This is a genomic window from Burkholderia sp. RF7-non_BP4 (assembly GCF_001521935.1).
Lineage (GTDB): Bacteria > Pseudomonadota > Gammaproteobacteria > Burkholderiales > Burkholderiaceae > Burkholderia > Burkholderia diffusa.
Genome location: NZ_LOTA01000087.1, coordinates 114,461 through 210,140 on the forward strand (window position 1 = coordinate 114,461; position 95,680 = coordinate 210,140).

92 protein-coding genes (1 of these 92 only partly in view) are annotated in these 95,680 nt (G+C 68.5%); 50 read left to right on the forward strand and 42 right to left on the reverse strand.

The window, feature by feature from the left end; genetic code table 11:
- The 9 genes from hslU to lpxL all read right to left on the reverse strand — a co-directional run.
- Positions 1 to 879 carry the 5' portion of an ATP-dependent protease ATPase subunit HslU gene (gene hslU, locus WS49_RS26810; protein WP_059534970.1) on the reverse strand. The gene continues 465 nt to the left of window position 1, outside the view, so the window shows 879 of its 1,344 coding nt (coding positions 1-879); it begins with the start codon at positions 877 to 879; its stop codon lies off the left edge, out of view.
- A 10-nt stretch (positions 880 to 889) separates the two neighbouring features.
- On the reverse strand, positions 890 to 1,426 hold the full coding sequence (gene hslV / locus WS49_RS26815) for an ATP-dependent protease subunit HslV (RefSeq protein WP_006760749.1): 537 nt from the start codon (positions 1,424 to 1,426) through the stop codon (positions 890 to 892).
- A gap of 237 nt (positions 1,427 to 1,663) precedes the next feature.
- Positions 1,664 to 2,080 (reverse strand): RNA polymerase-binding protein DksA, encoded by a 417-nt coding sequence (gene dksA, locus WS49_RS26820; RefSeq protein WP_006477498.1) that lies wholly within the window; start codon positions 2,078 to 2,080, stop codon positions 1,664 to 1,666.
- 495 nt (positions 2,081 to 2,575) lie between these two features.
- Positions 2,576 to 3,649: a CobW family GTP-binding protein gene (locus WS49_RS26825; protein ID WP_059534971.1), complete on the reverse strand. Its 1,074-nt coding sequence runs from the start codon at positions 3,647 to 3,649 to the stop codon at positions 2,576 to 2,578.
- A 198-nt stretch (positions 3,650 to 3,847) separates the two neighbouring features.
- The gene (locus WS49_RS26830; RefSeq protein ID WP_059534974.1) at positions 3,848 to 5,062 is read right to left on the reverse strand and encodes a class I SAM-dependent rRNA methyltransferase; all 1,215 of its coding nucleotides are present in this window, start codon (positions 5,060 to 5,062) and stop codon (positions 3,848 to 3,850) included.
- Positions 5,063 to 5,139: 77 nt separating this feature from the next.
- Positions 5,140 to 6,060: a tyrosine recombinase XerC gene (gene xerC / locus WS49_RS26835; RefSeq protein ID WP_059534976.1), complete on the reverse strand. Its 921-nt coding sequence runs from the start codon at positions 6,058 to 6,060 to the stop codon at positions 5,140 to 5,142.
- Between the two features lie 10 nt (positions 6,061 to 6,070).
- Positions 6,071 to 6,796, reverse strand: a complete 726-nt coding sequence (locus tag WS49_RS26840) for a DUF484 family protein (RefSeq protein ID WP_059534978.1) — start codon at positions 6,794 to 6,796, stop codon at positions 6,071 to 6,073.
- 36 nt (positions 6,797 to 6,832) lie between these two features.
- A complete protein-coding gene (dapF, locus tag WS49_RS26845) occupies positions 6,833 to 7,702 on the reverse strand; it encodes a diaminopimelate epimerase (RefSeq protein ID WP_059534980.1) in 870 nt (289 codons plus the stop codon).
- Between the two features lie 283 nt (positions 7,703 to 7,985).
- Positions 7,986 to 8,870 carry a lauroyl acyltransferase LpxL gene (gene lpxL / locus WS49_RS26850; RefSeq protein ID WP_059534982.1) on the reverse strand — a complete coding sequence of 295 codons (885 nt, stop codon included), beginning with the start codon at positions 8,868 to 8,870 and terminating at the stop codon, positions 7,986 to 7,988.
- Between the two features lie 265 nt (positions 8,871 to 9,135).
- On the opposite strand from lpxL, the gene metK reads away from it, so the two are divergent.
- Positions 9,136 to 10,323, forward strand: coding sequence for a methionine adenosyltransferase (gene metK, locus WS49_RS26855; RefSeq protein ID WP_043184698.1), 1,188 nt, complete (start codon positions 9,136 to 9,138; stop codon positions 10,321 to 10,323).
- A gap of 118 nt (positions 10,324 to 10,441) precedes the next feature.
- On the opposite strand, the gene WS49_RS26860 is transcribed toward metK, so the two are convergent.
- Positions 10,442 to 10,783, reverse strand: coding sequence for a hypothetical protein (locus WS49_RS26860; RefSeq protein WP_059534984.1), 342 nt, complete (start codon positions 10,781 to 10,783; stop codon positions 10,442 to 10,444).
- 354 nt (positions 10,784 to 11,137) lie between these two features.
- On the opposite strand from WS49_RS26860, the gene WS49_RS26865 reads away from it, so the two are divergent.
- The gene (locus WS49_RS26865) at positions 11,138 to 11,911 is read left to right on the forward strand and encodes a phytanoyl-CoA dioxygenase family protein (RefSeq protein WP_059534986.1); all 774 of its coding nucleotides are present in this window, start codon (positions 11,138 to 11,140) and stop codon (positions 11,909 to 11,911) included.
- 157 nt (positions 11,912 to 12,068) lie between these two features.
- Here WS49_RS26865 and WS49_RS26870 read toward each other — a convergent pair whose 3' ends face one another.
- The gene (locus WS49_RS26870; protein ID WP_059534988.1) at positions 12,069 to 12,275 is read right to left on the reverse strand and encodes a DUF3185 family protein; all 207 of its coding nucleotides are present in this window, start codon (positions 12,273 to 12,275) and stop codon (positions 12,069 to 12,071) included.
- A gap of 184 nt (positions 12,276 to 12,459) precedes the next feature.
- Between WS49_RS26870 and mgrA the strand changes: the two genes are divergently transcribed.
- Entirely contained in the window at positions 12,460 to 13,503 is a 1,044-nt protein-coding gene (mgrA, locus tag WS49_RS26875; protein WP_059534989.1) for an L-glyceraldehyde 3-phosphate reductase, read from the forward strand.
- A gap of 119 nt (positions 13,504 to 13,622) precedes the next feature.
- Here mgrA and WS49_RS26880 read toward each other — a convergent pair whose 3' ends face one another.
- Positions 13,623 to 13,808: a hypothetical protein gene (locus WS49_RS26880; protein WP_014895742.1), complete on the reverse strand. Its 186-nt coding sequence runs from the start codon at positions 13,806 to 13,808 to the stop codon at positions 13,623 to 13,625.
- A 301-nt stretch (positions 13,809 to 14,109) separates the two neighbouring features.
- Positions 14,110 to 14,991 (reverse strand): DMT family transporter, encoded by an 882-nt coding sequence (locus tag WS49_RS26885; RefSeq protein WP_059534992.1) that lies wholly within the window; start codon positions 14,989 to 14,991, stop codon positions 14,110 to 14,112.
- A gap of 627 nt (positions 14,992 to 15,618) precedes the next feature.
- Between WS49_RS26885 and WS49_RS26895 the strand changes: the two genes are divergently transcribed.
- On the forward strand, positions 15,619 to 15,831 hold the full coding sequence (locus tag WS49_RS26895; protein WP_011886311.1) for a hypothetical protein: 213 nt from the start codon (positions 15,619 to 15,621) through the stop codon (positions 15,829 to 15,831).
- 58 nt (positions 15,832 to 15,889) lie between these two features.
- Positions 15,890 to 16,912 (forward strand): serine/threonine protein kinase, encoded by a 1,023-nt coding sequence (locus WS49_RS26900; protein ID WP_373557208.1) that lies wholly within the window; start codon positions 15,890 to 15,892, stop codon positions 16,910 to 16,912.
- Between the two features lie 72 nt (positions 16,913 to 16,984).
- On the opposite strand, the gene WS49_RS26905 is transcribed toward WS49_RS26900, so the two are convergent.
- Positions 16,985 to 18,427, reverse strand: coding sequence for a coniferyl aldehyde dehydrogenase (locus WS49_RS26905; RefSeq protein ID WP_059534997.1), 1,443 nt, complete (start codon positions 18,425 to 18,427; stop codon positions 16,985 to 16,987).
- A gap of 720 nt (positions 18,428 to 19,147) precedes the next feature.
- On the opposite strand from WS49_RS26905, the gene WS49_RS26910 reads away from it, so the two are divergent.
- Positions 19,148 to 20,791: a GMC family oxidoreductase gene (locus WS49_RS26910; protein WP_059534999.1), complete on the forward strand. Its 1,644-nt coding sequence runs from the start codon at positions 19,148 to 19,150 to the stop codon at positions 20,789 to 20,791.
- Positions 20,792 to 20,824: 33 nt separating this feature from the next.
- On the opposite strand, the gene WS49_RS26915 is transcribed toward WS49_RS26910, so the two are convergent.
- From WS49_RS26915 to fliF, 6 genes are read right to left on the reverse strand one after another with little or no spacing between them, the layout of a single operon-like run.
- Positions 20,825 to 22,189 carry a flagellar hook-length control protein FliK gene (locus tag WS49_RS26915; RefSeq protein WP_059535001.1) on the reverse strand — a complete coding sequence of 455 codons (1,365 nt, stop codon included), beginning with the start codon at positions 22,187 to 22,189 and terminating at the stop codon, positions 20,825 to 20,827.
- A 31-nt stretch (positions 22,190 to 22,220) separates the two neighbouring features.
- Positions 22,221 to 22,679, reverse strand: a complete 459-nt coding sequence (gene fliJ, locus WS49_RS26920; RefSeq protein ID WP_059535003.1) for a flagellar export protein FliJ — start codon at positions 22,677 to 22,679, stop codon at positions 22,221 to 22,223.
- A gap of 5 nt (positions 22,680 to 22,684) precedes the next feature.
- Positions 22,685 to 24,226: a flagellar protein export ATPase FliI gene (gene fliI / locus WS49_RS26925; protein WP_059535005.1), complete on the reverse strand. Its 1,542-nt coding sequence runs from the start codon at positions 24,224 to 24,226 to the stop codon at positions 22,685 to 22,687.
- Positions 24,220 to 24,903, reverse strand: a complete 684-nt coding sequence (gene fliH / locus WS49_RS26930) for a flagellar assembly protein FliH (protein WP_059535007.1) — start codon at positions 24,901 to 24,903, stop codon at positions 24,220 to 24,222. Before fliH ends, fliI begins: the two co-directional genes overlap by 7 nt.
- Positions 24,896 to 25,891 carry a flagellar motor switch protein FliG gene (gene fliG, locus WS49_RS26935; protein ID WP_059535009.1) on the reverse strand — a complete coding sequence of 332 codons (996 nt, stop codon included), beginning with the start codon at positions 25,889 to 25,891 and terminating at the stop codon, positions 24,896 to 24,898. The genes fliH and fliG overlap by 8 nt, the downstream gene beginning before the upstream one ends.
- On the reverse strand, positions 25,881 to 27,644 hold the full coding sequence (gene fliF / locus WS49_RS26940) for a flagellar basal-body MS-ring/collar protein FliF (protein WP_059535011.1): 1,764 nt from the start codon (positions 27,642 to 27,644) through the stop codon (positions 25,881 to 25,883). The genes fliG and fliF overlap by 11 nt, the downstream gene beginning before the upstream one ends.
- A 250-nt stretch (positions 27,645 to 27,894) precedes the next feature.
- On the opposite strand from fliF, the gene fliE reads away from it, so the two are divergent.
- The 6 genes from fliE (at position 27,895) to WS49_RS26970 (ending at position 31,927) form a co-directional block, all read left to right on the forward strand.
- Positions 27,895 to 28,239, forward strand: a complete 345-nt coding sequence (fliE, locus tag WS49_RS26945; RefSeq protein ID WP_059448462.1) for a flagellar hook-basal body complex protein FliE — start codon at positions 27,895 to 27,897, stop codon at positions 28,237 to 28,239.
- 175 nt (positions 28,240 to 28,414) lie between these two features.
- Complete coding sequence (gene fliS, locus WS49_RS26950; protein ID WP_059535013.1) at positions 28,415 to 28,849, forward strand: flagellar export chaperone FliS; 435 nt, start codon at positions 28,415 to 28,417, stop codon at positions 28,847 to 28,849.
- The gene (locus tag WS49_RS26955) at positions 28,846 to 29,178 is read left to right on the forward strand and encodes a flagellar protein FliT (protein WP_059535015.1); all 333 of its coding nucleotides are present in this window, start codon (positions 28,846 to 28,848) and stop codon (positions 29,176 to 29,178) included. Before fliS ends, WS49_RS26955 begins: the two co-directional genes overlap by 4 nt.
- Before the next feature lie 75 nt (positions 29,179 to 29,253).
- On the forward strand, positions 29,254 to 30,609 hold the full coding sequence (gene fliK, locus WS49_RS26960) for a flagellar hook-length control protein FliK (protein ID WP_059535016.1): 1,356 nt from the start codon (positions 29,254 to 29,256) through the stop codon (positions 30,607 to 30,609).
- Positions 30,606 to 30,926, forward strand: coding sequence for an EscU/YscU/HrcU family type III secretion system export apparatus switch protein (locus tag WS49_RS26965; protein ID WP_059535017.1), 321 nt, complete (start codon positions 30,606 to 30,608; stop codon positions 30,924 to 30,926). The genes fliK and WS49_RS26965 overlap by 4 nt, the downstream gene beginning before the upstream one ends.
- A gap of 266 nt (positions 30,927 to 31,192) precedes the next feature.
- Positions 31,193 to 31,927, forward strand: coding sequence for a PepSY-associated TM helix domain-containing protein (locus WS49_RS26970; RefSeq protein WP_059535019.1), 735 nt, complete (start codon positions 31,193 to 31,195; stop codon positions 31,925 to 31,927).
- A 63-nt stretch (positions 31,928 to 31,990) separates the two neighbouring features.
- Here WS49_RS26970 and WS49_RS26975 read toward each other — a convergent pair whose 3' ends face one another.
- The 8 genes from WS49_RS26975 to WS49_RS27015 all read right to left on the reverse strand — a co-directional run bounded on the left by WS49_RS26975 (position 31,991) and on the right by WS49_RS27015 (position 40,044).
- Positions 31,991 to 33,016 (reverse strand): XdhC family protein, encoded by a 1,026-nt coding sequence (locus WS49_RS26975; protein ID WP_059535021.1) that lies wholly within the window; start codon positions 33,014 to 33,016, stop codon positions 31,991 to 31,993.
- A 307-nt stretch (positions 33,017 to 33,323) separates the two neighbouring features.
- The gene (locus WS49_RS26985; protein ID WP_059535024.1) at positions 33,324 to 34,730 is read right to left on the reverse strand and encodes an amino acid permease; all 1,407 of its coding nucleotides are present in this window, start codon (positions 34,728 to 34,730) and stop codon (positions 33,324 to 33,326) included.
- Between the two features lie 198 nt (positions 34,731 to 34,928).
- Positions 34,929 to 35,585, reverse strand: a complete 657-nt coding sequence (rqpR, locus tag WS49_RS26990) for a response regulator transcription factor RqpR (protein WP_059535026.1) — start codon at positions 35,583 to 35,585, stop codon at positions 34,929 to 34,931.
- Between the two features lie 7 nt (positions 35,586 to 35,592).
- Positions 35,593 to 36,408: a quorum system sensor histidine kinase RqpS gene (rqpS, locus tag WS49_RS26995; protein WP_059535028.1), complete on the reverse strand. Its 816-nt coding sequence runs from the start codon at positions 36,406 to 36,408 to the stop codon at positions 35,593 to 35,595.
- 415 nt (positions 36,409 to 36,823) lie between these two features.
- Positions 36,824 to 37,594 carry a ferredoxin--NADP reductase gene (locus WS49_RS27000; protein WP_059535031.1) on the reverse strand — a complete coding sequence of 257 codons (771 nt, stop codon included), beginning with the start codon at positions 37,592 to 37,594 and terminating at the stop codon, positions 36,824 to 36,826.
- A gap of 274 nt (positions 37,595 to 37,868) precedes the next feature.
- The gene (locus tag WS49_RS27005; protein WP_059448471.1) at positions 37,869 to 38,684 is read right to left on the reverse strand and encodes an endonuclease/exonuclease/phosphatase family protein; all 816 of its coding nucleotides are present in this window, start codon (positions 38,682 to 38,684) and stop codon (positions 37,869 to 37,871) included.
- A 5-nt stretch (positions 38,685 to 38,689) separates the two neighbouring features.
- The gene (locus tag WS49_RS27010) at positions 38,690 to 39,178 is read right to left on the reverse strand and encodes a hypothetical protein (RefSeq protein ID WP_059535032.1); all 489 of its coding nucleotides are present in this window, start codon (positions 39,176 to 39,178) and stop codon (positions 38,690 to 38,692) included.
- Between the two features lie 146 nt (positions 39,179 to 39,324).
- Entirely contained in the window at positions 39,325 to 40,044 is a 720-nt protein-coding gene (locus tag WS49_RS27015; protein WP_059535034.1) for a nitroreductase, read from the reverse strand.
- 225 nt (positions 40,045 to 40,269) lie between these two features.
- On the opposite strand from WS49_RS27015, the gene WS49_RS27020 reads away from it, so the two are divergent.
- The 10 genes from WS49_RS27020 (at position 40,270) to WS49_RS27065 (ending at position 51,613) form a co-directional block, all read left to right on the forward strand.
- A complete protein-coding gene (locus WS49_RS27020; RefSeq protein WP_059535036.1) occupies positions 40,270 to 41,250 on the forward strand; it encodes an AAA family ATPase in 981 nt (326 codons plus the stop codon).
- Between the two features lie 153 nt (positions 41,251 to 41,403).
- Positions 41,404 to 42,513: an NAD(P)/FAD-dependent oxidoreductase gene (locus WS49_RS27025; RefSeq protein ID WP_059535038.1), complete on the forward strand. Its 1,110-nt coding sequence runs from the start codon at positions 41,404 to 41,406 to the stop codon at positions 42,511 to 42,513.
- 149 nt (positions 42,514 to 42,662) lie between these two features.
- Positions 42,663 to 42,974 carry a high-potential iron-sulfur protein gene (locus tag WS49_RS27030; RefSeq protein ID WP_059535040.1) on the forward strand — a complete coding sequence of 104 codons (312 nt, stop codon included), beginning with the start codon at positions 42,663 to 42,665 and terminating at the stop codon, positions 42,972 to 42,974.
- Positions 42,975 to 43,162: 188 nt separating this feature from the next.
- Positions 43,163 to 44,470 carry an MFS transporter gene (locus tag WS49_RS27035; protein WP_059535043.1) on the forward strand — a complete coding sequence of 436 codons (1,308 nt, stop codon included), beginning with the start codon at positions 43,163 to 43,165 and terminating at the stop codon, positions 44,468 to 44,470.
- 312 nt (positions 44,471 to 44,782) lie between these two features.
- Positions 44,783 to 46,411 (forward strand): ABC transporter substrate-binding protein, encoded by a 1,629-nt coding sequence (locus tag WS49_RS27040; protein WP_059535044.1) that lies wholly within the window; start codon positions 44,783 to 44,785, stop codon positions 46,409 to 46,411.
- 118 nt (positions 46,412 to 46,529) lie between these two features.
- A complete protein-coding gene (locus tag WS49_RS27045; protein WP_059535046.1) occupies positions 46,530 to 47,540 on the forward strand; it encodes an ABC transporter permease subunit in 1,011 nt (336 codons plus the stop codon).
- Between the two features lie 4 nt (positions 47,541 to 47,544).
- Positions 47,545 to 48,462, forward strand: coding sequence for an ABC transporter permease subunit (locus WS49_RS27050; RefSeq protein ID WP_059535048.1), 918 nt, complete (start codon positions 47,545 to 47,547; stop codon positions 48,460 to 48,462).
- 1 nt (position 48,463) lies between these two features.
- A complete protein-coding gene (locus WS49_RS27055; RefSeq protein ID WP_059535050.1) occupies positions 48,464 to 49,462 on the forward strand; it encodes an ABC transporter ATP-binding protein in 999 nt (332 codons plus the stop codon).
- Positions 49,459 to 50,475, forward strand: coding sequence for a peptide ABC transporter ATP-binding protein (locus WS49_RS27060; RefSeq protein ID WP_059535052.1), 1,017 nt, complete (start codon positions 49,459 to 49,461; stop codon positions 50,473 to 50,475). The genes WS49_RS27055 and WS49_RS27060 overlap by 4 nt, the downstream gene beginning before the upstream one ends.
- Positions 50,468 to 51,613 (forward strand): TraB/GumN family protein, encoded by a 1,146-nt coding sequence (locus WS49_RS27065; protein ID WP_059535054.1) that lies wholly within the window; start codon positions 50,468 to 50,470, stop codon positions 51,611 to 51,613. Before WS49_RS27060 ends, WS49_RS27065 begins: the two co-directional genes overlap by 8 nt.
- A gap of 558 nt (positions 51,614 to 52,171) precedes the next feature.
- Here WS49_RS27065 and pxpA read toward each other — a convergent pair.
- Genes pxpA through pxpB form a run of 3 tightly spaced genes read right to left on the reverse strand, consistent with a single transcriptional unit; the run spans position 52,172 to position 54,712 of the window.
- Entirely contained in the window at positions 52,172 to 52,936 is a 765-nt protein-coding gene (gene pxpA, locus WS49_RS27070) for a 5-oxoprolinase subunit PxpA (RefSeq protein WP_059535055.1), read from the reverse strand.
- 55 nt (positions 52,937 to 52,991) lie between these two features.
- Complete coding sequence (locus WS49_RS27075) at positions 52,992 to 54,059, reverse strand: biotin-dependent carboxyltransferase family protein (RefSeq protein ID WP_059535057.1); 1,068 nt, start codon at positions 54,057 to 54,059, stop codon at positions 52,992 to 52,994.
- Positions 54,056 to 54,712, reverse strand: a complete 657-nt coding sequence (gene pxpB / locus WS49_RS27080; protein WP_059535059.1) for a 5-oxoprolinase subunit PxpB — start codon at positions 54,710 to 54,712, stop codon at positions 54,056 to 54,058. Before pxpB ends, WS49_RS27075 begins: the two co-directional genes overlap by 4 nt.
- Positions 54,713 to 54,860: 148 nt before the next feature.
- Here pxpB and WS49_RS27085 point away from each other — a divergent pair, with 148 nt between their 5' ends.
- Positions 54,861 to 55,373, forward strand: coding sequence for a winged helix DNA-binding protein (locus tag WS49_RS27085; RefSeq protein ID WP_059535061.1), 513 nt, complete (start codon positions 54,861 to 54,863; stop codon positions 55,371 to 55,373).
- A 68-nt stretch (positions 55,374 to 55,441) separates the two neighbouring features.
- Here the strand turns inward: WS49_RS27085 and WS49_RS27090 are convergent, their stop codons facing one another.
- Positions 55,442 to 56,050 carry a 5-formyltetrahydrofolate cyclo-ligase gene (locus tag WS49_RS27090; RefSeq protein ID WP_059535063.1) on the reverse strand — a complete coding sequence of 203 codons (609 nt, stop codon included), beginning with the start codon at positions 56,048 to 56,050 and terminating at the stop codon, positions 55,442 to 55,444.
- Positions 56,051 to 56,058: 8 nt separating this feature from the next.
- On the opposite strand from WS49_RS27090, the gene WS49_RS27095 reads away from it, so the two are divergent.
- The 4 genes from WS49_RS27095 (at position 56,059) to WS49_RS27110 (ending at position 61,068) form a co-directional block, all read left to right on the forward strand.
- Positions 56,059 to 58,011 (forward strand): lytic transglycosylase domain-containing protein, encoded by a 1,953-nt coding sequence (locus WS49_RS27095; protein WP_059535065.1) that lies wholly within the window; start codon positions 56,059 to 56,061, stop codon positions 58,009 to 58,011.
- 157 nt (positions 58,012 to 58,168) lie between these two features.
- The gene (locus tag WS49_RS27100) at positions 58,169 to 59,128 is read left to right on the forward strand and encodes a complex I NDUFA9 subunit family protein (protein ID WP_059535067.1); all 960 of its coding nucleotides are present in this window, start codon (positions 58,169 to 58,171) and stop codon (positions 59,126 to 59,128) included.
- Between the two features lie 54 nt (positions 59,129 to 59,182).
- The gene (locus tag WS49_RS27105; RefSeq protein ID WP_059535069.1) at positions 59,183 to 59,830 is read left to right on the forward strand and encodes a glutathione S-transferase family protein; all 648 of its coding nucleotides are present in this window, start codon (positions 59,183 to 59,185) and stop codon (positions 59,828 to 59,830) included.
- Entirely contained in the window at positions 59,827 to 61,068 is a 1,242-nt protein-coding gene (locus tag WS49_RS27110) for a multifunctional CCA addition/repair protein (RefSeq protein WP_059535071.1), read from the forward strand. Before WS49_RS27105 ends, WS49_RS27110 begins: the two co-directional genes overlap by 4 nt.
- A 48-nt stretch (positions 61,069 to 61,116) precedes the next feature.
- Here the strand turns inward: WS49_RS27110 and WS49_RS27115 are convergent, their stop codons facing one another.
- The gene (locus tag WS49_RS27115; RefSeq protein WP_059535073.1) at positions 61,117 to 61,947 is read right to left on the reverse strand and encodes a helix-turn-helix domain-containing protein; all 831 of its coding nucleotides are present in this window, start codon (positions 61,945 to 61,947) and stop codon (positions 61,117 to 61,119) included.
- Between the two features lie 402 nt (positions 61,948 to 62,349).
- On the opposite strand from WS49_RS27115, the gene WS49_RS27120 reads away from it, so the two are divergent.
- On the forward strand, positions 62,350 to 64,200 hold the full coding sequence (locus WS49_RS27120; RefSeq protein ID WP_059535078.1) for a M24 family metallopeptidase: 1,851 nt from the start codon (positions 62,350 to 62,352) through the stop codon (positions 64,198 to 64,200).
- A 111-nt stretch (positions 64,201 to 64,311) separates the two neighbouring features.
- On the opposite strand, the gene WS49_RS27125 is transcribed toward WS49_RS27120, so the two are convergent.
- The 3 genes from WS49_RS27125 to flgA all read right to left on the reverse strand — a co-directional run bounded on the left by WS49_RS27125 (position 64,312) and on the right by flgA (position 66,548).
- The gene (locus WS49_RS27125) at positions 64,312 to 64,752 is read right to left on the reverse strand and encodes a flagella synthesis protein FlgN (protein WP_059535134.1); all 441 of its coding nucleotides are present in this window, start codon (positions 64,750 to 64,752) and stop codon (positions 64,312 to 64,314) included.
- A gap of 85 nt (positions 64,753 to 64,837) precedes the next feature.
- A complete protein-coding gene (flgM, locus tag WS49_RS27130) occupies positions 64,838 to 65,170 on the reverse strand; it encodes a flagellar biosynthesis anti-sigma factor FlgM (protein WP_059535080.1) in 333 nt (110 codons plus the stop codon).
- A 118-nt stretch (positions 65,171 to 65,288) separates the two neighbouring features.
- Positions 65,289 to 66,548 carry a flagellar basal body P-ring formation chaperone FlgA gene (flgA, locus tag WS49_RS27135; RefSeq protein ID WP_059535082.1) on the reverse strand — a complete coding sequence of 420 codons (1,260 nt, stop codon included), beginning with the start codon at positions 66,546 to 66,548 and terminating at the stop codon, positions 65,289 to 65,291.
- A 206-nt stretch (positions 66,549 to 66,754) separates the two neighbouring features.
- Here flgA and flgB point away from each other — a divergent pair, with 206 nt between their 5' ends.
- The 13 genes from flgB to WS49_RS27200 all read left to right on the forward strand — a co-directional run bounded on the left by flgB (position 66,755) and on the right by WS49_RS27200 (position 80,278).
- Positions 66,755 to 67,243: a flagellar basal body rod protein FlgB gene (gene flgB, locus WS49_RS27140; RefSeq protein WP_059535083.1), complete on the forward strand. Its 489-nt coding sequence runs from the start codon at positions 66,755 to 66,757 to the stop codon at positions 67,241 to 67,243.
- Between the two features lie 34 nt (positions 67,244 to 67,277).
- Entirely contained in the window at positions 67,278 to 67,703 is a 426-nt protein-coding gene (gene flgC / locus WS49_RS27145) for a flagellar basal body rod protein FlgC (protein WP_059535085.1), read from the forward strand.
- A gap of 67 nt (positions 67,704 to 67,770) precedes the next feature.
- Positions 67,771 to 68,517 carry a flagellar hook assembly protein FlgD gene (locus WS49_RS27150; protein WP_059535087.1) on the forward strand — a complete coding sequence of 249 codons (747 nt, stop codon included), beginning with the start codon at positions 67,771 to 67,773 and terminating at the stop codon, positions 68,515 to 68,517.
- Between the two features lie 28 nt (positions 68,518 to 68,545).
- Complete coding sequence (flgE, locus tag WS49_RS27155) at positions 68,546 to 69,787, forward strand: flagellar hook protein FlgE (RefSeq protein ID WP_059535089.1); 1,242 nt, start codon at positions 68,546 to 68,548, stop codon at positions 69,785 to 69,787.
- 20 nt (positions 69,788 to 69,807) lie between these two features.
- Positions 69,808 to 70,566: a flagellar basal-body rod protein FlgF gene (gene flgF / locus WS49_RS27160; RefSeq protein WP_059535091.1), complete on the forward strand. Its 759-nt coding sequence runs from the start codon at positions 69,808 to 69,810 to the stop codon at positions 70,564 to 70,566.
- Between the two features lie 35 nt (positions 70,567 to 70,601).
- Entirely contained in the window at positions 70,602 to 71,390 is a 789-nt protein-coding gene (gene flgG, locus WS49_RS27165) for a flagellar basal-body rod protein FlgG (protein ID WP_014895799.1), read from the forward strand.
- A gap of 21 nt (positions 71,391 to 71,411) precedes the next feature.
- Entirely contained in the window at positions 71,412 to 72,101 is a 690-nt protein-coding gene (gene flgH, locus WS49_RS27170) for a flagellar basal body L-ring protein FlgH (protein ID WP_059535093.1), read from the forward strand.
- 5 nt (positions 72,102 to 72,106) lie between these two features.
- Positions 72,107 to 73,294 carry a flagellar basal body P-ring protein FlgI gene (locus WS49_RS27175; RefSeq protein WP_059535136.1) on the forward strand — a complete coding sequence of 396 codons (1,188 nt, stop codon included), beginning with the start codon at positions 72,107 to 72,109 and terminating at the stop codon, positions 73,292 to 73,294.
- The gene (gene flgJ, locus WS49_RS27180; RefSeq protein ID WP_059535095.1) at positions 73,295 to 74,293 is read left to right on the forward strand and encodes a flagellar assembly peptidoglycan hydrolase FlgJ; all 999 of its coding nucleotides are present in this window, start codon (positions 73,295 to 73,297) and stop codon (positions 74,291 to 74,293) included.
- A gap of 235 nt (positions 74,294 to 74,528) precedes the next feature.
- Positions 74,529 to 75,284 carry a flagellar brake protein gene (locus WS49_RS27185; RefSeq protein WP_059535097.1) on the forward strand — a complete coding sequence of 252 codons (756 nt, stop codon included), beginning with the start codon at positions 74,529 to 74,531 and terminating at the stop codon, positions 75,282 to 75,284.
- Between the two features lie 194 nt (positions 75,285 to 75,478).
- Positions 75,479 to 77,461: a flagellar hook-associated protein FlgK gene (flgK, locus tag WS49_RS27190; protein WP_059535098.1), complete on the forward strand. Its 1,983-nt coding sequence runs from the start codon at positions 75,479 to 75,481 to the stop codon at positions 77,459 to 77,461.
- A 23-nt stretch (positions 77,462 to 77,484) separates the two neighbouring features.
- The gene (gene flgL, locus WS49_RS27195; protein WP_059535100.1) at positions 77,485 to 78,723 is read left to right on the forward strand and encodes a flagellar hook-associated protein FlgL; all 1,239 of its coding nucleotides are present in this window, start codon (positions 77,485 to 77,487) and stop codon (positions 78,721 to 78,723) included.
- Between the two features lie 247 nt (positions 78,724 to 78,970).
- A complete protein-coding gene (locus WS49_RS27200; RefSeq protein ID WP_059535102.1) occupies positions 78,971 to 80,278 on the forward strand; it encodes a solute carrier family 23 protein in 1,308 nt (435 codons plus the stop codon).
- A gap of 40 nt (positions 80,279 to 80,318) precedes the next feature.
- On the opposite strand, the gene WS49_RS27205 is transcribed toward WS49_RS27200, so the two are convergent.
- On the reverse strand, positions 80,319 to 81,203 hold the full coding sequence (locus WS49_RS27205; protein WP_059535104.1) for a transcriptional regulator GcvA: 885 nt from the start codon (positions 81,201 to 81,203) through the stop codon (positions 80,319 to 80,321).
- A gap of 96 nt (positions 81,204 to 81,299) precedes the next feature.
- Here WS49_RS27205 and WS49_RS27210 point away from each other — a divergent pair, with 96 nt between their 5' ends.
- From WS49_RS27210 to WS49_RS27250, 9 genes are all read left to right on the forward strand, one after another.
- Complete coding sequence (locus WS49_RS27210) at positions 81,300 to 81,914, forward strand: chromate transporter (protein ID WP_059535105.1); 615 nt, start codon at positions 81,300 to 81,302, stop codon at positions 81,912 to 81,914.
- A complete protein-coding gene (locus tag WS49_RS27215) occupies positions 81,911 to 82,438 on the forward strand; it encodes a chromate transporter (RefSeq protein ID WP_059535107.1) in 528 nt (175 codons plus the stop codon). The genes WS49_RS27210 and WS49_RS27215 overlap by 4 nt, the downstream gene beginning before the upstream one ends.
- 58 nt (positions 82,439 to 82,496) lie before the next feature.
- On the forward strand, positions 82,497 to 83,249 hold the full coding sequence (locus WS49_RS27220; RefSeq protein ID WP_059535108.1) for a YoaK family protein: 753 nt from the start codon (positions 82,497 to 82,499) through the stop codon (positions 83,247 to 83,249).
- Positions 83,250 to 83,612: 363 nt separating this feature from the next.
- Positions 83,613 to 84,734 carry a porin gene (locus WS49_RS27225; RefSeq protein WP_059535109.1) on the forward strand — a complete coding sequence of 374 codons (1,122 nt, stop codon included), beginning with the start codon at positions 83,613 to 83,615 and terminating at the stop codon, positions 84,732 to 84,734.
- 374 nt (positions 84,735 to 85,108) lie between these two features.
- Positions 85,109 to 85,333, forward strand: coding sequence for a hypothetical protein (locus WS49_RS27230; RefSeq protein WP_014895816.1), 225 nt, complete (start codon positions 85,109 to 85,111; stop codon positions 85,331 to 85,333).
- A gap of 244 nt (positions 85,334 to 85,577) precedes the next feature.
- Positions 85,578 to 86,933 (forward strand): glutathione-disulfide reductase, encoded by a 1,356-nt coding sequence (gor, locus tag WS49_RS27235; RefSeq protein ID WP_059535112.1) that lies wholly within the window; start codon positions 85,578 to 85,580, stop codon positions 86,931 to 86,933.
- 447 nt (positions 86,934 to 87,380) lie between these two features.
- Positions 87,381 to 88,052 carry a CsgG/HfaB family protein gene (locus WS49_RS27240; protein WP_185500359.1) on the forward strand — a complete coding sequence of 224 codons (672 nt, stop codon included), beginning with the start codon at positions 87,381 to 87,383 and terminating at the stop codon, positions 88,050 to 88,052.
- Positions 88,053 to 88,134: 82 nt separating this feature from the next.
- Entirely contained in the window at positions 88,135 to 88,563 is a 429-nt protein-coding gene (locus tag WS49_RS27245; RefSeq protein WP_059535114.1) for a DUF4810 domain-containing protein, read from the forward strand.
- A gap of 10 nt (positions 88,564 to 88,573) precedes the next feature.
- Complete coding sequence (locus WS49_RS27250; protein ID WP_059535116.1) at positions 88,574 to 89,239, forward strand: DUF799 domain-containing protein; 666 nt, start codon at positions 88,574 to 88,576, stop codon at positions 89,237 to 89,239.
- Between the two features lie 123 nt (positions 89,240 to 89,362).
- Here WS49_RS27250 and WS49_RS27255 read toward each other — a convergent pair whose 3' ends face one another.
- The 5 genes from WS49_RS27255 to WS49_RS27275 form a co-directional block, all read right to left on the reverse strand.
- Positions 89,363 to 90,664 (reverse strand): NAD(P)/FAD-dependent oxidoreductase, encoded by a 1,302-nt coding sequence (locus WS49_RS27255; RefSeq protein ID WP_059535118.1) that lies wholly within the window; start codon positions 90,662 to 90,664, stop codon positions 89,363 to 89,365.
- A gap of 25 nt (positions 90,665 to 90,689) precedes the next feature.
- Positions 90,690 to 91,994 carry an NAD(P)/FAD-dependent oxidoreductase gene (locus WS49_RS27260; protein WP_059535138.1) on the reverse strand — a complete coding sequence of 435 codons (1,305 nt, stop codon included), beginning with the start codon at positions 91,992 to 91,994 and terminating at the stop codon, positions 90,690 to 90,692.
- 112 nt (positions 91,995 to 92,106) lie between these two features.
- Entirely contained in the window at positions 92,107 to 93,681 is a 1,575-nt protein-coding gene (locus WS49_RS27265) for a DUF3138 family protein (RefSeq protein WP_059535120.1), read from the reverse strand.
- A 100-nt stretch (positions 93,682 to 93,781) separates the two neighbouring features.
- Positions 93,782 to 94,621, reverse strand: a complete 840-nt coding sequence (locus WS49_RS27270) for an ABC transporter permease subunit (RefSeq protein WP_059535122.1) — start codon at positions 94,619 to 94,621, stop codon at positions 93,782 to 93,784.
- Positions 94,618 to 95,604 (reverse strand): ABC transporter permease subunit, encoded by a 987-nt coding sequence (locus WS49_RS27275; RefSeq protein WP_059535140.1) that lies wholly within the window; start codon positions 95,602 to 95,604, stop codon positions 94,618 to 94,620. The genes WS49_RS27270 and WS49_RS27275 overlap by 4 nt, the downstream gene beginning before the upstream one ends.
- Positions 95,605 to 95,680: the final 76 nt, after the last annotated feature.

Consider the following 95,680-nt stretch of genomic DNA (forward strand, 5'->3'; position numbering starts at 1 on the left):
CGTCGTGCCCTCGACGAGCGGCAGCAGGTCGCGCTGCACGCCCTGGCGCGACACTTCGCCGCCGCTGCCTTCGTTGTTGCGCGACGTGATCTTGTCGATCTCGTCGAGGAACACGATGCCGTTCTGCTCGACGTTCTGCACGGCCTTCGTCTTCACTTCCTCGTCGTTGAGCATCTTCGCCGCTTCCTCGTCGGTCAGCAGCTTCAGCGCTTCCTTGATCTTCACCTTGCGGCGCTGCTTCTTGCCGCTGCCGAGGTTCGAGAACATCGAGCGGATCTGCTCGGTCATCTCTTCCATCCCCGGCGGCGCCATGATGTCCATGCCGGCCGACGGCTGCTCGAGGTCGAGCTCGACTTCCTTGTCGTCGAGCTGGCCTTCGCGCAGGCGCTTGCGGAAGGTCTGGCGCGTGGCGTTGTTGTCGTCGTTCGCGTTATCCGCGTTGCCGCCGAAGCCCACCGCGCGCGGTTGCGGCAGCAGGATGTCGAGGATGCGGTCTTCCGCCTGGTCGGTCGCCTTGCTGCGCACCTTGCGCATCTCGGATTCACGCGTCTGCTTGACCGAGATCTCGATCAGGTCGCGCACGATGCTGTCGACGTCGCGGCCGACGTAGCCGACTTCGGTGAACTTGGTCGCTTCGATCTTGATGAACGGCGCGTCGGCGAGCTTCGCGAGGCGGCGCGCGATTTCGGTCTTGCCGACGCCCGTCGGCCCGATCATCAAAATGTTCTTCGGCGTGATTTCCTGGCGCAGCGGGTCGGCGACCTGCTGGCGGCGCCAGCGATTGCGCAGCGCGACGGCCACCGCCTTCTTCGCGTTGTCCTGGCCGATGATGTGCTTGTCGAGTTCCGAGACGATCTCGGCAGGGGTCATGGTGCTCATGGTGCGGTCCTTACTCGATCGTTTCGATGATGCGGTTGTGGTTCGTGTAGATGCACATGTCGCCGGCGATCTCGAGCGATTTCTCGACGATCTCGCGCGGGGACAGCTCGGTGTTCTCCGCGAGCGCGCGGGCCGCGGCCTGCGCATAGGCGCCGCCCGAGCCGATCGCGCAGATGCCGCCTTCCGGGTCGAGCACGTCGCCGTTGCCGGTGATCACGAGCGTGGTGGTCGCATCGGCCGTGATCAGCATCGCCTCGAGGCGGCGCAGCATCCGGTCGGTGCGCCAGTCCTTCGCGAGCTCGACGGCCGCGCGGGTCAGGTTGCCCTGGTGCTTCTCGAGCTTCGCCTCGAAGCGATCGAGCAGCGAGAACGCATCGGCGGTGCCGCCCGCGAATCCGACCAGTACCTGGTTGTTGTAGATCCGCCGCACTTTCCGCGCGCCACCCTTCATGACGATGTTGCCGAGGGTTACCTGGCCGTCGCCGCCGAGCGCGACCTTGTCGCCGCGCCGGACCGAAACGATGGTCGTGCCGTGAAATTGCTCCATCTGCGTTCCTTGAGAAAAACGGGGAAGAGTCGGGCGGCGCGGGGCGCCGCCGCTTGAATCGCAGTGCGCCGGGGAGCGGCCCGGCGCGCGTCCGTTTCATTTTAGGGCGGGCGCCGGGATATCAAGAGGGGGAGGCAAATCGGCCGGCGGGCCGGGAACCGGTGCCGGAAAAACAAAAAGCGCGCGGCAGGCCGCGCGCTTTCGGGAAGCAGCGTGTCGGAGCGGAACGCCGCTCGATCAGTCGCCGAACAGCTTCTGGCGGAGCTCGCGGCGCTCTTGCGCCTCGAGCGACAGCGTGGCCGTCGGGCGCGCGAGCAGGCGCGGGATGCCGATCGGCTCGCCGGTTTCCTCGCACCAGCCGTAATCGCCCGAATCGATGCGGGCGAGCGACTGCTGAACCTTCTTGAGGAGCTTGCGTTCGCGATCGCGCGTGCGCAGCTCGAGCGCGTGCTCTTCCTCGATCGTCGCGCGATCGGCGGGATCGGGGACGATCACCGTCTCGCGCAGGTTCTCGGTCGTCTGGCCTGCGTTCTTGAGGATGTCCGCCTGCAACTGTTCGAGCCGATTTTTGAAGAAGGCGAGCTGATCCTCATTCATGTAATCCTTGTCGCTCATCTTCAGGATTTCGGCTTCGGTCAAGAGTTTCTTCGTCATCTGCTTGCTTCTTCAATGTGCGGCAAATCAGGAGATAGTGCCTGCACTTTGGGATTACCCGCAACTGCGCTTGCAATCATTTGCGATTTGCCGCCGCGGGGCCGAAAGCCTCTGGAAAACCGGTTCTCAAATACCAGGATAGGCCTGGCGCGGAGTTGCGCGCGCTGCGAACCGGTGTGCTGCGCGGCACATTGCATCGGCCGCGGCCGAGAGGCGGATTGGCGATCCGGCGCGGTTGCGATGCCCGGAAAACTGGTTCAGCAAGAACCGGGCCTGTTTGTTGCCGTACTCCAGCGGGCACGTATTGTAACTGAATCGCAAGCGGGCGCCGTATCGGGTCGATCCCCGTCGGCTGCGCCAATATCTAGAAAATATAACGCGCAAATCGCGAAAAAGCGATGACGGCGAAACCCTGCCCGGAAAAGGCACCGCGCAAGCGCCGCGGCCGCCCCGGAAGGCGGCCGCATGGAAGGCGCGCAACGCCGGCCCGAAGGCTCAGGCGAGGCAGGCGTCGAGGCCGTCGGTGATCAGGTCCTGCGGCAGGTCGACGCCGATGAACACCATCTTGTTGGTCTTCTTCTCGACCGGCAGCCACTTCGCGGCGAGGTCGCTGCCCATCATCTGATGGACGCCCTGGAACACGACCTTGCGGTCGACGCCCTTCATGTACAGCACGCCCTTGTAGCGCAGCATCCGTTCGCCGTAGATCTGCAGGATGCCGCCGAGGAAGTCCTCCAGCTTGTTCGGGTCGAACGGGCGGTCATTGCGGTATACGAACGACTTGATCTTGTCGTCGTGATGCGCGTGGTGGTGATGGCCGTGGTCGTGATCGTGCGCGCATTGACCGTGATCGTGGTCGCAATGCGCGTGATCGTGATCATGGTCGTGATCGTGGTGATGGTGCGCGCGGTCGTCCTCGGCGAGGAAGTCCGGGTCGATCTCGAGCTTCGCGTTCAGGTTGAAGCCGCGCAGGTCGAAGATTTCCTTGATGTCGGCATCGCCGAAGTTCACGATCTTGATCGTCGCCTTCGGGTTCATGTGCATCAGGCGGTGCTTGAGCGCCGCGACGGTCTGGTCGTCGACCAGGTCCGACTTCGTGACGAACAGGCGATCGGCAAAGCCGACCTGACGCTGCACCACTTCGTGTTCGTCGAGTTGCGCGTCCGCATGCTTCGCGTCGACGAGTGTGATGACCGCGTCGAGCAGGAAATCGTCGGCGATCTCGCTGTCGATGAAGAAGGTTTGCGCGACGGGGCCCGGGTTCGCGAGGCCGGTCGTCTCGATCACGATGCGGTCGAAGTCGAGCTTGCCTTCGCGCTTCTTCGCGGCCAGATCGCCGAGCGCGCGCGCGAGGTCGCCGCGGATCGTGCAGCAGATGCAGCCGTTGCTCATCTGGATGATCTGCTCGTTCGTGTCCTGGACGAGGATCTCGTTGTCGATGTTCTCTTCGCCGAACTCGTTCTCGATCACGGCGATCTTCATGCCGTGCTGTTCGTTCAGGATGCGCTTGAGCAGCGTCGTCTTGCCGCTGCCGAGGAAGCCGGTGAGGATGGTGACGGGAGTGGCCATGTCGGTCGCCTGTGGTTCGTGAATCGGGGTCAAAACCAGGATGTGTGCGTCGCGCCGTCGACTCGCGAGCCGGGGCGCACAACCATCCATTGAAACATACCTGTCAAGCCCTCGCCCGTCGTCCGGACGACAGGCTCGAGCGCGGAGCCGCCAGCGGGGCGGCCGGGCGGACGCGGGTGTGCGCGTAGATCGGGGCGGTCACACGATTTGCAACAGCAGGCCCTTCAGATATTCGCCTTCCGGGAACGCGGCGAGCAGCGGGTGATCGACGCCCGCGCCGAGCCGCTTCAGGATCCGCGCGTCGACCTTCGCGTCGGCGGCCGCGCCCGCGACGATCTTCTGGAACAGGTCCATGTCGATCGCGCCCGAGCACGAATACGTGAACAGCAGGCCGCCCGGGCGCAGCAGCCTGAAGCCGCTCAGGTTGATGTCCTTGTAGGCGCGTGAGGCGCGGTCGACGCTGTCGCGGGTCGGCGCGAACTTTGGCGGATCGAGCACGATCAGGTCGAAGCGCTCGCCTTCGTCGACGAGGCGGCGCAGCGTCTTGAACGCATCCGCGTCGAGCCAGGTCGCGCGCCCGGCATCGAAGCCGTTCGCGACGACGTTCTGCTGCGCGAGCGCGAGCGCGTCGCCCGACGAGTCGATCGACACGACACGGTTCGCGCCACCCTTGAGCGCCGCGAGCGAGAAGCCGCCCGTGTAGCAGAAGCAGTTGAGCACGTCGCGGCCGGCCGCGAATTGCGCGACGAGCGCGCGGTTGTCGCGCTGGTCGACATAGAAGCCTGTCTTGTGGCCGTTCGGCACGTCGACGTGATAACGCACGCCGTTTTCGTTCGCGATCAGCGTCGCGGGCGGCGCGTCGCCGGCCAGCACGCCGGTCGTCTGCGCGAGCCCTTCCTTGTCGCGGATCGACACGTCCGAGCGTTCGTACACGTTCGGGCAGCCGGTCGCACCGCTGAGCGCCGCGACGATCGCGTCCTTCCACGCCTCGACGCCCGCGGCCATGAACTGGCACACGAGCTGGCCACGCGGCGCGGCGCCCGGCTCGGCCGTGTCCGCGACGTAGTAGTCGACGATCAGCCCCGGCAGCCCGTCGGCTTCGCCGAACACGAGCCGCACCGCGCCCGTGCCCGACACCATCGCCGTGCGGTGCGCGACCGCGCGCTGCACGCGGCGCTTGAAGAACGCGTGATCGATCGGCTCGTTCTCGTCGAAGCTCCACACGCGCACGCGGATCTGCGACTGCGGGCTGTACGCGCCGCGCGCGAGGAAGCGGCCGTCGTGCGCACGCACGATCACGGTCGCGCCGGGCGCGGGCGTGCCGTCGACGCGGTCGATCGCATTGGCATAGATCCACGGATGCCGGCGCAGCAGCGATTTTTCCTTGGACGGTCTGAGTGTGACGGTTTGCATGATCGGATCGAAAGGAGCCGCGGACGGCGCCGGCCGTTGCCGGCCGCCGTTCGCGGCGGGGAGGGCGGGGGCGCGCGTCAGTCGCGCTTTTTCGCGCGCGGATGTGCGCTGTCGTAAATTTTCGCGAGATGCTGGAAGTCGAGCGACGTATAGACCTGCGTCGCGGCGACGCTCGCGTGGCCCAGCAATTCCTGCACCGCGCGCAGGTCGCCGCTCGACTGCAGCACGTGCGTCGCGAACGAATGGCGCAGCACGTGCGGGTGGACGTTGGCGGGGATGCCCGCGGCCAGCGCCGCGCGCTTCACGCGGTCGCGCACGACGCCCGGCGCCATCCGGTTGCCGCGCACGGACACGAACAGCGGATGCGGATCGTGCTTCACGAATTCGCCGCGCACCGCGAGCCACGCGTTCAGCGCCTCGATCGCCTTGCGGCCGACCGGCACCTTGCGTTCCTTGTTGCCCTTGCCGCGCACGGTGACTTCGGCTTCGGCGAGATCGAGCCAGCCGGCCGAGCGGTAGCCGTCCGCCTGCGTGTACATGACGTCGAGGCCGACCAGTTCGGCGAGGCGCAGCCCGGACGAATAGAACAGCTCGAGGATCGCGTGATCGCGGATGCCTTCGGTCGTGCCGGCGAGCGGCGCGTCCATCAATGCCGATGCGTCGTCGACCGACAGCGCCTTCGGCAGGGTCTTCGGTCGCTTCGGCGCACGCACCGCGGCAACGGGGTTCGCGGGCATCTCGATGCGCTGCGCGAGCCAGCGGTAGAACGCACGCCATGCGGACAGCCGGTGCGCGATCGAGCGCGCGGACAGCCCGCCCGCATGCGCGCGCGCGACCGCGCCGCGCATGTCGGCGGCCGTCAGCGCGTCGAGCGGGCGGCCGGCGGCGAGCTTCTTCAGTTCGTCGAGTTCGTGCGTGTACGCGCGCAGCGTGTGTTCCGACAGCTGCCTGACGTGCTTCAGGTTCGACAGGTAGGCGGCGATCGGATCGTCGGTCATGGGCGCGGGATCAGTGCGGCAGCAGGCGCGTGAGCGCGGCGCTCGCGAGCGTCGCGATCTGTGCGAGGAAGTCGGTCGCCATCCCGTCGTGGAAGCGGCGCGGATCGGGCGAGCCGAGCACCAGCAGGCCGAACGCGGGGGCGTCGGTGCCGCCGAGCGGCGCGCGCAACGCGAGCAGCGCGACCGAGGTGGCCGCGCCGTCGCCGGCCGGCGCGGCTTCGGCGCCTTCCGCCGCATTCACGGCCGGCGCCGCGAGCGCGGGCGCGAGCCACTGGGCCGCTTCGAATCCGGTGTTCGCGCCGCAATACGGCGTCGACAGCCCGTTCGTGAACAGGCGCACTTCCTCGCCGACCTGGCGCGCGAAATCGGCCTGCGCGTAAGTGTCGGCGACGTCCCACACGCGCAGCGCGGTCTGCGGCACGTCGAACACGTCGGCGATGCCTTCGGCGATCGTGCGTGGCAGCGCGTACGGGTCGCGTTCCGCGATCACGCGCGCGGTCCAGCGGCTGAATTTCGCGGACAGGCTGTCGTTCTCGTGGCCGTAGCGCACGAGCTCGGCGAGCCGGCGCTCGAGATGCTTGTTCTTGTCGCGCAGCATTTCCATCTGCCGCTCCTGCAGCGAGATCGCGGCCTTGCCGTGCGGGTTCGCGAGACGGATCGTCGCGAGCAGTTCCGCGTGTTGCGCGAAGAATTCGGGATTGGCGAGCAGGTAGTCGGCGACTTCGCGATCGTTCATGTGGCTGGAGCGTTCAGTTATCAGGACGTTGAAGGGTCAGACGTTCAGGTCGATCTCGCCTTCGAACACGGTTGCGGCGGGCCCGGCCATCATCAGCGCGGCGGTTTCGTCGCGCGCGCCGTCCCAGCTGATCGTCAGCGTGCCGCCGTGCGTGTGCACGGTCACCGGCGAATCGAGCAGGCCGCGCCGGATGCCGGCCGCCACCGCCGCGCACGCGCCGGTGCCGCACGCGAGCGTCTCGCCCGCGCCGCGCTCGTACACGCGCAGCTTCACTTCGTTGCGCGACACGATCTGCATGAAACCGGCATTCACGCGCTGCGGAAAGCGGGCGTGAAGCTCGATCAACGGGCCTTCGTCGAGCACCGGATACGCTTCGGCGTCGTCGACGACCTGCACCGCGTGCGGGTTGCCCATCGACACCGTCGAGATCCAGCGCGTGCGGCCGCCGACGTCGAGCGGCCACAGCGTGTCGTTGCCTTCGGTCCGGCCGTCGAGCCCCGAGGCGTCGAACGGCACCTGCGCCGGCGCGAACACGGGCGCGCCCATGTCGACGACGACTTCGCCGTCATCCTGCATCGTCAACGTGATCAGGCCCTTCATCACCTGCACGCGCACGCTGCGCTTGTCGGTCAGGCCGCGGTCGCTGACGAACTTCACGAAGCAGCGCGCGCCGTTGCCGCAGTGTTCGACTTCGCCGCCGTCGCAATTGAAGATCCGGTACTTGAAGTCCGCGCCGTCGACGGTCGGTTTCTCGACGAGCAGCAACTGGTCGGCGCCGATGCCGAAGTGTCGGTTGGCGAGCGCACGCACCTGCGCCTCGGTGAGCGGCGGCAGCGCGCGCGAATAGCTGTCGAGCACGACGAAGTCGTTGCCCGCGCCGTGCATCTTGGTGAACGAGAGTTTCACTGGGTCCGGAATTCCATGGCGAACAGGGCGGTCGGCACGGCGGACGCGGCGTGCCGCCAGGGCGGGCGGCGTCGTTCGTCGTGCTGATCTCAACCGCAAATGATACATGCAGCCGACAGGGGCGTCCTGCGCGGGCGGGGCGTCATTCGGATGGCCGGGCGAGGAAAACGCCGGGAGGGCGGATCCGTGGCTCGCGCAGCAGTCGGCCCGCGATTTTCTGGCAGGCGCGCCGAAGGCGGCACGGGTGCGGGCGCGCATCCGACGGCGCGCCCGCGGGTTCGGCTCAGTAGAGGCTCGGCTCGCCGGGCGGGCGCGTCTTGAAGCGCTTGTGCACCCAGTAATACTGCTCCGGCATCAGCGGAATCTGCTCCTCGAGGAATTCGTTCATCCGCCGCGCGTCGAGATCGTCGTCGCCGGTCGGGTAGTTGTCCCACGGCTTGAACACCTTCAGCCGGTATCCCTTGTAGTTCGGCAGCACCTCGCCGATGAACGGCACGACCTGCGCGCGGCCCGTCTTCGCGAGCCGGCCGACGGCCGTCAACGTGCACGCCGGCACGCCGAAGAAGGGTACGAACGTCGAATTGCGCAGGCCATAGTCCATGTCGGCGCCGAGCATCACCGGCTTGCGGTCGCGCAGCCAGCGCAGCACGACGCGCGCGCTGTCCGCGCGGCCGACCATCTCGGCGTCGAAACGCCCGCGGGCCTGCTTCGCCTCTTCCTCGAGCACGGCGTTCGAGAACGGCTGGTACAGCGACCCGCAGCGGCGCTGCAGCGAACGGTTCAGCCAGATCGAGCCGGCTTCGATGCCGACGAAATGCAGGCCCAGGAACAGCGTCGGGGGCAGATCCGGATCGGTGAGATCGACCGCGCTGTCGACCTGGATCAGCTTCGCGAGCTTGCGCTCGGAGCCGAACCACTGGACGCTGCGCTCGACGTAGCTGCGGATCGCGTGGCGGAAGTGCTGGCCCGCCACTTCCTCGCGCCGTTCGTCGCTCCAGTCGGGGAAGCAGAGTTTCAGATTGGTATGTACGATGCGCTTTCGCCGGCTGGGAATCTGGTACAGCAGCCAGCCGAGGCCGTCGCCGAACCGTGCGGTCAAGCCGTACGGCAGCAGGGCGAGCAGCTTCAGCAAGCCGATGGCGAGGTGCGTGCCGAGGCGGCCTAGCATGCGGAATCTCCGTGGGGCCGGCTGGCCGGCACGTTGCGAACAGGGGGGTAGGACAGCGGACGATGCAGCACGGGTGGCGCTCTGTGACAATTCACGAAAGCCGCTATAATACGGGCTTCGCCGAGTTAACTGACAACTTGCGGGGCGAAGCCGGCTGGCGCGAAGCGCGCTGCCCGGTCCTGGTAATCCGCTAAAGCGTCGCCGCTTCAGGCCCAACGAAGCTGGCTACGTGAAACCAACCGTAACCACACAGGAGCCTGAAAAAGTGGCAAACGATTATCTCTTCACGTCCGAATCCGTCTCCGAAGGCCATCCGGACAAGGTCGCGGACCAAATCTCGGACGCGATTCTCGACGCCATCCTCGAGCAGGACAAATATTCGCGCGTTGCAGCCGAAACGCTGTGCAACACGGGTCTCGTCGTCCTGGCCGGTGAAATCACCACGACGGCCAACATCGACTACATCCAGATCGCGCGCGACACCATCAAGCGCATCGGCTACGACAACACCGACTACGGCATCGACTACAAGGGTTGCGCGGTGCTCGTCGCGTACGACAAGCAGTCGCCGGACATCGCGCAAGGCGTCGACCGCGCGCATGACGACAACCTCGATCAAGGCGCGGGCGACCAGGGCCTGATGTTCGGTTACGCATGCGACGAAACGCCGGAACTGATGCCGCTGCCGATCCACCTGTCGCACCGTCTCGTCGAGCGCCAGGCGAGCCTGCGCCGCGACGGCCGCCTGCAGTGGCTGCGCCCGGACGCGAAGTCGCAGGTGACGATCCGCTACGTCGACGGCAAGCCCGATTCGATCGACACCGTCGTGCTGTCGACGCAGCACGCACCGGACATCGAACTGCCGGCGCTGCGCGAAGCCGTGATCGAGGAAATCATCAAGCCGACGCTGCCGGCCGACCTGATCAAGGGCGACATCAAGTTCCTGGTGAACCCGACCGGCCGGTTCGTGATCGGCGGTCCGCAGGGCGATTGCGGCCTGACGGGCCGCAAGATCATCGTCGATACCTACGGCGGTGCCGCACCGCACGGCGGCGGCGCGTTCTCGGGCAAGGATCCGTCGAAGGTCGACCGTTCGGCAGCGTATGCCGGCCGTTACGTCGCGAAGAACATCGTCGCGGCAGGCCTCGCATCGCGCGCGCTGATCCAGGTGTCGTACGCGATCGGCGTCGCCGAGCCGACCTCGGTGATGGTCAACACGTTCGGCACGGGCCGCGTGTCGGATGCGGTGATCACGAAGCTCGTGCGCGAGCATTTCGACCTGCGTCCGAAGGGCATCATCAAGATGCTCGACCTGCTGCGCCCGATCTACGAGAAGACGGCAGCTTACGGCCACTTCGGCCGCGAAGAGCCGGAATTCTCGTGGGAAGCGACCGACAAGGCGCTCGCACTGGCCGAAGCGGCCGGCGTGGAGCCGACGGCACGCGTCGCGTAAGCGTCGTCCGCCCGAAACGAAAAACCCCGGCATGCCGGGGTTTTTTTATGCACGTCGATCGCCGTCGGGATGACGGCGTCGCGGCGATCGTGGCGGGCGGCTGCCCGCCGGCGCGGCTTCAGCGCGCGCTGAAGCCGAACCAGCCGTTGCTGGCCGCGAGGCGGCGCGGGCGGTTGATGCGGCGCTGCGGGCCCAATGTGCGGCGCAGCGCGAGCGCGCGCAGCGACGACGGTTTCTGCAGCAGCGAGCGCAGGCCGGCGCGGCGCGCGAACGCCTGCGCGCTCATCATCGAGAAGAACGCGTGGAACCAGGCACGGATGCCGTCCAGCCGGCTGTGCGCGTGCGTGCGCTCCGCGAGCGCCTGCGTGCGTGCGCGGTGATGGCGCAGCGGGCGGGCGGGAGCGGACGGCGCGACGCGTTTCGCGGTGCGGTTGAGACGGGAAGTCAGACGGAATGGCATGTGAACGATGCTTCGCTTGTATGAATGGCGCCCTTGAAAAGCGCACTGGTATGAACGGCCTCGGAAGGCGCAACGGATCTTATCGAAAGTCGTTGCGCGCCGCGCCCGCCAGAATTGACAGGCCGCGACAGGCTACAAGGGATTCATGACGTGCAAAAGTCGCGATAAACCCTTGTGCCGCAAGCGTGTGGCTGCATACCGCCTGTCGCTGAGTGCTCGCGCCGCGTCGCACAGTTCCCTTGCGCCAGATCAAATCGACGATTGGCATGCCCCTGCGTACGACAATGGCGCTGTTCGCGGCATCCGGCGCCGATTTACAATCGTCACATTCACACGATAAACGTCTGGCATCCCATGTCGTCTTCATTGCAGTCGGAATCGATCCGCGCGCAAGTCGCGGAATTGCGCGAACGCGGCTTCGTCGTCGCGCGCGGCCTCGTCGACGAGGCGCAGTGCGCGGCGCTCAAGCAAATCGCGGCGCGCCAGTTGCAGGAAGCGGCGGAGCCGATCGAGTTCGAGGCGGATTTGCGCTACCCGGGCGCGCCCGAATCGAAGCATGCGCCGGGCGGGCATACGGTGCGGCGGCTGCTGGATGCCTACACGCGCGATCCGGCGTTCGCCGCGCGCGCGATCGCGCCCGAAATCGGCGCGTGGATGCGCGAGTACTTCGGCGAGCAGCCGGTGCTGTCGCGCGCGCATCACAACTGCATGATGACGAAGCACCCCGCGTACGGCAGCCTGACGGGCTGGCATCGCGACTTCCGCTATTGGTCGTTCGAACGCGCGGACATGGTGTCGGTGTGGCTCGCGCTCGGTCCGGAAACGAATGAAAACGGTGCGCTCTGGCTCGTGCCGGGTTCGCATACGGCCGAATTCGGGCCGGAAGCGTTCGACGACGCGAAATTCTTCCGCAGCGACCTGCCGGAAAACCGCAAGATGATCGACGCGGCAACCTGCCCGTCGCTCCAGACGGGCGACGTCGTGTTCTTCCACTGCAACACGCTGCATTCGGCGGGGCAGAACCGTTCCGACCAGGTGAAGTTCTCGCTCGTCTATACGTACCACGGCGTGAGCAACCGGCCGATGCCGGGCACGCGTTCGGCGGCGAAGCCGGAAGTGCAGTTCTAACGGCGGTTCGGGCGGCGACGCAGCCGCGCCGGTTGTCCGATGCGGCGCTGCGGCCGCGCGGGTGGATGAACAAACGGGCGGCCTGGGCCGCCCGTTGCGTTTCGTGCAGCCCGCTCGCGCGATGCCGGCCGCCGGCGTGGGTCGCGCGGCCGCGCGATCAGCGCTTGTTGCCCGGCATCGCGAGGCCGATCAGGCCGATCAGCGATGCGACGGCGCCGCCGGCGATCAGCAGGATCGTCTTCGTGGCGGGCGAGCCGGTGAAGAAGCGCGACACGTTGTCGTTGATCGAATGGAACGACTGGCCGCCGAAATACAGCAGCACGACGCCGCCGACGAGCAGCGCAACCGAGATGACCCGGGACATACCAACCTCGCTGTAACGGTGATTCGAGACGCCGCAGTGTAGGCGACGCACGCGGTCGCGTCCATGGCCGTGCGCGCTTCGGCCACGTTCGATACCATAACCGTCGTACGTTTCCCTCGCCGCCGGCGCGCGATGTTCGCGCGCGGCGCGCGTCCCATCCCCGACGTCTTCACGGAACCGACTCATGGCCTACGAAGCAGCTTCCGAACGTTATGCCGACATGCAATACCGCACCTGCGGCAAATCCGGGCTCAAACTGCCCGCCCTGTCGCTCGGCCTGTGGCACAACTTCGGCGACTCGACGCCGATCGCGACGCAGCGCGACATCCTTCGCACCGCGTTCGACCTCGGCATCAATCACTTCGACCTCGCGAACAACTACGGGCCGCCGTACGGCAGCGCCGAAACCAACTTCGGCCGGCTGCTGAAGGAAGATTTCCGGCTGTACCGCGACGAGCTGCTGATCTCGACGAAGGCCGGCTGGGACATGTGGCCGGGGCCGTACGGCAACGGCGGCGGGTCGCGCAAGTACGTGCTCGCGAGCCTCGACCAGAGCCTGCAGCGGATGGGGCTCGACTACGTCGACATCTTCTATTCGCACCGCTTCGACGCGCACACGCCGCTCGAGGAAACCGCCGGCGCACTCGCATCGGCCGTGCAGCAGGGCAAGGCGCTGTACATCGGCATTTCGTCGTACTCGGCCGCGAAGACGCGCGAGATGGCCGAATTGCTCGCGCAATACAAGGTGCCGCTGCTGATCCACCAGCCGTCGTACAACCTGCTGAACCGCTGGGTCGAGCAGGATCTGCTCGGCACGCTCGACGACATCGGCACGGGCAGCATCGCGTTCACGCCGCTCGCGCAGGGGCTGCTGACGTCGAAATACCTGAACGGCGTGCCGGCCGATGCGCGCGTGAACAAGCCGGGCGGCGGCTCGCTGAAGCAGGATCACCTGAGCGCGGACAACCTCGAGCATGTGCGCAAGCTCAACGGCATCGCGGAGCGGCGCGGGCAGAGCCTCGCGCAGATGGCGCTCGCATGGGTGTTGCGCAATGGCCGCGTGACGTCCGCGCTGATCGGCGCGAGCCGTGCGGAGCAGGTGCGTGAAAACGTCGGCGCGCTGAAGAATCTCGAATTCTCGGCCGACGAACTCGCGGAGATCGATCGCTACGCGACCGAGGGTGGCATCAATCTGTGGGAAAAACCGTCCACCGATCAGGCAATCTGATCGGCATCAAGGACGGTCGATACGGGATGCGAATCATTGCATGCCGTATCGCCGCGCACGCACACAAGCGGTTAAGTCGCCGCGATGCGGCGGCGTGACCGGCGCGTGCCAACGCGTCGCTAGAGCAGCGCGGGCAGGCCTTCGACGAGCAATACCGCCACGCCGACGCCGAGGATGACGCCGAGCACGCGCAGCAGGTTGTGACGGAATTCGGTTGCGCACGGCACCGCGCCGAGAAATAGCGCGCCGGCCAGCGCCATCGGAATCAACAGGATGAAGTCGCCGATCGTGAAGTAGGTCGTCATGCGTGTCTCCATAGCCGGCTGGAACAGGCGCACACGCGTCTTCCAGCCCCCATGCCGGGCATTTCTCGTATTGGGCCGGCCCCATGGCGAACGGGGCCGGCAGTTCGAGTATAGGCAACCGCGCTGCGTTTTTCGCTATCCGAACCATTAAAAGTATGCGGAAAACCCCGGAGATTCCGCACTTTTCCGGCGAGTCGGACGAATGCCTTGCACCATTCTTTCCCGCTCCTTTCGGTTCGCGCTGAATCGTCGGACATGTTCGATACGGGCCGCCGCACCCGCAGGCGCGGCGGCCCGTCCGCTACGCGCGATCGGGTCGCGCGCGAACGGCCGGCGTGCGGAACACGAGCGCGAGCCCCGCGACGATCGTGCCCATGCCGGCGAGCGCGAGCGGTTCGGGCCGGTTGCCGAGCCAGACCGCGTCCATCAGCGTGGTGACGACGGGCACGAGATAGAACAGGCTCGTCACGTTGACGAGATCGCCGCGTTGCATCAACCGGTAGAACAGCAACTGCGCGATCACCGAGATCACGATGCCAAGCCACAGCAGCGGGACGATGAACGCCCAGCCGACCTCGACCGAGATCGGCCGGAACGGCAGGATCGCCACGCACAGCGCGAGGCCGATCGCGTTCTGCAGCGGCAACACGTCGGCGGGCGCCGCGCGCACACGCTTTTGCAGCAGCGAGCCGGCGGTCAGCGCGACGAGCGCCGTGAGCGCGCAGGCGACGCCCATGATCGGCAGGCCTGCACCGCCCACGCCGCGACACACGACGAGCGCGAGACCGGCCAACGACAGCCCGAGCCCCGCGACGCGCATCGGTTGCCAGCGCCGCTCGACGATCGCGAGCGTGAGGATCGGCTGCACGCCGAGGATCGTCGCCAGCACGCCCGGCGCGATCCCGCGCTCGAGCGCGAGCAGATAGAAGATCGAATAGCCGCCCATCATCAGCAGGCCGGTCAGCGCGGCCATGCGCCGCTCGCCGCGCGGCGGCAGCCAGCGTCCGCGCATGACGGCCGGCACGAGCAGCACGAGTGACGCGAGCGCGAAGCGTGCGGTGAGAAAGACGAACGCGGAGGCGTGACGCAGACCGAGTTCAGCGAAGATCGCGCCGCTGCTCCACAGCAAGACGAAGAGCGACGTCACGCCATGCGCGGCGAGCGCGCGTTTGAACGAAACCATGTGAATCCACCTGTCGAACGGATCGAAACGTTCCACGTCGCGCGCGCGGGAACGCGCCGTGCGTCATGGCGCACGAACGGCCGCAAACGGGCGAAGGGAAAACGGAAACCGAAAGCCGGCTGGTCAGCCGACGCGTGCCGCCGGCGGGGGCGGCGCGGCGCCGACGAACGGCGGTGCGACAGGAGGAGGGAGGACCGACGGATGCGCGCACGCCTGCGGCCGCGAGTCGAACTGCGGCCGGGAATTTGCGAGAGCGGACGTGAGCGGTTGCATCGTGTCGAAATGCGCTTGAACGCGAATGAACGTCAAAGGTAACGCAGGGCGGCCGCCTGATGCAACCACGGTCGGCGGGAGGTCGGTGCCGTGCGTGTGGCCGGATTCGGCGGACGGTCACATTCGACAGGGTATGATGGGGGTATCCGCCCGTGCAAGCGCACGCGCGGCGCAGTGGTTGATTGGAGACATTCGACGAATTCGCGGCACTTCGCCTGCTTCTTCTTCTTTTCGCGCTTCGATAAACCGTGAACAATGGGATCACGCGCAACACCCCGACGAGGGCGGCGCGGATCGTGCATTTGCCGGCTCGCCAGCGAGCCGGGTTTCAAGTTTCAAGAGTGGGGAACCATCATGCATGTCGGGTCGATTGTCTGCACTACCCATATCGCGGTGCCGAAGGGCGCGCGCGGCATCGTTCAGCGTGTTCTGGGCGACATGGCCATGGTGACCTGGTACGCGGGCGTGCCGGGCGAGTCGAAGGAACTCAACACCGAGCCGTTCTTTCTCGAGGACCTGATCGACACCGGCGAATCCGTGCTGCCGGCCGGCGCCGCGATCCACTGAGCGCGCGTGCCGCACCGGACGCTCGTGTTTCGGCGCGGCTGACGGCACAATGCGGGGCATGAAAGACGTCACTTCCGCCCCCGCAGCTCCCGCCGGCCCGCCGTTCGCCGGCCTCACGCCCGAGTGCGTGCTCGACGCGCTCGACAGCGTGCTGATGCCGATCGGGCTGCGCACCGACGGGCGCCTGCTCGCCCTTAACAGCTACGAAAACCGCGTCTACCAGGTCGGCATCGAGGACGGCCCGCCCGTCGTCGCGAAGTTCTACCGGCCCGCGCGCTGGTCGGACGAAGCGATCCTGGAAGAGCACGCGTTCGTCGCCGAACTCGCCGCGCGCGAGATTCCGGCGGTGCCCGCGCGCGTCATCGACGGCCGCACGCTGCACGCGTTCGACGGCTTCCGCTTCTCGATCTTCGAGCGGCGCGGTGGCCGCGCGCCCGACCTCGACCGCAGCGACACGCTCGAATGGCTCGGCCGCTTCATCGGCCGGATTCACGCGGTCGGCGCGACGCAGCCCTATGTCGCGCGTCCCGTGCTCGACATCCGCACGTTCGGCTACGAGCCGCGCGACTATCTGCTCGCTCACGATTTTCTTCCCGACGACGTACGGCCTGCCTACGAGACGGCGGTGACGCTCGCGCTCGAAGGCGTCGAGGCCGCGTTCGAGCGGGCGGGCGAGATCCGTCTGCTGCGCACGCATGGCGACTGTCATCCGAGCAACGTGCTGTGGACCGACGCGGGCCCGCATTTCGTCGACTTCGACGACAGCCGGATGGCGCCCGCGGTCCAGGATCTGTGGCTGCTGCTGCCCGGCGATCGCGAAGGCGCGTCGCGCGCGCTCGCGGATCTGCTCGCCGGTTATGAGGACTTCTGCGAATTCGAGCCGCGCGAACTGCATCTGGTCGAAGCGCTGCGCACGCTGCGCTTGATCCACTACGCGGCATGGCTCGCGCGCCGCTGGGACGATCCGGCGTTTCCGGCCGCGTTCCCGTGGTTCAACACGCATCGCTACTGGGAAGCACGCGTGCTCGAGCTGCGCGAGCAGATCGGCGCGATGCAGGAAGGGCCGCTCTGGCCCGTGTGACGGCGCGCGCGGCAACGTCGCCGCGCGGCAGGTTCGGGCGGACCGACGCGCAACGCGAGCGGCCCGCGCCGCTCAGAACTTCAACATCATCCTGATCACCGCGGCGAAGCGCTTGCCGTAAGGCGGCGCGATCAGCCCGCGGGTATTCAGGCGCGCCTGCGTGAGCACGGGCTTCATCTTCGAGAACGTCACGAAGCCGTCGTAGCCGTGATACGCGCCCATCCCGCTCGCGCCGACGCCGCCGAACGGCAAACTGCCGCACGCGATGTGCAGCAACGCATCGTTGACCGTCACGCCGCCGGAGATCGTTTCGCGCATCACGCGGTCGACCGTGCCGCCATCCTCGTCGAACAGATACAGCGCGAGCGGTCGCGGGCGCGCGTTCACGTACGCGATCGCTTCGTCGAGCCGCTCGTACGGCACGAGCGGCAGCAGCGGCCCGAAGATTTCCTCCTGCATCAACTGCGACGCGGCCGGCACGTGCGTGACCGCGCACGGCACGAAGCGCCGCGACGCGGGATCGGACGGCGCGTCCGACAGCGGATGCAGTTGCGCGCCGGCGGCCTGCGCGTCGGTCGCGAGTTGTTGCAGCCGGGCGTAATGGCGCGGCGACACGATCGTCGTGTAGTCGCCGTTGGTCGACAGGTCCGGATACAGCTTCGCGAAGCGCGCGCGTGCGCGCTCGATGAACGCCGCTTCCATTCCGCGCGGCAGCAGCACGTAGTCGGGCGCGATGCAGGTCTGGCCCGCGTTCAGCGTCTTGCCGCCGATGATCGCGTCGACGGCCGCGTCGAAGCGTGCATTCGGGCCGACGATCGCCGGCGACTTGCCGCCGAGCTCGAGCGTGACGGGGGTGAGATTGTCGGCCGCGGCGCGCATCACGTGGCGGCCGACGTGCGTCGAGCCGGTGAACAGCAGGTGATCGAACGGCAGCGCGCTGAACGCGGCGCCGACCTCCGCATCGCCGTTCACGACGGCGACGTGGTCGCGCGAGAAAGTCTTCGCGATCAGCTGTTCGAACAGCGCCGACGTGCGCGGCGTCAGTTCGGACATCTTGACGATCGCGCGGTTGCCGGCCGCGAGCGCGCAGATCAGCGGGCCGGCCGCGAGCAGGATCGGATAGTTCCACGGCACGACGATGCCGACCACGCCGAGCGGCTGCGGCAGCACCTTCGCGCGCGCCGGTCGCAGCCACTTGTTCATCGGCTTGCGGATCGGCTTCATCCAGCGCTTGCCGTGCCTGAGCGCGTCGTCGATCTCTTCCTTCGCCATCCAGATTTCCGACAGCAGCACTTCCTGCTTCGCGCGATGCCCGAAGTCGGCGCTGATCGCATCGGCGAGCGCATCCGCGTGATCGATCAGCATCGTGCGCAGCGCGCGCAGGTGCTGCGCGCGGGTGTCCCACTCCGGGTACGGCGCGCGCAGGTAGGCCGCGCGCTGGTCGCGCAGCAGCGACGTCAAGGCATCGACCGACGGCAGCGCTTGCGGGGCCAGTTCGGGCAAATCGTTCTTCATGTCGTCTCCTCCAGTTGGGCGTGGCACGTCGGCCAGCAGTCAGGCCGCACGTGCCCGCTCGGCGAGCGTGGCGGGGCGGGTCGGGATGGCGCGCGTCGCGCGGCACGGGGCCGGATGCGAGGCACGGGCGAAAGCAGGGTGCAGCGTGCGGCAAGCGTCGCATCCGCGCGACGGTGGTCGTGTCCGAAAACGGGATTGCACGGCCCGCGCGTACGGCCGGGTGCGATGTCCAACCGGTGTGCGATCGCGCGCGGCGGGCACTTGCCGGCGCATCGAAGCAGGGCAGTGCGGTGCGCGCGGCGACGCACGCATCGGCAGGTCGTGCGGCGCATGCGGCGAGCCGTCCAAACGGTCGGCGATACGTGGCGTCGTTCGATTTCGACCGGCCGCGCGCACGGTGTTGCACGTCACCGTCCGGGCATCCGTTTGAAATGAAATGCGGGCCGCGCGCGGTGCGTCCGGACAACCCGGTCGGCACGCGGCCTGCAGAACGTCGCGCTGCATCGTCGTCTCCCCAGTTTCGCGACGGCGCGGCTTCTGGCGGCCGATGCATCGCGTCGCATCAATCGATACATCTTAAATTTAGTTCACGCGGGCGTTTAGAGGAATCGCTCTTGAATCGGCGTGCCGCGCGCGCGACGGCCATTCCTACAATGCCCGAACATTACAAGCGGGAGCCGGCCGCGCCGGGCGCCGTTCATGACACGAAGGAGACGTGACATGCAATACGACTACATCATCGTCGGCGGAGGGTCGGGCGGCTCGAGCCTCGCCAGCCGCCTCGCCGATGCATGCCCCGACGCGACGATCGCGTTGATCGAGGCCGGCTCGCACACGGAGCGCAACCTGCTCGTCAACATGCCGGTGGGAATCGCGGCGCTCGTGCCGTTCAAGCTCGGCACGAACTACGGTTACGAAACGGTGCCGCAGCCGGGCCTCGGCGGCCGCCGCGGCTATCAGCCGCGCGGGCGCGGAATGGGCGGCTCGAGCGCGATCAACGCGATGATCTACACGCGCGGCCACCCGGGCGATTACGACGAATGGGCGCAACTCGGCGCGACGGGCTGGGGCTGGCGGGACGTGCTGCCGTATTTCCGCCGCGCGGAAGGCAACGCGCGCGGCGCCGATGCATGGCACGGCGCGGACGGCCCGCTGACGGTGTCCGATCTGCGCTTTCGCAATCCGTTCTCCGAACGATTCATCCAGGCGGCGCACGCGGCCGGCTACCCGCTCAACAACGACTTCAACGGCGCGACGCAGGAAGGCGTCGGCTTCTATCAGGTCACGCATCGCGACGGCGCGCGCTGCAGCGTCGCGCGCGCGTACATCTACGACCGCGACCGGCCGAACCTGCACGTGATCACCGATGCGACGGTGCTGCGCGTGGGCTTCGACGGCAAGCGCGCGGTCGGGGTCGCGGTGTCGCGCGACGGACGCGTCGAGACGCTCGGTGCACGCGCGGAAGTGATCCTGTCGGCCGGCGCGTTCAATTCGCCGCAACTGCTGATGTGCTCGGGGATCGGTCCGGCGGAACAGCTGCGCCGGCACGGGATCGCCGTCGTGCAGGACGCGCCGGACGTCGGCACCAACCTGATCGACCACATCGACTTCATCATCAACACGCGCGTGAATTCGTCGGAGCTGGTCGGCGTCTGCCTGCGCGGGATCGCGAAGATGACGCCGGCGCTCGCGCGCTACTTCTCGAGCCGCACGGGGATGATGACGAGCAACGTCGCGGAGGCCGGCGGCTTCATCAAGAGCGACCCGTCGCTCGAACGTCCGGACCTGCAGCTGCATTTCTGCACGGCGCTCGTCGACGATCACAACCGCAAGATGCACTGGGGCTTCGGCTATTCGCTGCACGTGTGCGCGCTGCGCCCGTTCAGCCGCGGCACGGTCGCGCTCGCGAGCGGCGATGCGCGCGATGCGCCGCTGATCGATCCGCGCTTCTTCAGCGATACGCGCGATCTCGACCTGCTCGTGCGCGGCGCGCAGGCGATGCGCCGGATCCTGTCGCAGGCGCCGCTCGCGTCGCAGGGCGGGCGCGAGCTTTACACGCGGGCGGATCAGAGCGAAGCCGAGCTGCGCGCGACGATCGTCGCGCATGCCGACACGATCTATCACCCGGTCGGCACCTGCCGGATGGGCTCGGATGCGCGCGCGGTCGTCGATCCGCAACTGCGCGTGCGGGGCGTCGAAGGGCTGCGGGTGGTGGATGCGTCGGTGATGCCAACGCTGATCGGCGGTAACACGAATGCGCCGTCGGTGATGATCGGCGAGCGCGCGGCGGACTTCATCGTCGCGACGCGCCGGGGCGGCGGCGTGCCGCGCAACGAGGCGGCCGCGGCGGCGCACGGCCGCTGAGCGGCGCGCACCGGCACACGACCGACGCGATGCTCAGGCGAACGTATCGACGAGGCCCGCGCGGCTCACGGTCGCGCCGGCCGCTGCGGATTGCGCGGCGTCGACCGGTGCGTCGACGGCTGACGATCCGGCGCGCGCGCGCGGCGACGGCCGGCCGCCGGCGAAGCTTTGCTGCGGGTTCTGCTGCTGCGACGCGAAGCCGCCATCGCTGACGCTCGCGCTGCCCAGGCCGAGCCCGCCCGCTTCCATCGCTTCACGCAGTTTCGGCAGCGCGGCTTCCACTGCGTCGCGCACCTGCGCGTGCTGCGACACGAACAGCGCGTGCGCGTGGTTGTCCGCGACGCGCAGCACGACCTGCAGCGGGCCGAGGTCCGGCGGGTTCAGCGTCAGCTCGGCGCTCTGCTGGTGCGCGTTCGACAGGAACACGACCTTCTGGCTCAGCGCATCGGTCCAGTCGGCGGTGCCGACGTGCGGCGCCAGCACGTGTGCGTTGGCCGCGGCGATCGAGCTGGCGGCGGGCGATGCCTGGAGGTTCGCCTGCGCGGCTGCCGCAGCCGTCGCGGCGGCGGCGACCGTCGCGTCGACGGCCGGGCCGGCGGTTTCTTCGGCGGCCGCGAACGCATGCTGCGCGGCGGGTTGGGCCGTTGCGCCGGCCTGCAGCGCCGGCGCGGTGGCCTGCGCGGGCGCCTGCTGCGTCGCGAGCGCGCCTTTCGCGTCGGCGAGCGTGCGGTCGAAGGTCGGGATTTTCGGCGTCGGCGGTGCGGCGGTGGCCGATGCGGACGTCGTCGCCGCGGGCGCTGCCGCTGTCGCAGCCGTGCCCGACGCGGGCATCGCGATGGCGCCCGCGCCGCCGGTCAGCTTCTGGAGTGCCGCCTGCAGCGTGTCGCGACCCGACACCGGCACGGCAGGTTCGGCGGCCGCATCCTTGCTTGCATGATTCGTCAGCGCGGCCGTGGCGTCGGGCTGGCCGGACACGGCCGTCGCTGTCGTGGCGGCGGCGGTGGCCGCGGTATCGGCATCGGCCGGCGCCGCGTCGTTCACGCGCGCCTGCAGTTGCGCCTGCACGGCGGCTGCCGCGGCGAGCGCGGCAGCGTCGGGATTGAGTGTCGCGATGGCGTCTTCGGTCGACGGGTCGTCGTCGCGGTCGGCGGACTTCGTGCCGGCGGCGGATGTCGACGACGCCTGTTTCGTCGAGACGTCCGGCTGGTCGGCGGTTGCCGCGTCGTGCCGCGTGACGACGCTTTGCTTCAGCGTCTGCGCGAACGGCATGGCGGCCGGGCCGCTTGCGGCATCGTTGCCGGCGGACTTGGCGGAAGCGGACGAACCCGCGTCGCGGATCGCCTTGAGTGCGGTGCCGGCGGTGTCGAGCAGCACGCCGAGCAGGGGCAGGGGAGGCATGACGATTCTCTCGTTCGAAAGCGGTGAGCGGTTACGCCGAACGGGCCGCATCGGCCCGCATGCGCAGGATCTTCGCGGCGTGTTCGTCGGCGTCGCGCTGTTCGCGCTTCGCCGTACGCTGGGCTTCCTGCGCGACGCCGCGCGCCTGCAGGATTTCGTATGAACCGACGGTGCGTTTCTTCTGTTGCCAGTTGGGACGCGCCTCGTCGATGCGGACTTCGGCCGCGGCCAGCACGTTGCGCTGCTGCATGATCGCCGCGTCGAGCGTATCGATGAACGCCTGGAAGTTGCGCCAATTGCCGGCCGGCATCCCGTGTTGCGCGGACTGCGCGAAGCGCGCGTGATACTCGTCGCGATAGCGCAGCAACGCATCGAGCTGGTCGGCGGCCGCGGTGCGGTCGCGCTGCGCGGTGCCGAGCTGCTTCGCGGCCGTGTCGAGATCTTCCTGCGCGCGGTCGAGCAGCAGTTGAAGGGGAAAGCCGTGTGCCATCGGGGTCAGCCTCCGTGTACGTCGAACAGCGCATCGAGCGCGCCGAGGCTCGACGCGAACGGCGCGCATTCGCGAAAGCCCTGCTGCAGGAACGATTCGATGCGCGGGTAGAGCGCGATCGCGCGGTCGAGCTGCGCGTCGCGGCCGGGCGCATAGGCGCCGACCGCGATCAGGTCGCGATTGCGCTGGTAGCGCGACAGCATCTGCTTGAACTGCCGCACGCGGTCGAGATGCGTTTCGTCGATCAGCGCGGTCATCGCGCGGCTGATCGACGCCTCGATGTCGATCGCCGGATAGTGACCGGCTTCGGCGAGCGCGCGCGACAGCACGATGTGGCCGTCGAGGATCGCGCGCGCCGAATCGGCGATCGGGTCCTGCTGGTCGTCGCCTTCGGTCAGCACCGTGTAGAACGCGGTGATCGAGCCGCCGCCTTCGGGCCCGTTGCCGGTGCGCTCGACGAGCGCGGGCAGCTTCGCGAACACCGACGGCGGATAGCCCTTGGTCGCGGGCGGCTCGCCGATCGCGAGCGCGATCTCGCGCTGGGCCATCGCGTAGCGCGTCAGCGAATCCATCAGCAGCAGCACGTGCTTGCCCTGATCGCGGAAATATTCGGCGAGCGACGTCGCATACGCGGCGCCCTGCATCCGCAGCAGCGGCGACACGTCGGCCGGCGCCGCGACGACGACGGAGCGCGCGAGCCCGTCCTCGCCGAGGATCTGTTCGATGAATTCCTTCACTTCGCGGCCGCGTTCGCCGATCAGTCCGATCACGATCACTTCCGCGCTGGTATAGCGCGCCATCGTGCCGAGCAGCACCGACTTGCCGACGCCGGAGCCCGCGAACAGGCCCATCCGCTGCCCGCGGCCGACGGTGAGCAGCGCGTTGATCGCGCGCACGCCGACGTCGAGCACGTGGTGGATCGGCTCGCGATCGAGCGGGTTGATCGACGGGGCTGACAGCGGCGCGTCGACCTTCGACGCGAGCGGGCCGAGGCCGTCGAGCGGGCGGCCCGACGCGTCGACGACGCGCCCGAGCATTTCCCAGCCGACCGGCAGCCGTTTCGCGCCCGCGAGCGGATCGGCGACGGGCGCGGCCTCCAGCGGCCACACGCGCGCGCCGGGCAAGACGCCCGCGACGTCGGTGGTCGGCATCAGGAACAGGCGATCGCCGGAGAACCCGACGACTTCCGCTTCCGCATGCGGCAGCGTGCTGCCGGGCGGCAATTCGATCGTGCATTCGGCACCGACCGACAGGCGCAGGCCGATCGCCTCGAGCACGAGGCCGGCGGCGCGCGTGAGGCGCCCGCACGGCCGCAGCGGCAGCGCGCGGTGGCTGCGGGTCGCGAGGCCGTTCAGGTGCGTGCGCCAGTGCGCGAGATGCGGATTGTGCGGCGCGCGCGGCGTGTCGGCCGCGGCGTCCGTTGCGTGGGCCGGCGCGCCGTGCGCGGTGCCGTGCGGACTCTCGGGGCCGAACGACGCGAGCGCAAGTTCGCGCTCGAGCGGCGTCATTCCGTCGTACAGGATCGATTCGGGCGTGGGCGTCACCATGCGCTCACCTTGCCGATCGCGGCGGCGACGCGCTGCCAGCGGGTGGGCAGCGTCGCGTCGACTTCGCCCGTCGCGGCGTGCGCGCGGCAGCCGCCGCGCTCGATCGACGCGTCGGTGCGCACGTTCCAGCCGAGCGTGTCGAGATCGTCCTGCAGATAGGCCTCGACGACGGGCAGGTCGGCCGGGTTCACCGCGAGATGCGGCGCGCCGGACAACGCCGGTTCGGCGGCGAGCACGTCGCGCACGGCCGCGACGAGCGCGGCGGGATCGTGCTTCACGTGCTGGCGCACGACCTGCTGCGCGATGTCGAGCGCGAGTTGCGCGAGGTCGGACGCGAGGTCGTGCTCGGCGCTCGACACGGCTTCGCGGAACGACGCGGCGAGCGCCGCGAGCTGCGCGGCCTGTTCGCGGGCTTCGGCCTGGCCGGCCGCGAAACCCTGCTCGCGGCCCTGCTCGAAACCGGCCTGATAACCCAGTGCCTGGCCTTCGACGTGACCGGCCGCGTGGCCTTCGGCATGCGCGGCGTCGCGCACGCGCTGCAATTCCTCGGCGAGCGCGGCGGCGGCCGCAGCCGCGTCGTCGGGCGGCGGCGGGGGCGGCGGCGGATCGAACGACGCCATCTCCCACCGCTGGTACGCGGTGAGGGTGCCGGCGCGGTCGCGCGCGGAATCAGACATAGGCGTCTTCCGCCTTGCCGCCGATCACGATCTGACCGCTCTCGGCGAGGTTGCGCACGATCTGCAGGATGCGGCGCTGCTGCGTCTCGACTTCGGACACGCGCACCGGGCCGCGCGCGTCGAGATCCTCGGCGAGCAGTTCGGCCGCGCGTTGCGACATGTTCGCGAGGAATTTCTGGCGCAGCGCGGGCGGCGCGCCCTTCAGCGCGATGATCAGCGTTTCCGACTCGACTTCCTTCAGCACCATCTGGATCGCGCGATCCTCGAGGTCGAGCAGGTTCTCGAACACGAACATCTGGTCGACGATCTTCTGCGCGAGGTCGGCGTCGTACTGGCGCACGCTTTCGAGCACGCCTTCCTCATGATTGCTCGTCATGAAGTTCAGGATCTCGGCCGCGGTGCGGATGCCGCCCATCGGGCTGCGCTTCAGGTTGTCGCTGCCGGACAGCAGGCCCGTCAGCACGTCGTCGAGCTCGCGCAGCGCGGCCGGCTGGATGCCGTCGAGCGTCGCGATCCGCAGCAGCACGTCGTTGCGCAGGCGCTCGGTGAAGCACGACGCGATCTCGGACGCCTGATCGCGGTCGAGGTGCACGAGGATCGTCGCGATGATCTGCGGATGCTCGTTCTTGATCAGTTCCGCGACGGCGGCCGAGTCCATCCACTTCAGGCCCTCGATGCCGCTCGTGTCGCTGCCCTGCAGGATCCGGTCGATCAGCACGCCGGCCTTGTCCTCGCCGAGCGCCTTGGTCAGCACCGAGCGGATGTACTCGCTCGAATCGAGCGACAGCGCGGTGTGCTGCTCGGCTTCCTTCGCGAATTCGTGCAGCACGTCCTCGACCTGCTCGCGCGTGACGTTCTTCAGCGCGGCCATCGCGGCGCCGATCTTCTGCACCTCGCGCGGCGCGAGGAACTTGAATACTTCAGCGGCCTCTTCCTCGCCGATCGACATCAGCAGCAGCGCGCTCTTGGTCAGGCCTTCAGCGTTCATCGGACACCCAGTTCTTCACGACGGTGGCGACGATCTTCGGATCCTGGCGGGCGATCGTGCGCGCGTAGTCGAGGTTGCGTTCGTAGCGGTTCTTTTCGTTCTCGAAGCCGAGCAGCAGCGGATCGGGCTCGTCCGGCTGTTCCAGCGCGGGCAGGCCGTCGAGCGCGACCGGATCCTCCGGCGCCGCAAGTGCCGGCGCGGGCGACTCGGGCGGCGGGAATGCGCGGCGCATCGCCGGGCGCACGAACATGAAATAGAGCGCCGCCGCGGCCGCCGCGATGCCGAGCCACTTCGCGGCTTCCTTCGCCATCGCGATCATGTCCGGCTGGCGCCACCACGGCAGGTTGGCGTACGGATCGTTGACGGTCGAGAACGCGCTGTTCACCACGTTCACCGAGTCGCCGCGCTTCTCGTCGTATCCCATCGCGTCCTTCACGAGCTGCTCGATCTGCGCGAGCTTCGCGGGCGGCAGCGGCTGCATCGTCACGTGGCCCTTCGCGTCGGCGACCGGCTGGTAGTTGACGACGACGGCCACCGACAGCCGCTTCACGTTGCCCATCGGCTGCTCGACGTGGCGGATCGTCTTGTCGAGCTCGTAGTTGGTCGTCTGGTCCTTGCGGTCGCTGACGGGCGTCGACTGCGGCCCGTTCTGGCCGTTGCCGGCGACGATCGGCGCGGAGGCCGGCTGCGGCGGCGTGTTCGACAGCGCGCCCGGCACGCCCGATGCGCCGCCCTGCGCGAGTTCTGTCGCGCTGCTGGTCTGCTGGCTGCGGATCGCGGTCTGCTGCGGCGAGCCGTTCGGGCCGTAGCTTTCCGAGGTTTGCTCGAGCTTCGAGAAATCGATGTCCGCGCTGACTTGCGAGCGCGCGTTGCCGGTGCCGAAGATCGGCGCGAGGATCGCGTCGATGCGCTTCTGCGTGTTGTGCTCGACCTGCTGCACGTACTTGAGCTGGCTCGCGTCGAGGCCGGTGGCCGATGCGGTCTGGGTCAGCAGGTTGCCGTCCTGGTCGACGATCGTCACGTTTTTGGCCGGCATGTCGGGCACGCCGGACGACACCATCCGCGTGATCGCCTGCACCTGGCCCTCGTCGAGCACGCGGCCCGGGTAGAGATCGACGAACACCGACGCGCTCGGCGCTTCCTTGTCGCGCACGAACACCGACGGCTTCGGGATCGCGAGATGCACGCGCGCCGTCTTCACGGCGTTGATCGACTCGATCGTGCGTTGCAGCTCGCCTTCGAGCGCGCGCTGGTAGTTCACCTGCTCGGCGAACTGGCTGATGCCGAATTTCTGGTTGTCCATCAGCTCGAAGCCGACCGAGCCGCCCTTGGGCAGGCCCATCGCGGCGAGCTTCAGGCGCGTTTCGTGCACCTGGTTCGACGGCACGAGGATCGCGCCGCCGGCGTCGGCGAACTTGTAGGGAACGTTTGCCTGCTGGAGCGCGGTGATGATCGCGCCGCCGTCGCGGTCCGACAGGTTGCTGTACAGCACGCGATAGTCGGGCGTGCGGCTCCACAGCACGAGCGCGGTGATCGCGGCGATGGCGAGCGCGACGGCGATCACGAACGGCAGTTTCGGGTTGCCCTTCATCCGCGTGATGCCGGGGATGCGTTCCGCGAAGCCGCCGAACCCGAAGTCCGCGCCGGCGCCGCCTGCTCCCGGCAACGCGGCGGCCGCGGTGGCGCCTGGCACCGGGCTGGCGAGGCCCGTGCGGGCGTCGGGGTTGATCAGCGAGTTGGCCTGCGAATCCATGCGTGGAATTTCTCCGGAGCGGGACGACTGAGCCGCTCGGACGAGCGGACGGACAATGACACGATGCGATTATCGGGACCGAAGCCCGACTCCGATCGACCGAAAAGAGCGGGGTTTCCCCCGTACTTTCGCGGCTTTGGCGCGCGCCGCGCTGCTATCCTTTTTCGCGATCCGGCATGGTGCGCATCGTGCGGCGCCGCCGGACCGCCCGGTGCGTCCGGGTCTCTTCTCTCATATGTCTGGGGACAGCATGGCTGCCAACGTCAGCGGAATCGGTTCGGTGTTGCAACAGATGCAGGCGATGGCCGCGCAGGCGAGCGGCGGCGTCGCGAGCCCGACGGCGGCACTCGCCGGTTCGGGCGCGGCGACGGCCGGCACGTTCGCGAGCGCGATGAAGGCGTCGCTCGACAAGATCAGCGGCGACCAGAAGCACGCGCTCGGCGAGGCGCAGGCGTTCGAGGTCGGCGCGGCGAACGTGTCGCTGAACGACGTGATGGTCGACATGCAGAAGGCCAACATCGGTTTCCAGTTCGGGCTTCAGGTCCGCAACAAGCTCGTGAGCGCGTACAACGACATCATGCAGATGTCCGTGTGACGCGACCGGCAACCGGGGACGGCCAGCCGCCGACGGGCATCCGCGGGCGGCCGACCGGCGGCGGGCCGTGCGCCTAAAGCTTTTCAATTCCCTTCCGATAACTCTGGAACAAGGCCGCGTCATGCATTGCACGGCGACGGCCACCGCATAGCCAACGCATCACAAGGAGAAGCGCATGTTTTCCCCAGGACACGCTGGAGCCAGTGCATACGCGCGTGTCGGCGTCGAGACGGGGGTGATGGGCGCCTCCCCGCACCGGCTGATCGCGATGCTGTACCAGGGCGCGCGCCAGGCCATCGCGCTCGCGCGCATGCACCTGCAGCAGGGCAACGTGCCCGCGCGCGGCGAAGCGATCGGCAAGGCGATCGGGATCGTCGAGAGCGGCCTGCAGGCGTCGCTGAACCGCGACGCGGGCGGCCAGATCGCCGGGCGCCTCGACGCGCTGTATACGTATATCGGCCGGCGCCTGCTGGAAGCCAACATGCATGCCAGCGACGCGATGCTGGTCGAGGTCGACGGGTTGCTCGCGACGCTCGAGGAAGCGTGGACGGGCATCGCTCCGGAAGTCGCGCGCATGGCCGCGCAACAGGCGGCGGGCGCGGCACGATGAATCTCAAGGCCGAATACTTCGCTCGCTACGAGGCGCTTGCGGCCGTGTCGGGCCGCATGCTGTCCGCGGCGCGCGGCGCGGACTGGAGCGCGCTGCCGGAGTTGCAGGCCGAATTCCTGCGTCTCGTCGACGGGCTGAAGGAGGCCCATCCGGGCGTCGCGCTCGACCAGGCGGACCTCGGCCGCAAGCTCGAGCTGATTCGCCGGATCCTCGCCGACGACGCCGCGATCCGCGACCTCGCCAGCCCGGACGTCGCACGGCTGTCCGCGCTGTTCGAGGCGCGGCGCTCGACCCAGGTATTGACCGATCTCTACCGCGCTCGCGGGTAGTGCCCGTTTGCCGGGGCGGCGGTTGCCGCATGCCCGGCTTCGCAACGATGTCGCTGAGGTGAGCAGGCTCCGATCATGACCGGTATCGACTCCGTTGCGGCCGCCCTGCTGGCGAGTCGCCTCGACAGCCTGCTGACCGGCCCCGTGATCGCGCCCGCAGGCGGCGGCGCGACCGCGCAGGTCGGCACGCCGGGCGCCGGCGCGTCGTCGCCGTCTTCGACCGGAGCCCCGCCGGCGCCGCCGCCGGCATCCGCGCAGACCGCGTTGTCCGATGTCGCGCTCGTGCTCGACGCGATCTCGCGCTCGGGCGGCGTCGCGACGCCCGTGATCGCCGGGCGCACGCCGCTGCTGGCCGATCCCGCCGTGTTGCTGAGCACCGCGGCGGCCGTGCCGCCGGACGGGCAGCCGACCGCCGGTCCGGCTGCGTCCGCCGCCGCGCCTTCCACCGCAACGCCCGCGTCCGACGTCGCGGCCGCGCGCGATGCGGCGGCCGCGCCGCCCGTCGCGGCGCTGCGTGCGGCGCTCGCGCAGGCCGTCAGCGAAAGCGGCCTCTTTTACGAATCCCATCTCGCGCAGTGGCTGGCCGGCCAGCGCCCGCTCGCCGCGCTGATGCGCGAACCGCAGGCGCGGCTCACGACCGCGCCGGTGCAGCCCGCCCCGGATGCCGCGCAGCACGACGCGCCCGACGTGCTCGACGAACTGCTCGCGCAGCGCCTGCCGCTGCCGACGGCGGCGCGAACGGCCGTGCAGCCGGGCGCGCCCGCGTCGGGCGGTGCGGTGCCGCGCGAGCTTGCACAGAACGCGGCTGCCGCCGCTCGGCAAGGTGCGGCGTCGGCCACGGCCGCGACGACCGACCCGCTCGGCGATCGCCCCGACACGCGCTGGACGCCCGCGCGCGCCGAACTGGCCGCCGCGTCGGCCGATCCGCAGGCGCAGACGCCGGCTCCCGTGCATCCTGCCGCCGTGCCGATCGTCCGGCAGCAGCTCGATGCGCTTGCGACCGATCAGTTCCGCTGGGCAGGCGAGGCATGGCCCGGCGTGCGGCTCGACTGGACGATCGAGCCCGACGATCCGGGCGGCCACGCGTCGCGCGGCGGCGACGACGCCGGCGACGGGATCGCATGGCGCACGCGGCTGACGCTCACGTTGCCGTCGCTCGGCACGGTCGACGCGGAGCTGGTGCTGAACGGCGCGCAGCTCGTCGCGCGACTGCGCGCGAATTCGGCCGGCGCCGACCGGCTCACGCGGAACGAGGCCGCGCTGCGGCAGCGGTTCGAGGGATCGGGGCTGCAGCTCGGCGGACTGTCGATTCGCGCGGTCGGCGACGAACCGGACGGCTTCGACCCGCTCGTCGCGCAGGCGGCCGCCGCCGCATATGCGCGCAGCGCGGCCGGCGGCACGCCGGGCGCCGACGACGAGGTGCCGCGATGAGCATGACGTCCCGCAAACGCGCGGCCGCGCTCGTCTACGATCCGAAGGGAGGCGATACCGCGCCGCGCGTGGTCGCGAAGGGGTACGGCCTGCTCGCCGAGATGATCGTCGCCCGTGCGCGGGATGCCGGGCTGTACGTGCATACCGCGCCGGAGATGGTGTCGCTGCTGATGCAGGTCGATCTCGACGACCGGATTCCGCCGCAGCTTTACCAGGCCGTCGCCGATCTGCTGGCATGGCTGTACGCGCTCGATCGGACCGAGCCCGGGCCGGGCGACGCCGCGCCGCATTTTCCGCTACCGCCGCTGCGCCGCTGAGCGTTCGCCGGGCCGTTTTTCTTGCGAAATGCTGTCCCGGACTTTCGCGATCATTTCACCGGCATTTCTCTTTTATCGACCTGGATCGGCGTGCAATCCGCGCGCTTCGTCGGTTATCGCCGGATTGTCCCGTCGTCCCGACGTGCGCCGGCGGATTGAGCGGTCGCGCCATTTGTGTAATGATATCCATTCTCATTTTCATGTTATCCGGGCGGCGCATGTTTTCCGTGCGCCGCCCGTTGCTTTGAACGAATGGACACTCTCGCGTGAACGCGCCCGAAACGATCGCCCCGCCGCAGGCGGGCAGGCCCATCGCGGGCGTCACCGTGCTGCATCCGGCCGCACGGCCCCTGAGCGACGCCGAACTGGCGGCGCGCCGCCAGCGCTCGCGGCGCGCGACCTTCATCAAATGGCTGCGCAAGGTGCATGGCTGGGTCGGGCTCTGGGGCGCGGTGCTCGGGCTGCTGTTCGGCGTGACGGGCGTGCTGCTCAACCACCGTGCGCCGCCGCTGAAGATCCCGACCGGCGAACCGCAGGTCGAGCAGATGCAGATCGCGTTGCCGGACCCGGCGCCGAAGTCGCCGGCCGCGATGACGAAGTGGCTGCAGCACGAACTGCACTTCGACGGCCGGCCGGGCCGCGTGCGCAAGGAGCCCGCGCAGCCGGTCGCCTGGGGCGACAAGCGCGTGATGCAGCCGGAGCACTGGCAGATGGGCCTGTTCGGTCCGCGCCAGAACCTGCAGGCCGAATATTGGGTCGGCAACGGCTACGTATCGGTGAAGCGCACCGGCAATACGTTCCTGACGACGCTGAACAACCTGCATCGCGGCGTCGGCATGAATCTCGGCTGGGTGCTGCTGATGGACACGATCGCGGGTTCGCTGATCCTGTTGTCGCTGACGGGCGTGCTGCTGTGGACGGAGCTGAACAAGCGCCGCACGGTCGGCGTCGTGCTGGTGGTCGGCTCCGTCGCCGCGGCGTTCGCCGCGGGTCTCGCCTGACGTCACCCTCGACGCGCGCCGGTGTCCCGCCGGCGCGGCCATGCGCCGCGCCGGCGACCGGCCTCAGAGGCCGCAGGTCGCGCCGCTGTTTGCCGCGATCTCGCGGGCGGCCTTCGCGCCCTCGACCTGCAGGATCGTCGGCAGCGACACGTTGTTCTTCGCGGCCGTGATCTCGGCGAGGATCGAGATCGCGATTTCCGGCGGCGTGCGGCTGCCGATGTAGATGCCGGCCGGCCCGTGCAGCCGCGCCAGTTCCGCCTCGCTCAGGTCGAATTCGAGCAGCCGCTCGCGCCGGGCCGCGTTGTTGCGTCGCGAGCCGAGCGCGCCCACGTAGAACGCGGGCGTCTTCAGCGCCTCCATCAGCGCGAGATCGTCGAGCTTCGGGTCGTGCGTGAGCGCGATCACGGCCGAACGCGCGTCGAGCTTCATGTCGAGCACCGTGTCGTCGGGCATCGTGTGCACGACGCGCGTGCCCATCACGTCCCACGCATCCGTGTACTCCTCGCGCGGATCGCAGACCGTCACCTGGTAATCGAGCCCGACCGCGATCTGGCACAGATAGCGCGACAACTGTCCCGCGCCGATCACGAGCATCCGGTAGCGCGGCCCGTGGATCGTCACGAGCCGGTCGCCGTCGAACGCGAGCCCGTCGGTCGCCTGCGCGGGCGACAGCGACGCGCGGCCGGTCGCGAGCGTCATCGTGCGCGTGACGAGGCGACCGGCCTCGACTTCCGCGCACAGCGCGGCGATCCCGCTGTCGGGCGTGAGCGGCTCCAGCACGAGCTGGATCGTGCCGCCGCAGGGCAGCCCGAAGCGGTGCGCTTCCTCGGCCGTCACGCCGTACTTGACGGCTTCCGGGCGTGCATCGGCCGCGATGCCGCTTGCGTGCACGCGGGCGATCAGGTCGTCCTCGATGCAGCCGCCGGACACGGAGCCGACCACGAGGCCGTCCTCGCGCACCGCGAGCATCGCGCCTTCGGGGCGGGGCGACGAGCCCCACGTCTTCACGACCGTGACGAGCAGCACGCGGCGCCCTTCGTCGAGCCAGCGCGCGCTGGATTTCAGTACATCGAGATCGACGCTTTCCATCATCCTGTTCCTGTTGCCGGACGGCCCGCCGGGCCGGGCCGTCGTTCGATGGCCGGATTATGAACCGCTCGGCGCGCGCGTGCTGGCAGCGTGCAATTCGTGTGGGCAAATCCGGACGATCGGGCAAGAAATCGCGACGATCGGGCAGCGATCGCGCGCGTGCGGGGCGCGGCGGCGCGCGTCGTGCGCCGCGCGGGGGCGCCGATGGCCGGGCCGGTTCGGGCGGGGAGGGGGCGCGCACGGGGCCGGTGACGGCCCGGCGTGGCGTCGTGCCGCTGCGCGCGGCGTGCGCGCGCAGCGACGGCGGTCAATGCGCGTCGTGCTGACCGTGCGCGAGCTTCGAGTGATGCCGCGAATACAGGAAGTAGATCACGAGGCCGATCACGAGCCAGATGCCGAACGCGGCCCACGTGACGGGCTGCAGGTTCAGCATCAGGAACAGGCATGCGCCGACCGCGAGGATCGGCACCACCGGCACGCCCGGGCAGCGGAACGCGCGCGGCAGTTCCGGGTGCGTGCGGCGCAGCACCAGCACCGCGATCGACACCATCGAGAACGCGGCGAGCGTGCCGATGTTGATCAGCTCGGCGAGCACGTTGAGCGGCACGAGCGCGGCGATCAGCCCGAAGAACAGGCCGACGAGCCAGGTCGTCAGGAACGGCGTCGCGTAGCGCGGATGCACGCGCGACAGCGCCGCCGGCAGCAGGCCGTCGCGCGACATCGCGAAGATGATCCGCGTCTGGCCGTAGCTCATCACGAGGATCACGGTCAGCATGCCGAGCACCGCGCCGAGATCGATGAAGCCCGCGACCCACTTCTCGCCGGCGATCTGCAGCGCATACGAGATCGGATGCGACACGTTCGCGTACTGCGCCGACGGCACGATGCCGGTCGCGACCGCCGCGACCGTCACGTACAGCACCGCGCACACCGCAAGCGACGCGATGATGCCGATCGGCAGGTCGCGTTTCGGATTCTTCACTTCCTCGGCCGCCGACGATACGGCGTCGAAGCCGATGAACGCGAAGAACATCACGGCCGCCGCGCCGAACACGCCGTTCCAGCCGTGCGGCATGAACGGCTTCCAGTTCGCGGGCGTGACGTGGAAGATGCCGACCGCGATCACGAGCAGCACGACCGACACCTTGATGAACACCATGACGTTGTTGATGCGGGTCGACTCGCGAATGCCGATCGACAGCAGCGTCGTGATCACCAGCATCACGAGGAACGCCGGCAGGTTGAACCACGTGACGACACCCGGGATCGCGCCGGGCGCGGCCGTCAGCACGGTCGGCAGCGTGAGCCCGAAGCCCTGCAGCAGCGATTGCAGGTAGCCCGACCAGCCGACCGACACGGCCGACGCCGCGAGGCCGTATTCGAGCATCAGGTCCCAGCCGATGATCCACGCGACGAGCTCGCCGAGCGTCGCGTACGAGTACGTGTAGATCGAGCCCGCGACCGGAATCGTCGACGCGAATTCGGCGTACGACAGCGCCGCGAGGCCGCACGCGATCGCGGCGATCACGAACGACAGCATCAGCGCGGGGCCGGCCTGCACGGCGCCCGTGCCGGTCAGCACGAAGATGCCGGTGCCGATGATCGCGCCGATGCCGAGGAAGGTGAGGTCGATGGCGCCGAGCGCTTTCTTGAGCCCGGCGCCGTGCGCGCCGGCGATCATGCGATCGACGTTTTTCTTGCGGAAGAAGGACATTGCGGATGAGTTTCCAGCGCGCGCGAGCGCGGCGGCGCCGAGTGAGTGAAAACCCGTAATTTTAGCCGATTTGGCGTGGAAGACCCGTTGCGGCGCAGCGCTGCGCCCGGGAATCGTCCGATAAAACAATTGCTTGTGCGCGGCGGGCGGCGCGCCGGGGCCGGCGTGGAGCCGGCCGGGTGCGGCGAGGACGAAGAATCACGCGCCCGACGCGGGCGCCATGTCGACGAGCCGGTTGCTCATCACGTAGAACGTCAGTTCCGCATTGTTCGACAGCCGCATCTTCTCGAGCAGCCGCGACCGGTACACGCTGACCGTCTTCACCGACAGCGACAGCGTGTTCGCGATGTCGGTGAGGCGCTTGCCCGATGCGAGCATGCAGAGCGTCTGGTATTCGCGGTCGGACAGCTTCTCGTGCGGCAGCGGTTCGTTCTCGAACGACACGTATTCGGCGAGCGCCTCGGCCATCGCCGGGCTCACGTACTTGCGGCCGGCCGCGACCTGCTGGATCGCGCCGATCATCTGCGCGGCATTCACCGTCTTCGACAGGTAGCCGGCCGCGCCGGCCTTCAGCGCGCGCACCGCGTACTGGTCCTCGCGGTACATCGAGAACATCAGCACCGGCGCGCCCGGCAGCTTGCGCTTGATGCGCTTGAGCACCTCGATGCCATTCGTGTCCGGCAACGAGATGTCGAGCAGGATCACGTCGAAGGCGTCGCGGTCGACGGCCGCCACCGCATCGCTGCCGGTCTCGGCCTCGGTCACGTTACGCGCGATGCCGCGGTCGATCAGCAGGTGGCGGATCCCTTGACGGACGATCGCGTGATCGTCGACGAGCAGGATGTTCAGGCTCATGACGGCCTCACGAAAGCGACGCGCGGCGCGCGGCCGCCGGCGCCGCGAACAGCGAGTCCCACGCGAAGCGCGCGGTGACGCGCGTGCCGCGGCCCGCTTCCGGTGCGCTCGCGTCGAAGCTGCCGCCGAACGCCTCGCAGCGTGCGCGCATCCCGGCGAGGCCGTAGCCGGTGCGCCGGCTGCGCGCGAAACCGGTCCCATCGTCGGTGACGATCAGGGACATATGCGAGTCGTCGGTGTCGATCTGCACGTCGACGGACGTCGCGCGCGCATGCTTCGCGACGTTCGACAGCGCTTCCTGCGCGACGCGGAAGATCGCGAGCGCGCCGGCGCCGCCGAGTTGCGTGAGCCGTGCGTCGGCCGCGCAGACGAAGCTCGTGCGCAGGCCGGTGCGGGCCGTGTGGCTGTCGACCCACGCCGACAGGGCGCCGACGACGCCGCCGTCGAGTGCCGGCGTGTCGCGCTCGTCGATCAGCCGGCGGTTGGCGTCCGTGGCGGACTCGAGCGCCTGCTGCGCCAGCTCGAGCGCGCGCAGGCAGCCGTCCGGCGCATTGGCCGGCAGCCACGTTTGAACGTTTGCGAGCGCGAAACGTGCGGCGGTGAGTTCGGCGCCGAGTCCGTCATGCAGTTCGCCGGCGAGATGGCGGCGGGCCGCCTCGTCGGCAACCATCAGCTGGAGGGACAGCGCCGCGATCCGTGCGGCGGACGTGTCGCGTTGGGGCAGGGCTTCGGCCACGGGCGCGGCCGCGTCGCAGCCGTGCACGAGCGGCTGCGACGGGAACGGGGCATGAGCGCCCGTGGGCGCGTTGAGCGACGTATCCATGACTCTCCCTGCTGTCAGAAAGCGGTTCAGACACCGGCTGGCTGCGTGGATCGGCTACCGTTTCGATGACGGCCACCGCCAGAGAATCGCCCCGTGCCGAGGTAACAAAAGTTACATCTTGTAACGTTTGAGTCCGACCCTCCAATGGTCGCCCGATCGGCGACCACGCGGGGCGAATAATATCTCAAAAATTTGGAAAACGTCATGCTGGGCGGACATTTAAGGGTAAATGTGAATAATCCGAGTGAAGCTGTTGTAGGAAAAACACTGACGCGAAAGCACACGGATCGCCCGTATCCAAATGTAACGATTTGACATGAAATGATCGTGGCTTGTTACGAATTCGCCAAGTGGGGACGAAAAAAAACCGGAGCTTTTGCTCCGGTTCTTGATGTGGCACAAATTCGGGGTTCGATCAGTCCACGAATGCGCGCTCGATCACGTAGTGACCCGGCGCGCTGTTCTTGCCTTCGACCAGGCCGGCCTGCTTCAGCAGGTCCGTCGTGTCCTTCAGCATCGCGGTGCTGCCGCACAGCATCACGCGGTCGTTTTCCGGCGAGAACGCCGGCACGCCGAGGTCCGTGAACAGCTTGCCCGTCGCGATCAGGTCGGTGATCCGGCCCTCGTTGTCGAACGCCTCGCGCGTGACCGTCGGGTAGTAGACGAGCTTTTCCTTGATGATGTCGCCGAGGTACTCGTGGCCCGGCAGGTCGTGCTTGATGTAGTCCATGTACGCCAGCTCGCCCTTCAGGCGGCAGGTGTGCGTCAGGATGACCTTGTCGAAGCGTTCGTAGATGTCCGGGTCGCGGATGATCGACATGAACGGTGCGAGGCCCGTGCCGGTCGACAGCATCCACAGCGTCTTGCCGGGCAGCAGGTTGTCGGCGACGAGCGTGCCGGTCGGCTTCTTGCCGATCAGCACCGAGTCGCCCACCTTCAGGTGCTGCAGGCGCGACGTCAGCGGGCCGTTCTGGACCTTGATGCTGAAGAATTCGAGGTGCTCTTCGTAGTTCGGGCTGACGATCGAGTAGGCGCGCGCGAGCGGCTTGCCGTCGACCTCGAGGCCGACCATCGTGAATTCGCCGTTGTTGAAGCGCAGGCTCGGCTCACGGGTGCAGGTGAAGCTGAAAAGCGTGTCGGTCCAGTGATGGACGGATTGGACGGTGGCGGTGTCGTATTTGCTCATGGCTTTGAAAACGGACGCGCGTAGCGGACGCGTGTAACGGGCCCAAAAACGGGCAAAAAAACCGAGTGCGTCGGCCCGATCGCGGATCGGCCGGCCGGCGCGTCGGACACGCGCCTTCTCGATGACAGACGATTGAGGAACTCGTTATTTTACCCTGCTTGGGGCAGATGCGGGCTTGACCCGCGCGGCCGCGCGGATTTGGCGCAACGAAATCTTGCAACCGGCTTTCAGCGACCGGCCGCGAGCTTCGCGCATGGCGCGCCGCGCTACCGCGTCACTGCGGATCGAGGCGCAGCCGCGCGATATACGGCAGGTGATCCGACAGCCACGCGGTTTCGCCGGACGGCGCCTGCCATTCGAGCGGCGTCAGCCCGCGCACGAACATCTTGTCGAGCGCGAGCGCCGGGGAGAACGCGGGGAACGTGCGGCCCGACTGGCCGAGCAGCGTCGCGACCTCGGACAGCCCGATCTCGCCGAACAGCGCGACCGAATCGTTGCGCCAGTCGTTGAAGTCGCCGGCGAGCACGAGCGGGTCGTCGCCCGCGTTGCGCACGATCCAGTGCGCGATCCAGTGCATCTGGCGCAGCCGCGCCGCGCGCGTGAGCGCGAGGTGCGCGCACAGCAGCGTGACGGGCCGTGCGCCCGCGAGCGTCGCGCGCGCGACCAGCAGCCCGCGCCGCTCGAAGCGGTGCGCGGAGATGTCCCAGCGGCCGCCGAGGTCGAGCGGATGCGGCGACAGGATCGCGTTGCCGTGCCGCCACGACGGCTTGAACACGTTCGGTCCGAGCGCGATCTGCCAGTCGAGCGCCTGCGCGATCTCGGTGGCCTGGCAATGCCACACGTCGTCGACCGCGTCGTCCATCGGCGCGCCGAAGCCGGGGGCGAGCATCGGGCGCGGCATGCGGCGCGCCATCGCCTCCTGCAGGAAATACACGTCGGCGTGCGTCGACTGCATCCAGTTGCGCATCGCGTTCCATGCGGTGAAGCCGAGCGGCGAGCGGCCCTTGTGCAGGTTCCAGCTGACCGCGGTGATTTCGTCGGGCGCGGCGTGCGGTTCGGCGAACGGCAAGGACAGGGCGTCGGCGGACATGGCGCTCAGTCCTTCGCGACGTGCGCGCGCACGCGGTAGACGAGATGCGGGCGCTGCTCGACGAGCGTCCAGTCGGTCCATGCATCGCCGCCGACCGTCAGCCCCGGATGGCTCGCGACGATCTGCCGCGGCGACGCGGGCAGGCACGGATCGCTGCGCGTCGCGTTTTCGTCGTCGAGGGTTTCCTGCACGTCGAGCGCGAGCGATACCGTGTGCGCGGCGTCGTCGACGGCGAGCGGCGCGACCGTCACCGAGCGCGAGCGCTCGGTCGGCACGACGCGCGCGGCATTGCCGCAGCCGACGGGCACGGCGGACGGATAGCGATGGGTGTCGGTACGGGATTGACCCACGGTGGTGCGCTGCTGGAACGTGTCGATCGTCTGACCGTCGCGCACCACCTGGATCTCCCACGCGACGACGGCTGGTGCGGGGCTCTGCGCATGGGCCGCGAGCGCGGCGCTCGCGAGCAGGACGGCCAGGCCGTGTTTCAGCATGAAACTTCTCCGGAAACGCGGGGTAGCGGGGAACGGACGCACATCTTACGCCCGATCGATTTGGACGGTGGTGTGACAGGACGCATCGCCGCAGGTTCGCAGCACGATCCGGTCCTGATCAAAAGGTAGGTACGCGTCACGCGTTTTCAAGCGAAAAAGCGCGCGAATTCGGCGACGCTCGCGCGCTCGGTGACGAGGCGGTTCTCGATCGCGTCCGGGTCGGCATGGCCGAGCGACATCCCGCAGACGAGCTGCTCGTTGGCCGGCACGCCGAGGTGCTCGGCGACGATCCGGTGGAACGGCACGAACGCGGCCTGCGGGCAGGTGTCGAGGCCGCGTGCGCGCGCGGCCGTCATCACGCCCTGCAGGAACATGCCGCAGTCGAGCCATGCACCGTGCGTCATCACGCGGTCGAGCGTGAAGAACAGCGCGACCGGCGCATCGAAGAAGCGGAAGTTGCGCGCGTGCTGCGCGTGCATGCGGGCCTTTTCGTCGCGGCCGATGTTCAACAGACCATACAGGTCCCAGCCGACCTTGCGGCGCCGGTCGATATACGGCGACACCCATTCGCGCGGATAGTAGTCGTATTCGGCGACGTATTTCTCGTCGCGCGCCGGATCGTCGTACGCGGCGGTGAGGGCCGCGGCGAGTGCGTCGCGGGTCGCGCCGGTCGCGACATACACGCGCCAAGGCTGGATGTTGGTGCCCGACGGCGCGCGGCTCGCGGCTTCGAGGATCGCCTCGAGCGTGTCGCGCGGCACGGGCGTCGGCAGGAACGCGCGAATCGCGCGGCGCGACTTGAGCGCGGCGTCGACGGCGCGGATCGCATCGGCGTCGATGCGCGGGACGGCAGCGGGGATGGACATCGGCAACCCTTCGAGACGAAGCGCACGGCGCCGCGCGGGCGCCGTGGCGAGGCCGGCGCGGCGGCCGGTGAACGTTCGATCATACGCCGCGCGGCGCTGCGCTGCAGCGCGCGCGGTGTTAGCAGCAGACCGGGGCGGCTGCTTGCTTGCACGCCGATGCGGGATCGCTACACTGAAATCGTAAGGGTCTGATGGTCGTGTGACGGTAGCGGTAGCGAGGTTGGTATGACGACGGCGATGGTGAAACAGGAACTGGCGGTGGCGTCCTTCAGCACGGTGTACGACCTCGAGCAGGTCGAGACCGCGTTGAACGACCTGAACGAGAGCGCGAGCGACGCACTGCGCGCCACCTACGAGCGCATGCTCAAGACCGGCAATCTGCGCTTTTGCGTGAAGCCGAACCGGATGCCGTCGTTCGACGAACTCGGCGACGCGCTGCCCAATTTCACCGAGCCGCTCGACGACGTGCGCAAGCAGGTCGCGCTGTGCCTCGAGACGGACGACCGGCTCGAATTGATGCCAATTCTGCTGCTCGGGCCGCCCGGCATCGGCAAGACGCATTTCGCGAAGGCGCTCGCGCACCTGCTCGGCACCGCGTATCACTACGTGCCGATGAGTTCGCTGACGGCCGGCTGGATCCTGTCGGGCGCGTCGTCGCAATGGAAGAACGCGAAGCCCGGCAAGGTGTTCGATGCGCTCGTCAACGGCAGCTATGCGAACCCGGTGATCGCGGTCGACGAGATCGACAAGGCCGGCAGCGACGCGCAATACGATCCGCTCGGCGCGCTGTACGCGTTGCTCGAACACGATACCGCGCGCGCGTTCGTCGACGAATTCGCCGAAGTGCCGATCGATGCGGGCAACGTGATCTGGGTCGCGACCGCGAACGATGCGCAGGCGATTCCGGAGCCGCTGCTGAACCGGATGAACGTGTACGAGATCGCGCCGCCGGACGCGGCCGGCGCGCGCCGGATCGCGCAGACGATCTACGACGAGATCCGCACGTCGCACGCGTGGGGGCGGCGCTTCCCCGACACGCTCGACGACGACGCGCTCGACGTGCTGGCCGCGACGCCGCCGCGCACGATGCGCCGTGCGCTGCTGCATGCGTTCGGCGCCGCGCGGCTCGACGGCCGCGACGTGATCGCACCGTCCGACATCCGCGCCGACGAGGGCGCGGCGAAGCGCCGGCCGATCGGATTCTGAGCCGGCGGCGCGCGCTGCGCCGCGACCTGCACGCGGCGCGCCGAGCCGCGCCGCGCGACGCGTACAGGCCGATACGGACGCGTCCGGCAAGCGTGCGAACCGGGACGTACAATTCTCTTCTCTCCCCTTGATGCGCAAGCGACGCGAAACGTCATGGAGCAGATGGATTGTGTGGTGGTCGGCGCGGGTGTCGTCGGTCTTGCGATTGCGCGGGAACTGGCCGCGCGCGGGCGCGAAACCGTCGTGCTCGAGGCGGCCGACGCGATCGGCACGGGCACGAGCTCGCGCAACAGCGAGGTGATTCACGCGGGGCTTTACTACCCACGCGGTTCGCTCAAGGCGATGTCGTGCGTGCACGGACGCGACCTGTTGTACGAGTTCTGCGAGACCCGCCACGTGCCGCACCGGCGCGTGGGCAAGCTGCTCGTCGCGACGAGCGCCGCGCAGGTGAAGCAGTTGAAGGCGATCGCCGCGCGCGCGGCGGAAAACGGTGTGCTCGACCTGATGCCGCTCACGCGTGCCGAGGCGCAGACGCTCGAGCCCGCGCTCGAATGCGCGGAGGCGCTGTTCTCGCCGAGCACCGGTATCGTCGACAGTCACCAGCTGATGCTCGCGCTGCTCGGCGACGCCGAGCGCGACGGCGCGATGTGCGCGCTGAAATCCCCGGTAGAGTCGATCGACGTGCTGCGCGGCGGCCGCTTCGTGGTGCGTACCGGCGGCGACGCGCCGACCGAAATCGAGGCCGCGTGCGTGATCAACAGCGCGGGCCTCGGCGCGCAGGCGCTCGCGCGCCGCACGCGCGGGCTCGATCCGCGCTGGGTGCCGCCGCTCTATCTCGCGCGCGGCAACTACTTCAGCCTGTCCGGGCGCGCGCCGTTCTCGCACCTCGTCTATCCGATGCCCGACCGCGCGGGGCTCGGCGTGCACCTGACGCTCGACCTGGCCGGACAGGCGCGTTTCGGCCCGGACGTCGAGTGGGTCGATGCATTGCGCTACGAAGTCGATCCCGCGCGCGCACCGGCGTTCTACGCGTCGATCCGCACATACTGGCCGGGGCTACCCGACGACGCGCTGCAGCCGGCCTACGCGGGAATCCGGCCAAAGCTCGCGGGGCCCGGCGAGCCGCCGGCCGACTTCATCGTGCAGGGTGCGGCGCAGCACGGCGTGCGCGGGCTCGTGAACCTGTTCGGCATCGAGTCGCCGGGGCTGACCGCGTCGCTCGCGCTCGCGCAGCGCGTCGGCGACATGACGTCACATGCGTAACGCACGCGGCCCGCATTCGTGCGGGCCGGCCGTGTGAAATCCCTTATTTCCGGCATTTCGGCGCGCACATTCATTCGCTTGAGCGTTATTCTGTCGAACGGCCGTCGCCAGAACGGCTTTCAAACCGATAACGTTGGAGCGAGTCCCCCATGAAAACATCCCGTCGGAGTTTCCTGATTACGAGCATTGGTGCCGTGTCCGCGCTGGCGCTGTCGCGCGAAGCGCTGGCCGACGCGCCGATGCTGTCGGAAACGGATCCGGCCGCGGTGGCGCTCGGCTACAAGGCCGATGCCACGAAGGTCGACAAGACGAAGTATCCGAAATACGCAGCAGGCCAGGATTGCGCGGCCTGCATGCTGTATCAGGGCAAGAAGGGCTCGGCCTCGGGCCCGTGCGGCGCATTCCCCGGCAAGCAGGTATCGGCGAAGGGCTGGTGCAGCGCATTCACGAAGATGGGCTGACGTCCGCGGCGGCATCGTGCGATGCCGCAATGTGGCGAAAACCGCAAAACGCCCGCCATCGGACGATGGCGGGCGTTTTTTATGCTTGAAAACGGTTCCGTCGCTTTCTACACTCGCTGCAAACCAGCGCGCCGCGGCCCCCCGTGCGCCGCGCCACCCGATGGCGAATTCACGAGGACGAGGCACGCATGGCGACGATTGCGAATTCAACGAAAACGATCCGGCCCGAGCGTGCGCTGAACCGGCGGGCCGTCGCGGCGGCCGTGATCGGCAATGCGCTCGAGTGGTACGACTTCACGGTGTTCGGCTTCATGACCGTCGTGATCGCCGAACTGTTCTTTCCGACGACCAGCGAATACTCGTCGCTGCTGCTGACCACCGCGACGTTCGGCGTCGCGTTCTTCATGCGCCCGATCGGCGGCATCGTGTTCGGCCTGTACGCCGACCGCGCGGGCCGCAAGGCCGCGTTGTCGCTGGTGATCCTGCTGATGACGGCCGGCATCTTCCTGCTCGCGATCGCACCGCCCTATGCGGCGATCGGCATCGGCGGCCCGATCCTGATCGTGCTCGGCCGCCTGCTGCAGGGTTTCTCGGCGGGCGGCGAATTCGGCAGCGCGACCGCGCTCCTGATCGAAGCCGCGCCGTTCTCGAAACGCGGTTTCTACGGCAGCTGGCAGATGGCGAGCCAGGCGGCCGCGCTGCTGATCGGCGCGCTCGTCGGCGCGGCCGTCACGCGCGGGCTGTCGCACGACGCGCTGCGCAGCTGGGGCTGGCGCGTGCCGTTCATCCTCGGGCTCATGATCGGCCCGATCGGCTTCTACATCCGCCGTCATCTCGCGGATTCCGAAGCATTCCTGCACGCGCAGCAAAGCGCCCGCCGCGCGACGCTCGGCGAAGTGTTCACGCGCCATCCGCGCGAGGTGCTGTGCGGGCTCGGCTCGGTGATCGCGCTGACGGTGACGATCTACGTGCTGATCAGCTATCTGCCGACCTTCGCGGTGAAGCAGCTGAAGCTGCCGTATGCGGAATCGTTCTATGCGGTGATCGTCGGCAACCTGCTGTTGATGGTGCTGTCGCCGGTCGCGGGCGCGTGGTCGGACCGCATCGGCCGCAAGGGGCTGTCGCTGTGGTCGCTCGTGCTGACGCTCGCGTTGATGTATCCGTTGTTCGCGTGGCTCGACGCGGCGCCGAGCATCGGGCGGCTGATCGCGGTGCAGGCCGTGCTGTCGGTGACGCTCGCCGGCTACTACGGGCCGTTCGGCGCGATGATCGCCGAGCTGTTCCCGGCCAACGTGCGCTCGACGGGGCTGTCGATCGCGTACAACGTCGCGGTGATGCTGTTCGGCGGTTTCGGGCAGTTCATCGTCACGTGGCTGATCAAGGTGACGGGCACGCCGCTCGCGCCGACCTATTACGTGATGGCGGGGCTCGCGCTGTCGATCGTCGCGGTCGCGTTCGTGCCCGCGCGCAGCGCGGATCTCGACGCGCCGGCCTGACGGCCGCATTGCAGCGCGACCATCATTTCGAAATCCGCAACGATGCGGGCTTTGGCCCCGAAATCGGCGCGGCGATCGTTCGCGCCCGCGTACGAATTGTTTAGTTGTCGAAGGAAACACGCGCGGGATGAACGAATTCGCCGCCCGCGCGCGCAGACGCACTTTTTGCGTGCGCGAGACATCCGCAAAAACCCGCGCAAATGCGTCTAGAAGAGTTTTTTCTCCAGCTTGTTGCAAAATCGCTAGCTCAAGTAATATCCGCGTACCCGGCCCCAGGGGGGACCGGTTCCGATCTGGAGACCTGGAGGAAACATGGAATACAACCGTCTGTTGCACACCCTGCGTGTTACCGCCATTGCAGGCGTGGCAGCGGCATCGCTCGGCGTCGCGGGTTCTGCATTCGCACAGATCCCGAACAAAACGCTCGTCTACTGCTCAGAAGGCAGCCCGGCGGGTTTCGATTCCGCGCAATTCACGACCGGCGTCGATTTCACCGCCGCCACGTTCACCGTCTACAACCGCCTCGTCGAATTCGAGCGCGGCGGCACCAAGGTCGAGCCGGGCCTCGCCGAGAAGTGGGACGTCTCGTCCGACGGCAAGGTGTACACGTTCCACCTGCGCCATGGCGTGAAGTTCCACACGACCGACTTCTTCAAGCCGACGCGTGAATTCAACGCGGACGACGTCGTGTTCTCGTTCGAGCGCATGCTCGATCCGAACCAGGCGTTCCGCAAGGCCTACCCGGTGTCGTTCCCGTACTTCACCGACATGGGCCTCGACAAGCTGATCACGAAGGTCGAGAAGGTCGATCCGTACACCGTAAAGTTCACGTTGGCCGAGCCGAACGCGCCGTTCATCCAGAACATGGCGATGGAGTTCGCGTCGATCCTGTCGGCGGAATACGGCGATCAGCTGATGAAGGCAGGCAAGGCCGCCGACATCAACCAGAAGCCGGTCGGCACGGGCCCGTTCATCTTCCGCAGCTACACGAAGGACGCGACGATCCGTTTCGACGGGAATCCTGATTACTGGAAGAAGGGCGCCGTGAAGCTGTCGAAGCTGATCTTCTCGATCACGCCCGACCCGGGCGTGCGCGTGCAGAAGATCAAGCGCAACGAGTGCCAGGTGATGAGCTATCCGCGTCCGGCCGACATCGCGACGCTGAAGGCCGACTCGGGCATCGACATGCCGTCGCAGCCGGGCTTCAACCTCGGCTACCTCGCGTACAACGTCGAGCACAAGCCGGTCGACAAGCTCGAAGTGCGTCAGGCGCTCGACATGGCGATCAACAAGAAGGCGATCCTCGAATCCGTCTATCAGGGCGCGGGCCAGGCCGCCAGCGCACCGATGCCGCCGACCCAATGGTCGTACGACAAGAACCTGAAGATGGCGCCGAACGACACCGCGAAGGCGAAGGCGCTGCTCGCGAAGGCCGGCTATCCGAACGGTTTCGACATCACGCTGTGGGCGATGCCGGTGCAGCGCGCGTACAACCCGAACGCCCGCCTGATGGCCGAGATGATCCAGGCCGACTGGGCGAAGATCGGCGTGAAGGCGAAGATCGTCACGTACGAGTGGGGCGAGTACATCAAGCGCGCGCACACGGGCGAGCAGGACACGATGCTGATCGGCTGGACGGGCGACAACGGCGACCCCGACAACTGGCTCGGCACGCTGCTCGGCTGCGAGGCGATCAAGGGCAACAACTTCTCGCACTGGTGCTACAAGCCGTTCGACGAGCTGATCCAGAAGGGGCGCACGACGACCGGCCAGGACGCGCGCACGAAGATCTACATGCAGGCCCAGCAGATCTTCGCGCAGCAGCTGCCGTTCTCGCCGATCGCGAACTCGACGGTCTACCAGCCGGTGCGCAAGAACGTGGTCGACATGCGCATCGAGCCGCTCGGCTATGCGCGTTTCGACGGTGTCAGCGTGAAGTAACCGACCTGGCCTAAGCTGTCGTCATTGAGAAGACCGGCTTGAAATCATCCGGCGGCGAGGGGCCAAAAGCCCCTCGTCGCCGGTCGCACATTTCCCACAAGAAAATACGAGACGCATCATGTTCACATTCGTGTTGCGCCGCGTGGGGATGGTGATCCCGACCTTCATCGGCATCACCATCCTGGCGTTTGCGCTGATTCACCTGATACCGGGCGACCCCATCGAAGTGATGATGGGCGAGCGCGGCGTCGATCCCGCGATGCATGCGGAGGCAATGAAACGCCTCGGGCTCGACCAGCCGCTGCCCCTGCAGTACGTCCACTACATCGGCCGGGCGCTGCATGGCGACCTCGGCACGTCGATCATCACCAACACCAGCGTCGCGGGCGAATTCTTCGCGCGCTTCCCGGCGACCGTCGAGCTGTCGCTGTGCGCGCTCGTGTTCGCGCTCGCCGTCGGGCTGCCGGCCGGCGTGATCGCCGCGCTGCGGCGCGGCTCGGTCGTCGATCACGGCGTGATGGGCACCGCGCTCACCGGCTATTCGATGCCGATCTTCTGGTGGGGGCTGATCCTCATCATGGTGTTTTCGTCGTACCTCGGCTGGACGCCCGTGTCCGGGCGCATCGCGGTCGAATACGACTTCCCGCATCCGACCGGCTTCATGCTGATCGACGCGCTGCTCGCGCCGGACGAAGGCTCGTTCAAGTCGGCGGTCAGCCACCTGATCCTGCCCGCGGTCGTGCTCGGCACGATCCCGCTCGCGGTGATCGCGCGGATGACGCGCTCGTCGATGCTCGAAGTGCTGCGCGAGGACTACATCCGCACCGCCCGTGCGAAGGGGCTGTCGCCCGCGCGCGTGGTCGTCGTGCATGCGCTGCGCAATGCGCTGATCCCCGTCGTCACGGTGATCGGCCTGCAGATCGGCACGCTGCTGGCCGGCGCCGTGCTGACCGAGACGCTCTTTTCGTGGCCCGGTGTCGGCAAGTGGCTGATCGATGCGATCGGCCGCCGCGACTATCCGGTCGTCCAGGGCGGCATCCTGCTGATCGCGACGCTCGTGATCGTCGTGAACCTGGTCGTCGACCTGCTGTACGGCGTGCTGAATCCGCGCATCCGCCACACGAGGTAATTCCATGAGCAATCTGCAAAACACCCTGCCGAGCGAATCCGCGCCGGCCGGCGGCCGTGCGCTCGCGCTGCGCGAGTTCTGGGCCAACTTCTCGCGCAACCGCGGCGCCGTCGGCGCCGGCATCGTCGTGCTGATGCTGATCCTGGTCGCGCTCCTCGCGCCGCTGATCGCGCCGCACAGCCCGGTCGAGCAATACCGCGACTACGTGAAGATCCCGCCCGCATGGCTCGCCGGCGGCAACTGGCAGTTCATCCTCGGCACCGACGAAGCGGGCCGCGACATCCTTTCGCGCCTGATGTTCGGCGCGCGCATGTCGTTCTGGATCGGCTTCGTGTCGGTCGTGCTCGCGCTGATCCCGGGCATCGTGCTCGGGCTGGTCGCCGCGTTCTTCCAGAAATGGGCCGACACGCCGGTGATGCGCATCATGGACGTGCTGCTCGCGCTGCCGTCGCTGCTGCTCGCGGTCGCGGTCGTCGCGATCATCGGCCCGGGCCTCACCAACACGATGTTCGCGATCGCGATCGTCGCGTTGCCGGCCTACGTGCGTCTCACGCGTGCGTCGGCGCTCGGCGAACTGCAGAAGGAGTACGTGACGGCGTCGCGCGTGGCCGGTGCCGGCACGCTGCGCCTGATGTTCTCGCAGGTGCTGCCGAACTGCACGGCGCCGCTGATCGTGCAGGCGACGCTCGGCTTCTCGTCGGCCATTCTCGACGCGGCCGCGCTCGGCTTCCTCGGCCTCGGCGTGCAGCCGCCGACCGCGGAATGGGGCGCGATGCTCGCGTCCGCGCGCGACTACATCGACAACGCATGGTGGATCGTGACGATGCCCGGCCTGTCGATCCTGATTTCGGTGCTCGCGATCAACCTGCTCGGCGACGGGCTGCGCGACGCGCTCGATCCCAAACTGAAGCGGATGGCCTGACATGACCCAGAATCTTCTGACCATCCGCAATCTCGCGGTGAACTTCAACGGCCTGCCCGCTGTCGACCGGATCAACCTGTCGATCGCGCCGGGCGAGGTGGTGGGCGTCGTCGGCGAATCGGGCTCGGGCAAGAGCGTGACGATGATGGCGCTGATGGGCCTGATCGACGCGCCGGGCAAGGTGACGGCCGACGAGGTCACGTTCAACGGCGTGGACCTGCTGAAGGCGTCGCCGAAGGCGCGCCGCAAGATCGTCGGCAAGGACATCGCGATGGTGTTCCAGGACGCGCTGACGAGCCTGAATCCGAGCTACACGGTCGGCTACCAGATCAAGGAGGTGCTGAAGCTGCACGAAGGCCTGCGCGGCGACGCGCTGCACCGGCGCGCGCTCGAACTGCTCGACCAGGTCGGCATTCCCGACGCGAAGAACCGCATCACGGCGTTCCCGCACCAGATGTCGGGCGGCATGAATCAGCGCGTGATGATCGCGATGGCGGTCGCGTGCAACCCGAAGCTGCTGATCGCCGACGAGCCGACCACCGCGCTCGACGTGACGATCCAGGCGCAGATCATGGATCTGCTCGTGAAGCTGCAGAAGGAGCGCGGGATGGCGCTCGTGCTGATCTCGCACGACCTGGCCGTGGTGTCGGAGGTCGCGCAGCGTGTCGCGGTGATGTATGCGGGCGAGGTCATCGAGACCAATCGCGTGCCGGACATCTTCCGTGCGCCGCATCATCCGTACACCGAAGCGCTGCTCGCGGCGATTCCCGAGCACAATCAGGGGGCGCGTCGCCTTGCCGCATTGCCGGGCATGGTGCCCGGCCGCGATGATCGCCCGTCCGGGTGCCTGTTCGCGCCGCGCTGCAAGTACGTCGTCGACGATTGCCGCAAGGCGCGTCCGGCGCTCGATACGCTGGTGCCGGCCAACGATGCGATGCGTGCGCGCTGCATCAAGCCGCTCAATGTTTCCAACCTCGACCTCACGGGAGGCGCACGATGAATGCAGTCCACGAAACGCCTCGCGTGCCGCACGACGAGGAAGCGGTGCTGGTCGCCGACCAGCTCGCGAAGCACTACACGGTCAAGCGCGGGATGTTCGGGCAAGGCACGGTGAAGGCGCTGAACGGCGTGTCGTTCTCGCTGAAGCGCGGCAAGACGCTCGCGGTCGTCGGCGAATCGGGCTGCGGGAAATCGACGCTCGCGCGCCAGCTCACGATGATCGAGACGCCCACCTCGGGCCACCTGACGATCGACGGCAAGGACGTGGCCGGCGCGAGCCGCGAGACGGTCGCCGACCTGCGCCGCCGCGTGCAGATGGTGTTCCAGAATCCGTTCGCGTCGCTGAACCCGCGCAAGACGGTCGAGCAGACGCTCTCCGAACCGCTCGAGATCAATGCGAACCTGACGGCCGCCGAGCGCGCGGCGCGCATCGCGCAGATCATGCGCACGGTCGGCCTGCGGCCCGAGCACGCGAAGCGCTATCCGCACATGTTCTCGGGCGGCCAGCGCCAGCGGGTCGCGATCGCGCGCGCGATGATCCTCGATCCGCGGATCGTCGTCGCCGACGAGCCGGTGTCCGCGCTCGACGTGTCGATCCAGGCGCAGATCCTGAACCTGTTCATGGATCTGCAGGAGCAGTTCAAGACGAGCTACGTCTTCATCTCGCACAACCTGTCGGTGGTCGAGCACGTCGCCGACGACGTGATGGTGATGTACTTCGGCAGCGTCGCCGAGCTCGGCGACAAGGCGACGATCTACGCGCGGCCGCGCCATCCGTACACGCGCGCGCTGATGTCGGCGACGCCGGCGATCTTCGAGGAAGACCGCCGCGTGCAGATCAAGCTGCAGGGCGAGCTGCCGTCGCCGCTCAATCCGCCGTCGGGCTGCGCGTTTCACCAGCGCTGCCCGTACGCGGTCGAGCGTTGCCGTGTCGAGGAACCGCAGCTGCGCGACGTCGACGGACGCCGCGTGGCCTGCCATCGCGCCGAGGAGGTGGGGGAGGCGAATGCCTGATGGTTTGGCGGCGCGCGCGTCCGGCGTGCGCCGTTCGGGGGCCGGCAGCGCGCGCGTGATGCGCGCGTGCCGCAACGCACGGCGCTGGAGCGTGCGCACGGTCACGGGCGCGGCGCTGGCCGGCGCGTGCGTGGCGGCCGGCCTCGTCGTTTCCGTCGAGTCGGCGCGCGCCGAAGGGCGCGCGCCGGCGAGTTCGCCGATCCGTCCGTCGCAGGTTCCGCCGCCCGGCATGAGCCTGCCGGGCTTCCACGCGCCGTCCGTGTCGAACGGCACGGTCGCGCGCGGCACGGTGCGCGTGCAGCCCGCGCGCATGCCGTTCTATGTCGCCACCCGGGGCAAGCTCACGCTGTACGTGCTCGGCACGCTGCACACGGGCGACCCGTCCGACTATCCGCCCGCTCAGCCGTTCCGGCCGCGCATCCTCGGGGCGCTCGCGGCGTCGCCGACGCTCGCGCTCGAGCTGTCGCCGGACGATCTGCTCGAATCGCAGGACGACGTGTCGAAGTACGGCGTGTGCCGCTACCCGTGCCTGCAGCGCCTGTTGCCCGAGCCGCTGTGGCAGCGCCTCGCGGGGCGCCTGCGCGGCAATCCGGCCGCGCTCGCGGAGATTCGCCGGATGCGGCCGTGGCTCGCGGCGCTGGTCGTCGAAACCTACGACTCGCTGGCGGCCGGCCTGCAGACGGAATACGGCACCGAGGCGCAACTTCAGAACGTATTCCTGAAGAAGAAGGGCGGCCGCGTGATCGGGCTCGAGACGCTCGCCGAGCAGATGCGCGCGTTCACCGGGCTGACGCTCGCCGAGCAGCGCGAGATGCTCGCGCAGGACATGGTGCAGACGCCGGCGCAGAACGCCGACGACATCAAGGCGCTGCACCGGTTGTGGCAAATTGGCGACGCCGATGCGATCTCGGCGTGGGCGGTCGCGAAGAGCGAGCGGCTGGCCCGTTCGAAGGCGCTGTCGGCGTCGATCGACAACAAGATCCTGTACGAACGCAACCGGCGCTTCGTTGCACGGATGACGGCAATCGCCGCGCCGAACCGGCCGGTATTCGTCGCCATCGGCGCGCTGCATCTGGGCGGCCCGCGCGGCGTGCTCGAATTGTTGCGCCAGCAAGGGTATCAGGTCGACGCGAACTGATCGCGCCGGGCGCCGCGCACCGATCCTCCCCTGTTTGATCGACGATACGCACGCGCTGCGAGGCGCCTGTGCGGCCGCGCGATTCGATAAGGAAAACCCTTGAATCCTCAGGAAATAGCGTTTAAAACGATTGACATCCGGTTCTGCCGATCTCTATTCTTCATCCCACAAGTTGAAAAATTGAAAAGAATAGAAAAAGTTCTACGGGGTAGCAGAAAACAAAGCGCGGGGTTAGCGTAGCCGGCACGTGATGATCGTGCCGGCCGCGGAGTGTCTGCATGCACGGCGGGGCCAACATCGTCGGGACAACAAATGCATGCGACAGACTTGCGGATAAGCGACGTTCCGTCGTCCGACCGGGGGAAGCAGCAATCGGGCGGCGGCGGACGTTTTTTAATCCGGAGCATTATTCCGGTCACCGTCGACAGACGGTTTCGGGGGGCGAATCGACAGACGGCGAAGTCCGCGGCGATTGCGCCAACAGAAAAGCGCCACGAGGGCGCTTTTTTTCTTTGGTGCGGCGGTTTTCGTCGGGCGGCGGCGCGGCTTGCGCGCCGGTCAGGCGCCTTCGTCGGCTTCCAGCGCGCCCGGGGCGACGACGTCGATGCCGGCCGCTTCGAGCGCCGCGCGGATCCGCTTCGCGAACGCGAGCGCATGCGGGCCGTCGCCGTGCAGACAGACCGTCTGCGCATTGAGCGGCACCCACTCGCCGCTCACCGACTGCACCCGCCGATCGCGCACCATGTCGAGCGTGCGGGCGAGCACCGCGTCCTCGTCATCGATCAGCGCGCCGGGCTGGCTGCGCGGCACGAGCGAGCCGTCCGCGCGGTAGCCGCGATCGGCGAACACTTCCTCCACCGCGGCGAGCCCCGCGTGGCGCGCGGCCGCGACGAACACGCTGTTCGCGAGCCCGAAAACGGCAAGCGACGGATCGAAGTCGTGGATCGCGGACACCACCGCGTCGGCGATCATCGGGTCGCGCGCGGCCTGGTTGTACAGCGCGCCGTGCGGCTTCACGTGCGCGATGCGGCCGCCCTCGGCCTGCGCGATCGCCGATAGCGCGCCGAGCTGGTACAGCACGCCGGCATAGATGTCGCCGGCCGGCAGCTGCATTTCCTTGCGGCCGAAATTCTCCGGGTCGTGAAAGCTCGGGTGCGCGCCGATCGACACGCCTTTCTGCACGGCCCAGCGCACGCAGTCGCGCATCGCATTGGCGCCGCCTGCATGCCAGCCGCACGCGATGTTCGCCGACGTGACGAGGTCGAGCAGCGCCTCGTCCGATCCGCATCCTTCGCCGAGATCGGCATTCAGATCGATTTCCATGATGTTCCTCGTCCACTGATGGCGTGGCGCGTCCTTCGTCCTGCTTCCGCCATTGTCACGCCGCGCGCGATTGCGCGCGGCGGCGGGTCTCCTCGCGCATCTCGATCGCGACGTCGATCTGACGCAGATAGGCACGTTCTGCGGTCAGGGCGGCGCGCGCGGCGTCGGGTGTCGTGCGCACGAAGCGGATCGGCAGGTTGAGCCGCGCCTGTGCGAGTTTCCAGAGATCCGCGCGGATCACCGTGCCGATCTTCGGATAGCCGCCGGTGGTCTGCGCGTCGTGCATCAGCACGATCGGCTGGCCGTTCGGCGGCACCTGGATCGTGCCGGGCAGCACCGCGTGCGACAGCAGCTCGACCGGCCGCTCGCGCACCAGCTCGGCGCCGGCGAGGCGATAGCCCATCCGGTTGCTGTTCGCGGTGACGAGCCATTCCTCGTCCCAGAACGCCTGCTGTGAATCGGCCGCGAACGACGCGTAGTCGGGGCCCGGCAGCACGCGCACGGGCATCGCCCACGGCGCATGCGCGGGCCGGTGGCGGCGCGGCGGTTCGTCGACGCGCACGAACGCGCACCACGCGGGCGCCTTCACGCCGAATTCGGGCGCATTGGCCGCGAGGCAGCCGGCGCCGGCCGGCGGCACACCGACCGGAAGCCGATCGCCGTCGCGCAGCGCGCGGCCGCCGAGGCCGCCGAAGCGCGATGCGAGATCGGTGCTGCGCGAGCCGAGCATCGGCAGCACGTCGATGCCGCCGGCGATGCACAGATAGCCGCGCATCCCGCGTTTCGCGGCCGGCAGCACGAGCGTTTGCCCGGCCTCGACCGGCAGGCTCCACCAGGAATACACGGGCTTGCCGTCGAGCGTCGCGCCGAATTCGGTGCCGGTGATCGCGATGCGCGTCGCGCGCGTGAAGCGGAACGCGGCCGGGCCGATCGTGATTTCGACGGCCGCCGCGTCGGGGCGATTGCCGACCAGCCGGTTGCCGACTTCGAGCGCGAGGCCGTCGAGCGCGCCGCCCTGCGCGACGCCGAGATGGCGCATGCCGCGGCGGCCGAGATCCTGCACGGTCGACAACGGGCCGGCGCGGACCACCTCGATCGTGCCCGGTGCGGTGTTCTGGGTCATGTCGCGTCGACTCCGGCAATGGTGAAGCGCACGCGGTCGCCGGGCAGCAGCAGCGCCGGCTGCGGCCGCGCCGGGTCGAACAGCACGTGCGACGTGCGGCCGATCAGCTGCCAGCCGCCGGGCGACGTGGCCGGGTAGATGCCCGTCTGCGCCCCGCCGATGCCGACCGAGCCGGCCGGCACTTCCAGGCGCGGCGCCGCGCGGCGCGGCGTGTGCAGCGACGCATCGAGGCCGCCGAGATAGGCGAAGCCCGGCTGGAAGCCGACGAAGAACACGACGTATTCGCCGGCCGCATGACGCGCGACGACTTCGTCGGCCGGCAGCCCGGTGTGCGCGGCGACGGCCGCCAGGTCGGGGCCGGCCGCACCGCCGTATTCGACGGGGATGTCGATCTCGCGGCCGTCCGCATGCTCGACGTCGGCGGTTTCCCACGCGTCGCGCAGCGCGGGCGTGAGCGACTCGGCCGTCGCGGCGAGCGCGTCGAACACGATCGTCAGGTTGTTCATGCCCGGCACGACGTCGATCACGTCGGGCCACGCGCGCGCGACCTCGGCGACGGCCCAGACGCGGCGCTGGCAATCGAGCGTGGCGGGCGGCGGCACCTCGCAGACGAGGGCGGCGTCGCCGAGCGGATAAATGCGGGGTTGCGTCATCGGACTGGCACGGTTTGGACGGCAATGTTAGCGCACATTGTCAATAAAATATCGACAACTTCCCAATAAGCGTTTTCGCCTAGCCCGTATGTCCGGGCTTCTGGCGTACACTCGGCACACCCTGTCATCCGGCTTGCGCCGCCTTTCCATGAAGCGTCCTGCGACCAAGATCGTGTCATCCGAACACCTCGTTTCCGATTCGAGCGCGGAGCTGTCGGAACTCGAATACGGGCTCATCATGGCCGGCAATGCGTTCAATCGCTGGATGGTGCGCTGCATGTCGGCCGCGGGCGCGAAGGACATGACGGCGGTCGAGGTGTCGCTGCTGCATCACGTCAGCCATCGCGAACGCAAGAAGAAGCTCGCCGACATCTGCTTCGTGCTCAATATCGAGGATACGCACGTCGCGACCTATGCGCTGAAAAAACTGATCGCGCGCGGCTATGTGAAGAGCGAGAAGAGCGGCAAGGAAGTGTTCTTCTTCGCGACCGACGCGGGCCGCGAGCTGTGCATGAAGTATCGGGAGGTGCGCGAGCATTGCCTGATCGAGACGCTGAAGGACAGCGGCCTCACCAACGAGCAGATCGGCGACGCGGCGCAGCTGCTGCGCCACGCATCGGGCCTCTACGACACGGCCGCGCGCGCGGCGGCGTCGCTGTAAACGATTGCGGACGGGACGGTCGACGCGGTGACGCGCGGCATGCCGCAGACTTCGCGTCGCGCGCCCCGTCATCCGGCGGCCGGGTAAAGCGCGCCGTCGGTCACGATCCAGCGCATCGCGAGATCGTGCGCTTCGGCCGGCAGCGCGTCCACGCGGCACGCTTCATACGCGATGCCGACCGTCACCGGCAGCGTGTCGCCCGGCCACACCGCGAGCGTGCGGTCGTAATAGCCGCCGCCATAGCCGAGCCGGTAGCGCTGCAGATCGAATCCCACACACGGAATCAGCAACAGATCGGGCACGACGACGGCCCCCGACGCCGGCTCCGGAATCCGGTGATGCCCTTCGCGCATCGGCGTGTGCGCATCCCACGCATGGAACGCGAGCGGCGTGTGCTTCTCGCCGATCACCGGCAGCGCGGCGCGGCGACCCGGGCCTGCCGCGGACCACGCGAGCACCGCGTCGCGTGCGTCGAATTCGCCCGGCAGCGGCCAGTAGAAGCCGACCGTGCGCGGCGCGAGCCGCTCGAGCAACAGGCGCAGCCGCGCGTCGAGCGCGGCGTTCGCGGCGGGCTGCGACGCGGCGTCGCGACGCGCGCCGGACAGCGTTTTGCGCAGTGCAACCTTCGGGTTCGGCACAGGGTTGCATGCTATGCTTTCGCTCACTTCGTGCTCCATTCAAAACGATGTCGAACAGCCTTTTCCGAGTATATCGCGCGGTCGCGCTCGCGCTTTCTGCCGCCGCGCTCGTCGCGGGCACGGCCGCGTGCGCCGCACCGAACGACGACACGCTCGCCGGGGACGACCAGATCTTCGTGCAGCTGCGCGAAGCCGCGCGCCGCAACGACGCCGCGAAGGCCGCGCAGCTCGCGGCGATGATCCCGAACTATCCGGTCCCGTCCTACGTCGAGTATTTCCAGATCAAGCCGCAACTGTTCGATTCGACGGGCCGCGCACGTGTCGACGCACCCGACGCCCCCGTGCAGTCGTTCCTGCAGCGCTACGACGGTCAGGCGATCGCCGACCGCCTGCGCAACGACTACCTGCTCGTGCTCGGCGCGCGCCACGACTGGCGCAGCTTCGACGAGCAGTACAAGCGCTTCGTGCTCGACGACGACACGCAGGTCAAGTGCTACGCGCTCGAATCGCGCGCGGCGCGCGGCGAGAACGTCGCCGAGGCGGCGCGCGCGCTGCTCGTCGAGCCGAAATACTACGGCGACGCCTGTGTCGACCTGATTACGGCGCTCACCGTCAACCAGCAGTTCACGAGCGACGACGTGTGGCAGCAGGCACGCCTCGCTTACGAGCAGAACTACACGACGCTCGGCGGGAAGATCGTCGACGCGCTCGGCGCGCGGCCGGTCGGCTTCGATCAGGCGACCAGCGCGCCGCCGCTGTATCTCGCGCGCGGCGTCGGCCCCGACGCGGCATCGCACCAGCTCGCGCTGATCGCGCTCGGCCGCATGGCGCGCAACGACCCGGACGCCGCGGCGGGAATGCTGACGTCCATCGCCGGCTCGCTGACGAAGCAGGAGCAGGCGATCGCATGGGGCGCGATCGGCTACCAGGGGGCGATCAAGCGCTCGGCGCTCGCATCGGTCTGGTATGCGAAATCCGCGAACGCGCCGCTGTCGAACCCGGGTTACGAATGGCGCACGCGCGCCGCGTTGCTCGTCGGCAACTGGCCGATGGTGCGCTGGTCGATCGAACAGATGCCGCCGTCGCTGCGCAGCGATCCGGCGTGGATCTACTGGCATGCACGCGCGCTCAAGCAGAGCGGCGACACGCTGCAGGCGAACCAGGAATTCGAGCAGGTCGCGGGCCAGTTCAACTTCTACGGGCAGCTCGCCGGCGAGGAGCTCGGCCAGCGCACGTCGGTCCCGCCGCGCACGAAGGTGAGCGACGCCGACGTCGACGCGATGAGCAAGATCCCCGGATTCGCGCTCGCGCAACGCTTCTATGGGCTGAACCTGCGCCTCGAAGGCAACCGCGAATGGAACTGGCCGCTGCGCGGGATGACCGATCGCCAACTGCTCGCGGCCGCCGAATACGGCAAGCGCATCGACCTGCTCGACCGCACGGTCAACACGGCCGACCGCACGAAGGCCGAGCACGACTTCACGCTGCGCTACCCGTCGCCGTATCGCGACATCGTCGAGCGCTACGCGCAGTCGACCGGCCTCGACATCGAATGGGCGTACGGGCTGATCCGCCAGGAATCGCGCTTCATCACGAACGCGCGTTCGTCGGTCGGCGCGGGCGGGCTGATGCAGCTGATGCCGGCCACCGCGCAGCTCGTCGCGAAGAAGCTCGGGATGGGCACGATCACGCGTGCGCAGATGCACGACATCAATACGAACATCCAGCTCGGCACCTGGTACCTGTCGGACATCTACAACAACTTCGACAGCTCGCCGGTGCTGGCGACGGCCGGCTACAACGCGGGCCCGGGCCGGCCGCGCCAGTGGCGCCAGGTGTTGACGCAGCCGGTCGAAGGCGCGATCTTCGCGGAGACGATTCCGTTCAACGAGACGCGCGACTACGTGAAGAACGTGCTGTCGAATACCGTCTACTACGCGGCGCTCTTCGAGGGCAAACCGCAGTCGTTGAAGAAACGCCTGGGCATGATCTCGCCCTGATCCGCAATCTTCATACTGCCGCGCGAGACGCGGCAGTGTGCAAGGGGCTGTTCACGCTGATACCGGGCTTGTTCCCCTGACTGGAAAAGTCATTTGTGGGGCTGGCCGCCAGCGCAAGCCCGTTATTGGCGTGAACAGCTCCTTGGAGGTCTCGAACATGGATCGCCAGACCGTCGCGCTGTTGGGCGGCACCGGCTTCATCGGCAGCCGGCTCGTCAATGCGCTGATCGACGCCGGCAAGCAGGTGCGGATCGCCACGCGGCGGCGCGAGCATGCACGCCACCTGCAGATGCTGCCGGTCGAGATCGTCGAGCTCGACGCGTTCGATCCGCGCACGCTGGCGCGGTTCGTCGCCGGCGCGCATGCGGCCGTCAACCTCGTCGGCGTGCTGCACGGCGGCCGCGGCACGCCGTACGGGCCCGGGTTCGAGCGCGCGCACGTCGCGCTGCCGGCCGCGCTGGCCGCCGCGTGCGTCGAAGTCGGCGTGCGGCGCGTGCTGCACATGAGCGCGCTCGGCGCCGATTCGCACGGCCCGAGCATGTACCAGCGCTCGAAGGGCGACGGCGAGGCCGCGCTGCATGCGGTCGCGGCGACCGACTCGCTCGCGCTGACGATCTTCCGCCCGTCGGTCGTGTTCGGCCCCGGCGACGCGTTCCTGAACACGTTCGCGAACCTGCAGCGCACGCTGCCGGTGCTGCCGCTCGCGATGCCCGATGCGCGCTTCCAGCCGGTGTTCGTCGGCGACGTCGTGCGCGCGTTCGTCAACACGCTCGATCTCGCGGCCGCGCACGGCAAGACTTACGAACTCGGCGGTCCCACCGTCTACACGCTCGAGCAGTTGGTGCGTTATTGCGGCACGCTGGTCGGCCGGCAGGCACGCATCGTGCGCCTGCCCGACGCGCTCGCGCGGCTGCAGGCGAGCGTGTTCGAATGCCTGCCCGGCGAGCCGGTGATCACGCGCGACAATCTCGCGTCGATGTCGGTGCCGAACGTGCTGTCCGGGCCGCTCGCGCCCGAACTCGGGATCTCGCCCGCGAGTCTCGAGAGCATCGCGCCCGCGTATCTCGGCCATGCCGCGCGGCGCTCCCGCTTCGACTGGTTCCGCTCGCGCCGCTAGGCGCCGCGGGTCGTCGCTTCCGTCATTCACTTTCGCGCTTTTCGGAAACCCGCCATGAAACTCGTCATTGGAGACAAGAATTACTCGTCGTGGTCGATGCGGCCGTGGCTGCTGCTCGCGCATTTCGGCATCCCGTTCGACGAGATCGCAATCGAGCTGCGCCGCGACGACACGGCTGCACGCATCCGCGAGTATTCGCCGACCGGCAAGGTGCCGTGCCTGATCGACGACCATGGCGTCGCGATCTGGGATTCGCTCGCGATCGCCGAGACGCTCGCCGAGCGCTATCCGCAGTTCCCGATGTGGCCGGCCGATCCGCTCGATCGCGTGCATGCGCGCTGCATCTCGGCCGAGATGCACTCGGGCTTCGCCGCGCTGCGCACGCAGATGGGGATGAACGTGCGCGCGTCGATGCCGGGACGCGGCGCGACGCCCGATGCGCTCGCCGACGTCGCGCGCATCGACGCGCTGTGGAGCGCGTGTATCGAGGCATCGGGCGGCCCGTTCCTGTTCGGTGAATTCGGCATCGCCGATGCGATGTATGCGCCCGTCGTGATGCGTTTCAACACGTATGCGCCGGCGTTGTCGCCGGAGGCGGCCGGGTATGCCGCGCGCGTGACGGCGCTGCCGGCGGTGCAGCGCTGGATCGATGCCGCGCGCCGCGAAACCAACGTGATCGCCGAATACGAACCGACGCCATGAACATCTACGCAGTAGGCGGAGCGATCCGCGACGAATTGCTCGGTGTGCCGGTGCAGGACCGCGACTACGTGGTGGTGGGCGCGACGCCCGAGCAGATGGCCGCGCAGGGCTTCCGGCCGGTCGGCAAGGATTTCCCCGTGTTCCTGCATCCGGACACGCAGGAGGAATACGCGCTCGCGCGCACCGAGCGCAAGACGGCGGCCGGCTATCACGGCTTCCAGTTCTACTACGCGCCGGACGTGACGCTCGACGAGGATCTCGCGCGGCGCGACCTGACGATCAACGCGATGGCGCGTGAAGTGAGCCCGGAGGGCGCGCTGATCGGCCCGGTGATCGATCCGTTCGACGGACAGGCCGACCTGCGTGCACGTGTGTTCCGGCACGTGGGCGACGCGTTCGTCGAGGATCCGGTGCGGATCCTGCGGATCGCGCGCTTTGCGGCGCGCTTCGCGGATTTCACGGTCGCGGACGACACGCTCGCGCTGATGCGGCGGATGGTCGACGCGGGCGAAGCGGACGCGCTGGTGCCCGAGCGCGTGTGGCAGGAGATCGCGCGCGGGCTGATGGAGGCGAAGCCGTCGCGGATGTTCGCGGTGCTGCGCGAGTGCGGCGCGCTCGCGCGCATCCTGCCCGAGGTCGACGCGCTGTGGGGCGTGCCGCAGCGCGCGGACTACCACCCGGAAGTCGACACGGGCGTGCACGTGATGATGGTCGTCGACTACGCGGCGAAGCAGGGCTACTCGCTGCCGGTGCGCTTCGCGGCGCTTACGCACGATCTCGGCAAGGCGACGACGCCCGCCGACGTGCTGCCGCGCCATGTCGGCCACGAAGGCCGCAGCGTCGATCTCATCAAGCCGCTGTGCGAGCGGCTGCGCGTGCCGAACGAGTGCCGCGATCTCGCGCTGGTGGTCGCGCGCGAGCACGGCAACCTGCATCGCGTGATGGAAATGGGTGCGGCCGCGCTGGTGCGGCTCTTCGAGCGCAGCGATGCGCTGCGCAAGCCCGCGCGCTTCGCCGAAATGCTGCAGGCGTGCGAATCGGATGCGCGCGGCCGGCTCGGGCTCGACACGCAGCCGTATCCGCAGGCCGAGCGGCTGCGCGTGGCGCTGGTGGCGGCGCGCAGCGTCGACGCGGGCGCGATCGCGCGCGGCGTCGGCAACGATGCGATGCAGATCAAGGACGCCGTGCATCGCGCGCGCATCGAGGCCGTCAAGCAGGCGCTGGCGATCGGGGAATAGTGCTGCGGAAGCGCCGGGTGGCGTGGTGCGCCGCCCGGCCGCCAGCCGTCATTTCTTCGTGCGGGCGGCGGCGCGGCGGGCCGGGGTGGCGACAGCCGGACGTTTGCCGGCGGCCGCGCGCGGCTTCCCGGCTGCCGGCCTGGCCATCGCGCGGGCCGGCGTGTCGGCAGGCATGTCGGCGGGCGCGGCCGCGAGCGAATCCGCATCGCGCTCGCGCTTCGGTGCGGGTTTGCGGCGGCTCACGCGCGGTTCGCCCGGCGCCGCGCCGGCATCGCGTGCGAGCAGTCTGATCTTCATCGCCTCGGATCCCAGCTCGGCACCGTTGTCGTCGAACAGCGGCAGCGTGCCGACCGCGATCATTTCGGCGGGCCCGTCGCCCACGTTCGCGACGCGGTGGCGCTTCCGCGCGTCGAAGTGCAGCGAGTCGCCGGCAGACAGCGGGTAATCCTTCTTGCCGATCGTGTAGCAGAGCCGGCCGGTCAGCACGTAGACGAACTCGTCGCCGCCGTGCGCGACCCATTCCGAACGGTAGCCCTCCATCATCCGGACCTTGAGCGCGTTGATCTGACTGCCGTCGAAGGTGGTGGACAGCCGCTCGTACCATTGCGACGCGGCATCGACCGCGTACGGTTCGCGGCGCCCCGCGTGCGAGTCGGGTTGCGCCTGGCGCGGCTGGTCGATCAGCGTGCCGAGCGGCACGTTCAGCGCCTTCGCGACGTTGACGAGCGACGAGAGCGAAATGCCGGTGAGGTGGCGCTCGACCTGCGACAGGAACCCGACCGACAGGTTCGCTTCGGTCGCGACTTCCAGCAGCGTTTTCTTCGCTTCCCGGCGCAGGCGGCGAATGCGCTGGCCGATACGCATGATGTCTGAATCCATGAATCTCTTTCGTGGCAACGAGTCGCAACGCGAGCGGAGGGGCGGTGCCGTCGCCGGGATGCGGCATTCCGCGAATCGCACGAAGCACGGCCGTCGGGACGACGATGCCGGCGCATTGTACCGCGTACGCCGGCGCCCGGCCGCCTCGCGCCAAGCGGGGCCGCGGGGGGCCGCTTGGGGCCGCGCCGCCGTCGCGCGCGGCGCCGGTAATTTTAGCCCTACGAAAATTTTGGCTTGACCTCGTTTTCAGCGTGCTCTAGATTCTGTCGCTCGCATCAAACAAAGTTAAGTGAGACAAAAATTTTCCCGAAAATCCGTCGATGGAACGGCGCCGCGGCGCGCCAGGCACGCGCCGGCGCGTGACGCCGCCGGCGGACGACAACAATCAATAGCGGGCATCCGATGATCGATCGACTGAAATACAGCTTCTCCGGCCTTCCCTCGTACGACGCGTCCGTCGCCGACACGCAGGCCGGTCTGTCGCGACTGCTCGACGCCGCCCGGCTCGACGCGGTCGTGGTCACGTCGCAGGACGAGTACATCACCGAATACCTGCCGCGCAGCAACAACCCGCGCTACGCGCTGTCGGGCTTCGACGGCTCGGCCGGCTGCGGGATCTTCCTGAGCGCGGCGACCGCGCAGGCGCTCGGCGTGCCGCCGTTCGTGCTGTTCGTCGACGGCCGCTATCACCTGCAGGCCGAACAGCAGTGCGATCCGGCGCGCGTGCGCGTCGAAAAGCTCGGGATGAACGTGACGATCTGGCAGGCGCTGGCCGACTGGCTGCTCGCGCACGCGAGCCGGCTCGCGCGGGTCGGCTACGACGCGCTGCGGATCAGCGTCGCGCAGCGCGACCGGCTGGTCGAGCGCACGCAGGCGGCGTCGCTCGACTGGACGAGCCTCGTCGAGCGCGAGATCGACCGCGCGATCGCGCTGCCGGGCTGGGTGGTCGAGCGGCCGATCTTCGAGCTGCCGGACGCGATGACCGGCGCGAGCGTCGCGCAGAACCTCGACGCGCTGAACCGGCGGCTCGCCGCGCACACCGGCGCGGCGCCCGGCAAGACCGCGTTCTTCACGTGCGCGTCGGACGATCTCGCGTACCTGCTGAACAGCCGCGGCTATCACATCCCGAATGCGTCGTCGCACCTGGGCTTCCTGTTCGCGGTCGGCGAGCAGGTCGCGCTGTTCCTGCCGGAAGGCTGCGACCGCTGCCCGGTCGAACTGGCGTCGTATCCGGCGCTGCACGTGATCCGGCGCGACTTCGCCGAACTCGAGCGCTTCCTCGCGCAATTCGCGGTCGACCACGCGTGTTACGGCTTCGAATCGGTCAACTGCGCGCTCGTCGAGTCGGTGCGCCGCGTGTGGCCGCACGCGCGCCACGCCGATTTCAACCCGGTGGAGGCGCTGCGGGCCGGCAAGACGCCGGCCGTGCTCGACCGGTTCCGCGACGCGTTCGCGCGCAGTTCGGCGGCGATTGCCGAAACGATGCGCTGGGCGAAGGTCGGCGAGCCGGGGCGGCGCCATACCGAGTACGACCTGGCCCGCACGATCAACGACGCGTACGGCGCCCGCTCGGCGGTCGCGCTGACGTTCCCGTCGATCGCGGCGAACGGCGCGAACAGCGCGTTCGCGCATTACACGGCGGCGAGCGCCGACGTCGAGCTGACCGAAGGCGAACTCGTGCTGCTCGACAGCGGCGCGTACTACGACGCCGGTTTCGCGACGGACTGCACGCGCGTCGTGCTGCGTCGCACGCGGCCGGAGACGGTCGCGCAGCCGTGGCAGCGCGAGATCTACACGGTCGCGCTGAAGGCGTGCATCAAGGGGCTCGTCACGCGTTTCCCGAAGACGGCGACGGGCGGCGACGTCGATGCGGCGGTGCGCCAGGTGTGCCGCGACCACGGCTACGATTTCGGCCACGGCACCGGGCACGGCGTCGGGATCCACGTGCACGAGGGCGGCGTGCGGTTCGCGCCGGGCGCGAAGTACGGGCTGGTGCCGAACGCGGTGATTTCGGTCGAACCGGGCATCTACGTGCCGGGCAAGGGCGGCGTGCGGATCGAGAACATCGTGATCGTGCGCGCGGACGACGACGCGTCGGACACCGTGGCGTTCGAGAACATCGTCACGGTCGGCTACGACTGGGACCTGATCGACGTCGAATTGCTGAACGACGACGAGCGTGCGTACCTGCGCGACTACGAACGGCTTTGCGTGGAACGCGGCACGCAGGTCACCGCGTGTCCGCTGCTGTAAGACGGGGAAGGGGCGCGCGGCCGCGGCAGGGCCGCGCGATGCGTTGGCGTGATCGGTACGTCAGTGGAATCGGGGCAGTCGGTACAGTCGGGGCATCAGCGCATCAACGCATCAGCGCATCAGCGCCGACACACGCCCGTCGGGGCCATAGACACCGGCCGGCGCGGGCGCGGAGCGCAGCACCGCGAGCGCGCGCTCGTTGTAGTCCATCCGGATCCGGATCAGCATCCCGTTGGTCGCATTGGCCTTGCGCGCGCGTTCGGCGGCCTGCAGCAGCAACTGCCAGCGGCCGGCGAGGCGGGCATCGCGCTCGGCGGCCTGGTCCATCCCTTTCTTGCCGGCCGGAAAGCCGAGCGCGGACAACTGCGTGTCGCGCGTGCGCTCGAGCTGCGCGAGCCGGTCGATCAACGCGCTTTTCTTCTCGACGATGCCGGGCAGCATTTCAAGCGGCTCCGGCGTCGTCAGTGCCTTTTCCTCGTAGGCGAGCAGGGACGCGAACGCTTCGACCGTCGCGTGTTCGTCGTTGACCGTGGCCAGCAGCTCTTCTCTCATCGCGTCATGCTCGTCGCGCCGGCACGCGTGTCCGCATGCCGGCAAACCAGGGGACCGGTCCGGGCGTGACGGGCCCCGGGCCGGCTCAGTTGCCCTGCGAGCGCTGCTGTTGCAGCAGGTCGCGGGCGGTATTCAGTACGCCGTCGGCGATCTTGTGCACGTCGATCGTCAACGTGCCGTTGTTCAGCGCGTCCTTGATCGACTGGACGAGGGCCGTGTCGATGTCGGCGCTGCCGGAGGCCGACAGCGAACGCAGCTGGCCGGACAGACCCGACAGGTTCACGGTCGTGTCGCCGCCGGTCGATCCTGCGTCGGCCGCCTGCGCGGACGACGACGAAGCCGCGCCGGATTGCGCGCGGGTCGCGCCGTTGCCGGTCGACGCGAGTGGGCTCGGGTTCGGAGTGGAATCGATCTTCACGATGGGTTTCCTGTACGGTATGACCCAGATAACGGCCGGGTCGGCCCGAACTTTAGCATCGTGAGCCCGACATTCTCCGAATAAACAATTCTTTGCAATCTTGCGGCGCGATCCGTCCCTATAGCGGAATTTCCACGGTCCCGGCGTCCTTGACGATCGCCGTGACGATCTGGCCCGCCGCCATCCTGACCCGCACCGACTGGCCCGGCGCCGCATTCGCGAGCGCGCTGCCCTCGGCCGAGATCGTGAAGCCGGGCCCGGCCGCGACGACCCGCACCGTCTGGCCGGCCGTCACCGACGCGGCGCTCTTCAGCATGTCCTGGCGCAGCGGCAGCCCGGCCGAGATCCGGGCCAGCGCGGTCGCGCCGACCGCCTGCGCGGGATCGGTGATCACCGCCAGCGGCAGCACCGTCAGGTCGCCGTCGCGCGCGACGAGGTCGGCCGCGGTGAGCGGCTCGCCCGGCGCGATCTGCCGCGCGGCGACGTAATAAGTCGCTTGCACGGCGACCTTCGCCTGCAGATAGACGGTCCACGGCCGCTCGCCGGCGCAGCGCACGCCGACCGTCGTGCGGCCCCACAGGCGCGCGCCGGTCGGCAGGAACGGCTCGAGCGTCGTGCACGCGGCGAGCCCGCGCGGGAACGCGGTCGCGACGGTCGCGGTGGTCTTGCCCGGCAGGCCCGCGATCTGCTGCTGCAGGAACGCGAGGGCCGTGCGCCGGATCGCGTCGGGGTCCTGCTGGCCGGCCGGCGTGGCCGGCTGGGACGCCGCGGTGGCCTGGGCCGGGTTGGTGGTAGCGGCCGGCGCGCGCGGCGCCGGCGCGGCTGAAGCGGCCCGGGCCGCGGCCATGCGCGCGGCAATGGCCGGTCGCGCGGAATTCGCGGGATTTGCGGAATTCGCGGGATTCGATGCGGGCTCGGCCGTACCGGCGACGACGGTCGCGACGGCACCCGGATCGGCGGCGCGCCGTGCGCCATCGCCCGCGTTCGTGCGCGCGGCGGCGTAGACGGGGCGCGGCGCGGGTGCCGGCACGGCGGCGGGCGGCGGGACGCTCGTCACGACCATCGAGCCGGCCGGCAGCGCCGCAGAGCCGGCCGAGGCCGCGCCGGTCACGCCGGCGCCACCACCCGCGCCAACGGCACCGCCCGCCATCGCCATGCCCGTACCCGAAGCCGTGCCCGCATTCCCGCCGAACTGCCCGCCGCTCGCCGCGTTCGCATGCGCGAGCGCGGTTTCGGCCGTCTCGCCGCGTCCGGGAATCACGATCATCCCGTCGTCCGCGTGCGCAAGCGGCACCGCGAGCCACAGCGCCGCGGCGAGCGCGAACGCCCGCGCCATGCGCGTGCCGCGTCCGTCGTTTCCGCGAAGTGCGCCTGTCATCGCCGTGTCCTCGAAGCCGTTGATCCGATTCGCATTCTAGGGAGCCCGGCCGTCGCGCAAACGATGAATAGAGGGGGCCTTTGCCGCGTTATTCGTCCGATTGCCGGTTGCGCCCGACGCCTACCATCGCTGTCATGGAAAAAAGCCCCTTGGGTCGCCATCCGGCGCAAGGGGGCGTGCAGCGCTTCATACGGAGAGACGCACACATGCTGGACAAACTCGATGCCGAATTCGCGTTCGGCCGACAGGCGCTCGACGTGCGCGCCTATCGGCAGGAACTGCTGTCGTCGAACATCGCGAACGCCGACACGCCCGGCTACCAGGCCCGCGACGTCGACTTCGCGTCGACCCTCGCGCGCTCGCTGAAGCAGACCGGCGGCGGCCTCGCGCCGAGCAACGCCACGCAGCTGCCGATGGCGCAGCCGGCCGGCGTGACGAGCGGGATGACGATGGTGTCGACGGCGCCCGGCCACATGGCCGGCACCGCGAAGCTGATTCCGACGGGCGGCCCGGCCGACGACTACGGTCGCGCGCAGTACCGGATGCCGCTGCAGCCGTCGCTCGACGGCAACACGGTCGATCTCGACGTCGAGCGCGTGCAGTTCGCGAACAACGCGCTGCACTACGAAACCGGGATGACCGTGATGACCCAGCAGATCAAGGCGATGATCGCCGCGATCTCGACGAACTCGTAAGCGCGCGCCGCTTCGCCCCGAACAAGGAGCCCCCATGCCCTCGTTGATGAACATCTTCGGCGTCGCCGGTTCGGCGCTGTCCGCGCAATCGCAGCGCCTGAACGTCACCGCGTCGAACCTCGCGAACGCCGACAGCGCGACCGGCCCCGACGGCAAGCCGTACAAGGCCAAGCAGGTCGTGTTCGCGACCGACCCGATCGGCGGCGCGCGCACCGCGTCCGGCCAGGGCGTCGGCGGCGTGCGCGTGACCAGGGTGGTCGACGATCCGTCGCCGATGAAGTCGACCTACGACCCGGCGAACCCGGCCGCCGACGCGAACGGCTACGTGCAGATGCCGAACGTCGATCCGGTGCAGGAGATGGTGAACATGATCTCGGCGTCGCGCTCGTACCAGGCCAACGTCGAGACGCTGAACACCGCGAAGACGCTGATGCTCAAGACGCTGACGATCGGCACGTAAGCCGCGCGCCGAGCGTCCTTCCCCACCGAGACCCAGACCCGACAGTTCCGACACAAGGCCACCCAGGATGACTTCCACCAGCACGACGATCGGCAGCAACGGCACCAACGTGTCGACCCTGCCGACCGACACGATGAACACCAACAACGTGTCGACGAACGGCACGTCGGCGAGCGACCTGCAGGCGACGTTCCTGAAGCTGCTCGTCACGCAGCTGCAGAACCAGGATCCGACGAGCCCGGTCGACAGCTCGCAGATGACGTCGCAGCTCGCGCAGATCAACACGGTGAGCGGCATCGCGCAGCTGAACACGTCGCTCACGTCGCTGTCGACGCAGCTCGCGGCGGGCCAGCAGACGCAGGCCGCGCTGCTGATCGGCACGAACGTGCTCGCGCCGGGCAACGGCGTCGCGGTGAAGAGCGGCGCGGCGTCGCCGTTCGGCGTGTCGCTCGCGAACGACGTGTCGAACCTGACGATCACCGTGAAGAACAGCTCGGGCGTCGTCGTCAACACGATCAACGCAGGCAAGCAGTCGGCCGGCACGGTGCCGTTCAACTGGACGCCGACCGATGCGGCCGGCAACGCGCTGCCGGACGGCAAGTACACCGTGAGCGCGCAGTACACGGGCTCGGACGGCAAGACCTATGCGCCGACCGTGCTCGCGGCCGCGCAGGTGCAGAGCGTGATCAAGCAGGCCGACGGCACGGCGGGGCTCGTGCTGTCGAACGGCACGACGGTGGGCTTGACCCAGGTCGCGTCGATCTTCCCGAACACCGCGTCGTCGTCGTCCGGCGGCACGACCACCACCAACTGATCCAGATTTCTCGAAAACGGAGACCGAAATGGGTTATCAACAGGGTCTGAGCGGCCTCGCCGGCGCATCGAACGCGCTCGACGTGATCGGCAACAACATCGCGAACGCGAACACGGTCGGCTTCAAGTCGAGCACCGCGCAGTTCTCCGACATGTACGCGAACTCGGTCGCGACGTCGGTCAACACGCAAATCGGGATCGGTACGACGCTCGCCTCGGTGCAGCAGCAGTTCGGCCAGGGCACGATCAACACGACGAACTCGTCGCTCGACGTCGCGATCAACGGCAACGGCTTCTTCCAGATGTCGAACAACGGCGTGACGACGTACTCGCGCGACGGCACGTTCCAGCGCGACAAGAACGGCTTCATCGTCGACTCGCAAGGCCGTAACCTGATGGGTTACGCGGCCAACACGGGCGGCGTGGTCAACACCGCGCAGACCGTGCCGCTGCAAGCGCCGACCAGCAACATCGCGCCGACCGCGACGACCAAGATCGCCGGCCAGTTCAACCTGAACTCGCAGGACACGGTGCCGACCAAGACGCCGTTCAGCGCGACCGACACCACGACGTACAACTACTCGACGTCGATCCAGGTGTACGACTCGCTCGGCGGCTCGCAGGCGGTCAACATGTATTTCGTGAAGTCGGCGGCCGGCACGTGGGAAGCCTACGCGGGCGTGCAGGGCGGCGCCACGACGGACCTCGGCACGGTCACGTTCAACTCGTCCGGCGCGATCCAGAGCACGACGACGGGCACGCCGGCCGCGCCGACCGCCTCGCTCGGCCAGTTCCAGTTCACCGTCCCGAACACCGACGGTTCGGCGACGCCGCAGCAGCTCACGCTCGACCTGACCGGCACCACGCAGTACGGCGGCAAGGACGGCGTGAACAACCTCGCGCAGGACGGCTATGCGAGCGGCACGCTGACGACCTTCTCGATCGGCGCCGACGGCAAGCTGACCGGCAACTACTCGAACGGCCAGACGTCGGTGCTCGGCCAGATCGTGCTCGCGAACTTCAACAACCCGAACGGGCTCGTCAACCTCGGCGGCAACCAGTACGCCGAATCGTCCGCGTCGGGCGTGCCGCAGATTTCGTCGCCGGGCAGCACGAACCACGGTTCGCTGCAGGGCAGCGCGCTCGAGAACTCGAACGTCGACCTCACGTCGCAGCTCGTCAACCTGATCACCGCGCAGCGCAACTACCAGGCGAACGCGCAGACGATCAAGACGCAGCAGACCGTCGACCAGACGCTCATCAACCTGTAATGCGCGGATAACCGGCAGCCATGGACCGACTGATCTACACGGCGATGACGGGCGCGTCGCAGTCGCTCGACCAGCAGGCGATCGTCGCGAACAACCTCGCGAACGCGTCGACGACGGGCTTTCGCGCGCAGCTCGCGACCTATCGCGCGGTGCCGATGAATTTCGGCGACGGCAGCAACATCGACCCGACGACGACGCGCACCTACGTGCTCGCATCGACGCCCGGCGCGGATTACGCACCGGGCCCGATCACGCGCACCGGCAACCCGCTCGACGTCGCCGTGCAGGGCGCCGGCTGGCTGTCGGTGCAGGCCGCCGACGGCAGCGAGGCCTACACGCGTGCGGGCAACCTGCACGTCGATGAAAACGGCCAGCTCGTCAACGCGAGCAACCTGCCGGTGATCGGCAACGGCGGCCCGATCTCGGTGCCGCCGAACGCGGAAGTGACGATCGGCAAGGACGGCACGGTGTCGGCGCTGATGCCGGGCGATCCGCCGACGGCGGTCGCGATCATCGATCAGATGAAGCTCGTGAACCCGGACCCCGCCACGCTCACGCGCGGCAACGACGGGCTGTTCCGCACCGCCGACGGCAATCCGGCCGACACCGATCCGAACGTGGTCGTCACGCCGAATTCGCTCGAAGGCAGCAACGTGAACCCGGTGACCGCGATGGTCGCGATGATCGACAACGCACGGGCGTTCCAGCTGCAGTCCAAGCTGATCCAGACGGCCGACCAGAACGAGCAGTCGGCGAACCAGCTGCTCAACTTCAGCTGAGCGGCACGGCCCTCGCTACCAGGAGAAGATTCAACATGAACCGATCGCTCTACATCGCCGCCACCGGCATGAATGCGCAGCAGGCGCAGATGGACGTGATCTCGAACAACCTCGCGAACACCAGCACCAACGGCTTCAAGGCGTCGCGCGCGGTGTTCGAGGATCTGCTGTACCAGACCATCCGCCAGCCGGGCGCGAACTCGACGCAGCAGACCGAACTGCCGTCGGGCCTGCAGCTCGGCACCGGCGTGCAGCAGGTCGCGACCGAGCGCCTGTACACGCAGGGCGGCCTCACGCAGACCGGCAACTCGAAGGACGTCGCGATCAACGGAGCGGGCTTCTTCCAGGTGCTGATGCCGGACGGCACGAACGCATACACGCGCGACGGCTCGTTCCAGACCAACGCGCAGGGCCAGCTCGTCACGTCGAGCGGCTACCAGATCCTGCCGGCGATCACCGTGCCGCAGAACGCGCAGTCGCTGACGATCGGCAAGGACGGCGTCGTGTCGGTCACGCAGCCGGGCTCGAGCAACGCGGTGCAGATCGGCTCGCTGCAGATCGCGACCTTCATCAACCCGGCCGGCCTCGAGGCGAAGGGCGAGAACCTGTTCGCCGAGACCACGTCGTCGGGCGCGCCGAACGTGTCGCAGCCGGGCCTGAACGGCGCGGGCGTGCTCAACCAGGGCTATGTCGAGGCGTCGAACGTGAACGTCGTGCAGGAGCTCGTCAACATGATTCAGACGCAGCGCGCGTACGAGATCAACAGCAAGGCCGTGACGACGTCCGACCAGATGCTGCAGACCGTCACGCAGATGAAGAGCTAACCGGAAAGTCCCGTCGTCGCCATGAAGCAGGTTCGCCTCCTCCCGTCAGCCTCCGTCCGCGCCGCGTGCGCGGTCGCGGTGGCCGCGCTCGCCGGTTGCGCGCAGATTCCGCGCGACCCGATCATCCAGCAGCCGATGACGGCGCAGCCGCCGGCGCCGATGGCGATGCAGGCGCCCGGCTCGATCTACAACCCGGGCTACGCGGGCCGGCCGCTGTTCGAGGATCAGCGGCCGCGCAACGTCGGTGACATCCTGACGATCGTGATCGCGGAGAACATCAACGCGACCAAGTCGTCGGGCGCGAACACCAACCGCGCGGGCGACACCAGCTTCAACGTGCCGACGGCCGGCTTCCTCGGCGGGCTGTTCGCGAAGGCGAACCTGTCGGCGGCCGGCAACAACAAGTTCGCGGCGACCGGCGGCGCCAGCGCGGCGAACACGTTCAACGGCACGATCACGGTGACCGTCACCAACGTGCTGCCGAACGGCAATCTCGTCGTCAGCGGCGAGAAGCAGATGCTGATCAACCAGGGCAACGAGTTCGTGCGCTTCTCCGGGGTCGTCAACCCGAACACGATCTCGGGCGCGAACTCGGTCTACTCGACGCAGGTGGCCGACGCGCGGATCGAATACTCGGCGAAGGGCTACATCAACGAAGCCGAGACGATGGGGTGGCTGCAGCGCTTCTTCCTCAACATCGCACCGTGGTGACGACGATGCAGCAGCCTCTTTTCCACCGCCTGTCGTCCCGTGTGTCGCGCGTGCCCGCCGTCGCGCGGCTCGCCGCCGCGTTCGTGCTGGTCGCATGCGCGCTCGGCGCGGCGCCCGCGCACGCGGAGCGCCTGAAGGACCTCGCGCAGATCCAGGGCGTGCGCGACAACCCGCTGATCGGCTATGGCCTCGTCGTCGGTCTCGACGGCACGGGCGACCAGACGATGCAGACGCCGTTCACGACGCAGACGCTCGCGAACATGCTCGCGAACCTCGGCATCTCGATCAACAACGGCTCGGCGAACGGCGGCACGTCGTCGCTGAACAACATGCAGCTGAAGAACGTCGCGGCCGTGATGGTCACCGCGACGCTGCCGCCGTTCGCGCGGCCGGGCGAGGCGCTCGACGTGACGGTTTCGTCGCTCGGCAACGCGAAGAGCCTGCGCGGCGGCACGCTGCTGCTCACGCCGCTGAAGGGCGCGGACGGCCAGGTGTACGCGCTCGCGCAGGGCAACATGGCGGTCGGCGGCGCGGGGGCGAGCGCGAACGGCAGCCGCGTGCAGGTGAACCAGCTCGCGGCCGGCCGGATCGTCGGCGGCGCGATCGTCGAGCGCTCGGTGCCGAACGCGATCGCGCAGATGAACGGCGTGCTGCAGCTGCAGCTGAACGACATGGACTACGGCACCGCGCAGCGGATCGTGTCCGCGGTCAATTCGAGCTTCGGCCCGGGCACCGCGACGGCGCTCGACGGCCGCACGATCCAGCTCGCCGCGCCGGCCGATTCCGCGCAGCAGGTCGCGTTCATGGCGCGCCTGCAGAACCTCGACGTGAGCCCGGACAAGGCCGCCGCGAAGGTGATCCTGAACGCGCGCACCGGCTCGATCGTGATGAACCAGATGGTCACGCTGCAAAGCTGCGCGGTCGCGCACGGCAACCTGTCGGTGGTCGTCAACACGCAGCCCGTGGTGTCGCAGCCGGGGCCGTTCTCGAACGGGCAGACGGTGGTCGCGCAGCAATCGCAGATCCAGCTGAAGCAGGACAACGGCGCGCTGAAGATGGTGACGGCCGGCGCGAATCTCGCCGATGTCGTGAAGGCGCTGAACACGCTCGGCGCGACGCCGGCGGACCTGATGTCGATCCTGCAGGCGATGAAGGCGGCCGGCGCGCTGCGCGCCGATCTGGAGATCATCTAAATGGCAGCTACTCTCCCGAACGCAAACGACCTGACGCAGCGCTTCGCCCTCGACGTGCAGGGCTTCGACGCGCTGCGCGCGCAGGCGAAGCAGTCGCCGCAGGCCGGCGCGAAGGCGGTCGCGGGCCAGTTCGACGCGATGTTCACGCAGATGATGCTCAAGAGCATGCGCGACGCGTCGCCCGACGGCGGGCTGCTCGATTCGCACACGTCGAAGATGTACACGTCGATGCTCGACCAGCAGCTCGCGCAGCAGATGTCGAAGCGCGGGATCGGCGTGGCCGACGCGCTGATGAAGCAGCTGCTGCGCAACGCGGGGCAGGGCACGGGCGGCGACACGGCGGCCGACGCCGGCGCGGCCGGGCTCGGCGCGGTGGGCCTGGGTGCGGCCGGCTCGGGCACGTCGGGTAACGAAGGCAGCCTCGCCGCGATGAACGCGATGGCGCGGGCCTACGCGAACGCGGCAAACAACGGCGGCCTCGCCGGCGCGCGCGGCTACACGGCCGGCAGCGCGCTGACGCCGCCGCTGAAGGGCGCGAGCGGCGCGCAGGACGCCGACGCGTTCGTCGACCGGCTCGCCGCCCCGGCGCAGGCGGCGAGCGCGACCACCGGCATTCCGGCGCGCTTCATCGTGGGCCAGGCCGCGCTCGAATCGGGCTGGGGCAAGCGCGAGATCCGCGCGAGCGACGGCTCGACGAGCTACAACGTGTTCGGCATCAAGGCGAACAAGGGCTGGACGGGCCGCACGGTGTCGGCGCTGACGACCGAATACGTGAACGGCGCGCCGCGCCGCGTCGTCGCGAAGTTCCGCGCGTACGATTCGTACGAGCACGCGATGACCGATTATGCGAACCTGCTGAAGAACAACCCGCGCTACGCGGGCGTGCTGAGCGCGAGCCGCAGCGTCGAGGGCTTCGCGCACGGGCTGCAGAAGGCCGGCTACGCGACCGACCCGAATTACGCGAAGAAGCTGATCTCGATCATGCAGCAGATCGGTTGACGGGGCAGGGGCCGGAACGGCCCCGCCTGCCGCCCATTCTTGCAGTCTTACGGACCGCGCCCGGCACCCCGCCGCGCGCGGTTTCAACGTTTGCGCGAAAAAAACCGCCAATTCGATCTAAACTTTCGGTGAGCACTGCCGCTAAGTGTGTGAGACCTGCAACCGGGCCATGTTCTGGCCCGGTTTTACTGCGCACCGGTCGCCCGGGCGCCCATGAAAAGAAAACCGGCTAGCCATGAATATCGAAACGTCGACCGATCCGAGCCTGGATGCGGGCCATTCCGGGCCCGACTATGCCCGCCGCAATCCGCTGGAGATCGGCGTGCAGCTGCGCAACCTCGTGAACCGCGGCGACTTCCTGACCGTCCAGTATCCGGGCGGCCAGCTCGTCACGCGCCTGCTCGAGGTCGACGTCGGCGCGCGCACGTTCACGTTCGACTGGGGCGCGCTGTCCGAGCAGAACGCCGGCATCCTCGGCGCGTCGCATTGCACGTTCGCGGCGGCGCCCGAAGGCGTGCGCGTCGAATTCACCACGAGCACGCCGCGCGAGACGCGCTACGAGGGGCTGCCCGCGTTCGTCGCCGATTTTCCCGACGTGCTGATGTGCATCCAGCGCCGCGAGTATTTCCGCGTCGATGCGCCGATCGTCGATCCGTTCCTGTGCCGCGGCAAGCTGCCGGACGGCGAGAGCTTCGTGTTCGAGGTGCATAACCTGTCGCTCGGCGGCGTCGGGCTGCGCACGGCCGACGAGCGTGTCGAGGCGCTCGAGGTCGGCACGCTGCTGCCGGAGGTCGAGCTCGAGCTGACCGGCCACGGCAAGCTGTCGCTCGACCTGCGGCTCGTGTCGCAGCGTTCGACGCAGATGCCGAACGGTTCGCGGCGCTTCCAGCTCGGTTTTCGCTTCATGTCGCTGCCGGGCAGCGCGGAGAACACGCTGCAGCGCCTGATCACGCAGCTCGAGATGAAGCGCCGCTCGCTCGCGCGGGCCTGACGTAATCCCTCTCGCGGCCCCGCCCGGGGCCGCTTTCGCACCGGCGCCGGCGGCGTCCGCCCGGCGGCTCGACACACGACGCGCACGCGCGCGTCGCACGCGCATTTTTCCCTCAATTTTTCCGATCCGCGGCCGTTATATCGGGAGTCACGCAACCCGGCGGCCGCAGCGCGGCCGGCTCATCAGGATCGCGCATGTCCAACACACTCATGAACCTCGGCGTCAGCGGCCTCAATGCCGCGCTCTGGGGCCTCACGACGACCGGTCAGAACATCAGCAACGCCGCCACGCCCGGCTATTCGGTCGAACGCCCGGTCTATGCCGAGGCGAGCGGCCAGTACACGTCGAGCGGCTACATGCCGCAGGGCGTGAACACCGTCACGGTGCAGCGGCAGTACAGCCAGTACCTGAGCGACCAGCTGAACAGCGCGCAGTCGCAGGGCGGCGCGCTGTCGACGTGGTATTCGCTCGTCGCGCAGCTGAACAACTACGTCGGCAGCCCGACGGCCGGGATCTCGACCGCGATCACCGGCTATTTCACCGGCTTGCAGAACGTGGCGAACAGCGCGGCCGATCCGTCGGTGCGGCAGACCGCGATCAGCAACGCGCAGATTCTCGCGAACCAGCTCAACGCGGCCGGCCAGCAGTACGACGCGCTGCGCCAGAGCGTGAATACGCAGCTCACCAGCACGGTGTCGCAGATCAACACGTACACCGCGCAGATCGCGAAGCTGAACCAGCAAATCTCGGCGGCGAGCAGCCAGGGGCAGCCGCCGAACCAGCTGATGGACCAGCGCGACCTCGCGGTGTCGAACCTGTCGAGCCTCGCAGGCGTGCAGGTGGTGCGCAACGACAGCGGCTACAGCGTGTTCCTCGCGGGCGGCCAGCCGCTCGTCCTCGCCGACAAGAGCTATCAGCTCGCGGCCGTCACGTCGCCGTCCGATCCGAGCGAACTGACCGTCGTGTCGCAGGGGATCGCCGGCGCGAACCCGCCAGGCCCGAACCAGGCGCTGCCGGATGCGTCGCTGTCGGGCGGCACGCTCGGTGGCCTGCTCGCGTTCCGCAGCCAGACGCTCAACCCCGCGCAGGCGCAACTCGGCGCGGTCGCGGCCAGCTTCGCCGCGCAGGTCAACGGGCAGAACGCGCTCGGCATCGATCTGTCCGGCAAGCCGGGCGGCAACCTGTTCACGGTGGCGGCCCCGGCCGTCTATTCGAATCAGGGCAACACCGGCAACGCATCGCTGTCCGTCTCGTTCGCCAATGCGTCGCAGCCGACGACGAGCGACTACACGCTGTCGTACGACGGCACGAACTACACGCTGACCGACCGCGCGAGCGGCGCGGTGGTCGACCAGAAGGCGGGGCCGATGCCGCTTTCGCTCGGCGGGCTGAACTTCTCGTTCTCGTCCGGCGCGATGAATGCCGGCGACCAGTTCACCGTGCTGCCGACGCGCGGCGCGCTGACGGGCTTCGGCCTCGCGACGACGAGCGGCTCGGCGATCGCGGCCGCGTCGCCGGCCATCACGTCGGCGTCGAGCACCAACATCGGCACCGGCAAGATCGCGCTGAGCGGGGTGAGCGCAGGCTACCAGGTGCCGTCGACGAAGCTGACCTACGACGCGGCGACGAAGTCGCTGTCGGGCTTCCCGGTCGGCACCACGGTGACGATCCCGGGCACGCCGCCGACGTCGGTGACGATCGCGAGTCCGACCGACCCCGTGCCGTACGACCCGTCGACCGGTGCGGCGATGACGATGTCCGGCGCGGCCGCCGGGGCGATGAACGGCGTGACCGTCACGCTGTCGGGCACGCCGTCGGACGGCGATTCGTTCACGATCGGACCGTACGCGGGCGGCACGAGCGACGGCAGCAACGCGCTCGCGCTGTCGAAGCTCGTCAACGCGAAGACGCTCGGCGGCGGCACGACGACGCTCACGGGCGCCTACGCGAACTACGTGAACAACATCGGCAACGCCGCGAGCCAGCTCAAGTCGTCGAGCACCGCACAGACGGCGCTGGTCGGCCAGATCACGTCCGCGCAGCAATCGGTGTCGGGCGTGAACCAGAACGAGGAAGCCGCGAACCTGATGCAGTACCAGCAGCTCTACCAGGCGAACGCGAAAGTGATCCAGACGGCGGCTTCGCTGTTCCAGACCGTGCTGGGCCTGTTCAGCTGAGCGGATTCGAGAGGATAGAAACGATGCGGATTTCCACGACCCAGTTCTACCAGCTGAACGTCGGCCAGATGAACGATCAGCAGGCCCAGCTCGCGCAGCTCTACCAGCAGATCTCGAGCGGCGTGAGCCTCACGACGCCGGCCGACAACCCGGTGGGCGCGGCGCAGGCCGTGCAGTTGTCGATGACGTCGGCCACGCTGTCGCAGTACGCGGCGAACCAGAGCACGGCACTCGCGTCGCTGCAGGCCGAGGACCAGACGCTGCAGAACGTCGGCACCGTGCTCGGCAGCGTCCAGTCGGTGATCGTGCGCGCCGGCGACGGGTCGCTCGCCGACAGCGACCGCGCGGCGCTCGCGACGCAGCTCGAGGGCTATCGCGACCAGTTGATGTCGCTCGCGAACGCGACGGACGGCGCGGGCAACTACCTGTTCGCCGGCTTCAAGAATGCGGCGGCGCCGTTCACGAAGAACGCGGCCGGCGGCATCAGCTACGTCGGCGATACGGGCACGCGCACGGTACAGATCGACGATTCGCGCAGCGTGCCGCAGGGCGACTCGGGCCTCGCGGTGTTCATGTCGGTGCAGGCGCTGGGCAGCTCGCCGGTCCAGGCGGCCGGCGCGAGCAACACGGGCACGGCCACCATCGGCAACGTCACGGTGACGGACCCGGCGGCCGCGACGAACGGCCATCAGTTCACGATCACCTTCGGTGGCACGGCGGCCGCGCCGACCTACACGGTGACCGACAATACGGCGTCGCCGCCGACGACCACGCCCGCGCAGGCCTACACGTCGGGCACCGCGATCGCGCTCGGCAGCGGGATGAAGGTGGCCGTGTCGGGCACGCCGGCGGTCAACGACACCTTTTCGGTCACGCCCGCGCCGCAGGCAAACGGGGTCGACGTGTTCTCGACGCTCGATTCGATGATCACGGCGTTGAAGACGCCCGTCACCGGCAACCAGACGGCGAGCGCCGCGCTGTCGAACGCGATGGGCACGGCCGCGACGAAGATCAACAACACGATGCGCAACGTCACGACGGTGCTGGCGTCGGTCGGCGGCCGCGAGCAGGAAGTCAAGGCGATGCAGGTCGTCAACCAGACCGCGGCGCTGCAGACGACCAGCAACCTGTCGGACCTGACCAGCACCAACATGGTGACGACCATCAGCCAGTACCTGCAGGTGCAGAACGCGTTGAGCGGCGCGCAGAAGGCGTATGCCCAGCTGCAGAACATGTCGCTGTTCCAGTACATCAATCCGTGATCCCCGCGGCATCCGCCACGATGTGAGCGCCCGCTTACATCGGGGCGGGCGCAGGCCGGCCGCCGTCGGCCTGCATCCGCGCGATCGTGCCGTCCGGCACCCCGCCCGGCGGGCACGACCGCCGCGCCGCGCCACCGCCGCGCCGGCGGTTCGCGCTTGCCAGCCCCATTTCCGCTCCGTAAACTCGCGCCAGATTCCAGACCGGCGCACCGTCCGCAGCCGGCGTTCGACAGGAGCCCTTTTCCCCATGTCCGATTCCTACTTCCCGCGCTGGCGGGTGCAACCGACCGGCGCCGCCTCGCGCGTGGTCGGCCCCGACGAACGCCTCGCGTGGCCGCAGATGGTCGCGATGGGCGTGCAGCACGTCGTCGCGATGTTCGGCTCGACGGTGCTCGCGCCGCTGCTGATGGGCTTCGACCCGAACCTGTGCATCTTCATGTCGGGCATCGGCACGCTGCTGTTCTTCGTGCTGGTCGGCGGCCGCGTGCCGAGCTACCTCGGTTCGAGCTTCGCGTTCATCGGCCTCGTGATCGCGGTGACGGGCTACGGCGGCAGCGGCCCGAACCCGAACATCCCCGTCGCGCTCGGCGGGATCGTCGCGTGCGGCGTCGTGTACGTCGCGCTCGGCGCGCTGGTGCAGGCGATCGGCACGCGCTGGATCGAGACGCTGATGCCGCCCGTCGTCACCGGCGCGGTGGTCGCGGTGATCGGGCTGAACCTGGCGCCGATCGCGGTCAAGGGCGTGTCGGCATCGACCTTCGACTCGGCGATGGCGCTCGTCACGGTGCTGTGCGTCGGCGGCGTCGCGGTGTTCGCGCGCGGGATGATGCAGCGCCTGCTGATCCTCGTCGGGCTGGTGATCGCGTACGTGATCTATGCGATCGCGACCAACGGGATGGGCCTCGGCAAGCCGGTCGATTTCTCGATCGTCGCGCATGCCGCGTGGTTCGGGGTGCCGAGCTTCCGTGCGCCGGTCTTCGATCCGCACGCGATGCTGATGCTCGCGCCGATCGCGGTGATCCTGGTCGCGGAGAACCTCGGCCACATCAAGGCGGTGAGCGCGATGACGGGCACCAACCTCGACCGCTACGTCGGTCGCGCGTTCATCGGCGACGGGCTCGCGACGATCGTGTCGGGCAGCGTCGGCGGCACGGGCGTGACCACCTACGCGGAGAACATCGGCGTGATGGCCGTCACGCGCATTTATTCGACGCTGGTGTTCGCGATCGCCGCGCTGATCGCGATCGGGCTGGGCTTCTCGCCGAAGTTCGGCGCGGTGATCCAGACGATTCCGGGCCCGGTGCTCGGCGGCGTGTCGATCGTCGTGTTCGGGCTGATCGCGGTGACGGGCGCGCGGATCTGGGTCGTCAACAAGGTCGACTTCTCCGACAACCGCAACCTGATCGTCGCGGCCGTCACGCTGGTGCTCGGCGCCGGCGACTTCTCGCTGAAGTTCGGCGGCTTCGGGCTCGGCGGGATCGGCACGGCGACGTTCGGCGCGATCATCCTGTACGCGATCCTGCGCAAGGAAAAGGAACCGGGCCCGGTGGTCTGAGCCGGCAGCGGGCGGTGCAACGCCGCCCGCCGGCACGTCGTTACGCGCCGATATTCGACTGCGCCTGCAGCCACGCGCAGAACTGCGCGACGAGCGCATCGCCGGCCGGCGCGCCCGGCGCGATCCACCAGTAGCTGCGCGTCGCGATGCGCGGCCCGGGCAGCGGCATCACGAGGCGGCCGCTCGCGAGCTCGTCGTCGATCAGCGGCAGCGGGCCGAGCGCGACGCCCAGCCCGTCGACGGCCGCCTGCAGCGCCAGGTAGAAGTGATCGAACGACTGGCGCTTGCGCCCCTTCATCGTCACGCCGGCCGCCGCGAACCAGTCGCGCCAGCCTTCCGGCCGCGTGTCCGAATGCAGCAGCACGTGCCGCGCGAGATCGTCCGCTCGGGCGATCGGCGCGCGCTTGAGCAGCGCGGGGCTGCAAACCGGAATCACGCTTTCGTCGAGGAAGTGGCCGCTCGTGCAGTTCGGCCAGGGGCCGGGGCCGCGGCGGATCGCGACGTCGAAACCGTCGAGCATGTCGAGCGGCGCATTCGACGTGGACAGCTTCAGCTCGACGTTCGGCACGTCGCGCTGGAACCGCGACAGGCGCGGCAGCAGCCATTTCATCGCGAAGGTCGGCAGCGCATTGATGCGCAGCACGCGCGCGGCACCGGTGTTGCGCAGCTGCTCGGTGGCGAGCGCGATGCTGTCGAACGCGGCACGGACGGTATCCAGATAGCGGCGGCCTTCGTCGGTGAGCTTCACGCGCTTGCCGTAGCGGTGGAACACCGGCTTGCCGAGCCACGCCTCGAACCCGGCGATCTGCCGGCTGATGGCACCGTGAGTCACATGCAGCTCGTCGCCGGCGGCGCTGAAGCTTTCGTGTCGTGCCGCTGCTTCAAAGGCCCGAAGCGCGGAAAAGGGCGGGAGGTCGCGTGCCATGCTTGTGATTCTAGATCACAAGGGCGCGTCGATAAAATCGTTTTGCCGGGGTGCGGAACGGCGGTAATCTCGGGACACCGTTTGATGAGGACCCCCATGCAATCCGTTCCTCCGCCGCCCGCCGCGTCGCCGCGCCGGATCGGCCTCGCCGAGTTGTTCACCGGCTTCCTGTCGCTCGGCCTGATGTCGTTCGGCGGCGCGCTGCCGTTCGCGCGGCGCACGATCGTCGACGAGCGCAAATGGCTCACCGCCGACGAATTCACCGATCTGCTCGGGCTGTGCCAGTTCCTGCCGGGCGGCAACGTGATCAACCTGTCGGTCGCCGTCGGCATGCGCTTTCGCGGCGTCGCGGGCGCGTTCGCCGGCATTCTCGGGCTGATCGCGGGCCCGACGCTCGTGGTCGTCGCGCTCGGCGTGCTGTATGCGAAGACGCAGGGCGATCCGCGCGTGCAGCACCTGTTCGGCGGGCTTGCCGCCGCGGCCGCGGGCCTGCTCGTCGCGATGGCCGTGAAGGTCGTGAAACCGCTGCTGCACGCGCCGCGCACCGCGGCCGGCATCGCGGCGCTCGCGTTCGTCGCGATCGCGGTGCTGCGCATTCCGCTCCTGACCACGATGCTGGTGCTGACGCCCCTGAGCATCTGGCTCGCGTCGCGGCGGCGCGATACGCCGGCACCGCAGCACGCCGCCGCGCGCGACGGAGGCCGGTCATGAACGACACGCTGATCGCGATCGCGACGATCTTCAGCCAGCTTTCGCTGCTCGCATTCGGCGGCGGCAACACGATCCTGCCGGAGATGCAGCGGCAAGTCGTCGACGTGCACCACTGGATGAGCGCGCACGAATTCACCGCGCTGTTCGCGCTCGCGCAGGCCGCGCCGGGGCCGAACATGATGATCGTGTCGCTGGTCGGCTGGCACGTGGCCGGCTGGGCCGGGCTGCTGGTCGCGTCGATCGCGAAGTTCGGGCCGTCGTCGCTCGTCACGGTGCTGGCGCTGCACGCGTGGGAGCGCTTTCGCGACCGGCCGTGGCGCCGCTACGTGCAGCAGGGGCTGATGCCGGTCACGGCCGGGCTCGTCGCGGCCAGCGCGGTGCTGATCTCGGAAGCGTCGAACCGCACCGCGATCCAGTGGGGCATCACCGCCGCATGCGCGGTGCTCGCGTGGCGCACGCGCATCCATCCGCTATGGCTGCTCGCGGCCGGCGCGCTGATCGGGCTCACCGGCATCGGCCAGTGAGCGAAGGACAAGCTGTCTCCCGTCCCGCATACTGGCGCGAATATTCACGGGAGGATCGATGGATCTCGACGGCGCCAGCCGCAATCTCACTGTCGCCGCGTTGCTCACGCTGTCAGGCGGCTACCTCGACGCGTACACGTACGTCGGTCACGGCCACGTGTTCGCGAACACGATGACCGGCAACGTCGCGCTGCTCGGTATCAATCTGTCGGCCGGCGAATGGGCGGCCGCGCTGCATCACGTGCCGCCGCTCGGCGGCTTCGTGGTCGCGGTATTCGTCGCGCATCTGCTCGGTCTCGCCGCGCGGCGCGGCTGGATGCGCCACACCGCGTTCGCGAGCCTGATCGTCGAGATCGCGTTTCTCGGCATTGCCGCGAGCGGGCTCGTCGGCGCGTCGAGCGCGTGGCTGATTCCCGGCATCTCGTTCGTTGCGACGCTGCAGACGCTGTCGTTCACCCATCTCGAGGAACTGTCGTACACGTCGGTGATGACGACCGGCAACCTGCGGCGCGCCGCGCAGAAGCTGTTCGTCGGGCTGATTCCGCGCTACGACGCGGGCGCGCTGCACGACTCGGCGCTGCTGGCGACGATCAGCTTCTGCTTCCTGGCCGGCGCGGTGGTCGGCGGCTTCGCGACGCGGCTCGTGCCGGACGTCGCGCTGTGGGGCGCGGTGCTGCTGCTGGCGGGCGCGTTCGCGGAGATCGTGCGGCGGGCGCGGCGGGCGGGCGGCGGGAGCGATCGTGGCGATGCGGCGGCCGGCAATGGCAGCAGCGGCGCCAACCCCGACGGCGGGACGTCGCAGCCTGCCTGACGTGTGCAGGGCCGCCACCATGCGGACTGCCGATGCGCCGCGTGACCGAATCACCGGTGCATCGCGTCACCGGCCCGCGACACGACCCGAACGCCAGCCGGCTGCCCCGGCCGATCCTTACGGCATCCGCCCTCGTTTCGCCATCGCCGCACCCCGCGTCCGTCACGCGAGCGGCAAGCCTGGTGCGGGACCGTTGTTGTTCCAGGGCGACAATCGCGCGTTACCGCGCATTTCAATTTCTTTCAGGGCGCGCACTGGTCTTATGATTCAGCCCACATCGCGCGCGCCATGAACGTGCGCGATCGCCACCCGGCTGCGCACGCGGCCGGCCATGAATGGAGACACCTACAAATAGGAAAGCTCATGAAGCAGACCACCCGACTCGCAGCCATCGCAGGGGGCGCGGCACTGGCCTTCGCCAGCCAGTACGCAGCAGCACAAAGCTCGGTCACGCTCTGGGGCGTCGCCGACGTCAGCGTCCGCTACCTGACCAACGCAAACGCCAAGAACGACGGCCTGCTGTCGATGACCAACGGCGCGATCACCAACAGCCGCTTCGGCATCTACGGCACGGAAGACCTCGGCGGCGGCCTGAAGGCCCTGTTCAAGCTCGAAAGCGGCGTGAACCTGCAGAACGGCGCATTCGCCGACAGCGGCCGCCTGTTCAACCGCGCGGCGTACGTCGGCCTGGACAGCCCGTACGGCACGGTGACCCTCGGCCGCCAGAAGACGCCGCTGTTCGACCTGCTGTCGGACACCTACGATCCGCTGACGGTCGGCAACTACTTCGAAAATGCATGGCTGCCGGTCGCACTCGGCGGCGGCCTGTATGCGGACAACCAGATCAAGTACACGGGCACGTTCGCGGGCCTGACCGCGAAGGCGATGTACTCGACGGGCACGAACTACGAATCGACCGGCGCGGGCGGCTTCTCGGGCCAGATCCCGGGTTCGCTCGGCAAGGGCAATGCATGGGGCGTGTCGCTGTCGTACGTGATGGGCCCGCTCAGCATCGCGGCCGGCGCGCAGCAGAACAGCGACAACTCCGCACGCAAGCAGACGATCTACCACGCGAACGTCGTGTACGCGTTCAGCAAGGCGAAGGTCTATGCGGGCTATCTGCGCTCGAAGGACGACACCGGTTTCGTCGACAGCCTGCTCGCGCAGCAGTCGATTCCGGTCGCGAAGGGCACGGGCCGGATCGACGACGGTCCGTTCGCGGGCGTGAGCTGGCAGGTCAGCACGCCGCTGACGCTGACCGGCGCGTTCTACTACGACCACATGCGCAACGCGATGACCACGAACGGCACGCTCGCGAGCGGCAACCGCTACGCGATCGTCGGCATCGCCGAATACGCGCTCAGCAAGCGCACGGAAGTCTACGGCACCATCGACTTCAACAAGACGAACGGCGCGGCGAACGTCGAGCTGCCGGGTCGCAGCAACCAGACCGGCATCGCGATCGGCCTGCGCAATATCTTCTGACGAAAATTGGAACGCATGCGCCGGCTCACGCTCGGCGCGTATCGAAGAGGCTCCCGCGGGAGCCTCTTTTTTTCGTCACGCGACCTTCATGCGCGCGGACGACCATTCAGCGAGTGCTCCATCGCGTACGGCCTGCCCGTAAGGATTCCGTCGGCATTCCAGAACATACTTTGACAGTGCGCGCGAAGCGATTCCGCTACGCTGCGTGCAGGGTCCGCCGTGTGCCGCGACGCACGCGCGGGCGTCGTTCCGGCGCCGCGTTTCGCGTGCGGCCGGCCTGGTGCGTAACTTGTGTATCCGGTGATGACAAACACGGTCTGCCGGTTTTTTTTCGTGGGACGATGCGCTCACGATTTTCTTGAAAGGGGATGACGATGGGTATCCTGAACACCGTGGGTGAAATCGCTGGCGCCGTGGCAGCCGTCGAGGCGGCCGAGAAGGTCGATCCGGATGCGGGCCTGCTGACCAAGGCGGCGGCGGCCGTCGCCGGCTTCAAGGGCGCCGAGGCGATCGAAGGCATGCTCGAGAAGAAGGAAGAGCAGCCCCAGCAGGCAGACGATACGCAGGCGACGGACGGCAGCGACACGTCGCAGGCCTGAGCATGGCGGCCGGTCCCGCCGCGGGTGCGCCGTTCGCGCGCCCGGACGGACCGGTGCCGCGCGGCCGGCAGGCCGGGCATGTGGTCGATCGGTGACGCATGGCACACCCGGCAGCTGGTTTGACCGGCGAGAGGCGACGTCTCTCGCCGTTTTTTATTTGGCGGACGTCCTGCGCCGCCACGTTCCGCACGAATTCCCGAATCTTGCTATCGTGCCGTCATCCGAACTGCGATGAGGGCTTGCGATGGATTTCGACTACGACCTGTTCGTCATCGGGGCCGGCTCCGGCGGCGTGAGGCTCGCCCGGATGTCGGCGTCATACGGCGCGCGCGTCGGCATAGCGGAAGAAGAGCAGATCGGCGGCACCTGCGTGCTGCGCGGCTGCATTCCGAAGAAGCTGCTCGTCTACGCATCGCATTATCCGCACGAGCTCGAGGACGCGAAGGGCTTCGGCTGGACCTTCGGCGCCGGCACGCTCGACTGGCCCGCGCTGATCGCCGCGAAGGATCGCGAGATCAACCGGCTCAGCGACATCTACATCAACCTGCTGCGGCAATCCGGCGTCGCGATGCACGCAGGGCGCGCGACCCTCGTCGACGCGCATACGGTCGCGATCGGCGATCGCACGATCCGCGCGCGCCACATCGCGATCGCGACCGGCTCGCGCCCGTCGCTGCCGCCGCGGCCCGGCATCGAGCATGCGATCACGTCGCGCGAGGCGCTGTCGCTCGCGACGCTGCCCGCACGCATCGCGGTGGTCGGCGGCGGCTATATCGCGGTCGAGTTCGCGGGCATCTTCAACGGCGTCGGCAGCCAGGTCGATCTCTTCTATCGCGGCGAGAAGATCCTGCGCGGCTTCGACGACGACGTGCGTCAATTCCTGACCGACGAAATGACCAAGCAAGGCGTCGCGATCCATGCGCGCGCCGTGGTCGAATCGATCGCGCGCGCGGACGACGGCACGCTCTCCGTGCGTGTCGGCGACGCGCAGCACGGGCCGTACGACGCGGTGCTCTACGCGACCGGCCGCGTGCCGAACGTCGACGGGCTCGGGCTCGAACGGGCGGGCGTCATGCTCGACGCGCGCGGCGCGATCGCCGTCGATGCGTATTCGGCGACGTCGGTGCCTTCGATCCATGCGATCGGCGACGTCACGTCGCGGCCGCAGCTCACCCCGGTGGCGACCCGCGACGGCGGGCTGCTCGCGCGGACGCTGTTCGGCGGCGCGCGCGTCGCGGTCGATCACGATTACGTGCCGTCGGCCGTGTTCAGCCAGCCCGAGATCGCGACGGTCGGTCTGACCGAGGCCGATGCGCGTCGCCTGCACGACGAGATCGACATCTACCGCACGTCGTTCAAGGCGCTGCGCCACACGCTGTCGGGCCGCGACGAGCGCACGCTGATGAAGCTCGTGGTCGCGCGCGACAGCCAGCGCGTGATCGGCGCGCACATGGTCGGCCGCGATGCGGGCGAGATCATCCAGGGCATCGCGATCGCGATCCGCGCGGGCGCGACGAAGGCGCAGTTCGACGACACGATCGGCATTCACCCGACCGCGGCCGAGGAATTCGTGACGATGCGGCAGAAGGTGGCCGACTGACCGCAACCGGCGCGCCGGCTCGCGGGCCGGCGCGGGCGCCCCGCGTGCTCCGCCGGCGTGCGACGCGCCACGGATCCGCGACGATCCGTAAAGAACGTCAATTCTTCTCAAGAAATCCCGTCTCGATAATCAGGCTTGGTATCATCGGCCAAAATCATATTCGGGGCCGATCATGCGCGATCAACAGCGCAGTAGACAGAATCACGGGGTAGCCGGCGCAAGCGGGGTGGTCGATCCATGCGCCGCGCGTCCGCATCTTGCCGCAGCACGTCCGTTGCGCGCACCTTCCCTTCGCATGCCGCCATCTCCATCGCCATCCGGGCGATGAAGTCGCGCACGCCGATGCGTGCCCCAACCGTTTCGATCACCGCATCGACCGCCGGCCCGTCAACGAGCCGGCACGCCCGTTCCGGGTAATCTTTTCACGCAAGGAGACCAGCAGTGAACATTCAGACACGACGCACCGTTCTCGTGGCGGCGGCGCTCGTCGCGGCGCTGTCCGGCTGCGCGACCGAATCGTCGCGCACGCTCGACGTGCCGGCCGTGAGCAGCGCGCAGAAGCCGTATGCGGGCAAGCCCGTCGCGATCGCGGTCGGCAAGTTCGACAACCGCTCGAGCTACATGCGCGGCATCTTCTCGGATGGCATCGACCGCCTCGGCGGACAGGCGAAGACGATCCTCGTCACGCGCCTGCAACAGAGCCGCCGCTTCAACGTGCTCGATCGCGAGAACCTCGACGAGATCAAGCAGGAAGCCGGCTTCATGAAGAAGGCGCAGGCCGTGAAGGGCGCGAACTACGTCGTGACCGGCGACGTGACCGAGTTCGGCCGCAAGGATGTCGGCGATCACCAGCTGTTCGGCATCCTCGGCCGCGGCAAGACGCAGGTCGCGTATGCGAAGGTCAACCTGAACATCGTCGACACGACGACGTCGGAAGTCGTCGCGTCGAGCCAGGGCGCGGGCGAGTTCAGCCTGTCGAACCGGGAAGTGATCGGCTTCGGCGGCACGGCCGGTTACGACTCGACGCTCAACGGCAAGGTGCTGGACCTTGCGATCCAGGAAGCCGTGAATCATCTCGTCGACCAGGTCGACGCCGGCACGCTGAAGGCGCCGCAATAAGCGTCCGAGCCATTGCAGCAGCGCGCGCCGGGGCCGGCGCCGCGCTGGACCGATCGACAACGACATCAAAAGAGAACAGACCATGAAACGGGGTAACTGGCTGCCGGCAACGGCCGCCGCCTTGCTGCTCGCCGGCTGCGCGAGCTCCACGCCGCCGCTTTATCAGTGGAACGGCTATCAGCCGCAGGTGTACGAATATTTCAAGGGGCAGAAGTCGCCGCAGGAGCAGATCGACGCGCTCGAAAAGGCGCTGCAGGAGATTCGCGCGAAGGGCAAGATGCCGCCGCCGGGCTTCCATGCGCATCTGGGGATGCTGTACGCGAGCGTCGGCAACGAGCAGCAGGCCGAGCAGGAACTGCAGGCCGAGAAGCAGTCGTTCCCGGAATCGTCGACCTTCATGGATTTTCTGATGAAGAAAAAGACCGACGCGTCGAAGGCAGCGGTTCAGAAGCCGGCCGCCCAGGCGATCGCCGGCCAGAAGGATACCGCCTCGACCACCGCCAAACCGTAACGCGCCCGCCATGTTCAAGACACTCTCATTCAAGCTGATGTCCGTGCTGTCGATCGTCGCGCTGCTGAGCGCGTGCGCGCAGCCGGTGAAACGACCCGACTACACGGCGTTCAAGAAGAGCCAGCCGCGCTCGATCCTCGTCCTGCCGCCCATCAACGAAACGTCCGACGTGGCGGCGACCTACGGCATGCTGTCGCAGATGACGCTGCCGCTCGCCGAATCCGGCTACTACGTGGTGCCGGTCGCCGTGATGGACGAGACGTTCAAGCAGAACGGCCTGACCAACGCGGCCGAGATCCAGCAGACGCCGCCCGCGAAGCTGCGCGAGATCTTCGGTGCGGATGCCGCGCTGTATTCGAAGGTGTCGCAGTACGGCACCGTCTACCGGATCCTTGCGAGCGCAACGGTCGTGTCGGCCTCGGCGAAGCTCGTCGACCTGCGTACCGGCGACGTGCTGTGGCAGGGCCGGGCGAGCGCGAGCAGCGACGAAGGCGGCAACAACGGCGGCGGCGGCCTGATCGGCATGCTGGTGGTGGCGGCGGTCAAGCAGATCGCGAACACGCTGATGGACCAGAGCCATGACGTCGCCGCGTTCACCAGCACGCGGCTGCTGTCGGCTGGTCCGCCCAACGGGCTGCTGTACGGTCCGCATTCGCCGAAGTTCGGAACGGACTGACCGGCGCATGTCGTACGCGGCGCGCGGGCGCGCCATGTGCCCGACGCACCGATGTCATGCGATTCGATTGCACGGCCGCGCGTGTTGCGCGGCCGTTTTTCGTTTCGCTCCGATGCGGCCCGCTCAATGCATGCCGAACGCGTCGAGCAGCCGGTACCAGCTCATCGCGAGCACCAGCGCCGGCGTGCGCAGCGCCGCGCCGCCGGGGAAGTCGCGATGCCGGATCTTGCCGAACAGGTCGAAGCGGCTCGCCTGGCCGTCGATTGCCTCGGCGATCAGCTTGCCCGCGAGCGCGGTCGTGTTCACGCCGTGCCCCGAGAAGCCCTGCGCGAAATACATCGTCGGCGCGACGCGCCCGAAGTGCGGCGCGCGGTTCATCGTGATGTCGACGAAGCCGCCCCATGCGTAGTCGACCTTGACGTCCGCGAGTTGCGGGAACGTCTTCAGCATGTCCGCGCGCATCGCCGCTGCGAGATCGCGCGGCTCCCGGGTCGAATAGCTGACCTTGCCGCCCCACACGAGCCGCGTGTCGGGCGCCGGCCGGAAATAGTCGAGCACGAAGCGGCTGTCGCAGATCGCCGCGCGCGCGGGCATCAGCGCGGCGGCGCGCGCTTCGCCGAGCGGCTCGGTGGCGATCACGTAGGTGCCGACCGGCATGATCTTCTTCGACAGCGCGGGCGCGAGCGTGCCGACGTACGTATTGCACGCGAGCACGACGAAGCGCGCGCGCACCTGCCCCTGGCCGGTTTCGACGAGGTGGCCACCCGACACGTCGCGCACGCGCGTCACGCAACTGTCCTCGTGGATCCGCACGCCGGTGTCGGTGGCCGCTCGCGCGAGCCCGAGCGTGTAGTTCAGCGGATGCAGGTGGCCGCTGTCGGGGTCGTACAGGCCACCGCGATAGCGCGCCGACTGCACGTAGTCGCCGAGCTCGTCGGCTTCGACGAAATGGAAGCGGTCGTAGCCGAAGCGTTTCGCGGCCTCGTCGCGCCAGCGCTTCAGCGCATCGGCGTCGCGCTCGGTGTTCGCGGCGGTCAGGTAGCCGGGCATGAGCGCGCAGTCGATGTCGTGCCGCGCGATGCGCGACTTCACGAGCGACAGCGTTTCGAGGCCCATGTCCCAGATCCGCTTCACGTCGCCTTCCTGCATGAAGTTGCCGAACGTGTCGATGCCGCAGGCGAAGCCGCCGATCAGCTGGCCGCCGTTGCGCCCGCTCGCCGCCCATCCGACCCGCGACGCTTCGAGCACGGTCACCGAATGGCCGCGCTCGGCGAGGTTGAGCGCGGCGGACAAACCGGTGAGGCCCGCGCCGATCACGCACACGTCGGCGTCGGTTGTGCCGGCGAGCGGTGCATGGCGGGTCGTATCGTTGGCGGTCGCCGCGTAATACGACGCGACGTGCGGCTGGTTGGCGAATGTCTGCATGATCAGGAAAGCGAATGAAGTGGGATCAGAACAGCTCGCGCACGCGGTGATACAGCATCCCGAGTTCGAGCGCGGGCTGCCGCCACGCGTCGCCGCCGGGAAAGCGCCGGTGGCGCAGCTGCGCGAACAGGTCGAACGCGCGGGTGTCGCCCGCGATCGCGCCGGCGATCGCGCGTCCGGCGATGCCGGTCAGCGCAACGCCGTGCCCGCTGAAGCCCTGGACGTAGAAGAAGTTCGGATCGAGCGCGCCGAAGTCCGGCGCGCGGTTGCGCGTGACGTCGACGAAGCCGCCCCACGCGTGATCGACGCGCACGTCGGCGAGTTGCGGGAACACGCCGACCATGCGCTGACGGATCGTTTCGGCGAGCGTGTCGGGCGACGCGCCCGCGGAGTTCGCGCGGCCGCCGAACAGCATGCGATGGTCGGCGGACAGCCGGAAATAGTCGAGGAAGAAGTTGTTGTCGCACACGGCTTCGCGCTGCGCGATCAGCGCGTCGGCGCGCGCGCGGCCGAGCGGCTCGGTCGCGATGATGTACGACGCGATCGGCGCGATGCGCGCGGCGGTGGCGGCCGGCAGGATGCCGCCGGGGCCTGCGTTGCAGCACGACACGACGAAGCGGCAGCGCACTTCGCCCGACGGCGTGCGCACGACCGGCCGCGCGCCGCGCACGACGTCGAGCGCGGGCGTGTGCGCATGGAGCGCGACGCCTTCGCGTCGCGCGGCGTCGGCGAGGCCGAGGCAATACTTGAGCGGATGCAGGTGGCCCGACAGCGGATCGTAGACGCCCGCCAGATAGCGGGACGACGCGATGCGCGCACGGATCGCACCGGTGTCGAGCCACGACAGCGACGGATGGCCCCAGCGCGACGTCGCGGCATCCATCCACGCGCGCAGGTCGTCGATGCGGCGCGGCTTCGTCGCGACCGTCAGGTAGCCGCGCGTGAAGTCGCAGTCGATGCCGTGGCGCGCGATGCGCTCGGCGATCAGCGCGACGCCGTCGAGCGACAGCGACCACGCGGCACGCGCGCCGGCGGCGCCGAGCTGCCGCTCGATCACCTCGTCTTTCGCGAAGCCCGTGATCGCCTGGCCGCCGTTGCGGCCGGACGCGCCCCAGCCGGGCCGGTGCGCATCGATCACGGCGACCGACAGCCCGCGCGCGCGGCAATCGAGCGCCGTCGACAAGCCCGCGAAGCCCGCGCCGATCACGCACACGTCGACGTCGATCGCGTCTTCCAACACGGGATCGTCGACCGCGGGGCGCGCGGCGGTCGCTTCGTAGTACGAGTCGCGCGCGAGCGCGTCGGCGCGGGCGGTGAAAGACTGCGTCATCAAACCGACTCCATCGAGGACGGCCGGCGACGGTGCGCGACGCACCGCGATCCGGCCGGGTGAAACGATGCGGGACGCCATGCACGGGGCACGGCGTCCCGCGTGGCCCGCATCAGAACGAATAGATGAACTGCGTCGCGAGCAGGTCGTTGGACTTGCCGTACGAACCGTCGTTGCGCAGGAACACCTTGTTGTTCGCCCAGTCGTGCCGGTATTCGACCTTCACGGTGATCTGCTGGGTCGGGTAGAACAGCAGGTCGAGCGCGACGTCCTGGCGCACCGCGCCCTTGCACTCGAAGCCCAGGCCGCCGCCGGCCTTCGACATCGCGAGGCAGTCCGCGTCGACGCCGAAGCCGTTGTTCGGATCCATCCCGTTGCCGTTCAGCGCGATGCCGCCACCGCCGCCGCCGTTCTTCGTGTTGGCGAGCAGGTCGTAGCGCAGCGTCACGCCCATGCGGCCGACCACCGGCGCGTTGAACTTGCGGTGCGCGAGCAGCGACAGACCGTACCACTGCGCGAGCCCGCCGTTGAACGCCGCATGCTGCTGCCGGCCGTAGTCGATTTCGGCGTTGTACTGAACATCGGCGAGCGTGTAGGTCGCGTCGAGTTCGCCGAAGAAGAACGAACCATACGCGCTCGGCGCCGCGCCGCCCGGGCCGTAGTGCACGACGCCCTGATCGTCGATCGCGCTCGCCAGCGTCTGCCGCCCGATGTTGAACGATCCGCCGATATCGAGCGCGCTCGACCACGTGTAGTCCGCGCGCGCGGTGAAGGTCGGCACCTTGTTGCTCGTGCTGATCGGGTCGCCGAGCGCATTGGTGCCCGTCTGCGTGACCGAGCCGTACGTGCGGTACTGCTCGTTGCCGAGGAAGAACTTCCACGCCCAGTTGCCCTTCGTGTAGTTCGCGCCGACGCCGACGTAGCTGCCCGGATCCGAGAAATCGTACAGCAGGTTGTGCGTGAGCGTGAGCATCTGGTTCGACTGCTGCACCTCGTAGCCGCCGAAGCTCGGGATCAAACCGGCGACGAGCGTCGTCGACGCGGTGATCGGCACGTTGACGACCGCCGTGTTCAGCAGGTTGTCGGTGATCGAGCCGCGCGAGTTCTGCAGCAGCGTGATGCCGTTGCCGCGGTTCGGCATCAGCGTGATCTCCGCCGACGGCGCCATCGGGCCGACGCCGAAGGTCTTCTTGATGTCGAGGTAGAGATCGCCGAACGTGCTGTTGAAGTAGTTGTACGCGTTCTCGTGGTTCGCGAACAGGAACGACGACGTGCCGGCCGCGCGGTTGTAGATGTAGGTCGGGTCGATGTAGCCGGTGACCGACAGGCCCGCGAGCGGCCCGGTGTTGGCCGCGTCCGTCAGCGAGTCGACCTTCAGCTGCTGGTTCGCGATCTGCTGCTTCATTTCGCTGACTTCGTCGTTGGTCAGCGTGGCCTGGGCACGGCCGTAGTCCGGCGAGGACGGATCGGCGGCCACGATCGCCGGCTTGGCCGAGGCCGTCGCGCCGGCCTGCGCGACAGATGCGCCGCCCGGCTTCGCGGCGAGCTGCGCCTGCATGGCCTTCATCTGTTTCTGCAGCGCGGCGACCTGCGCCTGCAGTGCCTTGATTTCGGCGGAGGTCGAGTCGGCCAGCGCGATGCCCGGCAACGCGCCGGCCACCAGCAGGCAGATCAGTTTCTTCTTCATTGCGGATTCTCCTTGTCGTGGGCCTGTCAATGTGTGATCGGTTCGCGCGCCGCATCGTGCGGCGCGCGGGTCTTGTTATCGATGGAAAGGAAGAGGGAAGTCAGGCCGCCGCGAACGCCGCCTTCAAGTCGGCCACCCGGCGCCGTTCGCGCGCGATCATCATCTGGTTCACGACGATCACGCCGATCGTCACCGCCGTGATGAACAGCGTCGCCAGCGCGTTCATCTCCGGGTTCAGCCCGAGCCGCACGCGCGAGAACACCACCAGCGGCAGCGTCGTCGAGCCCGGCCCCGACAGGAACGCCGACAGCACCAGATCGTCGATCGACAGCGTGAACGACAGCAGCCAGCCCGACAGCAGCGCCTGCGAGATCAGCGGCAGCGTCACCACGAAGAACACCTTCAGCGGCGTCGCGCCCAGGTCGAGCGCGGCTTCCTCCAGCGACTTGTTCATCTCCTTGACGCGCGACTGCACGATGATCGCCACGTACGACACGCAGAGCATCACGTGGCCGATCCAGATCGTCACCATCCCGCGACCCTTCGGCCAGCCGAACATCTGCTCCAGCGCCACGAACAGCAGCAGCAGCGAGATCCCCTGGATCACCTCCGGAATCACCAGCGGCGCGTTGATCATCCCCGTGTACAGCGTGAAGCCCTTGAAGCGGCCGAAGCGCGCGAGCACGAAGCCCGCCCACGTGCCGATCACGACCGACGCGGTGGCCGTCAACAGGCCGATCTTCAGCGACAGCCACGCGGCCGTGAGCAGCTCGTCGTCCTGCCACAGCGCCGCGTACCACTTCAGCGAGAAGCCCGACCACACCGTCACCAGCTTCGACTCGTTGAACGAGTACACGACCAGGCTGATGATCGGGATGTACAGGAACAGGAAGCCGAAGGCGAGAACGCCCGTCGACAGCGGTTTGCTCGGCTTGATCATTTCGCTTCCTCCAGTTCCTTGACCTGGTAGTACTGGAACAGCGCCATCGGCACCAGCAACAGCAGCACCATCGCGACCGTCACCGCGGACGCCATCGGCCAGTCCATGTTGTTGAAGAACTCGTCCCACATCACGCGGCCGATCATCAGCGTGTCGGCGCCGCCGAGCAGCTCCGGAATCACGTACTCGCCGACCGCAGGAATGAACACCAGCAGGCTGCCGGCGATGATCCCGTTCTTCGACAGCGGCAGCGTGATGCGCGTGAACGCGACCCACGGCTTGGCGCCCAGGTCGTACGCGGCCTCGAGCAGCGTGAGATCCATCTTCACGAGGTGCGCATACAGCGGCATCACCATGAACGGCAGGTACGAATAGACCATCCCGATGTAGACGCCCGCGTCGCTGTGATAGAGGCGCAGCGGCGTGTGGATGATGCCCAGTGCGATCAGCGTGTGGTTCAGGAGGCCGTCATCCTTCAGGATGCCGATCCATGCGTACACGCGAATCAGGAACGACGTCCAGAACGGCAGCATCACGGCCATCATCAGTACGTTGCGCCGGCCCGGTTCCGAGCGCGCGATGTAGTACGCCATCGGGTAACCGATCAGCAGACACAGCACCGTCGACACGGCGGCCATCTTCAGCGAGCTGAGGTAGGTCGCGATGTACAGGTCGTCCTGCAGCAGGAACGCGTAGTGCGACAGCTGCAGCGCGAAGTGCACGACGCCGTCCTTGATCTCGACCAGCGACGTGTACGGCGGGATGCCCATCACCTGGTCGGCGAAGCTGATCTTGAACACCAGCACGAACGGCAGCGCGAAGAAGATCGTGAGCCACAGGAACGGCACGCCGATCGCGATGCCGCGGCCCGACGGCAGGAAGCGCGACAGCGCGGCGAAGCGGCCGCGGCGTTTGGCGGCATGTGTGGCAGCGGTGGCGCCGGTCTGGACCGGCGCGGACGGCGTGGAAGCGGAAGTTCTCATCATGTCGCCCTCACTGCGTCAGCACGACGCCGCTGGCCGGCGACCACGACACGAACACGTCGTCGTTCCACGCCGG

Excerpts from the sequence above, each read along its gene's own strand:
- WS49_RS27205 (WP_059535104.1), bottom strand. The coding sequence starts at position 81,203 with ATGGCACGCGACCTCCCGCCCTTTTCCGCGCTTCGGGCCTTTGAAGCA.
- WS49_RS27055 (WP_059535050.1), top strand. The coding sequence starts at position 48,464 with ATGACCCAGAATCTTCTGACCATCCGCAATCTCGCGGTGAACTTCAAC.
- pxpB (WP_059535059.1), bottom strand. The coding sequence starts at position 54,712 with ATGACGCAACCCCGCATTTATCCGCTCGGCGACGCCGCCCTCGTCTGC.
- flgL (WP_059535100.1), top strand. The coding sequence starts at position 77,485 with ATGCGGATTTCCACGACCCAGTTCTACCAGCTGAACGTCGGCCAGATG.
- WS49_RS26915 (WP_059535001.1), bottom strand. The coding sequence starts at position 22,189 with ATGCCTCCCCTGCCCCTGCTCGGCGTGCTGCTCGACACCGCCGGCACC.
- WS49_RS26830 (WP_059534974.1), bottom strand. The coding sequence starts at position 5,062 with ATGCAAACCGTCACACTCAGACCGTCCAAGGAAAAATCGCTGCTGCGC.
- WS49_RS26985 (WP_059535024.1), bottom strand. The coding sequence starts at position 34,730 with ATGTCCTTCTTCCGCAAGAAAAACGTCGATCGCATGATCGCCGGCGCG.
- WS49_RS26880 (WP_014895742.1), bottom strand. The coding sequence starts at position 13,808 with ATGACGACCTACTTCACGATCGGCGACTTCATCCTGTTGATTCCGATG.
- dksA (WP_006477498.1), bottom strand. The coding sequence starts at position 2,080 with ATGACGAAGAAACTCTTGACCGAAGCCGAAATCCTGAAGATGAGCGAC.
- WS49_RS26870 (WP_059534988.1), bottom strand. The coding sequence starts at position 12,275 with ATGTCCCGGGTCATCTCGGTTGCGCTGCTCGTCGGCGGCGTCGTGCTG.
- fliK (WP_059535016.1), top strand. The coding sequence starts at position 29,254 with ATGACCGGTATCGACTCCGTTGCGGCCGCCCTGCTGGCGAGTCGCCTC.
- WS49_RS26885 (WP_059534992.1), bottom strand. The coding sequence starts at position 14,991 with ATGGTTTCGTTCAAACGCGCGCTCGCCGCGCATGGCGTGACGTCGCTC.
- WS49_RS26895 (WP_011886311.1), top strand. The coding sequence starts at position 15,619 with ATGCATGTCGGGTCGATTGTCTGCACTACCCATATCGCGGTGCCGAAG.
- WS49_RS27245 (WP_059535114.1), top strand. The coding sequence starts at position 88,135 with ATGAAACGGGGTAACTGGCTGCCGGCAACGGCCGCCGCCTTGCTGCTC.
- WS49_RS27060 (WP_059535052.1), top strand. The coding sequence starts at position 49,459 with ATGAATGCAGTCCACGAAACGCCTCGCGTGCCGCACGACGAGGAAGCG.
- WS49_RS27275 (WP_059535140.1), bottom strand. The coding sequence starts at position 95,604 with ATGAGAACTTCCGCTTCCACGCCGTCCGCGCCGGTCCAGACCGGCGCC.
- WS49_RS27100 (WP_059535067.1), top strand. The coding sequence starts at position 58,169 with ATGGATCGCCAGACCGTCGCGCTGTTGGGCGGCACCGGCTTCATCGGC.
- WS49_RS26860 (WP_059534984.1), bottom strand. The coding sequence starts at position 10,783 with ATGCCATTCCGTCTGACTTCCCGTCTCAACCGCACCGCGAAACGCGTC.
- WS49_RS27210 (WP_059535105.1), top strand. The coding sequence starts at position 81,300 with ATGCAATCCGTTCCTCCGCCGCCCGCCGCGTCGCCGCGCCGGATCGGC.
- mgrA (WP_059534989.1), top strand. The coding sequence starts at position 12,460 with ATGGCCTACGAAGCAGCTTCCGAACGTTATGCCGACATGCAATACCGC.
- fliI (WP_059535005.1), bottom strand. The coding sequence starts at position 24,226 with ATGGTGACGCCCACGCCCGAATCGATCCTGTACGACGGAATGACGCCG.
- pxpA (WP_059535055.1), bottom strand. The coding sequence starts at position 52,936 with ATGGAAATCGATCTGAATGCCGATCTCGGCGAAGGATGCGGATCGGAC.
- WS49_RS27005 (WP_059448471.1), bottom strand. The coding sequence starts at position 38,684 with ATGTCCGCCGACGCCCTGTCCTTGCCGTTCGCCGAACCGCACGCCGCG.
- WS49_RS27015 (WP_059535034.1), bottom strand. The coding sequence starts at position 40,044 with ATGTCCATCCCCGCTGCCGTCCCGCGCATCGACGCCGATGCGATCCGC.
- WS49_RS27085 (WP_059535061.1), top strand. The coding sequence starts at position 54,861 with ATGAAGCGTCCTGCGACCAAGATCGTGTCATCCGAACACCTCGTTTCC.
- lpxL (WP_059534982.1), bottom strand. The coding sequence starts at position 8,870 with ATGCTAGGCCGCCTCGGCACGCACCTCGCCATCGGCTTGCTGAAGCTG.
- flgB (WP_059535083.1), top strand. The coding sequence starts at position 66,755 with ATGCTGGACAAACTCGATGCCGAATTCGCGTTCGGCCGACAGGCGCTC.
- WS49_RS27010 (WP_059535032.1), bottom strand. The coding sequence starts at position 39,178 with ATGCTGAAACACGGCCTGGCCGTCCTGCTCGCGAGCGCCGCGCTCGCG.
- WS49_RS27000 (WP_059535031.1), bottom strand. The coding sequence starts at position 37,594 with ATGAGCAAATACGACACCGCCACCGTCCAATCCGTCCATCACTGGACC.
- fliG (WP_059535009.1), bottom strand. The coding sequence starts at position 25,891 with ATGAACGCTGAAGGCCTGACCAAGAGCGCGCTGCTGCTGATGTCGATC.
- WS49_RS27105 (WP_059535069.1), top strand. The coding sequence starts at position 59,183 with ATGAAACTCGTCATTGGAGACAAGAATTACTCGTCGTGGTCGATGCGG.
- WS49_RS27025 (WP_059535038.1), top strand. The coding sequence starts at position 41,404 with ATGGAGCAGATGGATTGTGTGGTGGTCGGCGCGGGTGTCGTCGGTCTT.
- WS49_RS27220 (WP_059535108.1), top strand. The coding sequence starts at position 82,497 with ATGGATCTCGACGGCGCCAGCCGCAATCTCACTGTCGCCGCGTTGCTC.
- WS49_RS27225 (WP_059535109.1), top strand. The coding sequence starts at position 83,613 with ATGAAGCAGACCACCCGACTCGCAGCCATCGCAGGGGGCGCGGCACTG.
- WS49_RS26910 (WP_059534999.1), top strand. The coding sequence starts at position 19,148 with ATGCAATACGACTACATCATCGTCGGCGGAGGGTCGGGCGGCTCGAGC.
- flgJ (WP_059535095.1), top strand. The coding sequence starts at position 73,295 with ATGGCAGCTACTCTCCCGAACGCAAACGACCTGACGCAGCGCTTCGCC.
- WS49_RS26955 (WP_059535015.1), top strand. The coding sequence starts at position 28,846 with ATGAATCTCAAGGCCGAATACTTCGCTCGCTACGAGGCGCTTGCGGCC.
- WS49_RS27185 (WP_059535097.1), top strand. The coding sequence starts at position 74,529 with ATGAATATCGAAACGTCGACCGATCCGAGCCTGGATGCGGGCCATTCC.
- flgA (WP_059535082.1), bottom strand. The coding sequence starts at position 66,548 with ATGACAGGCGCACTTCGCGGAAACGACGGACGCGGCACGCGCATGGCG.
- WS49_RS26825 (WP_059534971.1), bottom strand. The coding sequence starts at position 3,649 with ATGGCCACTCCCGTCACCATCCTCACCGGCTTCCTCGGCAGCGGCAAG.
- flgK (WP_059535098.1), top strand. The coding sequence starts at position 75,479 with ATGTCCAACACACTCATGAACCTCGGCGTCAGCGGCCTCAATGCCGCG.
- WS49_RS27230 (WP_014895816.1), top strand. The coding sequence starts at position 85,109 with ATGGGTATCCTGAACACCGTGGGTGAAATCGCTGGCGCCGTGGCAGCC.
- fliF (WP_059535011.1), bottom strand. The coding sequence starts at position 27,644 with ATGGATTCGCAGGCCAACTCGCTGATCAACCCCGACGCCCGCACGGGC.
- WS49_RS27095 (WP_059535065.1), top strand. The coding sequence starts at position 56,059 with ATGTCGAACAGCCTTTTCCGAGTATATCGCGCGGTCGCGCTCGCGCTT.
- WS49_RS27090 (WP_059535063.1), bottom strand. The coding sequence starts at position 56,050 with ATGGAGCACGAAGTGAGCGAAAGCATAGCATGCAACCCTGTGCCGAAC.
- gor (WP_059535112.1), top strand. The coding sequence starts at position 85,578 with ATGGATTTCGACTACGACCTGTTCGTCATCGGGGCCGGCTCCGGCGGC.
- WS49_RS27050 (WP_059535048.1), top strand. The coding sequence starts at position 47,545 with ATGAGCAATCTGCAAAACACCCTGCCGAGCGAATCCGCGCCGGCCGGC.
- WS49_RS27040 (WP_059535044.1), top strand. The coding sequence starts at position 44,783 with ATGGAATACAACCGTCTGTTGCACACCCTGCGTGTTACCGCCATTGCA.
- flgC (WP_059535085.1), top strand. The coding sequence starts at position 67,278 with ATGCCCTCGTTGATGAACATCTTCGGCGTCGCCGGTTCGGCGCTGTCC.
- hslV (WP_006760749.1), bottom strand. The coding sequence starts at position 1,426 with ATGGAGCAATTTCACGGCACGACCATCGTTTCGGTCCGGCGCGGCGAC.
- fliS (WP_059535013.1), top strand. The coding sequence starts at position 28,415 with ATGTTTTCCCCAGGACACGCTGGAGCCAGTGCATACGCGCGTGTCGGC.
- WS49_RS27260 (WP_059535138.1), bottom strand. The coding sequence starts at position 91,994 with ATGACGCAGTCTTTCACCGCCCGCGCCGACGCGCTCGCGCGCGACTCG.
- WS49_RS27120 (WP_059535078.1), top strand. The coding sequence starts at position 62,350 with ATGATCGATCGACTGAAATACAGCTTCTCCGGCCTTCCCTCGTACGAC.
- flgE (WP_059535089.1), top strand. The coding sequence starts at position 68,546 with ATGGGTTATCAACAGGGTCTGAGCGGCCTCGCCGGCGCATCGAACGCG.
- WS49_RS27200 (WP_059535102.1), top strand. The coding sequence starts at position 78,971 with ATGTCCGATTCCTACTTCCCGCGCTGGCGGGTGCAACCGACCGGCGCC.
- WS49_RS26965 (WP_059535017.1), top strand. The coding sequence starts at position 30,606 with ATGAGCATGACGTCCCGCAAACGCGCGGCCGCGCTCGTCTACGATCCG.
- WS49_RS27125 (WP_059535134.1), bottom strand. The coding sequence starts at position 64,752 with ATGAGAGAAGAGCTGCTGGCCACGGTCAACGACGAACACGCGACGGTC.
- WS49_RS26840 (WP_059534978.1), bottom strand. The coding sequence starts at position 6,796 with ATGAACGATCGCGAAGTCGCCGACTACCTGCTCGCCAATCCCGAATTC.
- WS49_RS27150 (WP_059535087.1), top strand. The coding sequence starts at position 67,771 with ATGACTTCCACCAGCACGACGATCGGCAGCAACGGCACCAACGTGTCG.
- WS49_RS27020 (WP_059535036.1), top strand. The coding sequence starts at position 40,270 with ATGACGACGGCGATGGTGAAACAGGAACTGGCGGTGGCGTCCTTCAGC.
- WS49_RS26905 (WP_059534997.1), bottom strand. The coding sequence starts at position 18,427 with ATGAAGAACGATTTGCCCGAACTGGCCCCGCAAGCGCTGCCGTCGGTC.
- WS49_RS27265 (WP_059535120.1), bottom strand. The coding sequence starts at position 93,681 with ATGAAGAAGAAACTGATCTGCCTGCTGGTGGCCGGCGCGTTGCCGGGC.
- WS49_RS27065 (WP_059535054.1), top strand. The coding sequence starts at position 50,468 with ATGCCTGATGGTTTGGCGGCGCGCGCGTCCGGCGTGCGCCGTTCGGGG.
- WS49_RS27270 (WP_059535122.1), bottom strand. The coding sequence starts at position 94,621 with ATGATCAAGCCGAGCAAACCGCTGTCGACGGGCGTTCTCGCCTTCGGC.
- xerC (WP_059534976.1), bottom strand. The coding sequence starts at position 6,060 with ATGACCGACGATCCGATCGCCGCCTACCTGTCGAACCTGAAGCACGTC.
- WS49_RS27115 (WP_059535073.1), bottom strand. The coding sequence starts at position 61,947 with ATGGATTCAGACATCATGCGTATCGGCCAGCGCATTCGCCGCCTGCGC.
- WS49_RS27215 (WP_059535107.1), top strand. The coding sequence starts at position 81,911 with ATGAACGACACGCTGATCGCGATCGCGACGATCTTCAGCCAGCTTTCG.
- fliJ (WP_059535003.1), bottom strand. The coding sequence starts at position 22,679 with ATGGCACACGGCTTTCCCCTTCAACTGCTGCTCGACCGCGCGCAGGAA.
- fliE (WP_059448462.1), top strand. The coding sequence starts at position 27,895 with ATGGCTGCCAACGTCAGCGGAATCGGTTCGGTGTTGCAACAGATGCAG.
- fliH (WP_059535007.1), bottom strand. The coding sequence starts at position 24,903 with ATGTCTGATTCCGCGCGCGACCGCGCCGGCACCCTCACCGCGTACCAG.
- WS49_RS27110 (WP_059535071.1), top strand. The coding sequence starts at position 59,827 with ATGAACATCTACGCAGTAGGCGGAGCGATCCGCGACGAATTGCTCGGT.
- WS49_RS26975 (WP_059535021.1), bottom strand. The coding sequence starts at position 33,016 with ATGGAAAGCGTCGATCTCGATGTACTGAAATCCAGCGCGCGCTGGCTC.
- WS49_RS27045 (WP_059535046.1), top strand. The coding sequence starts at position 46,530 with ATGTTCACATTCGTGTTGCGCCGCGTGGGGATGGTGATCCCGACCTTC.
- WS49_RS27035 (WP_059535043.1), top strand. The coding sequence starts at position 43,163 with ATGGCGACGATTGCGAATTCAACGAAAACGATCCGGCCCGAGCGTGCG.
- flgH (WP_059535093.1), top strand. The coding sequence starts at position 71,412 with ATGAAGCAGGTTCGCCTCCTCCCGTCAGCCTCCGTCCGCGCCGCGTGC.
- WS49_RS27030 (WP_059535040.1), top strand. The coding sequence starts at position 42,663 with ATGAAAACATCCCGTCGGAGTTTCCTGATTACGAGCATTGGTGCCGTG.
- WS49_RS26900 (WP_373557208.1), top strand. The coding sequence starts at position 15,890 with ATGAAAGACGTCACTTCCGCCCCCGCAGCTCCCGCCGGCCCGCCGTTC.
- rqpS (WP_059535028.1), bottom strand. The coding sequence starts at position 36,408 with ATGGATACGTCGCTCAACGCGCCCACGGGCGCTCATGCCCCGTTCCCG.
- WS49_RS27255 (WP_059535118.1), bottom strand. The coding sequence starts at position 90,664 with ATGCAGACATTCGCCAACCAGCCGCACGTCGCGTCGTATTACGCGGCG.
- WS49_RS26865 (WP_059534986.1), top strand. The coding sequence starts at position 11,138 with ATGTCGTCTTCATTGCAGTCGGAATCGATCCGCGCGCAAGTCGCGGAA.
- WS49_RS27075 (WP_059535057.1), bottom strand. The coding sequence starts at position 54,059 with ATGACCCAGAACACCGCACCGGGCACGATCGAGGTGGTCCGCGCCGGC.
- flgF (WP_059535091.1), top strand. The coding sequence starts at position 69,808 with ATGGACCGACTGATCTACACGGCGATGACGGGCGCGTCGCAGTCGCTC.
- rqpR (WP_059535026.1), bottom strand. The coding sequence starts at position 35,585 with ATGAGCCTGAACATCCTGCTCGTCGACGATCACGCGATCGTCCGTCAA.
- flgG (WP_014895799.1), top strand. The coding sequence starts at position 70,602 with ATGAACCGATCGCTCTACATCGCCGCCACCGGCATGAATGCGCAGCAG.
- WS49_RS27250 (WP_059535116.1), top strand. The coding sequence starts at position 88,574 with ATGTTCAAGACACTCTCATTCAAGCTGATGTCCGTGCTGTCGATCGTC.
- WS49_RS27175 (WP_059535136.1), top strand. The coding sequence starts at position 72,107 with ATGCAGCAGCCTCTTTTCCACCGCCTGTCGTCCCGTGTGTCGCGCGTG.